Here is an 85,893-nt window from a genome sequence, read left to right on the forward strand (position 1 = left end):
TAGGCGTCCATGCCGGACACCGTGGCGCCAGCCACCGTTTGTTCTGAAGGCGCAAAGACCCGGCGTTCCTGAAGAACCGATTCAATCGCAGACATGTTGATTCCGTTTTGTATATCGAGCGCGCGCAATGACGCCTGCCTGGGGCTCGCGCCGCCGGCAGGCGTCACGCCATTCGCTCAGAAGAAGCCGAGCGCCTCGGGCTGATAGCTCACGAGCAGGCACTTGGTCTGCTGATAGTTCGACAGCGCCATCTTGTGCGTCTCGCGCCCGATGCCCGACTGCTTGTAGCCGCCGAACGCCGCATGCGCGGGGTACAGGTGGTAGCAATTGGTCCACACGCGTCCCGCCTCGATCTCGCGGCCCATGCGGTATGCGCGCGTGCCGTCGCGCGTCCAGACGCCCGCGCCCAGGCCGAAGTACGTGTCGTTGGCGATCTCGATGGCTTCCTGTTCGTCCTTGAACGTCATCACCGAGGCAACCGGCCCGAAGATCTCCTCCTGGAACACCCGCATCTTGTTGTGACCGAACAGCATGGTCGGCTTCACGTAGTAGCCGCTGCCGAGTCCTTCGCCGGGCGCCGCACGCTCGCCGCCGGTCAGGCAGCGTGCGCCTTCCTCGCGGCCGATGTCGATATACGACATGATCTTGTCGAGCTGCTGCTGCGACGCCTGCGCGCCGATCATCGTATCGAGGTCGAGCGGATGCCCGATCTTGATGCGCTCGACGCGCGCAATGGCCTTCTCGATGAAACGCTCGTAAATCGACTCCTGAACCAGCACGCGCGACGGGCACGTGCAGACCTCACCCTGGTTCAGCGCGAACATGGCGAGGCCTTCGAGCGCCTTGTCGAGGAACACGTCATCTTGATCGAGCACGTCGGCGAAGAAGATGTTCGGGCTCTTGCCGCCCAGTTCGACCGTCGAGGGAATCAGGTTCTCAGCCGCGGCGTGCAGAATGCGCTTGCCAACCGGCGTCGAGCCCGTGAACGCGATCTTCGCAATGCGCGTGCTGGTCGCAAGCGCTTCACCCGCTTCCCGGCCGAAACCGTTGACGATGTTGATCACCCCGGCCGGGAACAGGTCGCCGATCAGTTCGATCAGCACGAGCACCGACGCGGGCGTCTGCTCAGCGGGCTTCATCACGACGCAGCAGCCCGCGGCGAGTGCGGGTGCAAGCTTCCACGCCGCCATCAGCAGCGGAAAATTCCACGGAATGATCTGGCCGACCACGCCCAGCGGCTCGTGGAAATGATAGGCGACCGTGTTGTCGTCGATCTCGGAGATGCCGCCTTCCTGCGCACGGATGCAGCCCGCGAAATAGCGGAAATGATCGATGGCGAGCGGCAGGTCCGCGACCATCGTTTCGCGCAGCGGCTTGCCGTTGTCGATCGTCTCGGCCACGGCGAGCACCCGGAGATTCTTTTCCATGCGGTCGGCGGCCGCGAGCAACAGGTTCGCGCGCTCGGTCACCGACGTCTTGGCCCATTTGCGGCGCACCGCATGGGCGGCGTCGATGGCGAGGTCGATATCGGCCGCGCGCGAGCGGGGAATGCTGCAAAACGGCTTGCCGTTGATCGGCGAGACGTTTTCGAAATAGTCGCCGTCGATCGGCGGCACCCACTTGCCGCCGATATAGTTTTCGTACTGCTTACGATACGGATACTCGATATCGAGGCCCAGCTGCTTCATGTCAAACGGGTTCATCTTGCGTCTCCTGCTCATTGTACGGGGTTGGAATCGTGCTAACGGCACGGCACCTATCTGCAAATAGTGTGCCTGCGGGCGGAAACCGCCCGGGCGCGGCCTTACCTGCATGCCGCCCTCGGTTGCGCGCGCATAGGTGTTCCAATACGGATCACCGGATGTGACAGGCCGCGCGTCTGTTGCAGTTCGGCACATGCCGGCCAGCCGGGTGCGGGTAGCGGTTTCATCGTGAACCGGCGCACTTGCGCCCGGGCTTCGGGCACAAGTGCGGCTGCATCGATCAGAAGTGGTGCGAGATGCCGACGTTGACCAGCACGGTCTTTTCGCCCGGCGCGGTGCCGCCGTTGACGATCGAGGTCTTGAGGCTTTCGAGCGGATCGGCCGTGCCGACATAGCCGGCGTCGACGTAGGCGAGCTGCGCATACAGGACCGTGCGCTTGGAGACCGCGTAGTCGTTGCTCAGCACGAGCGAGCGCGTCGTGCTGTTGTGGCTGCCGCGATACCGGTTGTAGTAGCCGGCAAGCCCCGTCGTATTCGCGGCGTTCCACTGGTAGCTCACGCCGGGGCTGATCGACGTCACGTGCGAGACGTCCCCACCGTCGAGCGCGCGGTCGATCACGTCGAAGTAGTTGAGCTTGCCGGTCACCGGGCCAAACGATTTGGCGAGGCCCACGCTCCACAGGCGGCTCACGTTCTCGCCGGTCACGGAATCCGCCACCTGCTGGAAAGCGGCGGACGCCGTGACGGGGCCGGTATAGGTCGCGCCCAGCGAAATCTCGCTGCCCTTGTGCAAGCTGCCCGCCACGCCGCCGAACGACCAGGCCGCGCCCAGCCAGACGGGACCGAGCGTGTTCGAATACTGCACCGCGTTGCCGATGAACACGCCAACGTCGTTGCCGGGGTTGGTGCCCGCACCCAGCGCATTGCCGGGCGCGGACAACTGGTTATAGGCCCATGTGTACAGGTTCGACAGATTCTCCGCGAAGGCGCGCGGCTCGGTCGTGATGGCGGCCAGCAGCGAGGGGCTGTACATGCGGCCCAACGTGAGCGAGCCGTATGGCGTGGTCACGCCGACGTTGGCCTGACGCCGGAAGATCTGCGACTCGTAGCCGGGGCCCATGATCAGGGCGCCGCTGTTGCTCGCGAAGTGAGATTCCAGGTTGAAGGTGGCCGCGTATCCGCCGCCCAGATCCTCGTTGCCCTTCAAGCCCCAGACGCTCGGATTCGTGCCGCCGGTCGCGAGCTGGACCTGCGAGCCCTGGCCGTTGGCCGCATGATTCTGGTAGAGCACGCCGGCATCGATGATGCCGTAGAGCGTGACCGAGGATTGCGCCGCCGCCGTGCCTGCGAGCGTTGCCAGTGCCACGGCCAGCGTGATCTGCCGATACTGTCGAGTGTGCATCGTGTCTCCTTGATTTTCTGATTGGGTCAAACGTGAACGTCTTCTTTTCTTTGCAACCGCGAACCGCCGGAATGGGGTTGGTTGGAAGCTGGTTTTCATGAACCACTTCAATTTCTACGTTTTCATATGGCATCCTTATAATTTGTTTACCTAATTAATGACAGCGCACGTTGCCCGTTTGAGCATCTCTACGTCAAAAATCTCAGCGAATACGGCGTCTGCCGCCCTGTCCTGACCAACGCGACAGCGCCAGCGCGACGCCCAGCCACGCCACGCCCGCCCATCGGATGCAATCGATCCCGACAAACGCGCCCGCAAGCGTCAACAACCAGCCCGGCAGGCTCGCGCACGCAGCGGCGAAGCGGCGCGTGCGCCTCGCCTCGCGCCACGACAAGAACGCCGCAACAGACATGAGGCTCAGGGCTGCGCCGAACCAGAGCCCGTTGTCGCGCGTCGCCGCGAACCAGCTTGCGCCGAATAGCCCCGCGTAGGTGGTCCAGCAAATCGCGCACTTCGGCGCCGCGATCTGTAGCGCGAAGAGCGCCAGCCGCGATGCGCGCGACACAACGCGAGACGCGGCGAGCCGTTCGCGTCTCGCCCCGCACCGGCAGGCGCATCCGGCGTCATGCGCAGACATGGGATAACCCGTCGGCCTTGGGCGCCGCCACGTCGCGTGAATTGCCCGCCCACAGCAGGCGTGCGGAGTTGAACGTGACGGAGAGCGAGCTTGCAACCATCAGCGCGGCGGCCATGGCCGGCGAGACATGGCCCGTCAACGCTAGCGGAATCGCCATCAGGTTGTAGACCGCCGCCGCCGCCAGGTTCTGCTTCATGGTTCGCGCGGTCAGCCTGGCGCTCGCCAGGGCATGGTCGAGCCGCGCAATGTCGCCGCCCATCAGCACGATCGCGGCCGACGCCACCGACGACGCCGTGGCGCCCTCCACCGCCACGCCGAGATCGGCCGCGGCCAGCGCCGGGGCGTCGTTGAGCCCGTCGCCGACGAACATCACGCATGCGAGCGAAGCTTGCGCGGCCTGCACGCGGCGCGCCTTGTCCTCGGGCGACTGCCCGCTGAAGACCTCGGTTTGCGCGATCCCCACCTGGTGTGCGATGTCCCGCGCCACGGGGTCGGCGTCGCCGCTCAGGATCGCGACGGCCAGCCCCGACGCGCGCAGACGCCTCACGGCCTCACGCGCTCCCGGCCGCGGCGCATCGGCGAAGGCCAGCGCACCTAGCCAGCGATCTGCGCGCGCCACGTGCGCCAGCGTGTGCTGCGCGGGCCCGGACGGCACCGCGACGCCGTTGCCGGCCAGCCAGGCGGCCTGCCCCACGCGCAGGCAAACGCCGTCCTCGCCCCGCCATTCGACGCCGGCGCCAGGCACTGCCCGGCACACGCCAGTGGCGCGATCGAGCGCGTCGAGGCGCGCCGCCGGCACCAGCGAGCGAATCGACTTCGCGAGCGCATGCTCGCTGCCGCGTTCGGCCAGCGCCGCCGTCTCGATCAGATCATCGCGCGCGACGCCGGGCGCAAGGCGCAGGTCCACTAGCGTGGGCCGCCCCTCGGTCAGCGTTCCCGTCTTGTCCAGATAGACCTGCGAGATGCGCCCCGCCTTTTCCAGCGCTTCGACGTCCCGGAACAGAATGCCTTCGCGAGCCGCCCGGCCCACTCCCGCAGACAGCGCCAGCGGCACCGCCATGCCGAGCGCGCACGGGCACGTGATCACCAGCACCGCCACCGCATGCTCCAGCGCCACCGGCCACGTCATGCCGCGATAGCGGCCCACCGCGCAGGCCACCAACGCGAGCACGCAGACCACAGTCGCCAGATGGCGCGTGAAGCGCTCGGCGAGCGTTTGCGATGCGGTCTTGCGCGCGAGCATGCGGCGCACCTCGCGTGCGATCCGGTCGACCCGGCGCGCGCCCCATGCGGCTTGCACCCGCACGATCAGTTCGCCGTCGCCGTTGAGCGTGCCCGCTTCCACCGCGTCGCCGCAGCGAACGCTTGCGGGTTGCGTCTCGCCGGTCAGCAGCGAGCGATCGATTCGCGACGTGCCGTGCGTGACGATGCCGTCCAGTGCGATGCGCTCGCCCGGCCGGATGCGCACGGCACTGCCTGGCGCAACCCGTTTGACGAGCGTGGCCACCTCCGATCCGTCGGCGTTGACGACACCGACCTGCTCGGGCGGCAGATCGAGCAGCGTGCGTACGGCGTCCGCCGAACGCGCGCGAACGGACATTTCGATCAGGCGTCCCGCGAGCAGGAAGGTCACGATGGTCGCCGCGGAATCGAAGTAGACCGCCGGGTCGCCCTGCGTGAGACGCCACACCGACAAGGCGAACGCGCCCAGCGCGCCAAGCGACACCAGCACGTCCATGCCCGGCGCGCCGGCGCGCAAGGTGCGCCAGCCCGCGCGAAGGAAGGGCAACGCGCACCAGGCTACGACGGGCAGGCACATCGACCCGGCAAACAACGAAAGCGCGTATTGGGCGGGCCGCGACAACGCGCTGTCGGCAAACAGATAGAGCGGCCATTGCGCGGCCATCACCCACATGTCGAAGAACACCGCTACAACGAGACGCAAGCCCAGATCCCGCTTGATCCTCGCGAAGTGCGCGCGGCGATCGTGGCCGTCGCCCTCGGCCACACAGGGGTAGCCGATCTTTTCCACGGCCGCGACGATCTGCGCCAGCGTGGCCGCTTGCGTGTCCCACTGAAGCTGCGCCGACTCCGCGGCAAAGCTGACCGTGGCGTCGAGCACCCCCGGCTGCCGCTTCAGCACGCGCTCCACGGCGTTGGCGCAACTCGTGCACCACATGCCGCGCACGTCGAGCGTGATGCTGTCGAGGGTCGCTGAGGTCGTCATGGGCGCCTGATTATTTCGCCGCGTTGAGTTCGGCTTCGCCCTTCCACGGCGTCGAGCGATTGCCGAGTCGATCGCGTTCGGCCTTGACGAGCGAGGCGTCGAGCGCGGCCGCATGATTGCCGAAACTCGCGCGCACATAGCTGCCGACCGCGGCGATTTCCGCATCCGACAACATCGCGCCGAACGTCGGCATGGTGCCGTTGAAGGCCTCGCCCTTGACCGACAGCGCGCCCTCCACGCCGAGCAGCAGGATATCGGCGAGCTTGTGCGCGTCGCCGCTCACCCACTCCGATCCCGCGAGCGGCGGGAACATGCCGGGCAAGCCGCCGCCCGTCGCCTGGTGACACGCGGCGCAGCGGCTCGCGAAAATCTGCGCGCCGTCCGGCCCCGGCGCGGCCTTCGCACCCGCCTGGGCGGTCGCGACGGCCGGCGCGCCCTGCTCGCCGGAATAGATTTCCAGCCAGAAATAGCAGGCGCCCCACACCGTGAGCGAAAGCACGGTGATCCACAGCAGCCAGGGGACGGGATTCGTGCGCTCCTCAGGCTCGGTGTGCTCGCGCAGATCAATCAAGAGGTCGTGTTCGGTACGGCGGTTCATTGCATGGCTCCGGCTTCGGAAGCGGGAATGGGATAGGTGTGATTCAGCGAAATCAGGTAGGCCGCCAGATCGAGCGCGTCCTGCGTGGCGACGATCTGGCCGTGCGCGGGCGCGTACTGCGGCGGCAGGCTCACCACCGCTTCGCCGGGCGCGGCGCGCTCGACATGCCGGAACAGAAACGGATACGACGGCATCACGCTGCCCGGCGACACCGCTCGCGGCTGGTACAGGTGCGCCAGTTGCCAGTCGCGGCTCGGCTGGCGCGCGCCGATATTGAACAGGTCGGGCCCGGTGCGCGCCACGCCGAGCAGATGCGGATCGTCGTAGGCATAGTCGGCCGGCACCGAGGGACGACCCCAGCCGCGCAACGCATCGGGGCCGAAGCTCGCGGCGCGCGGCTGCTGCGTATGGCAATAGACGCAGCCCATGGAGACATAGGTGGCGCGGCCGCGCAACTGGGCGACGGTGTATGGGGCAAGCGCTTCCGGCGCCTGCACGGCGCGCAGTTCGCGGTACGGCAAGGCCACCAGCATCAACGTGGCGAGCGCGAGCATGATCAGCGCGCCGATAAAAATGGTCAGCAGCCGGTTCATGCCTGCACCCCGGCAACGTTGACCTCGCGAATTGCCGCGTGAGAGGCGACTCGCGCCCGGCGGCCGGTTGCCATCGCAACGAAATGAACGGCGAAAATCACGTGACCGAGCGTCATCAATGCGCCGCCAATCGTTCGCGCGAGCAGATACGGCTCCAGCAGCGTTACCGACTCGATGAACGGACGGCTCGCGTCGAGCAGAGCGATGCCTTGCAGGACGCCGCCTATCGTCAGCATGACGAAGTAGATGGCAAAGCCGACGCAGACCAGCCAGAAGTGCGCCCCGATGAGGCGCGGATACGGCCACGGGCGTTCGACCACGCGCGGCATGATGAAATAGATCGAGCCGAACATGATCATGGAAAAGAAGCCGTAGACGCCGAGGTGCGCGTGCGCCACCTTGTACTGCGTGAAATGGACCAGCCGGTTGAAGAACGGCACGGCCTCCAGTGCGCCTTGCAGGGAAACCAGCGTGTAGAGCATCGCGCCGGGCACGATGAAGCGCAGCGTAGGCGAATGGCGCAGGGCGGCGAAGCGCCCCACCACCGTCATATGCTGGTTCACGCCGACCGCCAGCACCGGCACGATCATCATCACGCTTTGCACCACCGACACGCTGACCAGCCAGCCCGGCACCGGCCCGCCGATCAGATGGTGGATACCGGCCTGGCTGTAGAACATGGCGAGCGCCCAGAAGCCGACCAGTGAAAGGCTGTACGAATAGATAGGACGCCCGAGCACCTTGGCGATGAAGTAGTACGCCGAGGCGAGGCCGATCGGCGTGAGCCAGAGGCCCAGCACGTTATGCGCGTACCACCAGTTGACGATGGCTTGCTCGACGCCCGCGTGCACGTGCGGAACCTTGGCGACCACGTAGAGAATGGGGAACCACAGCAGCGCCGCGCTCGCATACCAGACCGACACGTACAGGTGATCGACCGTGCGACGGCGCAACGTGCACAACAGCGGCACCGCGCAGAGCGCGCCGCCCACGGCAAAGAGAATGCCGATCTGCCAGGGGATCTCCAGCCACTGCTGGCCATCGGTCCAGCCGCACAGGATCGCCGCGACGCCACCCGCCACCGCGCCGTTCCAGAACAGCGCCCCAAGCGTCGCGAAGCGCGCGCCGGCCAGTTCCGTACCGAGCAGACGCGGCAGCATCCACAGCACGACGCCGAGACCCGCCATCGAAGCCCAGCCGTAGGCGACCATGTTCAGATGCGCCGTACGGATCCGCCCGAACGTGAGCCAGGCGCTTTGCGTGAGGAAGTCGGGCGAGGTGAGCTTCTGCGAGGCGATCAGCCCGGCGAGCGACCCCAGCACGAGCCAGACGATCGACGATGCGAGGAACGCGAAAGCCGGACGGCGGCTCGAACGATCCTGGTTCAGGCGCTGCCCGGCCACGTCGTGCGCGAGCGTCCGGTGCGCCGCGCCGCCGTGGGTCGCACCCTGTGCCGCGCGCTCGACATCTTGCAGTTCCGCGAGTTGTTGCGCGGGTGCGGCCGGGTCCTCGACGAGACCGACTTCGTGCGGCGCGAAGATCACCTCGGCCGCTGCCGGGCCTGCGCGCATGAGCCCTTTTGTCTGGGCCCAGATGAACAGGAACAGGCCGAGCACGGAAATCAGGAAGGAAAGCGCCAGAAGTGCGCCAACAGTCAATGTCATGCTGGAAACGCCACGGTTAGGAATAGATTGAATTCGTGGGGCGCAGCGCACCGGCCCACTGCCGGGAGCCGGCAATGAGCGGGGGCGCTGCTTTCAGGTGGAGCGTGTCGGCGTCGTGGCCGCTGGCGAAGGCCCGGAACGAAGACGACAGTCGAGTCATTGCGCGACTCTGCGAGACGTTCGGGCCGAAGCGAATTCGCCGCGCCCTGTTGGCGACAGGGCGCGGCGCAGGACACAATCAGTCCTGGCCCAACGCGAACACGTAGAGCGTGCCGCCGCGCGGCACGTCCTTCGCCACGTCGGCCATCGGGCCGCCCCAGATCGGGTTGGCGCCGCCGTAGCCTGCCAGCACCGCTACGTACTCCTTGCCATCCACCTCGAACACCGAAGGCTGCGCAATCACGCCGCTCGCCAGTTGCGGGCTGGTCCAGAGAATCTTGCCGGTTGCGGTATCGAACGCATACAGATGGCCGTCGAGCGAGCCGCTGAACGCAAGGCCACTGGACGTGGTGGCCACGCCGCCGTTCCACGGCATCTTCGTCCAGTGACTCCAGAGTTTCTTGCCCGTGTTCACGTCGATGCCCTGGAGTTCGCCATAGCCCTCGCTGCCCGGTTCCGGCTTGATCTCGAAACCTTCGCCGAGATACGGCAGGCCTTCCATGTAGCTCACCGCCTTGCCCGAGAGGCTCATACACGCGTGCAGGGTGGGCACCACGGCGATATGGCGGGCCGGGTCATACGACACCGACCACCAGTTCTTGCCGCCCAGGAAGCTCGGGCAGGTTTCGATCGTCGTTCCGGCCTTGGGGAACTTGCTCGGGTCGGCGATCGGCTGGCCGTCTTTCGTGTAGCCCGTCACGGAATCGGCCTTGACGAACGGCTTGGCATAGATCAGCTTGCCGGTCTCGCGATCGATCGCGTGGAAAAAGCCGTTGCGGTCCGCATGGACGATCGCATCGTAGTCTTTGCCGTGGTACTTGATCTTCGCGAGGATCGGCGTGTTGACGCCGTCATAGTCCCATGTGTCGCCGCGCGTGTACTGGTAGTGCCACTTGAGCGAACCGTTCTTCGGGTCGAGCGCGAGCAGCGAGTCAGAGTACAGGTTGTCGCCGGGGCGCAGCGCGGCCAGCCACGGACCAGGGTTGCCCACGCCCCAGTAGAGCGTGTTCGAGCCGACGTCGTAGGTGCCGGTCAGCCATGCCGCGCCGCCGCCGTGGTCCTGCATGCCGTCGGGCCAGGTCTCGCTGCCCTTCTCGCCCTTGCCCGGAATCGTGTAGCGCTTCCACTGGATCGAGCCATCCTCGGGGCTCAGCGCCGCGATATAGCCGCGAATGCCATATTCGCCGCCCGACGTGCCGACCACGATCGACCCGTTCAGCGCGAGCGGCGCGAGCGAAAACGCATACCCCTGGCCCGGATCGAACATCTGCTTTTGCCACACGAGGCTGCCCGTTTGCGCGTCGAGCGCGGCCACTTCGCCGCTGAGCATCGCGACGTAGACGTTCTTGCCGTACAGCGCGACACCACGGTTCACCACGTCACAGCAGGCCGTCTTGAACGACTCCGGCCCGAGCTTCGGCTCGAACTTCCAGAGCTGCTCGCCGGTCTTCGCATTGAAGGCGTAGACGTTGTCCTTGGGTGTGGTCACGAACAGATAGTCGCCGTTGACGATCGGCGTGGCCTCGAAGCCCTGCTTCAGTTCGTCCGGGAACTTGTACGCCCAGGCCTGTTTCAGGTTCGCGACGTTCGCCTGGTTGATCTGCTTGAGCGGCGAATGCGACTGGCCGTCATAGGTGCGATAGTAGGTCAGCCAGCCCGTATCGCTCTGCGCCTTGGTCAGCCGGTCGAAAGTAACGGCCGGATAATCGGCGGCCGCGTAAGCCATGCCGCCGCTCATCAGGGCGGCCGTGGCAAGCCCGATTCCCCATGACGTCTTGCGGAATGCCGAAACTACACGTTCGTTCATTGTTGTCTCCATGTGTATTTGTGAGAGCGGTCGAAAACTGGCAAGTACGCCGGGCGCCCGGACGGGCCTTGGCCTGCCAGGCCACGCTTGATTGCAAACCTTGTGCCAGCACCGCACAAATCGTTGCTGCACAAGGGTTTGCGCGGCTTTTTCAGTGCTTTGGGGCCGCCGCGAAGATGCAACACGAATCAGGACAGGTGTTGCATTTCGTTGCAGCCGGGCAATCTTGATGTCATCAAACAGGACAGCTAACAATTCTCTTTCGATCACGACGAGCGTCGCTCGCAGCGCTGCGCGTTTTCAGTCGAGCCAGCCGCGCAGCCGCGCGTGATCGAGAAAACGGTAGATGTCCGGCGCGAGTTCGGTCGAACTGAAAAGGCGCTCCACCTCGCCAATGATCTGGTCGAGTTCGTGCACGCCGTCGCAACGCGCGAGTATCTCGGCCGCGCCCGCATTGAGCTTCACCCGCCCTTCCGGATAGAGCAGCACATACACGCCCTGATCCGCTTCCCACTGCAAGCGGTACATGACGCGCAAACACGGGCGCAACGGCACGCCACTGACGGCATCGGGCAGCATCGGATTCATAGGAGCCATGCTTTTTTTCACCGCATCGGGGAGCGACCGGACATGATCGAAGGCAATGTCGCGAATCTGATTCCTTCGGATTCCCATGTATCTCGTGCACGCGCACCTGCGCGCGTTCGACGGAATGCGGGACAAGAATCGCATTCGTATTGTTTCGTGTTCTTGACAGGCGTAAGCAGCCTGCGCGTGCCGCTCGGCAACGTGTCGAGCCGGTCGATCATGCGACGCCTTCGATTGGAAGCGCCACGTCCGGCGGTGCGTCGACCCGTATCCTGATCTTCATGATCGTTCTCGTGACGCGCCGCCCGCCTCGCCTTGATGGCCATGCGGGCGACGCGCTGACGCGCGCTCAGCGGTTGGCGATATACATCGTGATTTCAAAGCCGAAACGCAGGTCGGTGTACGAGGGGGGGGTCCACTGCATGACATGTCTCCTTGTTTGAGATTGGGTCGAAGTACCGCATCGAAGTTGCGGCCGGGTTCTTCAAAGCAAGGGTCATGCCGACCTGCGAGGACGCCGGCCCGGCACGGCAAACGCGCCCGCGCGACGACGTGAAGCCACACGCCGCCGGCGAAGCACTGTCACATTCGCCAACATCTGTTGTTTTCGCCTGTACCCGGCCTGTACCCGGATGCAACACATCGGCCTCGCCGGTGCACCTTGGCGGCGGCCGGACAATTCGCCCGTCGCGCCCGCATCGCCCGGCGCGCAACGCTTCGCGGCAAATGGCACACGACTTGCAATAACGGTTGCACACCCGGACCGGAGCGCTTGCCGGCCGTGCACCCATCAATACCCAGGAGACGAAGATGAAGAGACGCTCGGCGGCGGCAAGCCGGCTCACGACCTGCACAATGGTCGTCGACACGGCGACGACCCTGAACGCCGGTCCGGTGGATGCCGCCTCGGACTATCCGCCCGTGACCTGCGACCGCCTGACCCGCGCCCCAAGCGATCCGGGCTGGCTCACCGACTCCCGCAGCTACAACGGCCAGTCGCATTCGCCGCTCAAGCAGAGCGACGCTTCCAACGTGGGCCAGTTGAAACAGGCATGGCGCTACCCATTTCCCGCCAAACTGAGCCAGAGCTTCGAGGCGACGCCGATCGTCAACGGCAACTATCTCTTTGTCAGTACGCCGAAAGACAACGTCTACGTATTCGGACTCGTCCGGGGCTGAGCACGCCTCCTGTTATCCGCCGCGCACGCCGGGCTTGCGGGCGCGGCGTCCCCTGCTTTTACTGGAACGTATGACCATGAATATCCGACTCACCCATATCGCCCTCACCATCGCGCTTGCGGCAAGCGCCGCGCACGTACCCGTGCATGCCGCGACGACAGGCGGCAGCGCGCCCGCATTCGACCACGATCAGGTCGTTCACGGCGAGCATCTTTATGCGGACTCCTGTGCAAAATGCCACGGCGAGAAGCTCGAAGGCATCACCGCGCCCGCGCTGAGCGGACCGGCGTTCGCACCGGCGGCGAATTCGCATCTGACGATAGGCGGCATCTACCAGTACATGTCGACCAACATGCCGGCCGACCGACCCGGCAAGATGACCGATCAGGAATACGCGGACCTGATGGCGTTCCTGCTCTATACGAATGGCTATGACGCAGGCAACGCCAAGCTGAGCGCCGACACCGCGCAGTCATCAACCACGCCGCTCAACGCCGGGCCTCGCCATTAAGCGTTGAAGAAAACCTGGCAGCACGAAACATCAGCATTCTCACCCTGGAAACCCGCATGAACACCCGCAATCGCAGAACCTTCATCCTCCATGCCGCCGGTCTGTGCGCCGCGCTCGCCACGGGCGGACGCGCATTCGCCGCGCCCGCCCTCGTCGACGAAAGCGACACCACGGCGAAGTCGCTCGGTTATCGCGCCAACGCCGGCAGCGTGGACGCCGCCAAATTTCCGAAGTACGCCAAAGGCCAGCGTTGCGCGAATTGCCGCTTCTACACGGGCGCGGCCGGCGAGGCGGCGGGCCCGTGCCCGATGTTCCCCGGCAAGGCCGTTGCGGCAGACGGCTGGTGCAACGTCTACGCGCAGCGCGCGTGAACCCGCGCTAAATCACCTGCCAAACAAAAAAGCGCCGGTTCCCCGGCGCTTCGTGTCAAGCGTAGTCGTATACGCCCCGTCCCGTCTTCCTGCCCAGACGTCCCGCGGCCACCAGTTCGCGCAGCAGCGGGCAAGCCCGGTACTTTGGATCGCCGAAGTCCTTGAGAAAGACGTCCATGACCGAAAGACACACGTCGAGCCCGACGAGGTCGGCAAGCGCGAGCGGCCCGATCGGGTGATTCGCGCCCAGCCGCATGCCCGTATCGATATCCTCGGCCGGGGCCACGCCCTCGGCGAGCAGGAAAAACGCCTCGTTGATCATCGGCACGAGAATACGGTTGACCACGAAGCCCGGCGCATTGCGCACGCTGATCGGCGATTTGCCGAGGCGCTCGGTCAGTTCGCGAACCGCCTGCACGGCTTCGCTGCCGGTTGCGAGACCGGCGATGATCTCGACGAGCGGCATCAACGGCACCGGATTGAAGAAGTGCATCCCGACGAACCGCGACGGATCGGCCAGCGCCGCGCCCAGCGTGGTGATGGAGATCGACGACGTATTGGAGGCGATGATGGCCTCGGGCCGTGCGACCGCTTCGATCTGCTTCAGGATCCGCAGTTTCAGATCGAGGTTTTCCGTCGCCGCCTCGATGATCAAACCGGCAGCACCCAGGCGCTGATAGTCCGTGGTGGTTTCGATGCGCGCGAGCGCGGCGTCGCGCGCCGCCGCATCCAGCTTCTCTTTCGCCATGAGGCGCTCAAGGCTGCCCTTCAGCGCCTTGATGCCTTTGTCGAGCGCCGCCTCGGTCACGTCCACCATGATCACGTGCAGGCCGGCGAGGGCCGCGACCTGCGCGATGCCGGCACCCATGGTCCCGGCGCCGACGACTCCCAATGTTTCGATTTGCATCGATATTGTCTCCGCGCGATGGAACGCGCGCCAAAGTAAGTGGAACTACTGGACGTTTTCGAAAATGGCGGCGATCCCCTGGCCGCCGCCGATGCACATCGTGACGAGCGCGTAGCGGCCGCCAATGCGCTTGAGTTCGTGCAGTGCCTTCACGGTAATGAGCGTGCCCGTCGCGCCAATCGGATGGCCGAGCGAAATCCCCGATCCATTGGGGTTCACCTTCTCCGGGTCGAGCCCCAGCTCCTGCGTCACGGCACAGGCCTGGGCCGCGAAGGCCTCGTTCGACTCGATCACGTCGAGGTCCGCAACGGACAGCCCCGCGCGTTGCAGCGCGAGCCGCGTGGCGGGCACGGGACCGATGCCCATGTAGAGCGGGTCCACGCCCGCGTGCGCGTAAGAGACGAGCCGCGCCATCGGCGCGAGGCCGCGCGCCTGGGCCGCTTCCCGCGACATCAGCAGGACGGCCGCCGCCGCGTCGTTGATGCCTGAGGCGTTGCCCGCCGTCACCGTGCCGTTCTCTTTGGCGAACACCGGCTTGAGCTTCGCGAAGTCGTCGATGGTGGCGTCGTGGCGCAAATGCTCGTCGGTGTCGAACACCGTTTCGCGCCCTTTCACCGTGCGTGTGACCGGCACGATCTGGCTTGCGAAACGGCCCTCGGCGATAGCGCGCGCCGCGCGGCGATGCGACTCCAGCGCGAGGTTGTCCTGGCGCTCGCGCGTAATGCCGTAACGGCCCGCCACGTTTTCGGCGGTCACGCCCATCGGCACGGTATGGAACGGGTCGTTGAGCGCGCCCAGCATCATGTCGACGAGGCGCGCGTCGCCCATGCGGGCGCCGAAGCGCGCATCGGTCGTGATGTACGGCGCGCGGCTCATGTTCTCGGCGCCCGCGCCGATCGCCACGTCGGCGTCGCCGAGCAGAATGGTTTGCGCGGCGGAGACGATCGCCTGCAAGCCCGAACCGCACAGACGGTTCACGTTGAAAGCGGGCGTCTCGGCCGGAATGCCCGCGTTGACGGCCGCAACGCGCGAGAGGTAGAAGTCGCGCGGCTCCGTGGCAATCACGTTGCCGAACACCACATGGCCCACGTCCTTCGCTTCCACCTTGCTGCGCGCGAGCAATTCGCGCACGACGAGCGCGCCGAGTTCGGTCGGCGCCACGTCTTTGAGGCTGCCGCCAAATTTGCCGATGGCGGTACGCACACCGCCCACGACCACGACTTCCTTGTTCATTTGGAGTCCTTGATGATTTGCCTTGCGCGGCGCGCCGGGGAGCGCGTCGGCCGCTGAAAAGGGTTCCGGCCCATGCCGGTGATGCGTCCAGGCCACGTGGTGGCGATCCTAGCGCGAACGGCACACGGGCGGACTGGTCAAACCGGCCGATTTGCTGACAAAACCGGCCACGACATGCGCCAGAGGCCGCCTGGCGCGCTCAAACGCCGTGAAAGAGAGGCAGCACCTCGGAGGCCAGTTCGTCGAGCACGTCCCGCGCCGGGCGTTGCGTGGCGAGGTTGAACGTCACGTGATGCGTGCCCGCCTCGCGCATGGCTTGCAGCAGGTCCACGAGCGCGAGGCGTCCTGTGCGATAGCCGAGCGCAACGGGTGTTGCGGGCTCGTTCGCCTGCTCGCTCAACTCGAGGCGCATGGCCGCGCCGAACGCACGGAACGCACTCGCTGCGGAACGCTCCACCGCCGCACGCCACATGGCGTAGCGCGCGCGCTGCACGTCGGGCTCGCGGTGGTAGGTCATCCAGCCGATGGCATGGCGAGCGATCCAGTCGACACTTTGACCGCCCGAGCCCACGGCGAGCATCGGCACCCGAGCGGCGGGACGCGGCAACAGGAAGAACTCAGGAGCGCCGGGCGGCGCGAGATCGGGAATCACGCGCGCAACAGGGGCGAGCGCGGCGGCCACGGTGCCCCAGTGTTCGCGATACAGATCGCGCCTTTGCTCGGCGTCCTGCCCGAACGCGGCGTACTCGGACGGCCGGTCGCCCGAGCCGAGCCCCAATATGAAGCGCCCGCCGGACAGATGGCTCACGGAAACCGCGCCCTTGGCAATATGCAACGGGTGCCGCAGCGTCAGCACGATGGCGCCGCTAATCAGCGCGGCCTGCTTCGTGTGGGCCGCAAGCGCGCCGAGCAGGACCCACGGGTCCAGATGCCCGACCGGATCGGGATAGTCCGCGCTGTTGAGCGGCACGTCGCGCACCCATAGCGCGCGAAACCCGGCGGCATCGGCATGGCGCGCAATCTCGATCTGCTCGCGGAAGTCCGCGATGTCCGACTGCGGGCGCAGCACGGGCAAGGACAGACCGATCGACAACCTCGAGGGCGAGAACACGCGGCTCGCGATATCGTCTTCAACGGATGCCATGGAGTTTCGTGGTGAGATGTTGTTGAGGGAAAGGCGTGCTGCACCGAGATCCAGTTTGCGCCGACATTCTCAAAATGAGATAATTGTGGCGCTTTCCTCTCCTGCGATCCCGTTCCGCAGACAGGCCTCGGATGGACCTATTAGACCTCGAAATTTTCAGCACCGTTGCGAAAGAGAACAGCGTCACGCGTGCCGCTCACCTCCTGAACCGCGTTCAGTCGAATGTCACGACGCGCGTGAAGCAACTGGAAGATGAGCTCAAGGTTCAGCTTTTTTCCCGTGACGGCAAGCGCATGACCCTGACTGCCGAGGGCCAGCGGTTTCTGGGCTACGCCCAACGCATGCTCACGCTCGCGGAGGAAGCGCGTCAGTCCATGCAGTCCCACACGCCGGTGGGACGCCTGCGAGTCGGCTCGATGGAAAGCACGGCGGCAGCGCGTCTGCCGGCGATCCTCGGCGCCTATCAGAGCCTGTGGCCCGACGTGACCCTCGAAGTCCTCACGGGAACGACTCGCGTGCTCCTCGACTACGTGCGCGCGAGCCGGCTGGATTGCGCGTTTGTGGCGGAAACCGCGGAGCGCGCCGACGCCGAATTCGCTTCAGGCGATACGGGCCTGGCGGCCGTGCGGGCGTTCCGGGAAACACTGCTGCTCGTCGCGCCCGGCCGGCTCGACCTGGCGCAGTTCGCGCAATCCTCGGACCGCTATCCGCTCGCGGCTTTCGCGGCGGGCTGCACGTATCGGCGCATTGCCGAACAATGGCTGGAAACGCAGGCCGATTCGGAAGGCTTCCGTCCGCGAATCATCGAGTACGCGTCTTACCACGCGATTTACGCGGCCGTTGCGGCCGGCACCGCGGTTGCCGTCTTGCCGAAGTCCGTGCTTTCCACGGTCCCCGCTTCCGCCACGATCCAGAGCCGCCCGATCTGCGATATCGACACCTACCTCGTTTCGCGAGCGTCGTACCAGAGCGCGGCGTTCGATGAACTCGTGCGTCTGTTACCGAGCCAGTAACAGAGGTAAGGGGCGCGTGCGGCGGGGTTCATCTCACGCCGCTCGCGCCATGCAGGAAGCCGCTACGATATCCGCGCCATTCACACAAGCAACCGTGAAGCCTTAATTCAAGCGCTGGAGTTCGGCTATCGCGGCATGCATCTCGGCCACGAGCGTTTCGACCAGTTCGGCCGCCGGCAGCGCGCGCGCCAAAGGCGCCGCCTGTCCCGCCCATTGAGCGCCGTAGTCGTATACCCCCTTGGCTTTCGCCGCCGCGTTCAGCGCCTTGCCCGCATCGTAGGCGATGGGATAGGCCGGCAACGCCTGCGGATACCCGTCTTCATGTTCAAGCTCGGTAAACGCATTGACGATCGAGCGCGCCGGGCGACCCGAAATCGCCCGCGTGAACACGGTATGCGAGGCAGCTTCACCAAGCAGCGCGCGCCGATAACCTTCGTCGATCGCGGTTTCGGCGCACGCCACGAAGGCCGTGCCGAGTTGCGCGGCGCTCGCGCCCAGCGCCAGCGCGGCAACCACGCCCGCGCCGTCCATGATGCCGCCCGCGGCGATAACCGGCAGGCCGCACTGCGTCGCGATCAGGCGCGTGAGGGCGAACGTGCCCAGCAGTTCGTCGCGCCCGGTCGAATCGAAAACGCCGCGATGACCACCGGCCTCGATGCCTTGCGCAACGATCGCATCCACGCCCGCCGCTTCGATCTGCCGTGCTTCGTCAAGGCTCGTGGCGCTTGCCAGCACAACGATGCCCGCTTCCTTGAACGCCTTGATCACCGACGCGTCGGGCAGCCCGAAGTGGAAGCTCACGACCGCCGGGCGTTCTTCGAGAAGCACGCGCTGCATATCGGGATCGACAATGAAGCTCGTGTAGATCTCCTTGAGCTGCGCAGGCGGTGTCGCGTCGAAGCGCGAGAAGTGGCGCTCCAACCACTTCAGCCACGCCGCCTCCGTTTGCGGGTTGGCAGCCGCCGGGCTGTGGCAGAAGACGTTCACGTTGAACGGCTTGCCGGTCAGCGCACGCGTCGCTGCGATGGCCTTGCGCGCGTCCGCGGCATTCATCGCCCCCAGACCGATCGAACCCAGCGCGCCCGCGTTAGACACCGCCGCGGCGAGCGCGGGCGTCGTCACACCGGCCATTGGCGCCTGAATGATGGGCTTTTCGACACCAAGCGCTTTCAAGAAATGCTGCACGTGCTGTGCGTTCATAAGTCCTCGCTGCGTTTGCCTGCACGATCATGATTGATGCGACCGGTGCGTCCGCTGAGTTCGAATCGAATCGTTTCGATTCAAATGGTCCCGAGCCGACGGCCCTCGCCCTTGCCGGGCCGTAAGCCCACCCGACAGGATCATATATCTCAAAAAGGAAATATACAACAGTCATCAATCTCGTTTTGGGATTGATGACTCGGAGCTTATATGCCCGCAGCAGCCTCCGCACAGTGACCATGGGAGACTTGACGCATCACTGCGCGTGAGGCGTGGCATACGCCGCGAGAAAGACCTCCACCGCGCGGGTGACGACCGGCAGCAGTTTCGCGCGCGTGGCTTTCACCTCATAACCCAGCGTCGCGATCTCGACCAGTTCGGCCTCCAGCAGCGCCAACAGATGGCGCGCCGCGACTTCCGGGTCGCAACGGCGAACGGTGCGCGCCTCGATCGCACCGGCCAGGAAGTCGCGAACGTGCATCAAGCCACGGCGCGGCCCCGCTTCGTATAAGGTCCGGCCTACGTTCGAGCGGTCGACTTCCTGAAAGCAAAGGCGGCGCGTCGCGAGAAACGAGGGTTGCAGCACGGCCGCCAGGTAGTGCTGCCCGAACGACACCAGCGCGTCGCGTAGCGGAACGTCGAGCGTCAGTTGATCGAATGCGTCCCGTATCTCCGTTCCGGCACGGCTCGTCATTGTTTCAGCAAATAACACGTCTTTCGACTCGAAATAGCTGTAGAGCGTCGCTTTCGACGCGCCGGAGCGTGCGGCGATTTCCGCCATCGAGGCCTGCTCGAAGCCGACCTCCCGGAACACCTCCAGGGCAGCGTCAATAATGGATTGGCGCTTTTCTTCCGTTTTCTTTCTCATACAGTCTCCAGTCCCGACCCGCCATGACGCGCCTCGATGCAACGCTTGTGCGTGCGCGTCGTGCATCCATGCAAGCCGCCGCGCCGGTCATGCTTTGAAACATTCATGCGGCCGCGAAGGCGGGTCATTCGATTGACAGCGATCCATCGTTCCATTATAAACCATACCGTACAGTTTAGTTATAGAGGCGGGAGCATGGAATCGAAGCTCGAACCGTGATGCGTACCTCGCAAGTCGGGGCCTGAGCAAGACGCGGCATTCACCGCCATCGACGCTGCGCCCCGGCGCCTCCTCCAATATCGGCGTGCCAGGGTTCACCGGATTACACGCGACCTATCGATTAGTAGTCCGAGTGAACAGGCCGGACCTGCTTCGCCGGCCTCACCCTGGCTTTCGTGCGTTTCTCCGTTGCGAATCCTTCACGACGCCGCTCGCTACCGCATCGCGCCTGCCCGCATGCCGGCCAGGCGCTTCAACGTCCACCATTTGATGGAATCTATGCCGCAACTCAATCATTCAAGCATTGGGTGGGAGAGGAAAAAGCGCCGGCTTGCCGCCGCACTCGTCTGCTCATCCGCCATCCTGATCGCCGGTTGCCAACGTCACGGCGCCGAGATGCCCGTGGCGCAAAGCGTCGACGTCGGCGTCAAAACGCTCGCACCGCAACGCATCGTGATGACGGCCGAACTGTCCGGCCGGCTTTCGTCGCTCAAGGTCTCCGACGTGCGTCCACAGATCGGCGGCATCGTGCAAAAGCGGCTGTTCGTCGAAGGCTCCGACGTGAAGGCAGGCCAGGTGCTCTACCAGATCGATCCGGCCACCTACCAGGCGACCTACGACCAGGCGCGCGGCACGCTCGCGAAAGCGCAGGCAACGCTCGCCTCCGCGAAAACGAAGGCTGATCGCTACGCGCAGCTCGTGAAGATCAACGCCGTCAGCGCACAGGACAACGACGACGCCATCGCGGCCGTGCGTGAAGACGAAGCCGACGTGCTCGCGGATCGCGCCTCGCTCGAATCGGCGCGCATCAACCTCGGCTACACGCGCATCACGGCGCCAATCTCGGGGCGCATCGGCGCTTCGTCGGTGACCGAAGGCGCGCTCGTGACCGCGGACCAGACCACGGCGCTCGCGACCATTCACGCGTACGACGAGATGTACCTCGACGTCACGCGTTCGAGCGCCGACTGGCTGCGGCTGCGCCAGGCCTTCGCCTCGGGCCGCCTCAAGCGCGCGGGCAGCGGCGCGGCCGTGCAGCTCGTGATGGAGGACGGCACGCCGTACGCCCACTCGGGCGTGCTCCAGTTTTCCGGCATCACCGTCGACGCGACGACCGGCTCGGTCACGCTGCGCATGATCTTCCCGAACCCCGAAGGCGAACTGCTGCCCGGCATGTTCGTGCGCGCGCAACTGGACGAGGGCGAAAGCGCCAGCGCGCTGCTCGTGCCGCAGCTCGCGGTCACGCGCGCCTCGGACGGCGGCGCGAGCGTCTGGGTAGTCGACGCAAGCGGGCACGCGAAGCAGGTCGCGGTGCGCGCCGACAGCGCCTATGGCGACCAGTGGATCGTCACGAGCGGGCTGAAAGCGGGCGACCGCGTGATCGTCAGCGGGCTCCAGAAGGTCCAGGCGGGCGTGGCGGTCCACGTGGCCGCGTCGTAAGGAGGACGCATGGCAGGTTTCTTCATCCAGCGCCCCATTCTCGCGTGGGTCATCGCCATCGTGATCATGCTGATCGGCGGCGCCGCAACCACGACGTTGCCAATCGAGCAATACCCGACCATCGCGCCGCCTTCGGTGCAGGTCACCGCGACCTATCCGGGCGCGTCCGCCGACACGGTCGCCAAGACCGTCACCCAGGTGATCGAGCAGAAGCTGTCCGGCATCGACAATCTGCTCTACATGTCGTCGACGAGCAGCGGCGCGGGCCAGGCGACCATCAACCTGACCTTCAAGCCCGGCACCAATCCGGACATCGCCCAGGTGCAGGTGCAGAACAAGGTGACCCAGGCGAGCGCGTCCCTGCCCGAGACCGTGCAGGAACAAGGCGTGCAGGTCGCGAAGGCGTCGAGCGACTTCCTCATGACCGTCGCGCTGTCGTCGCCGGGCGGCTCGCTCAACTCCATCGATCTCGGCAACGTCATCGCCACGCAGCTCGAAGACCCGCTCACGCAGATCAACGGCGTGGGCGACGTCACGCTGTTCGGGGCACAGCACGCCATGCGGATCTGGCTCGATCCGGTGAAGCTGCGCAGTGTCGGCCTCACCGCGTCCGACGTGACGACGGCCGTGACCAACCAGAACGTGCAGCTCTCGGTGGGCGAACTGGGCGGCGCACCCGCTACGGACTCCCAGGCAATCAACGCCACGATCTCGTCTTCCAGCCTGCTGACCACGCCCCAGGAGTTCGGCGACATCCTGCTGCGCGTGAACACCGACGGCTCCAAGGTCCGGCTGCGCGACGTCGCACGCGTGGAGGTGGGCGGCGATTCATACGATACGTCGTCGCGCCTCGACGGCAAGCCGGCCGCCGCGCTGGCCGTGAAGCTCTCGACCGGTGCGAACGCCATGGCGGTTGCGAAGGCCGTGCGCGCGAAGCTCGTCGAACTCCAGCCGCAACTGCCCAAGGACGTGGCGATAGCGTACCCGTACGATTCCACGCCGTTCGTGAAGATCTCGATCGAGGAGGTCATGAAGACGCTCTTCGAAGCGGTGATCCTCGTGTTCCTCGTGATGTACCTGTTCCTGCAAAACCTGCGCGCGACGCTGATTCCCACGATCGTCGTGCCGGTCGCGCTGCTCGGCACGCTGGGCGTGATGTCGGTGATCGGCTTCTCGATCAACGTGCTGTCGATGTTCGCGATGGTGCTCGCGATCGGCCTGCTCGTGGACGACGCGATCGTCGTCGTCGAGAACGTCGAGCGCATCATGGCCGAGGAACGACTCGACGCGAAGGCGGCGACGAAAAAGGCCATGAGCCAGATCACCGGCGCGCTCGTGGGCGTGACGACGGTGCTCACCGCCGTGTTCATTCCGATGGCCTTCTTTTCCGGCTCGACCGGCGCGATCTACCGGCAGTTTTCGGTCACGATCGTTTCCGCCATGGTGCTCTCGGTGTTCCTCGCCATGACGCTCACCCCCGCGCTGTGCGCAAGCCTGCTGAGCCCGGCCGCCGTGGCGCACCAGGAAAAGCGCGGCCTGCTCGGCGCGTTCAACCGGCTCTATTCGCGGAGCAACGCGCGCTACAGCGCCTCGCTCGCGGGCGTGGTCGCGAAGCCCGTGCGCTGGATGCTGGGCTATGCGCTCATCGCGGGCGTGGTCGGCATTCTGTACGTGACGCTGCCTTCGTCGTATCTGCCCGAGGAAGATCAGGGGTCAATCATGGTGTCGATCTCGGCGCCGGTCGGCACGCCGTCTTCGAAAACGCTCAAGACCGTGGCCGCTGTCGAGCAGTACTTCCTGAAGCAACCGGCGGTCTCGCACATGATGGCCGTGAACGGCTTCAGCTTCAACGGGCAGGGGCAGAACAACGCGCTCGCTTTCGTGCAGTTGAAGGACTGGAGCCAGCGCGGTTCGAACGACAGCGCCCAGGCCGTGATCGGCCGCGCGAACGCCGCCTTCGCGGGCAACCGCGACGCGCAGATCTTCGTGATGAACGAACCGGCGATTCACGGCCTCGGCACGCAAAGCGGCCTCGACTTCGAGATCGAGGACCGCGCGGGCCAGGGGCATGACAAGCTGCTGAAGGCGCGCAATCAGTTCGTCGCGCTGGCCGCGAAAGATCCGTTGCTGGCGATGACGCGTCCCGCCGGTCTCGAAGACACGCCGCAGCTCTATGTCGATATCGACCGCGAGAAGGCCAGCGCGCTCGGGCTGTCGATCGCCGACGTCGATTCCACGCTCTCCACCGCGTTCGGCTCGTCGTACGTGAACAACTATATCGACACGGGGCGCATCCAGAAGGTCTACGTGCAGGCCGACGCACCGTACCGCATGATGCCAGGCGACATCGGGCAGTGGTACGTGCGGGCGGATTCGTCGTCGTCGAGTTCCTCATCCAGTTCTTCATCAAGTTCGTCATCCTCAACATCGACAACGGACTACGACGGGCAGATGGTGCCGTTCTCCGCATTCGCGAAAACGCGCTGGACGTTCGGGCCGCCGCAGATCGAACGCTACAACCGCGAACTCGCGATGGAAATGAGCGCGCAGCCCGCACCCGGCGTGAGCACGGGCCAGGCGATGAGCGCCGTCGAGAACCTCGCGAAGCAGTTGCCCGCCGGGTTCGGCATCGAGTGGACGGGGCAGTCGTATCAGGAAGTGCTCGCGGGCTCGCAGGCGACGTATCTGTACGCCATCTCGCTGATCGTGGTGTTCCTGTGTCTTGCCGGGCTGTACGAAAGCTGGTCGGTGCCGATCGCGGTCATTCTCGTGGTGCCGATCGGCGTGCTCGGCGCTTTGCTGGGTGCGCATATGCGCGGGCTCTCGAACGACGTCTACTTCAAGGTCGGCTTGCTGACGACCATTGGTCTCGCGACGAAGAACGCGATCCTGATCGTGGAATTCGCCAAGGATCTCCAGGCACAGGGCCGCGGCCTCGTGGAAGCCACGCTCGAAGCCGCGCACCAGCGCTTGCGGCCCATCCTCATGACGTCGCTCGCCTTCGTGTTCGGCGTGTTTCCGCTCGTGATCAGCACCGGCGCGGGCTCGGCCGCGCGCCATGCGATCGGCACCGGCGTGGCGGGCGGCATGATCGCGGCAACCGCGCTCGCCGTCTTCTTCGTGCCCGTGTTCTTCATCGTCGTGCGCAGGCTGTTCAACGAGCATGGCGGCACAGCACAGCCCGCAAAGGATCCGGAATGAAAGTGAAGCTTCTGTGCGCGCTCTGTGCAATAGCGCTGAGCGCCTGTTCCCTCGACCCCGTTTATCAACGGCCGGCCTCGCCCGTCGCCACCGCATGGCCCACGGGCGAGGCGTATGCGACGAGCGCATCGGCAACACCGGCAACCCCGGCCGACGCTTCATCGTTCGCGCCCGATGTCGGCTGGCAGGACTTCTTCAAGGACGCGCGCCTGCAAAAGCTGATCGCGCTCGCGCTCGACCACAATCGCGATCTGCGGGTCGCGGCGTTGCAGGTGGCCGAATACGAGGCGCAGTACCGCATCACGCGCGCGGCGCTCGCGCCCGCGATCGACGCAGGCGGTTCGCTCACGAACACGCGCAGCGACGGCGCGGTGAGCCATTCGAATACCGTCTCGGTCGGCACGACGTCGTGGGAGATCGACTTCTTCGGGCGGCTGCGCAGCCTGAAGCGTCAGGCGCTGGAAAACTATCTCTCGACCCAGGCGTCGCGCACCAGCACGCAGCTATCGCTCGTGGCGGACGTGGCGACCGACTATCTGCAACTGCTGTCCGACGAGGCCTTGCTGAAGGTCGCGACCGACACCGCCACGGCCAACCAGAGCACCTATGACCTGACCGTCAGCATGATGAAGATCGGCAGCGCGTCGTTGCAGGACGTGCGCGAGGCGCAGACTTCGCTTGCCAGCGCGCGTGCGAGCGTGGCCTCGTACACGCGCGCCGTGGCGCAGGACCGCAACAATCTGGTCGCCGAGATCGGCTGCCCGCTGCCCGACGACTTCGGCGGCGGCGGCCCCACGCTGCTGGAGAGCGACGCCATGTTCGCCGACATCGGCGCGGGCATGCCGTCCGATCTGCTCGCGCGGCGGCCCGATATCATCGAGGCCGAGCACACGCTGAAGGCGGCCAACGCGAACATCGGCGCCGCGCGCGCGGCGTTCTTTCCCAAGATCGAGTTGACCGCCACGGCGGGGACCGCCAGCACGAGCCTGTCGCAACTCTTCAAGGCGAGCACGGGCGCGTGGACGTTCGCGCCGACGATCACGATGCCGATCCTCGACTACGGCAGCAACAAGGCTTCGCTCGACGTCGCGAAGATCGAAAAGGACATCGACGTGGCCGACTACGAAAAGACGATCCAGACGGCGTTCAAGGAAGTGTCGAATGCGCTGGCGGGCCGTGCGACCTATGACGATCAGGTCGCGGCGGACCGCGACTACGTGAAATCCGCTCAGGACTACTACGATCTTGCGCAGGCGCGTTTCAGGACCGGCACCGACAGCTTCCTCACGGTGCTGAGCGCGCAGCGCACGCTCTATACCGCGCAGGAGCAACTGGTCACCGACCAGTTGGCGAAGCTGTCGAACCAGGTCACGCTGTACAAGGTGCTGGGCGGCGGCTGGTCGCAAACGTCGCAAACTGCGCGTACTGCTCAAACGTCCCAGGCCGCGCTCTGAGTGCCACAAGCCGCAAACCGGTCACGCGGGTTGGCCGAACCACCGCTCGGCCGCTGCGGCCAGGGCCTCCAGCCTCGGCGCATCGTCGGCGGCCCAGGCAACGATGCCATCAGGGCGCACGAGCAGCGCATTCAGACCGAGGCGCTCCTTGACGCCGCCCGCCGCATACGCGATGCGGCCGCGCCAGCGGCTTGCAAGCGCCTCGAGCGACGGACGCGAATCAAAGTCCAGCAGCAGGCCCGAGCCCGTTCTGAGCCGCTCGCCCACGGTCGTCCCGTCCGCCAACGCAAAGTCGGGAACGCTGCGGCCGACAAGCGGATGGTCGCCCCCCAGGTCGTAGCGCAGGGACACCGCCCACACGCGCTCGGCGAAATACGTCGCGCCGTCGCGCGTGCCGACGAGATCGCGCATGATCGCTTCGAGCGCGCGCGTGCTGGGCGTCGGGCGCATCAGGGCGACCTGGGCGCGCGACCAGTCCAGCACCTGCGCACCGACGGGATGCCGCTCCCGCTCATAGCTGTCGAGCAGGGCCGCCGGTGCGTCGCCGCGTAGCGTCGCGGCCAGTTTCCAGCCCAGGTTCATCGCGTCGCCCAGGCCCAGATTGAGCCCCTGGCCGCCCAGCGGGGAATGGATGTGCGCGGCGTCGCCCGCCAGCAATACGCGACCCGCGCGGCCCGCGCGGTAAGCCGTCGCCTGCCGTGCGCGATCCGTCCAGGTCGCGGCGAGGTGCAAGGCGGTCAAGGTGACGTCGATGCCGGAGATCCGCCGCAGGACGGCCTGCACATGGTCGAGCGTAATCGAACGGGTACGGTGGAACGCGCCGCCGTCGAAATCGACCATCGCGATCGTTCCGGGACGCGCAAACGTGTACATGCCCGTCGGCGTGTAATGGCGGCCGGGTTCGAGCAGGTCCGGCTGAGCCAGTTCGACTTCGACGCAATAGCCGGTGAACTCGGCATCGGTGCCCGCGAACGCGAAGCCGCCCGCTTTGCGGACCGTGCTGCGCCCGCCGTCGCATCCCACCAGCCAGCGCGCGTGGAACGTCTCGCCACCGGCGTGCACGCTCACGCCGTCTCCCGACTGATCGAAGCCCTCTACTGCGAGGCCGCGCCGGATCTCCACGCCCAGCGCGTGCGCACGCGCCGCGAGCGCCGTTTCCAGCGACTCCATATCAACCGCCATGCTGGTACCGGCCGGACCCGGCAACCGGTACGGCCACTGCGAGGTGTCGATGGCCTCGTGAAAGAAGGGGATACCGGCGAAGTGGCCTGCGGGGCGGCGCGCCTGCTGCATCCAGTGCGCGCCGGGTGGCGCACCGCCTGTGTCGTGCTTCGCGCGTTGCGACCTCGTGATGTCGTCCAGCAAGCCGCGACGGTGGAACGCTTCGAGCGTGGGCGCCGAGAGGCCACGCATGCCGAACGGCAGACGCTTCAACGCGGCGCGCGGGTCTTCGGCCTGCTCCAGCACCCGCACCGTGACGCCCGCCAGGCGAAGCTCGCAAGCGAGAAAGAGGCCGACCGGGCCGCCACCTGCAATGACGACGTCATGGCTCACGCGGACGGCTCCCGAAGCGCTGCCTGCTGTGTTCCCGCCACGCCGCTCAGGAAGTCGACAAGGCTCAACGGCGCGCGCTCGTCGAGGCACAGTTCAAGCGTCGCGCAGGAATCCGCGGCGGCGGCCGCGCTGCGCGCGAACATCGTGGCTTCGTACGCGGCGAGCGCGGTCTCGACATCGCCGGGATGCGCCGCAATCGCCGCCCCAAGCTCCGCGCCGTCGAGCATGGCGAGGTTCGCGCCCTCGCCCGCCGGAGGCGCGAGGTGCGCGGCGTCGCCCAGCAGCGTCACCCCGCGCACGCGACTCCATCGATGGCCAACCGGCAGCATATGGAGCGGCCGCAGGACCGGCGCGGCCTCGCCCTCGGTGATGAGCGCCCTGAGCGCGGGCGACCAGCCGTCGAACTCGGCCGCGACTTTCGCCGTCACGCTCGCGGCATCGGCGAAGTCGAGCGCGTCGAACCATGCCAGCGGGCGCTTCAGCGCGATATACGCGTGCAGCACCGCGCCGGGCTCCCGGTGCGCGAAGATCCCCTTGCCCGGCGCGAGCGCGAACAGCGCCCCGCCGCCTACGGCCGCCGCCGCCGGAGCGTGCCGCGCATCGGCGTCGTGCAGGCAGGTTTCGATGAACGACGTGCCGACATACTCGGGCTGCGCCCCGGAGAGCAGCGGCCTGACCTTCGACCACGCGCCATCGGCGCCGACGAGCAGGCGGCTGACCTCGCTCGATCCGTCGGCAAAGCTCAGCCGATGCTCGCCCTGGCCGAGCGGCGTGATGTTGCTGAGCTTCTTCCCCCACCGGATCGTCTGCGGCGGCAGCGACTCGACGAGAATGCGCCGCAGTTCGCCGCGCGGCGCCTCCGGCCGCCCGCCCGTGCCATCGTCTGATTCCTCGAACAGCATCCGGCCCTGCGAGTCCAGCACGCGCGTGGCCTCGCCGCCTGCGTGAACGATCGCGCGGAATGCTTCGGTGAGCCCGGCCGCCGCGAGCGCGACCTGCCCGTCATGCTCGTGGATGTCGAGCAAACCGCCTTGCGTGCGCGCTTGCGCCGACGGCTCCGCCTCGTAGACGATCGCCGGAATGCCGTGCAGGTGCAGCACCCGCGCGAGCACGAGGCCGCCGAGTCCCGCGCCGACAATCGTGACGGGGCTGGTTGGGGGCGTAAAGGTCACTGGGGTCGCCATCAAAGCCTTCTTCCATTGGGTATGGAACGTTGTTCCATGGAAAAAATAGTTTGGAACAATGTTCCATGCATGTCAAGCTACGCCCATGACTACGGAAATTCGGACCAGACGGCGCGCCGACGCGCTCACCAAGGAGCGGATCGTCGAGGCGGCGATCGCGATCCTCGACCAGGACGGCGAGGACGCCCTGACTTTCCGCGCCCTGGCGGCGCGCCTCGCGACCGGCAGCGGCGCGCTCTACTGGCACGTTGCCGACAAGCAAGAACTGCTCGCGGCGGCCACGGACCAGATCATCGCCGCCGTGCTGACCGAGGCGGTGAGCCGGCCCAGGCCGCAGGACGCGATCCGCGCGCTTGCCCTCGGCGTGTTTGACGCCATCGACGCGCACCCCTGGGTGGGCGGGCAGCTATCGCGCGATCCGTGGCAGTACGCGGTCCTGCGCATCCTGGAAGGCATAGGCGGGCAGATCCAGGCGCTGGGTGTGCCCGAGCACGCGCAGTTCAACGCGGCCACGGCCCTCATGAGCTTCATTCTCGGTCTTGCGGGCCAGTACGCTTCGCGGCCCCGCGCCTGCGAGGACGGCATGGACCGGGTGGCGATTCTCGAAAGCGTCGCGGCGAAATGGGCGCAACTCGACCCGGTGGAGCACCCGTTCGTGCGCCAAGTGGCGACGATGCTGGCCGGGCACGACGACCGCGAGCAATTCCTGGCGGGCATCGACCTCATTCTGGCCGGCATCGAGACCGGCATTGCCCGCAGCGGCGATGCGAACGCGTAGCGCGCCGACACGCCGCGCACAATATTAATCAGCAGTCCGACATTGATTGTCACCGTTTGCGTTCATCTGCCGATTCGTGTGCCGCACGCACGAATTGACAGCGCGCAGCGGCGCGTCGACACTGAACGCCTCTTCCCTCCTGCGTGGCCAATGGCATGAACTTCGAGATTTCGGACTTGCGCGCCTTTGTCGCGACAGCGGACCTGGGCAGCTTTCGCGCCGCGGCCGACACGCTGCATCTGTCGCCATCGGCGTTGTCGCGTCGCATCGAGAAGCTGGAGGAGGCGCTGGGCGTGAGGCTTTTCGAGCGCACCACGCGCAAGATGGACCTGACCATCGTCGGTCGGGGTTTTCTGGAGCGCGCGCACCGGATCCTCAACGAGGTCGACAACTCGATGCTGGAGTTCGACGATCTCGCGCGCAAGATGACGGGCGAACTCACGATCGCGTGCGTGCCCTCGGCGGTGCGCTATTTCCTGCCGGAAGCCATTGCGGTCTATCACCAGCGTTACCCCGGCATTCGCCTGCGCCTGATCGACGAGCCTTCGTCGATGGTGTTTCTCGCTGTCGCGCGCGGCGAAGCCGATTTCGGCCTCACCTACGTCGGCACCCAGGAGCCGGACATCGAATTCACGCCGCTGCTGGACGACCCGTTCGTGCTCGCCTGCCCGCGCGGCCACCCGCTCGCGAAACGCAAATCCGTGGCGTGGGCGGAACTCGTCAACCTCGACTATCTGGCGATCGCGCAGGGCAGCGGCAATCGCGCGGTCATCGACGAAGCGCTGGCCGGTGTCGCCGGCCGCCCGAAATGGTTTTGCGAGGTGCGCCATGTGCCCGCGCTGGTGAGCCTGATCGAAGCGGGACTGGGCGTGGGCGTCGTGCCACGGCTCGCCATGCCGCGCGGTCCGCACAAGGCGCTCACGAGCGTCGCGCTGGTCGATCCGCCGATCCGGCGCACGCTGGGTGTCCTCCAGCGGCGCGGGCGCGGCTTGTCTTCCGCCGCGCGCTTCTTCCTTCAGTTGTTGACGGAAATGCGCGCGCCCGACGCGCTTCCCGCCAGCGCGCCCGCGTAAGCGACCCTCCCTTGATGTCGTGCGCTCAGTGCGATTCGTGCGTCCAGCGCACCAATCGCACGAAAATATGCGTTTGTTCCGGGCACCGCTTCTATCCGATCATCTGCGAAACGCAAGCGCTGTGACGCAGCAGCCGCTTGACCCACGGTTTTCAGATCGAAGGAGACGACCCGTTCCATGACCCCGCCCACCTCCACCCCGCAAGGCATCGTCAGCCAGGCTCAACTGACCGAGCTGACCATCGAAGCGCTGTGCACACTCGGCCTGAATCGCGCCGACGCCACCGACACCGCCACCGTTCTCGTGCTCGCCGACCTGTTCGGTTTGCGCACGCACGGCACGAGCCGGATCGAATCGTACGGCGCCCGCCTGCGCATCGGCGGCATCAATCCCACGCCGTCGATCACCGCCGAGCAGGTCGGCCCGGCGCTTCACCGCCTCGACGGCGACAACGGCGTCGGCCCGCTCGTGGGCTATCGCGCGCTCGATCTGGCGATGACGGCCGCGCGCGAAAACGGCATCGCATGCGTGTTCGTGCGCGGCAGCAATCACTTCGGCCCGGTGTCGCCGTACTCGTACCTGGCCGCCAAGCAAGGCTTCGCCAGCATCATCGGCAGCAACGCAACAACGACCATCGCGCCGTGGGGCGGCACCGACGCGCGCCTGGGCAACAGCCCGGTCGGCTTCGGCGTGCCGAACCCGCAAGGGCACCCGTTCCTCCTCGACATGGCGATCAGCGTCGCGGCGCGGGCCAAGATCCGCAACGCGCTCAAGCGCGGCGAAGCGATTCCCGGCGACTGGGCGACCGACGCGCAAGGCAAGCCGACCACCGACCCGAAAGCGGCGCTAGACGGCTTCCTGCTGCCGATTGGCGGCCACAAGGGCTACGGGCTCGCGCTGGTCGTCGACCTGCTCGCGGGGCTGCTTTCCGGCGCGGCCTACCTGACGCACGTAAAGTCGTGGGAAGACGACCCGGAACAGCCGCAGAACCTCGGCCATTTCTTTATCCTGATCGATACGAACAGGCTCGGCAGCACCGCGTGGCTCGCCGCGCGCATGGCCGACTATGCGGCGATCCTGCACGGCTGCGCACCCGCCAATCCCGATGCGCCCGTGATCGTGCCAGGCGAGATCGAACTGGGCCGCCTGGAGCGCCAGATGGCCGAAGGCATCGACATCGGCGCGGCGCAGCTCGCAATGCTGGAAGCGACCGCGCGGCCGCAACGCTGAAGGCGGCAAAGACAGGCAAACACAGGCGGCCGACCGTGCGGCGCATCCGGGCACACGGTCCGTCAAGCCCATAACAAGCTCCAGGGAGCGACAGGTGACAAACATTCGATGGCGCATCGTCCTGCTGCTGTTCATCGCAGGCTTCATCAATTATCTCGACCGCTCGGCGCTTTCCGTCGCCGCGCCCGCCGTGGCGCAGGAACTGCGCATTTCCCCGGCGAGTCTGGGCCTCGTATTCTCGACCTTCTTCATCGGCTACGCGGCGTTCAATTTCATCGGCGGCTGGGCGGCCGACCGCTGGGGCGGCAAGCGCGTGTTCTCCGGCGCGATCCTCGCGTGGTCGCTGCTGTGCGGCGCCACCGGACTCGCCACCGGCTTCGGCTCGCTGCTGGCGGTCCGCACCTTCTTCGGCATGGCCGAGGGACCGCTCGCCACGACGATCAACAAGATCGTGAACAACTGGTTCCCTCACAAGGAATCGGCCACCGCGTTCGGCTTCGCCAATTGCGGCCTGCCGCTGGGCGGCGCGGTGGCGGGCCCGGTGGTCGGGCTGCTGACGGCCGCGTACGGCTGGCGCGTCGCATTCGCGGGCGTCGCGTGTTTCGGGCTGCTCTGGCTGATCTTCTGGCACTTCATGGCCACCGACAAACCGCATCAGCATCCGCGCGTCTCGGCCGACGAGCGCCGCCTGATCGAATCCGACCGCAGCGTGTCCGACGATCCCGCCGACGTGAAGCCCCTCGGCTTCTACCTCAAGCAGCCTGCCATTCTCGCGGCGATGATCTCGTACTTCGGCTATAGCTACATCCTGTTCTTCTTCCTCACGTGGTTCCCGAGCTTCCTGACGATGGACCGCCATCTGAGCCTGAAAAGCATGAGCCTCGCGACGGTGCTGCCATGGCTGCTGGGCTTTATCGGCTACGGCCTGAGCGGCGTGCTCTCCGACCTGATCTTCCGCCGCACGGGCAACGCGCTGCGCGCGCGCAAGTGGGTGTTGATCGTATGCCTGGGCGCCGCGGGCGTTTGCGTGACGCTCGCGGGCGCCGTGACGACCACGGCCGGCGCGCTGCTGCTGATGGCCGTTGCCGTGTTCGCGCTGTACTTGAGCGGCAGCACGTACTGGGCGCTGATTCAGGACACGATTCCCGGCCCGAAGCTCGGCAGCGTCGGCGGCTGCGTGCATGCGATCGCGAACTGCGCGGGTATCGTCGGCCCGGCGGTCACGGGCTTTCTCGTCCAGCAAAGCCACACGTTCTTCAGCGCGTTCGTGCTGGCGGGCGGCATCGCGCTCGCCAGCGTGCTGGCCGTGGCGATCCTGCTGCGACCGCGAGCAAGCGCGCGGCGCGAGTCGGGCGAAGCGCGCATCTGCGGCTGAACGCATCCCTAACCTCAATTCCATTCCACCCACATGAAACCCGATCCGTCCATCATTCGCGCCTTCACGCCCACGGGCAAGCTGCGGGCATCGATCAATCTGGGCAACCCCATTCTCGCGGGCACGGACGCAAGCGGCGCGCCGGCCGGCGTGTCGGTCGATCTCGCGCGCGCCTTTGCCGCCACGGTGGGCGTGGCGCTGGAACTCGTGGTGTTCGATGCGGCCGGCAAGTCCGTGCAGGCGGTGAGCGAGGAGCGCGCGGACTTCGGCTTCTTCGCCGTGGACCCGCTGCGCGGCGAAACCATCGCGTTTACCGCGCCATACGTGCTGATCGAAGGCTACTACCTCGTGCGAGACGCCTCGCCGATTCGCCGCAACGAGGAGGTCGACCAGCCGCAACACCGCGTGACCGTGGGCAAAGGCAGCGCCTACGATCTGTTCCTCACGCGCGAATTGAAGCACGCGCAGATCGTGCGCGCGCCGACCTCGCCGAGCGTCGTCCAGACCTTCCTCGACCAAAACCTGGAAGTCGCGGCAGGCGTAAAGCAGCAACTCGAAGCCGATGCGCGCGAGGCCCACGGCCTGCGCCTGCTCGACGAGCGTTTCATGGTGATCCGCCAGGCGATGGGCGTGCCGAAAAGCCGTGGCGCAGCGGCGGCGCAGGCACTGCATGCGTTCGTCGAAGAGGCCAAGGCATCCGGCTTCGTCGCCGAGGCGCTCGCGCGGCATGGGATCGTGGGCGCGTCGGTCGCGCCAGCCGCGTAAGGGCGAGCGTGAGGCGGGACGTGCCCGGCTTCACGGCAGCCAATACCGGCGCAGCCAGGTCCTGCGCCGGTATTGGCGGCGCGGACCATGACGCCAGCGTGCGGCGGCGGGGATCGATCGATGGCGAGTCAGCACGATGGTGAATAACGCACGGCCACCACACGAAAAAACGCCGCACCGGGCTTGCCCCGGTGCGGCCAACAAGCTGACGGGCGGGACTCTCGCTCCTGATACCCATCAACTGGGAGAGCTTCGAGGCTAACATGCGGCGCGGCGCGGTCCAGCCTTCTGCCGGAATGTGAACGGCTTTGTCCGATCGGAACTAGGGCCTAAAGATCGAGCGCTTGCTTGAAGCGCTCGTTCAACGCCGCGAGTTCCGCGATGTTGCGCGCGTGCATCTGCATTTCCTGCTCCGCCATCAGGCGGTGGCGCGGGTTCGTCTCGGTTGCGAGCAGTGTCTCCAGCGCGGCCATGCGCGCGCGCCGCTGCTGAATCTCGGCCTCGGCGTTCGCATTGACGTCGAGCACGCGCGAGATTTCCTCTTCGAAAGGCGCGGGCTCGCCGTTCTGCCATTCGGTCCACTGTTCGACCTTCTCTTCCCAGGAGCGCCGCCAAAGCCCCTGCTGCGGATCTTTGGGGTCGAGCGCATCGATCTGCCGCCGGGCATGATCGATTGCATTGCGCAGATGCGCGTTCTTCACGATGCCGTGGTCGTCCATAGTGCTTTCCTCTGCCGGGGCGTCCGTCGAATTTGCGCAGCCGAAAAAAAGGCGCCGCACCGTCGCCAACGGCGGTGCGGCGAGGGGACTGACGGGCGGCAACCGGTAGCCGAAGCCCGTCAGCGAGAGAGCCTTCAAACTACCACGCCAACCCGCGCTATCCGGTCTTCCATGCGCAAGGAGACCGTAATTGTCCGATCGGAACTAGCGGTCATGGGCCGGCGACACTCGCACGGCCACCCGGTTACATGCCGCGTTACAGATGTAATGCGCGCGGCGCGCCTCGAAATGCGGGCGCAATCGCGCGCTTGCACACTCTCGATCACGCCTGCGCCGGGCCGCGCCGCCCGCATGCGCAGGCTTTGTTCGAGGAGCCGATGCAATGAAAGTCGCGCTGTTTATTCCGTGTTTCATCGACGCCTTCTTCCCCGAAGTGGGCGTCGCCACCTTGCAACTGCTGGAGCGTCTGGGCTGCACGGTGGACTATCCGTTGGATCAGACCTGCTGCGGCCAGCCGATGGGCAACAGCGGCTGCGAAAAAGAGGCCGCCGCCACGGAGAATCTCTTCGTGCGCAATTTCACGGGCTACGATTACATCGTTTCGCCTAGCGGCAGTTGCGTGCATCACGTGCGCGACCACTTGACCGCGGCCGACCAGTCGCGCGACACCCTCGCGGTGCGCCGCCGTACGTTCGAGCTGGTGGAATTCATCCACGACGTGCTCAACGTGCGCGCATTCCCGTGGGCGTCGTTTCCGCACAAGGTCGGGCTGCACAACAGTTGCGGCACGCTGCGCGGTCTTCACACCGCCAGCACGTCGGAAATCGACGAGCCGTTCTTTTCCAAGCCGCTTGCGCTGCTGCAAAACGTCAAGGGCATCGAATTCATTCACCCCGATCGCCCCGACGAATGCTGCGGCTTCGGCGGCACGTTCTGCGTGTCGGAGGAACCCGTTTCCGCGCGCATGGGCGGCGACAAGGTGCGCGACCACAAGCGCAACGGCGCCGAATACATCGTCTCGGCGGATTCGTCGTGCCTGATGCATCAGAAAGGCTGCTCGGAGCGCCTGGGCCTCGGTCTGAAGTTCATCCACATCGCACAGATTCTCAACGGAGCAACGGCATGAAGCGCGTCGATCATGCGGGGTATTCGAAGCAGTTCATCGCCGACGAAAAGCACATTGCGTTTCACGACAAGCGCCTGTGGGATTTGCGCTCCGCGCGCGACGTCGAGGTGCACGGCATTGCCGAATGGGAGGAACTGCGCTCGCTCGCGTCCGCGATCAAGGAGCACACGCTGACCCATTTGCCCGACTATCTGGAGGAATTCGAGCGCAACGCCACGGCCAACGGCGTCGTCGTGCACTGGGCGAAGGACGCGGAGGAACACAACCGCATCGTCCACGAAATACTCAGCGCGCGCGGCGCGCGGCTGCTCGTGAAAAGCAAGTCGATGCTCACTGAGGAATGCGAAATGCGCCCGTATCTGGAGGCGCGCGGCATTGCCGTGGTGGAGACCGATCTCGGCGAGCAGATCCAGCAGCTCGACGACCAGATGCCCTCGCACATCGTCGTGCCCGCCGTGCACAAGCTCGCGACCGACGTGGCGAAAACCTTCGCGCAGAACTACGGCACCGACCCGAACGAAAGCGACATTCCGAAGCTGGCCGAAGCGCAGCGCCAGGCCACGCGCCCGCGCATCCTGCGCGCCGACGCGGGCATGACGGGCTGCAATTTCGCGGTCGCGGAAACGGGCGGCATCACCGTCTGCACCAACGAAGGCAATGCGGACCTGAGCGCCAACGTGCCGCCGCTGCATATCGCCTCGATCGGCATCGAGAAGCTCATTCCCAAGCTCGAACATCTCGGCGTATTTATCCGCATGCTCTCGCGCAATGCGCTCGGCTCGCCCATCACGCAATACACCTCGCATTTTCGCGGTCCGCGCGACGGCGGCGAGATGCACTTCGTGCTGGTCGACAACGGCCGCTCGGCACGCCTCGCGATGGACGACTTCTGGTACTCGCTCAAATGCATTCGCTGCGGCGCCTGCATGAACACCTGCCCGGTGTACCGGCGCAGCAGCGGCCTGAGCTATGGCGGCGTGTATTCCGGGCCGATCGGCGCGATCATCAATCCCACCTTCGACCTGAAGAAGTACAGCTCGCTGCCGTTCGCCTCGACGCTCAACGGCAGTTGCACCAATGTCTGCCCCGTGAAGATCAATATTCACGAACAGATCTACAAATGGCGGCAGATCATCGCCGAACAGCACGAACTGCCCTTCGTCAAGCGCGAAGCCATGAAGGTCGCGGGCAAAGTGCTCGCGCATCCGAAGCTGTATCGCGCGGCGATCAAGGGCGCGGGCAAAGCGGTGGCGACGTTGCCGCGCGCGGTGCTCTACAATCCGCTCAACGCATGGGGCAAGCAGCGCGAGCTACCCGAGGCGCCGAAGGAAACCTTCCGCGACTGGTATCTGAAGCACAACAAGAGGAACAAGCCATGAGTAGCCGCGAAGCCATTCTTTCCCGTTTGCGCGAGGTGGAGCGCGCCGCGCGGCCGCTGCCCACGGTCCCTCTGTACGACATACCGCCCGAGGCCGTGCTCGACACCTTCAAGACCTCGCTCGCGCGACTGGGCGGCGTATGGTGCGAGCCGCCCGCCGACGGCGATCTCGACGCCTTCATTCGCACGCGCTTTGCGTCCGCGCGCGTGATCTGCTCGGCCACGCCCGAAGTGCGCGGCACGCGCGACCTGGCAACGATCGCCCGCCCGCACGATCTCGAAGACGTGGACGTGGGCGTGGTGCGGCCCGCATTCGCGGTCGCGGAAACCGGCTCGATCTGGCTGAGCGAGCACGAGTATCGCGTGAATGCGCTCGGCTATCTCCCGCAGCACCTGGTCGCGCTGCTCGATCCCGATCAGATCGTGAGCAATCTGCATCACGCCTACCGGCGGCGCGAGTTCTTCGAGTCCCGCTATGCGGTGCTCATGAGCGGGCCGTCGGCCACCGCCGATATCGAAGGCGTGCTGATTCGCGGCGCACAGGGCATCCGCTCGCTGACCATCGTGCCCGTGCGCCAGCCGCGCGCGGCAAGCTAGTCTCACGAGGCCGCGCATGATCTTCTCGATGGACGCCCGCGCCGCCCTCCTGCGCTCCATTTCGCACGGCCGTCACCGGCTGCCGTTCGCCGAATCGGTACGCGGCGGGTTGATCTGCGCCGCGCCCGCCGTGCTCGCGGCGGCCTGGCACGAGCCGCTGCTCTGCTGGTCGGCGATCGCCGCATTCTGGACCTGCCTGTGCGACGACTCGGGCACGCGGCCGCGCCAGCGTATGACGCAGGGGCTCGTGTTCGCGGTGCTCGGCGCGCTCGCCGCGGGCTGCGCGATCGCGGCGGGCGCGGTGCCCGGCTTAGCCATTGCGCTCGCGGGCGTGAGCGCGTGGCTCGGCGCGCTGGTGCGCTGCCGGGGCGCGCTGCCGGGGCTGCGCGGCTTGCTCGCCGCGACCGCCTTCGCGGTGTGCGCGGCGTTCCCGGTGCATGGCGCCCAAGCCGCGCTCGACTATGCCGTTTTCTTTCTTGGCGGCGGGCTCTGGGCCATCGCCTGCAATCTCGCGCTCTGGCAATACAGCGCCGATACGCGTGTACGCGCCGCGACATTTGCCTGGCTCTACGCGTTGGGCTCCTATGTGAGCAAGCTCGCGCAGACGCCCGATCTTCGCCACGGCGCGGCGGCGAGCCGTGCGGAACTGCGCACCGCGCTCGACGCCATGAGCGCCGCGATCACGGCCGCGCCCGGCGAAGTCGCGCCTGGCTGCCGCCGCTGGCTGGCCGACGCCGAACAGGCCATGGCGTTGCTCGCCGGGATCGAAAGTCTGTTGCACAGCAGGCGGCGCGCGCCGCAACCGGCCGTGGAGCGCGCCACGCTCGACCTGATCGCCGCCACGCTCAAGCGGCTGGCGGACGGCATCGACGCCTGCGCGCTGGACGTGCGCCGCGCCACGCCGCCCGACCCCGCCACGACCGCCGCGCGCCTGCGTCCTTTCGCCGACTATGCCGCCCACGTTGAACATGCCGGACATGCCGAACTCGCGCGCCCGCCGGTCGAGGCCGAAGCCCTGGCAGCCGACGCGCCGCGCGCCGCGCGCGCGTGGCGCGACGCGTTCATGACGTTGAGCGCGCGCCTCGCCACCCTGGTCGCCGAAGCGGACAGCGAGACGCGCGGCGCGACGCACCGCGCCCCGGCGAGCGCCACGCGCACGAGCCGGCCGTGGCGCGACGCCTTCGCGGCCGTCACCGCGCAAGTGCGCACGCAAGGCGTGTTCGCGCGCTACGCCGCGCGCCTCGCGCTCGCGGCCATGGTGGCCGTGACGCTCGCGCGCTGGCGCAGCGCGGAGCAAGGTTACTGGCTCGCGCTCACGACCATGTTCATCGTGCAGCCGACCTTCTCGCAAACGGTCAGGGTGTCGAGCCTGCGCATCGGCGGCACGATGCTCGGCGCGGTGCTCGCCTCGGCGCTCGCGCTCCTGATCCACAGCCCGATCCTGCTCGCGCTCGCGATCCTGCCGCTCGCCACCGGCACGCTCGCCGCGCGCGCGGTGAGCTATGTCTCGTACATCCTCTTTCTCACCTCGCACTTCGTGCTGGTCGCGCACCTGGGCACGCCGGTTGGCGAGCCGTGGGATCTCGCGGTCTCGCGCGTGCTCAACAGCCTCGCGGGCGTGGCGGTAGGCGTGGCGGCGAGCTTTCTCGCCTGGCCCGAGTGGGAGCAGCACAAGCTCGCGCCCGCCGCATCACGCGCCCTTGCGTGCGTGAGCGACTATGTGCAGGCGGTGCTGCGCGGGTACGCGCCGGACCACGAGGCGCGAGCGCCGGAAGCCATCGAAAAAGCGGAAAAGGCCGAAGCCACCGACTGCGACACGCGCGCGATCGCCGCGCTGCGCAGGCAGGCCTGCCTCGCGGTGGATGCGCTCGAAGCCGTGATCGCCGCCACGCGGCTCGAATCGCTGAGTTCGAATCACCGCGCGGCGCACGCGAGCGTGCTGATGCTGCGTCTGCGCAAACTCGTGGGCGTGGTGTCGCCGCTGGAAGGCGCCGATGCCGCGCTCGACGCCGCCGACCGCGCGCGTCTCGCCGCGCTCGCGCAATCGGTGAGCGCGCTGCTGCGCGCGACGCGCGAGGAACGCGCCAGCCTGCGCGCGCATCTGCAAGCCGAGGCCGAAGCCGAGCCCGCCGGCAGCGCCCGCTCGTTCTTCGCGCGTCATATCGAACATGAGGTGATCGAGGGCGCGCTGGCCGTGTCGATGGTGTTGCCCGACGTGCTCGACTGAGCCCGCCCTGGCCCGCGCGCGGCCTTAGCGCACACCGCTCCAGCCCGCGGCGTTGCTGAGCTTTTCCACGGGCGCCGCGAACACATAGCCGGCGCCGCGCGCCGTCTTGATGAACTCGGGCCGCGCGGGCACCGCCTCGATCTTGCGGCGCAGCCGCAGGATCTGCACGTCGATCGAGCGGTCGTACACGTCGTCGTACATGCGGCTCGCCTCCAGCAACTGCTCGCGCGCGAGCACGCAGCCCGGCGCGGCAAGAAACGCATTGAGCAGGCTGAATTCGCCGTTGGTGAGCGGCACGACTTCACCGCGAGGCGAGGTGAGCTTGCGCGTGCCGATATTCAGTTCCCAACCGGCGAAGCGGTACGCGCGCGCATCGATCTGCCGCCCCGTGGCGGGGGCCGAGCCGGCCGCCGTGACGCTCGCGCGGCGCAGCAGCGCCCGCACGCGCGCGAGCAATTCGCGCGAGCTGAAGGGCTTGGTGAGATAGTCGTCGGCGCCCAGTTCGAGCGCCATCACGCGATCGGCCTCCTCGCGCAAACCGGACACCACGATGATCGGCAACGCCGACTGCACGCGGATGCGCCGGGCGATCTCGATGCCGTCCTCGCCCGGCATGCGCAGATCGAGTATCACCAGGTCGATCGCCTCCTCGGCCAGCGCGACGGACATCGCCTTGCCGCTGGCCGCCGCGCTCACGCGCATGCCGTTCTCGACGAGATAGGCGGCGATGAGTTCGCGAATGGCCCGGTCGTCGTCGACCACGAGAATATGGGGCGGGTTGGGCTCGTTCATGACAGCACGGGTTTCGGCTTGATTTTTTGCGTAGGGTCGCGCAATGACGACTGAAAATTATAGCGGCAGCGCCGCGCGGATCGCGCGCCCGAGCGCCTCGCGATTCACGGGCTTTTTCAGCACCGCGTGCACGCCCGCCGCGCGCGCCGCCTCGTCGAGCAGCGCCGTGCCATAACCGCTCACGAGCAACGCGGGCAGCTCGGGGCGCAGCGCGTGCAGCCGCTCGATCAGTTCGATGCCGCTCATCTCCGGCATGGTCTGGTCGGTGAGCACGAGGTCGAAGCGCTGCGGCTCGCTGAGAAAGGCGTCGAGCGCCGCCTGCGGCGAAGCGAAGCCCACCGGCTCGTAGCCGAGTTCCGCCAGCCATTCCTCGCCGAGTTCGACGAGCGTGTGCTCGTCGTCCACCAGCAGGATCGTTTCGCCGTTGCCTTGCGGCGCACGCGCGGCCGCCTCACGCTCGTCGCCTGCGGCGGCGCGCGCGTCGCGGGTGAACGCCTGCGCGATCGGCAGATAGATGAAAAAGCACGCGCCCTCGCCGGGCGCGCTCTGCACGTCGATCACCCCGCCATACTCCTTCACGATGCCGTCGACGAGCGAGAGCCCGAGTCCGGTGCCCGCGCCGCGCCGGCGCGTCGTGAAGAACGGATCGAAGATCCGCTCGCGCACCTCGGGTGCGATGCCCGCGCCGGTATCGGCCACGCCGATGCGCACGTAACGCGACGCTGGCGGCGCGGCAACGGCGCCGCTCACATCGCTCATGTCGCTCTCATCGACCGAAACCGTGATCGCGCCTGGCCCCTCCAGCGCGTGCAGCGCGTTGCTGCACAAATTCATGACGACCTGATGCAGATGCGTGGGATCGCCCTGCACGACGGCGTCGGGCGCGTCGATGCGCAATGCGATGCGCACGCCGCGCGGCACCTGCGCCTTGAACAGATCGACGGTTTCCTCCACCACCGAGGCGACATGGACCGGCAGCCGCGCCGCCATGCCGCTGCGGCTGAACGCAAGAATGCGCTCGACCAGCTGGCTCGCGCGCGTGCCCGCGTTGAGCACCTGCTGCGCGTCGCGGCGCGCGGGCGAATCGGCGGGCAGCGCGGCGAAAACGCGTTCGCCATAGCCAAGAATCGCGCTGAGAATATTGTTGAAGTCGTGCGCGATGCCGCCCGCGAACGTCCCGAGCGCTTCGAGCTTCTGCGCCTGGCGCAGTTGCGCTTCGAGACGCAGCCGCTCGGCTTCGGCGGCGCGGCGCGCGCTCACGTCGTCGATGACGGCCACCAGCATGCCGTCGAGTTCGCCCGAAGCGGACAGCCGCGAAATGCTCATTTCCGTCCAGATCACCGTGCCGTCGCGGTGCACGTAGCGCTTGCCGAACGTCACGTGCGAGCGCGCGCCGCGCTCCAGTTCCGCCACCTTGGCGCGCGTGAGCGCGACGTCGTCGGGGTGCGTGATGTCGTCGGGCGCGAGCCCGTGCAGCGCCTCCAGCGTATAGCCGACCATGCGGCAGAAAGCCGGATTCGCGACCATGTACGGCTGATTGGGCAAGAGCATGACGATGCCGACCGGCGCGTTGTCGAACACGGCGCGCCACCGCTGCTCGCCCGCGCGCAAACCGGCATGCGCGCGGTCCTGGCGGCGCACCTGGCGCATCAGCAGATAGAGCAGCACGAGCACGAACGCCGAGATCGCGAACGTGCGCGCGAGCGTGGCGCGCGTGGTGCTGCGCCAGCCGCCTAGCACCTGCGCGCGCGAACGGCCGACTTCGACGACGAGCGGATGGCCCGGCACGGCCGCGCGCGCGGTCAACGGGGCGGCAGCGGCCTGCGTTGCGCGTTCGGTGGCGCGTTCGGTGGCGCTTTCGGTGGCGCTTTCGGTGGCAATTTCACAGGCGAACGCGCGAGCCTCGCCGATGCCCTCGATCGCAAGCGACAGTTGTTCGTCGCGCGCAACCTGTGCGAGCCCGGCGAGCAGCGCTGCGCACTCGCCGCGCGCGTAGACGGGGGGCGTGCCCGGCATCCGGTCGAGTGTCTGCCCGACCTGCCCGGCCCACACCTGCGCGACGAGCTGCAACGCGCGCTGCCCTTCGGCGAGCGTAGCGCCGCGGCTTTGCCAGACGTTCACGAAGGCCGCCGCGCACAGCACGAGCACGACCAGCAGGCCGCCCGCGAGCGTCGTGCGATGGCTCGCGGGGCGCGCGTTTTCATCGGCGTCGTGCGGGCGGGCGAACCAGGCGGGCCGCTTCATGATGCAAGCGACGTCATCAATTGCCGGACGTTGGCGAGCAGCGCGGCGCAATCGAGCGGCTTGGCGATCACGCGGTCCGCGCCCAGTTGGCGCGCCACGGAAGCGGCCGTCCCCACGTTGAAGCGGAAGCGGCCCGAGATCGCGACGATGCGCGCGTGCGGATATCGCTCGCGCAGGCGGCGCAATTGCGCGGCGCCATCGCATTTCGGCTCGCCCAGCGCAACCACGATCACGCCGACGCTTTGGGCGCGCGCGTCGGGCACATCAGGCACATCGGGCAGGCGTTCGAGCGTGTCGGCGTGGGCGTGGGCGACGAAGCTCGCTTCGCGCAGCGTCGCCACGATCAGCTCGCGGGTGCCGGCATCGTCTTCCAGCACAAGAATCGAATGGGACATGGCCGCGCCTGCTCCCGGCCACGGACCCGGCCGCTGGGCGCCGGCCCGGAAAACGAGCCAGCGCCGTTAGTTTACGGGAGCACGGTTGCCTGTGGATGCCAGGCGGGCAACCGCAAGGTTACAGATGAAACATGGCCGTAGCGGCTCGCGCAGGCGCGTCAAGCAAGATATGGCGATTTCCATTTCGCAAATCGATCGATACCCCTCGCAGCGCCCGCCCTCGCCTGTCACCGGCTTCGTTGAGCGATCTGGAACACTCTCTTGCGTTCGCCGCGATTTTTCCGCCGCCGCTCCCCATCGACCATACCGACGCGCAAACCGCACGAACAACGTATAGCAGCGCAAAACGTTTCGATAAATTCATAAGCATTACTTAAAATAAGGGGAAAGCCAATGCAGGTCCGGAAAATCAAACTCGACATGGGTCTCGCGAGCGTCGCGATCGCCTTCGCGAGTTCCGCGAGCCATGCCCAGTCCGTCCGCCTGTCCGGCTCCGTCGACGCCGGTATCGCGTACGTGAGCGACGCGGGCAACACGAACGGCCATCAAAGCGCCTGGCAGGCGAAAAACGGCGACATCAACATCAGCCGCTGGGCCTTGACCGGCAACGAGCCGCTCAGCAGCGATCTCAGCGCGATCTTCACGCTCACCAACGGCTTTTCCGTGATGAACGGCAACGCGGCGCAACAAGGGCGCCTGTTCGGCTTCCAGGCGTGGATGGGGCTATCGTCGCAGCGCGCGGGCACGCTCACGATGGGACGCCAGTTCGACGAAGTCGTGCAGTTCGTCGAACCGTTCTCGCTCGGCGGAACCTCGTATGGCGGCGCGGGCTTCGCGCACGTCTACGACAACGACAATCTCGACAACTACACCCGCATCAACAATTCGGTCAAATACGTCACGCCGGTGCTGGGCAACCTGAAACTCGGCGCGCTGTACGGGTTCTCAAACGCAGCGGGCGGCTTCGCGAACAACCGCGCGTACAGCTTCGGCTTCTCGTATCAGTACGGCAATCTCGACACCGGCGCGGGCTACTTCCAGCTGGACCGCGCCTCGAACCTCGCAACGGCCAACACCGATGGCGCCGTGCCCGCCGGCGCGCCCTTCAATGCCGAGCGGCAGCGCACGTGGGCCGCAGGCGGCCTTTATCATTTCGGTTCCGGCGCGGCAGGCCTCATCTTCAGCGAAACGCGGCTGGACAACGCCACCTCGATCAACAACGTGGCCGACACCGCCATCAGCCTGCCGGGCGACGACGTGCGCTTCGACAACGTCGAAGTCAATATCCGCTATTACGTGACGCCGAACTGGAACCTCTCCGCGGGCTACACCTTCACGCTAGGCCGCTTCGCCACGCCAAGCGGCGTGCGCTATCCGAAATGGCACCAGGCGGGCATCGTGTCCACCTATTTCCTCTCGCCGCGCACCGACGTCTATGTCGAGACGATCTATCAACGCGCGAACCAGCTGGAAGGCACCGGCATTCAAGGCGCGCAGATCTCGAACTTCTCGCGTGCGTCAGGCGCGAACCAGCTCGTCGCGGCCGTGGGCCTGCGGCATCGTTTCTAGCGGCACGGCGGCTGCGTGGGAAAAATTCACGACACGTCCGCCGACGCTTCATGCGCCTCGATCACGGGCGTATGCGCGAGTGGCTCGCGCGTCAGTTTTTCCAGCAGCGCCATGTCGCGAGCGATCACCTCGGGCAGATGGGCGCGCAGGAACTCCACCCAGGTCTTCGTCTTCGCATCGACGAACTTGCGCGACGGATACAGCGCATACACGTTGACCTTCTGGAGAATGTGCTGCGGCAGCACGCGCACGAGCGTGCCGTTGCGCAGCCCGTCGATGGCCGCATAAACGGGCAGCATGCCGATGCCCATGCCCTCGCGAATCGCCACCGCGAGCGATTCCGCGATATTCACCTGCACCGGCCCGTCCACGTGCATGGCCACGCTGCCCTCCGGGCCTTCGAGCGTCCATTCGTGCACGGGCGAGGTCGGCGTCTTGAGGATCAGGCAATCGTGATGCGCGAGATCGGCGGGCGTGTGCGGCGCGCCGTGGGTACGCACATAGCCCGGCGACGCGCACAGGACGCTGCACGACGACCCCAGTTGATGCGATACGAGATCGGAGTTCGGCAGCGAAGTGGCCGTCACCACCGACACATCGCTGCTGCCCTCGAACAAATCGGCCATGCGCTGCGAGAGCGTGAGCTCGATCGTCACCTCGGGATGCAACGCGCGGTACTTCGAGATCGCGGGCAGCACGTACTGTTGCCCGATGCTCGCGAAGCTGTGCAAACGCAACGCGCCCGCCGGACGTTCATGCGCGCCGCTGGCTTCCTCCTCGGCGCTGCCGAGATCCGCGAGAATCTGCTTGCAGCGCTTCAGATAAAGCTCGCCGGCGGGCGTGAGCGCGAGGCGCCGCGTGGAGCGGTTGAGCAGGCGCGTGCGCAGATGCGCCTCCAGTTCGGAGAGCGCGCGCGACATGGCGCCCGTGGTCGAATCGAGCGAGTGGGCCGCGGCGGTGAAGCTGCCGGCCTCGACGATGCGGACGAACACCCGCATGTTTTGTAACGTATCCATCGTGCAAGATCAGGCAAAGTCAGGCAGGCTCGGTAAGCGCTTGCGAAGGCGCGCGCACGGTCTGATCGGCGCGCATGCTGCCGCGCTCGCGATAGCGCGCGTGCCACGCGAGCGCTTCCTCGATCAGATGAGGCGTGTGGCCGCCGCGCGCGGCCGCCTTCGTCACGTAGTCACGCAGCACGTCACGGTACGACGGGTCCGCGCAATGCGCGATGATCTGCTGCGCGCGCTCGCGCGGCGCGAGGCCGCGCAGGTCCGCCAGCCCGTGCTCGGTGACGATGACGTCCACATCCTGGCCGATATGATCGACGTGCGACACCATCGGGACGATGCTCGAAATGTCGCCGTCCTTCGCCAGCGACTTCGTCACGAACACGGACAGATACGCATTGCGCGCGAAATCGCCCGAGCCGCCGATGCCGTTCATCATGTGCGTGCCGCCCACGTGCGTCGAGTTCACGTTGCCGTAAATGTCGCATTCGAGCGCGGTGTTCACCGCAATGACGCCCAGCCGCCGAATGACCTCGGGATGGTTGCTGACCTCTTGCGGCCGCAGCAGGACGCGCGAGCGGTAGCGCTCCAGGCCCTCGAAAAAGCGCTTCTGATATTCACTCGACAGCATGATCGCGGAGGCGCAGGCGAAATCGACACAGCCCGTGTCGATGAGTTCGATGGCGCCGTCCTGAAGCACCTCCGAATACATGCGCAAACCGCGAAAGCCCGAATCGACGAGCCCGTGCAGCACCGCGTTGGCGATGGAGCCCACGCCCGCCTGAAGCGGCCGCAACGAGGGGCCGAGCCTTCCCGCGCGCACTTCGTTGGCGAGAAAGCCGCTCAGGTGCCCGGCGATCAGCGTGGTGTCCGAATCCGGCGGCAGCACCTTGTTAGGGCTGTCGCCCTTGCGCGTGACGACGATCGCCGCAATCTTTTGCGGGTCCAGCGGAATAAAGGGAAGACCGATGCGCTGCGCCGCGCTGGTCAGCGCAAGCGGCTCGCGATCGGGACGCGCGCGCGGCACATAAACGTCGTGCAGCCCTTCGAGCCCGAGCGGCATCTCCAGGTTGATCTCGACGATCACCTGCTTCGCGAGCGCCGCGAACACGGCCGAATTGCCGACCGACATCGTCGGCACGATACCGGCTTCGCCCACCGCCACCGCTTCGATCACGGCCACGTCGACCGGGCCGAGGTGGCCGTCGCGCAACTGCTCAGCCATTTCGGAAAGATGGAGGTCGATGAACATCGCCTCGCCCGCGTTGATCTGCTTGCGCAGGGTGCGGTCCGACTGAAACGGCATGCGCCGCTCGATGGCGCCCGCTTCGGCGAGCACGCCGTCCACTTCGTGGCCCACCGACGCGCCCGTCATCAGCGTAATCCGTAAGGAGTGCTTGCGGGCGCGCTCGGCCAGCGCCAGCGGAACCACCTTGCAGTCACCGGCGGCGCCAAAGCCGCTCATGCCGACGGTCATGCCGTCATGAATCAGCGACGCGGCCTCGTCCGCCGTCACGATCCTGTCGCGCAACGGCGCCAGGCGAATCCGCTCCTCAAGCACTTCTGTCTCCTTTGGTATGCCACTGTCCGCCGGTTTGCCGCCCATCTGTACGATGAATGACGCCTATCCGACTCCAGATGTCATCAAGTTTAATGAAGATTCTTCGATGCATAACGTGATTTAATGTCATCAAATCCAGTCGTTTTTTTCATGCCTTCCGCCGTCTCTTTCTCCTTACGACGATGCCCATCGATGTCCGCGCGCTGCGCTACTTTGTCGAAACCGTTCAACTGGGCAGCTTCACCCAGGCCGCGGCCGCCGTGTTTGTCACCCAGTCGACAATCAGCAAGATGGTGCGGCAGCTCGAAGACGAAGTCGGGCAACCGCTGCTGATCCGCGACGGCCGCCAGGTGCAGCTCACCGACGTCGGGCGCGTGGTCTATGAGCGCGGCTTGCAGGCGCTTTCGGTGATCCGCGAACTGCAAACGGAAGTCGCCGACGTCGCGCAGCTCGGCCGGGGCCAGCTCACGGTGGGCATGCCGCCAATGGGCAACCTGTTCTTCCCGGCCGCCGTTCGCGCCTTTCAGCAGCGTTACCCGAAGCTCGAACTGCGGCTCGCCGAACATGGCGGGCAATTGCTCGAACAGAAAGTCATCGACGGCGAACTGGAAGTCGGCGCCACCGTGCTGTTGCCGGGCGCGAGCCAGGAGAAGCTCGCGACCCGCGTGATCGCGCGCTACACGATCTGGGCCGTGGGGCCGCGCGAGGCGCCGTGGGCGGGACGGCGCACCGTGAAGCTCGCCGCGCTCAAGGATCAGCCGCTGATCCTGCTGGACGACGCCTTTGCCCTGACCCGCCGCCTGCGTGCGGCATTTCAGGACGCCGGGATCGAGCCGCACGTCGTGGCCAGAAGCGGGCACTGGGACTTTCTTGCGGCGATGGCGGCGGCGGGGCTCGGCACCACGTTCCTGCCCGAACCGTTTCTCGCGCACCTCGATGTCAGCAATCTCGCGCTGGCGCGCGTGACGGAGCCCGCGCTCGACTGGACGCTCACGCACATCTGGTCGCCGGATCGTTACATGTCGCACGCCGCGCGCGCCTGGCTCGCCTTGTGCGGCGAGGTGCTGGGCAAGCAGGCGCGGGTTGGCGTGCTCTAGGGCATGCGCCGCGCCGGTCCATGCGAAAATCAGCGACTCAACGTCGCCGGGAGCGAGCGCACATGAGGTCGGGAATCGCGTGAAAAGGAGCTTCATTCCAACGGCGGAGCAAGCGGCCGTGATCGAGGCGGCGCGTGGCGCGGGCGACCTCAAGATCAAGGCGTTCGCGGGCGCGGGCAAAACCTCCACGCTCCAGCTCGTGGCAGAGCAATTCGGCGAGCGGCGCGGCATGTACCTCGCGTTCAACCGCGAAATCGCGGCCAGCGCGGCGCGGCGTTTTCCCGCTCACGTCGATTCACGCACGATGCATTCGCTGGCATGGGCCGGCGTCGATGCCTCGCTCAGAAACCGCATGAGCCTCCAGGGCGAGCCGCCGCACGAACTCGCCGCGCGCTACGGCCTGGGCGCGCTGGAAGTGCGCACGGTGACGGGCAAGGCCGTCGAGATCGCGCCGTTCGAGATCGGGCGCATGATTGCCGAGGCGCGCGACAGGTTCTGCCGCTCCGCCGATCTGCGGCCCGCGTTGCCGCATATCGTCGTCGACGACAAGATCGACGAGGCGGTGGCCGCGCAACTGCGCGCGTGGCTGCTGCCCTATGTCGGGCGCATGTGGGAAGAAGGCGCGGCTACCCGCACGAGTAGCGCGAGCGGCGCCATCTCGCCGGACGTGCTGCTGAAGCGCTGGGCGCTCTCGGAGCCGCGCGTCGAGGCGGATTTCATCCTGTTCGACGAAGCCCAGGACAGCGACGGCGTGATGCTCTCGGTCCTCGGCCGCCAGCGCCACGCGCAGATCATTTACGTGGGCGACCCTTACCAGCAAATTTACGAGTGGCGGGGCGCGGTCAACGCGATGGAGCAGATCCACGCGCCCGAGCGCGCGCTCACGGAGTCGTTCCGCTTTGGCGCGACCTTCGCGGCGCTCGCGAGCCGCCTGCTCGCGCTGCTGGGGGAGCGCACGCCCATACGGGGACAGGATGCGATCGGCTCGATCATGGTGGAAGATCCCGCGCTCGCGCCCCCGGTGGACGCGATCCTGTGCCGCAAGAACGTCACGGCGATCTGGCAGTTCGCGGCGGGACTGGAGGCGGGAGAGCGGCCCGCGATCCGCATGAGCCCTGCCGAGATCCTGGCCTACGCCGAAGGCGCGGAACGCCTGCTGGCCGGCCAGCGCGCCTTCCGCCCGGCCGCGTTTTCGCTGTTCGAAACGTGGAGCGACGCCCAGGCGTTCGCGCGCAGCGCGTTTGGCCAGGACCTTCTGCCGCTCGTGCGCATCGTCGACGAACTGGGCACCGGCTATCTGCGTGCGCTCGCGCAGCGCTCGGCGCAAGCGGACGCCGCCGATTACGTGATCTCGACCGTCCACCGCGCCAAGGGCCTCGAATGGAAGCGCGTCAAGGTCGCCGACGATTTCCGGCTGCGCGGCCCCGACGGCAACCCCATGCCCGAAGACGACGAACTGCGCCTGCTCTACGTCGCGCTCACGCGTGCGCAGCACGTCCTCGATATCTCCGGCCTGCGCGACGAGTTGCTGCGGCTTTTCAGCCTCCGGCGCCAGTAGCGAATCGATTACGCAGGCTGCGCTCGCGCGAGAGGATCGTCCTATTCGCGCGGCTGCGATCCTGTCAAAGTGGGCATCCAAACCCGATCAAGGAGCCCGCCGTGTCCGGTCAGCCCGCGTCCCCGAGTCTTGTCTGCGAGACCTTTTCCGAATCCGACGTTGAGGGCGCGCACGCGCTTTCGCTGCAATTCGGCTGGCCGCATACCCGCGAGGATTGGCGCTTCGCCGCCGCAACGGGGCGCGGCTTCGTGGTTCGCGAAAGCGGCACGGTCATCGGCACGGCGCTGTGCTGGCCCTGGGGCGAGCGCGGCGCGACGCTCGGGCTCGTCGTCGTCGCGGCGAATCAGCAGGGGCGCGGCATCGGCCGCATGCTCATGGAGCGCCTGCTCGACGCGCTCGGCCCGCGCATGACTGTGCTGCACGCCACGCAGGCCGGCCAGCCGCTCTATGAAAAGCTCGGCTTCCGCAAGGTCGGCCTGCTGCACCAGTACCAAGGCACCGGCTTTGCCGCGCCGTTCGTCGAGCCGCCGCCAGGCGAGCGCCTGCGTCCGCTCGAAGCGGGCGACACGCCGCGCCTGATCGAACTCGCGACACGCGCAAGCGGGCTCGATCGCAGCGCGTTGCTGCCGCCGCTGCTCGATATGTCGCAAGGCGTGGCGCTGGTCAAAGGCGATACCGTGGTCGGCTTTGCGCTCCTGCGCCCGTTCGGCCGGGGTCATGCGATCGGCCCGGTGCCCGTGGTCGCCGACGACGGCCTGGACAGGCAGCGCGCGCAGGCGCTGATCGCCAACCGCCTCGCCGCCAACGCGGGCGCTTTCACGCGCCTCGACACGCCCGACGAGCAGGGCCTCGGCCCCTGGCTCGAATCGGTCGGACTCGCGCGCGTCGACACGGTCGTGAAGATGGCGCGCAACGGCGAGCCCGCGCGCGACCCCGCCACGCTGCAATACGCCATCGTCACGCAGGCGCTCGGCTAAGCCGCCGGGCTCCTCCGCCTCGCCAATCAAAGGCACGCCATCATGACGCTCCTCTACAAGGCCGACCCCGAGCGCGGCAAGCAATGGGCGCAGCTCTTCGCGCACAAAGCCCCCGAGATCGACTTTCGCCTCTGGCCCGATACCGGCGACCTCGCGGCCGTGCGCTACCTCGCGGCCTGGCAGCCCCCCGAGGACCCCGCGCGCACGCTGCCCAATCTCGAAGTGATCTTCTCGGTGGGCGCGGGCATCGATCAGTTCGATCTTTCCGGCGTGCCGGAGCACGTGGCGGTCGTGCGCATGATCGAGCCGGGCATTGTCGAAGGCATGGTCGAGTATGTGACCCAGGCGGTCCTGACCATTCACCGCGATCTGTTCGAATATGCCGGGCAGCAGCGGCAGCGCGTGTGGCGCGCGCTGCCCGTGCGCGCCGCCGCGTCGCGCCGCGTTGGTGTGCTCGGCCTCGGCATGCTGGGCGGCGCGGTGCTCGAACGCTTGCACCTTTTCGGCTTTGCCTGCGCGGGCTGGAGCCGCTCGCCACGCACCTTGCCGGGTGTGGAGTGCTACGCGGGCGCGCAAGCGCTGGACGCCTTCCTCGCGCGCACCGATATCCTCATCTGCCTGCTGCCGCTCACCGAAGCAACGCGCGGCCTGCTCGACGCCGCGCTGTTCGCGAAGCTGCCGCCGGGCGCGTCGTTCATCAACGTCGGGCGCGGGCCGCAACTGGACCAGCAGGCGCTCATCGACGCGCTCGACAGCGGCCACTTGCGCCATGCGATTCTCGACGTCGCGGACCCCGAGCCGCTGCCGCCCGAACACGCGTTCTGGACCCATCCGTGCGTGCGCTTGACGCCGCATATCGCCAGCGCCACGCGGCCCGAAACCGCCGTCGACGTCGTGCTCGACAACATTCGCCGCCACCGCGCGGGCATGCCGATGCTCGGCCTCATCGACCGCACGCGCGGTTATTGAGCGTGACCGGGGCGCAGCAGAATATGCTGCGCGCGCCGATCAAAACGCCACAAACACGCTATTTCGCGAATTATTTGGCGAAGCGTCCACCGGCGGCGGCCCGGTAGCATGGAACGGTGAATCAACGGCGTAACGACGAACAAGCGACGGACAAGCAACCGCCAGCCAACCGCCAAGCGCCGCACTCCTCTGACTTTTCAGCCGGGAACCGAACCATGCCGAACCGCCATCTCATCGAAGCCGACCGCAAGCATCTGATCCACCCCGTCGTGAACTACCGCGCGCACGAGAAGCGCGGCGTGACCGTGCTCGAATCCGCCCAGGGCGTGTTCCTGCGCGACGCCGATGGCCGCGAACTGCTCGACGCATTTTCGGGCCTGTGGTGCGTGAACACGGGCTACGGCCATCAAAGCATCGTCGAAGCCGCCACGCGCCAGATGTCGCGCCTGCCCTACGCAACGGGCTATTTCCACTTCGGCTCGGAGCCTGCCATCGAACTGGCCGCGCAACTCGTGGAACGCGCGCCCGCTTCGCTGCAACACGTGTACTTCACGCTGGGCGGTTCCGACGCCGTGGATTCGGCGCTGCGCCTCATTACGCACTACTACAACGCAACGGGCCGCCCCGCGAAGAAGCATGTGATCGCGCAGGAGCGCGGCTATCACGGCTCGTCGGCGGTCGGTGCGGGCCTCACGGCCTTGCCCGCGTTTCATCGACACTTCGACTTGCCGCTCGCCACGCAGCATCACATTCCCTCGCCTTACGCGTATCGCAGCGAGCATGCGGACGATGCCGCGCTCATCGCCGCCTCGGTCGCCGCGCTCAAAGCGAAGGTCGCCGCACTGGGCGCCGATCATGTCGCCGCGTTTTTCTGCGAGCCGATCCAGGGTTCGGGCGGCGTGATCGTGCCGCCCGTCGGTTGGCTGAAAGCCATGCGCGAAGCGTGCCGCAAGCTCGACATCCTGTTCGTCGCCGACGAAGTCATCACGGGCTTCGGCCGCACGGGACCGCTGTTCGCATGCCAGGCGGAAGACGTCGAGCCGGATCTGATGACCGTCGCCAAGGGCCTCACGGCGGGCTACGCGCCGATGGGCGCCGTGCTGATGTCGGACGTCGTCTATCAAGGCATTGCCGATGGCGACGCCGCCGCCGTGGTCGGCCACGGTCATACGTATTCGGCGCATCCGGTGAGCGCGGCCATCGGCCTCGAAGTCATGCGCCTCTATCACGAAGGCGGCCTGCTCGCGAACGGCGTGGCGCGCGCGCCGCGCTTCGCGCAGGGGCTCGACGCACTGCTCGAACACCCGCTCGTGGGCGATTCGCGTCATCGCGGCCTGCTCGGCGCGCTCGAACTCGTCGCCGACAAGGACAGCAAGCAGCGCTTCGACGCCTCGCTCGGCCTGCCCGATCGCATCGCGGCCGCCGCATACGGCAACGGCCTTGTTTTCCGCGCGTTCGGCGACAACATTCTCGGCTTCGCGCCCGCGCTCTCGTTCACCGAAAGCGAGTTCGACCTGCTGTTCGAGCGCCTCGAAAAAACGCTCGACGACGTGCTCGCGCAGCCCGAGGTCCGCGCGGCATTAAAGGCCGGCAATGGGGTCAGCGCCCGTGTCGCCGCGTGATAACATCACTCGAACCTTCGACATGCAGGGCCGCCCCCATCACGATGAGCAACGACTGCAAGCTGGACCGAATCGACCTGCGCATCCTCTCGCAACTCCAGAAGCGGGGGCGCATCACGAATGTCGAACTGGCCGACGCAGTCGGGCTGTCGCCCAGCCCCTGCCTGATCCGCGTGAAACGTCTGGAGAAGGCGGGGTTCATCGTCGGCTACGGCGCGCAGATTCAGCTCGAAAAGCTGGGCGACGTGCAGATGGTGTTCACCGAGGTCACGCTCGCCGACCATCGCCGCGAGGACTTCATCAAGTTCGAGAAAGCGATACGCGAGGTGGACGAGGTGGTCGAGTGCCATCTCGCGAGCGGCGGCTACGACTATCTGCTGAAGTTCGTCGCGCGCAGCGTGAGCCACTATCAGAGCATCGTGGAAGGGTTGCTGGAGCGCGACATCGGCATCGAGAAGTACTTCAGCTACGTCATCATCAAGACAGCGTTCGTCAAGACGCACTATCCGCTCGAAACGCTGTTCTCGCAGAACCTGCATTCCTGAGCATGGGCGACGGACGTGAGGCACGCGCCTCGCGCGCCTGCGTCCCGCCTCCATTTTCTCGCACACGCTTCGCGCTGAAACCTCCTTCCGGTTTCGGCGCAGTCGTCGTGCGCGCTCACTTCCTCGCATCGATCCAACGTCTTCCGCACGGGCGGAAAGGAATCGGCATATGACTACGCGTTATCCCTTGAGCGCATTGATGCGCAGCGACAATTTCATCGACGGGCAATGGATGAGCGCCGCCTCGGGCGCGCGCTTCGCCGTGACCGATCCCGCCACCGGCAACACGATTGCCGAAGTCGCCGACAGCGACGCAAACGACGCACGCGCCGCCACCAACGCGGCCGCCCGCGCGTTTCCCGCGTGGCGCGACACGCTCCCCGCCGAACGCGCGGCGGTGCTGCGCCGCTGGCACGCGCTGATCGTCGCGAACGCCGACGAACTCGGTCAACTGATCTCGCTCGAACAAGGTAAACCCCTGCACGAAGGGCGCGGCGAAGCGATGTATGGCGCGTCGTACGTCGCCTGGTTCGCCGATGAAGCCACGCGCATCTACGGCGACCTCATCCCGCAGCAGCAGCGCGGCAAGCGCATGAGCGCGGTGAAGGAGCCCGTTGGCGTGGTCGCGGCGATCACGCCCTGGAACTTCCCGCTCGCGATGATCGCGCGCAAGATCGCACCGGCGCTGGCCGCCGGTTGCACCGTGGTCGGCAAGCCCGCCGAGGACACGCCGCTCACGGCGCTTGCGCTCGTCATGCTCGCGCACGAAGCGGGCGTGCCGCCCGGCGTGCTGAACCTCATCTGCGCGTCGCGCGAGCACGGCGTGAGCGCCGTCGCCGACTGGCTCGCCGACTGCCGCGTGCGCAAGATCACGTTCACCGGCTCGACGCCGGTGGGCAAGCATCTCGCGAGAGAATCGGCGGGCACGTTGAAGAAGCTCTCGCTCGAACTGGGCGGCAACGCACCGTTCATCGTGTTCGACGACGCCGATCTCGACGCCGCCGTGGAAGGCCTCATGGCCGCGAAGTTCCGCAACGGCGGGCAGACCTGCGTGTGCCCGAATCGCGTGTACGTGCAGTCGGGCGTATTCGAGCGCTTCGCCGACAAGCTCGCCACGCGCGTGGCGGCGCTGAAAGTCGCACCCGCGACCGACCCCGCCGCGCAGATCGGCCCGATGATCAACGCGCGAGCGGTGGAAAAAATCGCGCGCCACGTGGACGACGCCGTGACCCGTGGCGCGCGCGTGCTCACGGGCGGCAAGCGCCTCGCCGAACTCGGCCCGAACTGGTACGCGCCCACCGTGCTCGCGGGCGCGACTGCCGACATGCAGCTAAGCTGCGAAGAGACCTTCGGCCCCGTGGTGCCGCTGTTCCGCTTCGACAACGAAGCCGAGGCGATTCACGCCTCCAACGACACGCCCTACGGCCTCGCCTCGTACTTCTACAGCCAGGACGTGCGCCGCATCGACCGCGTGGCGCGGCAGCTAGAAGCGGGCATCGTCGGCATCAACGAAGGCGCGCTCGCCAGCGAGGCGGCGCCCTTCGGCGGCGTGAAGGAATCGGGCTATGGCCGCGAAGGCTCGAAGTATGGGCTTGACGACTACCTCTCCATCAAATACCTCTGCCAGGGAGGGCTCGCATGAGCACCTATCCGATCGAAGTCGCGTTTCCCGACATCGCCGCGCACGAGCGCAGCGAAACGGGCATCCCCTATGTTCATACGTTCGATTCGGGCGTAGCGGGCCCGCATGTGATGATCAACGCGCTCACGCACGGCAACGAGGTGTGCGGCGCGATCGTCGTGGATGCGCTGTTGCGCGCGCGGCTGCGGCCACGGCGCGGCAAGCTCACGCTCGCGTTCGCCAACGTCGAGGCGTATCGCCGCTTCGACCCGCAGCACCCCGACGCCGCGCGTTTCGTCGATCAGGACTTCAACCGCGTATGGACGGCGCAGGCGCTCGACGACCTCGCACGCGATTCGAGCGAGTTGCGCCGCGCCCGCGCGATGCGGCCCGTGATCGACGACGTCGATCTGCTGCTCGACCTGCATTCGATGCATGAGAAGTGCATGCCGCTCATCGTCGCGGGACCGCTTGCCAAGGGCGTCGAACTCTCCGCGCGGCTCGGCGCGCCCGCCACCGTGATCTGCGACGAAGGCCATCCCGAAGGACGGCGCATGCGCGATTACGAAGGCTTCGGCGACGCGGCGAGCGCGAAGAACGCCTTGTTGATCGAGTGCGGACAGCACTGGGAAGCGAGCGCCGTGACCGTGGCGCGCGATGTGAGCGCGCGATTTTTGCGGCTCTCGGGCGTGGTGGACGAAGCGGATCTGCCTGCGGACTGGCTGCAACCGCTGCCGGCTGAAATGCGCGTGGTGCGCGTCACGGAGCCCGTCGTGGCGAAGAGCATGGACTTCCGCTTCGCGGGCGACTACACGGGACTCGAAGTGTTCCCCAAAGCGGGCGCGGTGATCGGCTGGTCCGACGGCGAGCCGGTTCTCACGCCCTACGACGACTGCATTCTCGTGATGCCTTCGCTGCGTCAGTTGCGTCCCGGCGTGACCGTGGTCCGTCTCGGCAAGATCGAGCAGCGCATTGTGCAACCGGGCTGAGCCCCCTCCCTTTTTAATCAGGTTAGCTAACGAACAATGAAAGTTCAGCAGATCGCGCAAAGCGCCAACGTGCAGGCACTGGAAGACTGGGGCACGGCGGGCACACCCGGCGCGCAGACGATACGCGTTTTCGGTGTGCAAAAGGTGATTCCGGGCACGGAGTCCGTCGATACCGGCCTCTTCGAATGCACCAGCGGCACCTATCGCCGTTCGGTGAAGGAAGCGGAAGTCATGCACATCCTGAGCGGCAGCGGCCGCTTCACGCCCGACGGCGAGGCAACCGTGCATTTTCGCGGCGGCGACACGCTCTTTTTCGCGGCGAACACGGAAGGCACGTGGGAAGTCGACGAAACCATGCGCAAGGTCTACGTCATTCTGTAACGCAAGACGCAAGCGGGGCGCTCAAGCGGCTTCGAGCGCCCTCGCCTGCTGGAGAAAGGCGCTCGGCGTCACGCCGCAAAAGCGCTTGAAATGACGCGCCAGATGGCTCTGATCGAAAAAGCCCACCTGGGTTGCGACGACGGCGCCCGGCACGCCCGCCAGCAGCAAGAGTTGCGCGCGGCGCACGCGCACTTCGCACAGGTACTTGTACGGCGAGAGGCCCACCTGCTGACGAAACACGGTGGCGAACCGCGAGACGCTGAGCGCCGACACCTCGGCGAGTTCGGCGAGGCTCACGGACTTGTCGAAGTTCTCTTCGATATAGGCCAGCGCGTCGCGTAGCGGTGTGACCGGGGCGTTGAAGGTCTGCATCGTCAAGCCTCGCTGGCGGTCGATACGCTTGCGCAAACCTCGGAACCGGCGCGCGCCGCGTGGGCGAAGCGCGCGATCGAAAACGGGTCGAGCGGCATGTCGGTGGCGCCCGAGTCGAGCAGTTCCGCGAGCGTCTCGCCCACGCCCGGCCCGATCTGGAAGCCCGAGCCGCTGAAGCCGAACGCGTAGAAGAGGCCGTCCGTCGTCGAACTGGGACCGATCACCGGCTCCGAGTCCGGCAAGTAGCTCTCCACGCCGCTCCATACGCGGATCACATGCAACGGCGCGAGCGCGGGGACGAGGCGGCGGAACTGCGCGATCTGCTGCACGGTGTTGCCGGGCAGCACGCCGGCGCGGCGCGTTTGCGCATCGGCGGGGCCCGCGGGGCCGCCGCCCAGCACGAGGTTGCCGCGCGGAATCTGCCGGAAGTACACGCTCTCTTCCTTCACCGACGTATAGACGCCCATGGAATGCATGAAGCGGTAAGGCACGGGCTCGGTCACGGCCATTTGCGGCCCGCGCGCGACGAGCGGCACCGGCTCGCCGAATTGCCCGGAAAGCGCACCCGCCCAGGCGCCCGCGCAGATGAGCAGTTGCTCCGCGCGCCACACCTCACCTGTGGCGCTCTCCACGCGAAAACCACCCGCTTCCTTTTCCACGCGCACGATCTCGGTGTTCTCCACGAGATGCGCGCCGAGCCGCGCGGCCGCGCGCCCGAAAGCCGGTGCCGCGAGACGCGGATTGGCGTGCCCGTCGCGCGGCGAGATCGAGGCGGCCAGCACATCGCGGCCAAGGAACGGAAAGCGCTTGAACATCGCCGCGCCTTCGAGCACTTCGAGATCGAGCCCGTGCTCGCGCGCCTGCCCGGCGTAGCGATGAAAGTATTCGGCGTCGTGCGCGTGGTAGCACACGCGCGTATGGCCCGAAGGCAGGAACTCCACGTCCTCGCCCAGCAGCGACTGCGCGCGATACCAGATATCGAGCGCGCGATTGGACATGGCAAGCTGCGAAAGCGCGCGGCCCTGGCGGCGCACGCCGCCGAAGTTCACGCCGCTCGCCTGCTGGCCCGTGAGCCCGCGTTCGATCAGGATGACTGAGCGCTGGCGGCGGCGCAGGAAGAACGCCGTCGACGTTCCGATGATGCCGCCTCCAATCACGATCACATCGGCGCGATCCGTCATTCGCTGAACTCCTTGGCGCAGCACGCGCCGTGCTGCATTGGCGCGGCGAGGGCCGCATGCGCTTCGTCGATCCCGTTCGCGGCGGCGCTCAAGGTCATCGTGAGCGGCTTCACCGGCGCTTGCCCGCGCAGGCGGCCTACCGCTTCGAGCGGCACGCGCGCCTCGGCGGCGATCACTTCGGCGCCCGCATGCGCGCAGAAGCGGCCCTGGCAGCGCCCCATGCCCACGCGTGAAAATGCCTTCGCGCGGTTCGCTTCGGTTGCGCCCGTTTCGCGCACCACGCGGCGCAATTCGCCCGCCGTGATGGACTCGCAGCGGCACACCACGGTGTCGTCGGGCAGCGCCGCCGCGAAATGCGCAGGCCACGGAAACGCCTTGCGCAAGCCTTGGGCGAAGCGCGTGTAGCGCGCGAGTTCGACGCGCAGTCTCGCCGCTTCGGCGAGCGTCGCCGATGACAAAGGCACGCCCGAGTCCTGCAACGCGGCCAGCGCGGCGAGACGCCCCGCGCGCTCGGCGGCGTCGGCGCCGCGCACGCGCACGCCGTCGCCGGCCAGATACACGCCCGCCACGCCGCTGCGGCCGTCGTGATCGACGTCGGGCAGCCATTGCCGCGCGGCGGCGTCGAAGCGGAACGCACAGCCCGCGAGATCGGCGATTTGCGTTTCGGAGCGCAGGTGGTAGCCCAGTGCGACCGCGTCGCACGCCACGCGCTGCTCGCGGCCGTCGGCGAGCGTCACCCGCACCGCGTCCACGCCGTGCTCCGGCGTGCCTTCGATGGCGAGCGGCGTGACGCCGCGATGCACCGGCACGCCCGCGCGGCGCAGCGTGCGCAAAAGCGCCATGCCCTTGCGCAACGCGGCGGGCACTTGCAGCAGATCGGGCAGCGCGCGCACGCGCTGGCCGAACGTGGAGGTGTCGAGCACCGCGCTCACCGTCGCGCCCGCTTTCACGTATTGCGCGGCGACGAGGTACAGCAGCGGGCCCGTGCCCATCATGACGGTGCGCGCGCCAATGGCGCAGCCCTGCGACTTCAGCGCGACCTGCGCGCCGCCCAGGCTATACGCGCCCGCCAGCTGCCAGCCGGGCACGGGCATGAGCCGGTCGGTCGCGCCGCTACAAACGATCAGCGCGTCGAAGGCCACTTCCTCGTAATGCGCGCCGCGCGCCAGATGCACGGACTGCGCCCCGACGTTCCAGACCAGTGTGTCGGGCCGGTAGTCGATCTGCGGGCGCAGCGCGTCGAAGTCGCGGTGCAGGGCCGCCGCACGCGCGGCCTCGGTGCCGTAGAGCGTTTCGTAGGCGCGCTTGAACCCTTCGGGCTGGCGGCGGTAGATCTGCCCGCCGTCGCGCCGGCCTTCGTCGACGACGACCGGGCGCAGCCCGGCGCTCACCAGCGCCTGCGCCGCGCGCACGCCCGCAGGCCCCGCGCCGATCACGACCACCTTCAGTTGCGCGCGCGCGGCCATACGCCCTCCCCGGCAAGCGCGTTGCGCGTGACGATCGACATGCCGGGCGCGGCGGGCGTCGTGCAGGCGCGCAGCCGCTCGCCCTGCGCGGTCCACACCCAGCAGTCCTGGCAAGCGCCCATCAGGCAGAAACCGGCGCGCCGCCCTTCGTCGAACTCGCAGTCGCGCAGCGCGTCCTGGGTGGCGAGCAGCGCGACCATCAGCGTGTCGCCTTCGGCGGCCTGGGCCACGCGGCCGTCGATCTCGATGTCGAAGGTCGGGCGGCCCGCTTCCGCGACTCTCACGAAGCGCGCGTTCATGCGGCGGCCCTCTTCGTCGATTGAGTGGATTGAGTGGATTGAGTCGATTGCGTGGCTTGCGCGACCTGAGCGGCCTGTGCGGTCTGCAAGCGCTCCAGTTCCGCCGTCGTGTGATGGCAAAGAATCTGCGCACCGCCCGGCAGCCGCTTCATCGCGGGCGCGCTCACGTTGCACGCGCCATCGATACGCACGGGGCAACGCGCGCGAAACGCGCACAGCTCGCGCACCTCGGCCGACGCCCCGAGCGGCGGCAGCGCCGCGCCCGCCACGGCGCGCCGCGCGTCGAGCCAGCCCGGCTGCAACGCCGGAACCGAATCGACCAGCAGGCCCGTGTAGGGGTGATAAGGCGGCGCCTCCAGCACGTCGCGCTGGCCCGCCTCGACGCACTGGCCGCCGTACAGCACGACGACGTCGTCGCAAATCGCGCGCACCGTGGAAATATCGTGGCTGATGAACATGTACGAGACGCCCAGCTCGCGGCGCAATTCGCCGAGCAGATCGAGAATCGCCGCGCCGACGACGGTGTCGAGCGCGGACGTCACCTCGTCGCACAGAATCAACGCCGGTTCCGCCGCGAGCGCGCGGGCCAGGTTCACGCGCTGCTTCTGGCCGCCCGAGAGACCGCCCGGCTGACGCTTCGCAATCGAGGCAGGCAGCTTCACGAGGTCGAGCAGTTCGAGCATGCGTTTTTTCGCCGCCGCGCCGCGCAGGCCGTGATAGAAGCACATGGGCCGCGCGAGGATGTCGGCGATCGTGCGGCTCGGGTTGAGCGCCGTGTCGGCGTTCTGGAACACGATCTGGATGCGGCGGTACTGGTCGGGCGTGCGCGCCGAAAGCGTGGCGGGCAGCGGCACGCCGTCGAGCAGCACTTCGCCGCGCGCGCGTTCCACGAGCCCCGCCACCACGCGCGCGAGCGTCGTCTTGCCCGAACCCGATTCGCCGATCACGCCCAGCGCGCTGCCGCGCGCAATGCGCAGGCTCACGTCCTCCAGCACGCGCGCGGCGGGCACGCCGTTCGCATCCACGCGACCGTAGCCCGCGATCAGGTTGCGCACTTCGAGCAGCGGCACTTCGGCGGCCGGGGGCGCGGCGGGCGGACCGGGGTCGGGGTGGCGGCGCGCCGCCAGCAGCGCGCGCGTGTAGTCGTCCTCAGGCGCGTCGAGCACCTGGAGCGTCGTGCCATTCTCGCGCACCGCGCCATTGTTCAGGACGACGATACGATCAGCCATCTGCGCGACCACCGCGAGATCGTGCGACACGTACACGGCTGTCGTGCCCAGTTCGCGCACGACCTTGCGAAAGGCCGCCAGCACTTCGATCTGCGTGGTCACGTCGAGCGCCGTGGTGGGCTCGTCGAACACGACCACGGCGGGGTCGGTGATGAGCGCCATCGCGGCCATGAGGCGCTGCAACTGGCCGCCCGACACCTGGTGCGGATAGCGCGCGCCGATCGTCTCCGGCGCGGGCAGCGCGAGCGCGCGGAACAGGCTCACCGCCTTCTCGCGCGCCGCTGCGGGCGACATGAGCTTGTGCAGCAGCGCGGGCTCGGTCACCTGGTCCATGATCGTGCGCGCCGGGTTGAAGCCCGCCGAGGCGCTCTGCGCGACATAGGCCACGGTGCGCGCGCGCAACGCGCGGCGGCCGCGTTCGTCGAGCGCGAGCACGTCGGTGCCGCCGATCTTCACGCTGCCGCCCGCAATGGCGCAACCGTCGCGCGCATGGCCGAGCAGCGAGAGCGCGATGGTGGTCTTGCCCGAGCCCGATTCGCCGATCAGCGCGAGCACTTCGCCCTTCTTCACGGTGAAGTCGACGCCCTTGACGATCTCGACGACCGGATCGGGCGCCGCGCCCGCGACCACGCGCAGGTCCGTCACTTCGATCATGTTCATTTTCCGCCTCCATGCGCGCGGCCGCCGTGGCGACGCAGGCTGTCGATGAGCAGGTTTACGCCGACCGTGAGCGTCGCGATGGCCACGGCCGGCATCAGCACGGCGGGCGCGCCTTCCGCGAGGCCGCCGATGTTCTCGCGCACGAGCGAGCCCCAGTCCGCATCCGGCGGCTGGACGCCGAGCCCCAGGAACGACAGGCCGCTCAGCAGCAGCACGATGAACACGAAACGCAGGCCGAAGTCGGCAAGCATGGGGTGGATCATGTTCGGCAGCACTTCCACGCGGGCAATGTAGAACAGCCCTTCGCCGCGGGCTCTGGCGACCTGCACGTATTCGAGCGTCATCAGATTCACGGCGAGCGAGCGCGAAATGCGGAACGCGCCCGGAATATAGGCGAGCGCCGCCACCGTGATCAGCATCGGCACCGAGGAGCCGAACGCCGCGATCACCACGAGCGCGAGCACCTTGCTCGGAATGGAGATCAGCGCGTCGAAAATGCGGCTCAACACCTCGTCGATCCAGCGCGGCGCGACAGCGGCAAGCAGTCCGAAGAATATGCCGATGCCGCTTGCGAGCAGCGTGGCGGCGAGCGCGAGGCCCACGGTGTACTGCGTGCCGTAGAGCACGCGGCTCAGCATGTCGCGGCCGAGGAAATCGGTGCCGAGCAGATGCGCCGCGCTGTACGAGCCGAAGATTTCCGTGGAGGTGATCGCGCCGCCCTTGTAGGGCGCGACGAGCGGCCCGATGAAGGCCACGCCGAGCCAGAACACGACAATCGCAAGACCGATCAGGCCGAGCACAGAAAGGCGGCCGGCGAGACGGCGCAGCGGCGAGCGCGGCGGCGTGGGAATGTCGTTCGGCGCTTCCTTCGCGGCTTCGGCGGCGGGCCGTTCCTCGCTCTCGCTGGTTGCGTAGAGCACGGTCGTGGCGTGAGATGTGGCGGGTCGGTTCATCGTTGACGCAGCCTCGGGTTGGATACGATTTGACACAGGTCCGCGATCAGCACGAGCACCAGATACGCGGCGCAGAACACCATCACGCAGCCCTGCACGAGCGGCAGGTCGCGGTTCGTCACGGCGTCGACCATGAGGCTCGCGAGGCCCGGATAGTTGAAGATCGACTCCACGATCACCACGCCGCCAAAGAGGTAAGAGAGGCTCAGCGCGACGGCGTTGGCGATCGGGCCGATCGTGTTGGGCAGCACATGGCGCAGCACGATGCGGGCGGGCGACGCGCCCTTCAGGCGCGCCATTTCCACATACGGCGCACCGAGCTGGTCGAGCACGGCCGCGCGCGTCATGCGCGCCATCTGCGCGACGATCACGCAGCACAGCGTCATGACCGGCATGGCGTAGATGCGCAGCAGCGTGCCGAACGAATCCACCTCCGAGAGGTACGAGAGCGCGGGCAGCCAGCGCAGCTTCACCGCGAAGATCAGCACAGCGATGGTGGCGACGAGGAACTCGGGCACGGCCACGGCGGAAAGCGTGAGCACGTTGAGCGCGCGATCGAGCAGCGAACCGCGGAACACGGCGGAAAAGATGCCGATGGCGAGCGCGAGCGGCACCGAAACGAGCGTGGTGAGCCCCGCCAGCACGAGCGAGTTGGGCAGGCGCGTGGCGATCAATTCGCTCACCGGCTGGTTATTCGACACCGACGTGCCGAAGTTGCCCGTCGCGGCATGCAGGAGCCAGTGCAGGTAGCGCGTGAGCGCGGGCTGGTCGAGGCCGAACTGGTGACGCAGCGCGGCCACCTGCTCGGGCGTGGCCGCCTGGCCCAGCGCCTGCTGCGCGGCGTCGCCGGGCAAGAGGCCCGTGAGGCCGAACACGATTGCCGAGACGATCAGCAACGTGAGCAGCGCGAGACCGAGACGCGCGGCAATGAGTCGTTGCGCGTGGGCTTTCATCGGGTGTCGCCTCCTCATCCTGGTGAAGCGGGAAATCGGTGGCCGAACTTGCCAACTCAGGCGCGCCCGGCCGCAATCATCAAGCATCCATCACGCTTCAATCACGCTTCGAGCCAGACGTTCTCGGCGAACTTGAAGCCCATGAGGCCCGCAATCGGAATCGAGCCGAGGCCCTTGAGCTTCGTGGTGTGCGCGTCGAGCGAGCTCAGGAACAGCGGAATGCCGATGCCGCCGTCGCTGTGCACGAGCACCTGCATGTCGCCATAGATCTTCTTGCGCTTGGCGTCGTCGGGTTCGCCGCGCGCGGCCAGCAGCATCTGGTCGAACTTCGGGTCCTTCCAGTTCGCCTCGTTCCACGGTGCGTCCGACTTGAAGAACTGCGTGAAGATCACGTCGGCGCTCGGGCGCGCGTTGATGTTGCCAAAGGTCAGCGGGTGCTTCATCCAGTGGTTCGACCAGTAGCCGTCGCCCGGCGTGCGCACCACCTGGAGGTTCAGGCCCGCCTGCGGCGCGACCTGCTGGAGCAGCATCGCCATTTCGACCGAGCCGTCCGCCGCCGGCGACGCGTAGATCTGTAGCGGCGTGCTGCCGAGTTTCGCCTTCTGGAAGTAGAACTTCGCCTTCTGCGGATCGTAGGTGCGCTCGGGCAGCCCTGCGAAATAGTATTTATTGGTCGGGTCGATCGGCTGGTCGTTGCCGATCGCGCCGTAGCCGAGGAACACGGCGTTGCGGATCTGCTCGCGGTCGAACAGGTGCATCATGCCGCGGCGGAAATCGGCGTTGCCCGTGATGCCGCCTTCGTCGCGCATGATGAGGTCGGTGTACTGGCCCGTCTTCGTTTCCTTCACGGCGAAGCCCGGCGTGCCCTTGATGCGCGAGGTCGAGCGCGGACTCACCTGGTTGATGAGCTGCACGTCGCCCGAGAGCAGCGCGTTCACGCGCGCCGATTCGTCGCCGATGCCGACCAGTTCGATCTCGTCCAGATGCGGCAGGCCCGGCTTCCAGTAGCGCTCGTTGCGCACGACCACCGTGCGCACGCCCGGCGAGAAGTCCTTGAGCTTGAACGGGCCAGTGCCCACGGCCGTCTTGAAGTCGGTCGTGCCGTCCTTGATGATCATGAAGTGCGAGTCGGCGAGGATCACGGGCAGGTCGGCGTTCGCCCCCGTGAGCGTGATCGTCACTTCGTTCGGACCGGTGCCCTTCACGTCCTGGAACTGGTCGGCGAGCGTCTTGACCTTCGAGGCCACCGCGGGGTCCTTGTGGCGCATGAGCGAGTAGACCACGTCGGCGGGCGCGAGCGTCTTGCCGTCGTGGAACTGCACGCCGCTGCGCAGCTTCACGACCCACACCGTCGCGTCCTTCGTTTCGAGCGACTGCGCGAGCGCCATCTGCGCGCCGAGATGCGCGTCGTACTCGGTCAGGCCGTTGTACACCATGTAGGCGCGCACATAGTCGGTGGACACCGACTCCTTCGCGGGATCGAGCGTGTCGGAGGCCGACGAGGACTGCGTCGCCACGCGGATCTTGCCGCCCTGCTTCGGCTTTTCCTGCGCGAAGGCGGCGCCGCTCGCGGTGAGGAGGCCCGCGCCCGTCATCGACATCATGCCCCCCGCGACCATCGCGCGAAGGAGGTCGCGGCGCGAGGCGCCGCGCTTCGTCAATTCCTCGAGCCGCACGCCCGCGTGGGCAATGTCTTCAGGCGATTTGTCGATGCTCATGAAACTTCTCCGCGTCTGATGTGGGGGGCCGCAGCCCGACGTATCGAGGCTGTGTATTGTCGAAAAGCAGGGTCAGTAAAAAGCGTCTTTGATCTGGTAGTACGCGCCGACGAGCGGCAAAAACCACGGTTTGCCCGTGTGGCCGGGAATGGCGGGCCACGTGAAATCGCGCCACGGGTTCGCCGCAGCGTTGCCGCTCATCACCTCGGCCATCACCTGGCCCATGTGCGTGGACATCTGCGTGCCGTGGCCGCTGTAGCCCATGGAGAACCACACGCCTTCGTGCTGGCCCGCGCGCGGCAGGCGGTCCGCCGTGATGTCGACGAGCCCGCCCCAGCAGTAATCGATGCGCACGTTCGCGAGCGCCGGAAAGAGCTGCCCGAGATTGCGCTGAAGAATGCGGCCGCTCTTTGCATCGGACGGCTGCTCGGAGGCGGTGAAGCGTGCGCGGCCGCCGAACAGCAGGCGCGAATCCGGCGTCACGCGGAAATAGTTGTGCATGAGGCGGCTCGTCGTGTACGAGCGGCGGTTGGGCAAAAGCCGCGTGAGCTGCGCGGGCGGCAGCGGCTCGGTCACGACGATGAACGAGCCGACCGGCGCGAGACGCCGCCGGTACCACGCGAACGGGCCGTGCCGCGAAGGCCCCGTCGCGATCAGAACCTGTTGCGCGCGCAACGTTCCGCACGACGATTCCACGCGGTAGCCGCCGCCTTCCTTCGCGATGGACGTCACGGCCGCATGCTCGTAGAGCCGCGCGCCGCGCCGCACGGCGGCGTTTGCGAGCCCCACCGCGAAGCGGCCCATGTGCATCTGGCCGCCGTGCTTCTGGAGCAGGCCGCCGTAGAAGCTGTCCGAATCCACTTCGCTGCGAATCTGCTCGCGGCCCAGGACCTCGATGTCGGGATCGACCTCGCGGCGAATCAGTTCGGCCGTGCGTTCGATGTGCGCCAGGTGATGCGGCTTCGCAGCGAGCTTGAGCTTGCCCGAGGCGAGGTAGTCGCAGTCGATGCCCTCTTCGCGTATCAACCGCTCGACGGTCTCGACCGCCGCCGCATACGCGCGGTAGCAGCCTTGCGCGCGCTCCACGCCCAGTTGCGCGCGCAGCGCCGCATAGTCCTGCGCCACGCCCGTGTTGCACTGGCCGCCGTTGCGCCCCGAAGCGCCGCCGGCCATGCGGCCCGCGTCGAGCACCGCGACACTCGCGCCGCGGCGGCCGAAGGCGAGCGCCGCGGAAAGCCCCGTGAAACCGCCGCCGACCACGGCGACGTCCACGCGGCCCTCCACCGGCCCCTCGCTTGCGAGCAGGCCGCCGGGGGCGGTATCGAGCCAGTAGGAATCGAGCTTCATCGGGCGGCCTTGGCGTGATCGGTTATCAGAGACCCAGTTGCGTGGCGAGGTCGCCGATCGTGTCGACTTCGTAGTACTCGTAGTACGGCGTGCCCGGCTCGTGGCCGCGCTTGACGAACGCCTTGTGCTTGATGCCCAGGTCGTGCGCCGTCATGAGGTCGTAGCGCAGGCTCGACGAGACGTGCAGCACGTCGCCGGGGTTGCAGTTGAGCTGGTCGAACATGTACTCGAAGCCCTGCATGCGCGGCTTGTACGACTGCGCCTGCTGCGCCGTGAACACGCGGTGGAACGGCGCGCCGAGTTTGTCCACGTTGCTCTGGATCTGGTCGTCCGACGCGTTCGAGAGAATCACGAGCTTGTACTTCTTCGCGAGACGCGAGAGGCCTTCGGGCACGTCCGGGTGCGGGCCCCAGGTCGGCACGGCGGTGTAGAACTTTTCGGCTTCCGACTCGATGAACTCGACGTTCATGCGCTTGCAGGTGCGGCGCACCGCATTGACGACCACGTCGCGGTACGGCTTCCATGCGCCGAGCACTTCGTCGCGGCGATAACCCGCGAAGAACGCAACGAACTTCTCGAGTTCCGCGCCCTTGAGGCGCTCGCCGTACATCTCGCGCGCCATGTCGGCCATGCGGAACTTCGTCAGCGTGCCGTAGCAGTCGAACGTGATGTACTTCGGCTCGAAATCGATCATGATGGCAATCCTTTCGTGTGATGAACCCGCTGCGGGCTCAGTGGCGAAAACAGGAGGAGGTGCGTCCCTGTGGAAAATTTAAACAGCACAAAATTGGGGGTTGGCGTCGAATCGTGGGGCCTGCGCGGTATAAATCACGCGTTTGGAGGGCTCGCCGCAGCAGATTCTGCGGCGGCGCCATCGAGCGCGCGATAACGGCATGGCCGTGCGTTTTCCCATGCGATTTGTCAGCATTGCAGTCGGCATGTCGTCAGGTCCGCGTATCGATCAGCACGCTCTTGAAACGCAGGTGCGCTTCATAGCCCTGGCGGCCGAGATCCTTGCCCATGCCCGAGCGCTTGTAGCCGCCCGTGGGGATCATGAAGTCGTTGCTGCGCCCGTAGCGGTTCACCCACACGGTGCCCGCCTCCAGCGCGCGCACGAGGCGCAGCGCGCGGCCGATGTCCGCCGTATGCACGCCCGCCGCGAGGCCGTATTCGGGATGCGAGGCGAGCGCGAGCGCTTCTTCCTCCGTCTCGAAGGTTTGCACCGTGAGCACGGGGCCGAACACCTCGGCGCGCACGGCCTCGGTGTGCGGCGTGACGCCCGTGAGGATGGTGGGCAGATAGAACGCGCCGGGCACGGGCGCGTCCGCGCGGCGGCCGCCGCACGATAGCGTGGCGCCTTCGGCCACGCTGCGCTCGACAATGGCTTCGATGCGTGCCGCCTGCGCCTGCGAAATGATGGGCGGCAGCGTCGTGCCCGAAGCCCATGTCGCCCCGGCGCGCAGGGTCGCGAACGCCTGCTCGATGCGCGACACCAGTTGGTCCGCGACGCCGCGCTCGACCAGCAGCCGCGAGCCGGCCACGCACACCTGCCCCGCGTTACCGGCAATCGCACCGGCGATGCGGCGCGCGACTTCATCGAGCTTCGGCGCGTCGGCGAACACGAGTTGCGGGCTCTTGCCGCCCAGCTCCAGCGTGAGCGGCTTCGTGCCGCTTTGCGCGCAGGCCGCCATGATCGCGGCGCCCGCGCGCGTCGAGCCCGTGAACGTGACCTTCGCGACATCCGGATGGCGCACGAGCGCATCGCCCGTCGTCACGCCGTCGCCTTGCACGACGTTGAAGATGCCAGGCGGAATGCCCGCCTCGATCGCGAGTTCGGCCAGGCGCAGCACGGAGAACGGCGTCATTTCAGAAGGCTTGAGCACCACGGCATTGCCCGCCGCGAGCGCCGGGCCGATCTTCCACGAGGCCATCACAAGCGGGAAATTCCACGGCGCGATCGCACCGACCACGCCATAAGGCTCGGCGATCGTCATGCCCAGGTGATCGTGGTCGGTGGCCACGACCTCGCCGCCGACCTTGTCGGCGAACTCGGCATAGAAGCGGATGCCTTCCGCCGTGAACGGCACGTCCCACGCGCACACGTCGCGCACGGGACGCGTCGAGCCGAGCGCTTCTAGCGGCGCGAGCGTGGCTGTGTCGGCGGCGATCAGGTCCGCGAAGCGGCGCAGGATGCGGGCGCGCTCGCGCGGCGCCATGCGCGCCCAGCCGCTCTCGCGAAACGCGCGCCTTGCGTTCTCGACGGCGCGCGCCACCAGTTGCGCATCGCCGAGCGGCACCGAGGCATAGACCACGCCGTCCGACGGCCGCGCGACCTCGATGCGCGCCGCGCCCCCGGCAACATATTCGCCGCCAATGAAATGGCCGCTTCTTTCAGCGATGCTGGCAGCGGCTGCGGCGGGATCGAACTGGTCCATGACTGGCTTCCCTCGACTTGGTCTCGATGGGAAATATCGTAGGTCCACTGCCACCGCATTTTTCGCCGACAAAAAGGCGCAATCAGCAGAATCGACGCGTTATTGTCGGTCCAACCCCGCGTTTTGCATTGCATCACGGGCCCGGCCCGCTCGCGTGCACAAACAGGAAGATCGTCCTAGTCAGCCACAGCGGGCGATGCGATAGTCACGGTACGCGTATACAGAATCTGGAGGCCGGCGTGTCCGACCCAAACCTGAACAGCGTCATTACCTATCGCGCTTTTACCGCTGATGACCTGCCCGCCGCCCACGCATTGTCGATGGCGGTGCGCTGGCGGCACCGCGCCGAAGACTGGCGCTTCGCCGCCCGCATCGGCGAGGGCATCGTGGCCGTGGATGAAAGCGGCTCGCTCGTCGGCACGGCCTTTTCCTGGCTGTTCGGCCCCAACGCGGCGACGCTCGGCATGCTGATCGTCAGGCCCAGTCATCAACGCCGCGGCATTGGCCGCGCCATGATCGAGCACTGGATGGAAGCGCTCGCCTCGCGCACGCTGCTGCTGCATGCGAGCGACACGGGCTGGCCGCTCGTCGAGCGGCTCGGCTTCACGCGCATCGGGCGCATCCAGCAACACCAGGGCGCGGCGTTCCAGCCGCCGCTCGTCTCGCTGCCCGCGGGCGAGCGGCTGCGCCCGATCGGCGCGAGCGACCGGCCGCGCCTGATCGAACTGGCCACGCGCGCAAGCGGCCTCGACCGCTCGGAGATGCTGCCGAAACTGCTCGATCAGGCAAGCGGCATCGCGCTCGACCGCGACGGCGAACTGATCGGCTTCGCGCTCTTTCGCCGCTTTGGCGACGGGCATGTGATCGGCCCCGTGATCGCCCCCGATTCGCCCGACGCGTGCCGCGCCAAGGCGCTGATCAGCCATTGGCTCGCCTCCAACGCGGGCATGTTCGTGCGCATCGATACGCCTGACGATCTGGGTCTTTCCGACTGGCTCGAAGGCGTGGGCCTGCCGATCGTCGATCACATCGAGAAGACGGAGCGCGGCGAGCCCCTGCGTGTGGATTCGGCATTCAAGCAGTTCGCGATCACGAGCCAGGCGGTGTGGTGAGCGCGTGGGCGCTCACCGCGCCTCACGACATCGTCGAGCGCGGCGGCGTGCCGTCGAACGCGTCCTGCAACAGCGCGCGCAATGCGCCGCGCTCCACCGGCCGGGGGTTCCAGTAGGGATTCTCGACGGCGATATCGGCCGCGCGGTCGAGATCCGCGTGTTGCATCCCGAGTGCCTTGAGCGAAGTGAGCGCGCCGTTATCGCGCGCGAGCGCATGGATACCGCTTGCGGCGTCGCTCGCGCCGAGCGCGCGCGCCATGCGCCGCATCGCCTCCGGCGCATGCGCCGCGTTGTAGGCCAGCACGTGAGGCAACACGGCCGTATGCGTTGGCGCGTGCGGCAGATTGAAACTGCCGCCCAGCGTGTGGCAGAGCTTGTGATGCAGCGCCATGCCCACGCTGCCCAGCACGAAGCCGCATAGCCACGCGCCGTAAAGCGCGTCGCCGCGAGCCGCCACGTCGGCCGCGTTCGCCCGCACGCGCGGCAACGCCTGCGCGAGCGCGCGTATGCCCTCCTCGGCCATCAGGCTCATCACCGGGTTCGCGTTGTGCGCGTAGAGCCCCTCCGCCGCATGCGCGATCGCGTTGATGCCGCTCGTGACCGAAAGATCGACCGGCAAGGACACCGTGAGTTCGGGATCGTAGATCACCGTCTTCGGCAGAACGCGCGCATCCGTGCCGGTGCGCTTGTAGCCTCGCTCCGTCAACCCGTAGATGGGCGTCATCTCGCTGCCCGCGTAGGTCGTGGGAATGGCTAGGATCGGCAGGCCGCTGTCGAGCGCGATCGCCTTGCCGAGTCCGATCACCGAGCCGCCGCCCATGGCGACGGCGCAATCGGCGTGGCGGGCGCGCGCGAATTCGCGGGCGTCGCGCGCGACTTCCAGCGGCACGTGCATGGTGGCGCGGTCATACAGTCCCGCCGCGCGCGAGCCCAGCCGCTCCAGCGCCGACTGCGCGAGCGCGTGCTGCCCCGGCGTGCAGAGCACGATCGCGCGGCGCGCGCCCAGCGCGAGCACCTCGCGCTCCAGATGACACAGGCTGCCCGCGCCGAAGATCACGCGTGACGGCCGCGCCTCGTAAATGAACGCGTTCATGCCGGTACCGCCGCTGCCGCCCGATTGAGGACGAAGTCGTAGTCGAGCGTGTAGAACGGCACATCGACAGGCGAGCCGTCGGGCGCGGTGCCCGGCTCGTGGCGAACCCACTGCGCAACCAGCGTCGAGCGCACGCCGAACACCACGTCGGAGTCGAGATAGCGGTCGCCGTCGCGGAACACATGCGTGATGAGCGTTTCGAAACCCGGCGCCTCAATCATGAAATGCAGATGCGCGGGCCGCCACGGGTGACGTCCAAGCGCTTCGAGCAGCTTGCCCACCGGACCGTCGTGCGGAATGGGATACGGCTCGGCGAGGATCGAGCGGAACGCGAAACGGCCATCGGCGTCGGTGTGCAGCCGGCCGCGCGCGCGATGCGTCACCGTGCCGTCCGCCTCGGGCACCTGCACGTCGTAATGCCCTTCCTCGTCGGCCTGCCAGACCTCGATCGATGCGTGCGCAACGGGTTCGCCGTCCAGCGAGCGCACCTGCCCACCGACAAAGCACGGTTCGCCGCGCGCGCCATTGGCGATATCGTCGAACTGCGCGTATTGCGGGCTGTCCGCCACGTAGAACGGCCCGAACACGGTGGCTTCCGTGCATCCCTCGGGCTTCGCGTGGCTTTGCGCGACCACGAGCGTCGACAAGCCCAGCACGTCGGAAAGGAGAATGAACTCCTGGCGCTTGTCGTCGGTGATATGGCCGACGGCGGTGAGGAAGGCGATTGCCTTCGCCCATTCCGCCTCGGTCAGCTTCGTTTCGCGAGCGAATGCGTGCAAATGCTCGACGAGCTTCATGACGACGCCGCGTAGCCGCGCATCCTCGCAGCCCGCGAGCGATGCGGTCACCGCCTGCGTTATCGTCACTTCGTTCAGGTTACGCATGTCCCCTCCATCGGGTTGTCATTGGATTGCGTCAATCGCCCGCGCGTCAGAACTTCTTGCGCAAGCCCACCCGCAGCGCCACCTGGTCAGAACCGCTCGACGCCGCGAGCACCGGCGCGAGGTCGGCAACCGCGCCGCCGCTCGCATGCATCCACGTCGCGCTCGCATAAAGGTCCGTGCTCTTCGACAGGTAGTAATCGACGCTGGCGTCCGTTTCCTGATAGCGCGGCGTCTGACCGGTTTCCGACACGCTGCCCGCCGTGTAGCTGAAGGCCACCCCTAACTGAAGCGTGGGCCTGACCATATAGCTGGCGACGACTTCGCCGATGTTGAACGTGACATGGCCGCCGATCTTCGCGCCGAGGGTCGGGTCCAGATCGCCGAACTGCGTATGCGTCCAGTCCGCGCTGATGCGCGCCGCGCCAAACGTGTAGCCCGCGCCGAAGCCCAGCACCTTGTAGCTGCCGGCCGCGAGCCCGTAATTGCCGTCCACCGTGTTCGACGCCGTCCATACGCCTTCGGGAACCGCTTCGGCGGGGTGATCGATCTGGGTGTAGGCGCCCACCACCTGGAGGCCGCCAGACACATACTGCAAGGCGAACGATTTCGCGCTCTGGCGGGCGAAGTCTCCCGCCACGCCGCCAAAGCTGTAGATCGCCACGCCCGTGAGGCCGCCATACGTGGGCGAGACGTATTTCACAGCGTTGTTGAGGTGGAAGTCGACGCCGTTGTTGTCGAGGTCGCCGGGGTGCGGAAACAGAATGCCGCCGGGCAACTGGCCGTTTGCCGAGAGCAAGCCGATATAGTCGCCGATCGCTTCGCCCTGGCGCCCGAGCGTCAAGGTGCCGTAACGCGTGCTGGACAGACCGACGAAGGCCAGCCGCCCGAACAGACGCCCGCCCTGGCTCAGCGCGCCCGTATTGCCGTTGAAGCCGCCCTCCAGCCTGAACAGCGCCGCCCAGTCGCCGCCCAGGTCTTCCTGGCCGCGCACGCCCCAGCGGTTTCCTTGGGAGATACTGCCTTGCATTTGCCACGCGGAATGACCGCCCTGATTGCTCGACCACGTCACGCCATTGTCGAGTATGCCGTACAGCGCGACGCTGCTTTGCGCGCGTGCACCAACGGGTAAAATCAGGCATCCTAATAGAATTGCACAGTACGGCTTCACGAGATCTCCTTGCGTTGGGAAAAGGCAGGTCTCGCCGAAACAGCGCCGCCCCGGTCGCGGGGCGCGGCGCAGCGTGATCGACGGACGAATGATGCCCGTCGGCATGACGGGCGATGGCGGTCCGCGAGCGAAGTCATGAACGGGCGCGTGCGCCCGAGCCCGTGGGCTCCCGCCGCCGCGCGGCGCTGCGCGAGGGAGGCGGCGCGGCAGGCTTGCGGTACGCTTCAGGCTCGGGCGGCGACCTTCAGGCCGGGGGTCATGAGCACCGAACGGTCGGGCACGTTGGTGGCCCAGCCATTGGGCAAAGGCGCGATGAATACGTTCTCGGTGCGATAGCGCGACATCTTCCATACGCCATCCACACAACGAAACGCGTTGTTGAGGCGGCTGGAGCGCAGCACCGACGAGCCGTCGTCGAAAATCCACGGCTGGAAGTGGACCCACTGGCCCTCGGCCTCCTCGCCGCGCACGTGAATCTGCTCGCAGGTGAGGTAGTGGCAGTTCAGGATCATCTGCGGCGAGCCCGGCTTGAAAAAGCGCTCGAAATGCTCGTACAACTGCTCATGGCCGACGCTTGCGCCGAACTGGTTGTCGTAATAGGACCCCACGCCTTCCCAACGCGCGTCGGCGGAAAACAGGTTGACGATTTCGCGCAGGCGGCCCTGGCCGTCGAGACCGTGCTCGGGCAAGGGCACGTCGCAAAGCAGCATATAGCGCGCCATGATGCGGCGAATGTCCGACTCCGCGCGCAGCACGCGCAGTTCTGCCTTGATCGAGGCAAACTCCTTGTTCAACAATTCGAGATCCATCCGGAATGCTCCTGTACGGGTTAAACGAAATCCGAGGCCACGACGATGTCCACGTCTTGCGTGAGGTACTGCATGCGTGCGTTCCAGAACGCCTGGAAGGCCTCGGTGTGAAAATGCGCATCCAGGGCTTCGCGCGTGGCCCAGCGCTCGACGAAGACGAACGTGTCCTCGCTGTCCTGCGCAACGGCCACCCGGTATTCGAGGCAACCCGCTTCGGCCCGCGCGGCGGCGGCGAGCAGGCGGATCTGCGCCTGAAGGTCGTCGCGCCGCTCCGGCTTCGCGCACTGGGTCGCAATGATCGTGATGGGTTCAGCCAAGGCAATGTCTCCTGAATCGAATTGGGATCATGCAAAGGCGATGAAGCTCTGCATGGGGTAGTGAGGCGACGCCCCGCGAAACGGCGGAAACGCTTCGAAGTCCGCGCGCAATTCCTGCCGGACCGGCGAGTTCAGCGAGCGCGCCAGAGCGGCCGCGTTGTCGAACACCACCTTGTTGCGTTGCATGGCGTTGGAACGCTGCGCACGCAGGTCGCTGCAATAGTCGATGCGCGTGTAGATTTCGACTTCGCGCACATCGGGCAAACGCGCCATGATCGGCGGATGGTGGCGCAGGTAATGCGCGAGCCACGCGTGAAGATCGTCCGCCGGTCCCTCGTAGGCCACCAGGTAGGTGCAGAACGCGTCTTGCGCGCCCTCTGCTTGCGGCGGTTGCGCGACGGCATACGGACGAGCCAGCATGGCCTGCTGCGTCCAGTCGCAACCGGCGAGCAGGGGGAATGCCTCGGCATCGAGCAGGCGCGCCAGCGGGCCGCCTTCCCCGGCTGCCGCTTCCAGATGGCCGATGTCGTCGAAGTAGAACTGCATGACGCACACGGGCGGGCTTTCCGGCTCCAGAAAGGGATCGCGACCGCCAGGCGCGGCGGGCACGTGCGCGACGAGCTTGCGCAACGGTGCGACGCCTCGCGCCAACTGCTGCACGCACGCCAGCAGATCCGCCGCTTCGGCCGCGCTCAAGCCCCGGTCCCGGCTTGCGCTCAGAAAAAGGCACACACTCATCGAGAAGTCTCTCCAGACGGAAAATGGCTCAAATCAAAGGGGGAATCGATATGCCACGTCGCAGCAGCAGTCGAGCCGGCAAGCACTAGACGTGCTTCGCGGCTTCGCCGTTGGCGCGGCCAAGGCGGTGAAACGTCCGGCCAAACCATGCCAGGCCGTCACCATGCTCGCTCAACTGGATCGATTGCACTTCAATAAACAATACGGAGTGCGATCCAACCGTTTGCAGATCGGCGATACGTCCCTCAAGGCTGGCGAGCGCGGCCGTGAGGCGCGGCAGACCCTGCTCGCCCTGCTCCCATTCGCCGCTCTGGAATCGATCGTCGTGCGAGAGCGCGGTCATGCCCGCAAAGTCGCGCGCCAGCGCTTCGTGATCGCTGCGCAGGATATTCACGCAGACCATGCCGTTGCGCACGAGCGCTTCGTGCGCTCCGCTTTTCTGGTTGACGCACGCGAGAACCGTGGGCGGCGTATCGGTCACGGAACAAATGGCGCTGGCGGTCATGCCGAATCGCCCGGCGGGTCCATCGGTCGTGATGACATTGACCGCGGCGAGCAAGCGTGACATGGCCTCGCGAAAATCGGCCTGAGTGCATGCCTGAATCATGTTGCGAGCCTCCAAGGCAAATCATGGGTTCGACGGATCATAGTCAGGCGAAATGGCCATAGCCAATTCGGATCAATAATCCCGCGCATTCGTCACGAGAATCGGCGCGATCGTCTTTCCTCGCCGCGCAGGGGCGGCGCATTCCGATTCGCACGGCCGATGAGCGACATTAGAAATGCGAATTTGACGGCGCTCGCGCCGCTCTCTCATCCTTGTCTCCTGTCTGCGGAGCTTGCTGGCTCCGCGTCCGCCAACATGGAGATCGTCTTGTGAAACTCGAAAGCACTGCCACCCTTCAACCGCCCCCCGATGCCGCCGCGCCGCACGAGCGCCTGAGCGTCGATGCGCTCGTGGCGGAAATCGCCGCGCGCCGCGAAGAGTTCAATCGTCTGTCGCACGTCCCGCGCGACGTGGTGGAGAAGATGAAGCAGGTAGGCATCTTCCGCTCCAGCACGCCGAAACGGTTTGGCGGCGAGCCCATGGCGCCCGCCGACTTTCTGCGTATCGTGGAGCGCATTTCGACGGCCGATGGCTCGGCCGGCTGGGTCGCCGCATTCGGTTCCGCCAACACGTATCTCGCGGCGCTGCCGCCCGATACGCAGGCATTGATCTACGCGAACGGCCCCGATCAGGTTTCGGGCGGCGGACTGTATCCGTTGCAGCCCGCGAAGGCGGTGGACGGCGGCTGGGAAGTCAACGGCCAGTGGCGTTTCGCGAGCGGCTGCAAGGCGGCCGACTGGCTGAGCGTCGGCATCGGCGGCACGCCTGCGAGCGGCGGCGGCGCCGCGGGCAAGCCCTTGAGCGCCGTGTTCCCCGCCGCGCAGATCGAGATCATCGACAACTGGAACGTGGTCGGCATGCAGGGCACCGGCAGCCACGATCTGCGCGTGCACAACAAGTTCATCGCGCACGAATGGACCTTCGTGCGCGGGGCATCGGCCACGATCGACGAGCCGCTGTACCGCTACCCCACCGTCGCCTACCAGGCCGAAGTCCATGCGGCCGTGAACCTTGGGCTCGCGCGCGCCGCGCTCGATATCGTCACGGAGATGGCGGGCGGCACCAAGACGTTGATGGGTGCGCCGAGGCTGGGCGACCGCGCCTACTACCGCATCGACATCGCCAAGGCCGAAGCCGCGTATCGCAGCGCACGCGCGTTCTACTACGAAGCCGCCGAAGCCGCGTGGGAAACGATCCTCGCGGGCGACCCGGTGCCCGCCGCGCAAACCAACCTGCTGCGCCTGAGCGCGACGCATGCCGCGCACGTCGGACTCGAAGTCGTCATCGACGCGTACAAGCTGGGCGGCACCACGGCGATCTTCAAGGAAAACCGTCTGCAATGGCTGGTGCGCGACGCGATGGTGGTCACGCAGCACGCCGCGCTCAACGAAGCGACTTACGACGGCGCGGGCGCGCTCTTTGCGGGCATCGAACCGGGCATGCCGTACCCTTGATCGATGCTTAGGCTAACTGAGGACCATTCATGCCCAATATTCAGGTCACTGTTTGCGAAGGCTTCGACGACGCGTGTAAAGCGCGTTTGATCGCCGACGCAACCGGGGCGACGGTCGCCGCGCTCGACGCCCCTCGCGAATCCGTTCGCGTCTGGCTGTGTGAGATCGCCGCGCGGGACTTCGCGGTTGGCGGGATGGCGTGCGCGGGCGGCGCGCGTCCCCAGGCGGCGGCCGGTGCGATTTTCCAGGCGGTTCTGATCGCGGGCCGCAGCGACGCTCAAAAGGCGCGGCTCATCGAGGGGCTCACCGCGTCGGCGGCCGGCGCCCTTGCGATTGCGCGCGAGCACGTGCGCGTCATGATCCTGGACATTCCCAACACCGACTTCGGCGTTGGCGGCGACACCGCCGCTTCGCTGGGGCGCGGTATTGGGCGTGCCCGGCAAACCTCCGGTTCGCAAGCCGCGTAACCCCCAACACCCCTCAACATCCCACAAGGCCGACTGCCGCGCTACGCGGCGTCGGCCGTTTTCGCTTTCCTCTGCGATTTTCCCCTTATCGCTGCACGCAAAAAATCGCAAGCCGGTTGCTTGACCGGCTTGCGAGGGCGACAGGGTTCGGATGACGATGCACGCCCGCAACGGGCGTGCGATGGGCTAGAGGTCCAGCAACAACCTTTCCGATCTCGCACGAGACACGCAGGCGCAGATCTGGTCGTTGGCGGCTTTTTCCTTCTTCGAAAGGCAATGATCGCGATGATCCGGCTCGCCGTCCAGCACCGGGACGACACAGGTGCCGCAAATGCCTTCCCTGCACGACGTATCGACGGCTATGCCCGCACGCAGCAGAACATCGACCAGTCGCTCGTTCGCGGGCACGCAAAGCACGTCACCCGAACTCGCGATCTCGACCGTGAAGGGTCGATCGTCGCCATCCTGCGCGGCGGCTTGCGTCGCGCCGAAATGCTCCAGATGCACGGCGCAGTCGGCCCGCGTAGCCTCCACCTGATCCACCACGGCCTGCATGAACGGGGCGGGGCCGCAGGTGTAGACCTGCGCCGCCTGCCTTGCGGGCGCGATGCATCCAGACAAGGCGTCCGCCATGCGATCCGGCGCCACGCCGTAGTGAAAGCGCACGTTGGCGGCGAAGTCGCCGGACTCCAGCAGCGGCACGAAGGCGGCTGCCTCGCGCGAGCGCGCGAAGTAATGCAGCGTGAACGGCGCACGCTGCGCGCACAGACGATAAGCGAAGCTCATCAACGGCGTAATGCCAATGCCCGCGCCCACGAGTATGTGTTCGCTCGCGGCTTCCACGAGCCGGAACAGGTTGCGCGGCGCGCCGACTTCAAGCTCGGCGCCCGGCGCCACGCGCTCGTGCAGCGCGGCCGATCCTCCACGCGAGGCGCTCTCGCGCTTGACTGCGATGGTATAGCCCGACGCGTCGTCGGGCGCGCCGCACAGGGAATATTGCCGCGTGACGCCGGTGGGACCGGTCACGTCGACATGGGCGCCGGGTTCGTACGGCGGCAGCGGCGCGCCGTCGGCGCGCACGAGCCGGAACACGCGGATCTCGGGCGTTGCGTTGTCCACCCGCTCGACGATCAGTTTCATCGTCACCTCCGCATCAAAGCAGGAAACCCAGCGCGTCGAGGCTGTCGGCGGCGTTGATCAGGCGAACGATCTTGCGTTCGAGCTTCAGCGCGCCATCGCGGCGACACAGCCGATAGGTCACGTTGGCGATGAACGTCGTGTACGACTCGCGCTTGTAGGCCGTGACGATCTGCGCGGCATCGACCTCGAAGCTGTCTTCCTGCACGGCGCCCAACGTGAAGCGCGAGACCGTTCGCACGGTCGCCGCCGCGCTGTCCGCCGAAATCGCGGCGCCCGACGTCATGCGCGCGAGGCGCATCTTGCGCATGCGCGCGTCGTCGAAGGCGTAGTTCAGCGTGCGGGTGAAGTCGGTCGCTTCAGCGTCGGTCGGCACCACGTAAATGCCTTCCTCGGTCCACAGCGCCGCCCATGCTTCGTAGCGCTTGCGGTCGAGCAGTTCCGCCTCTTTCCAGATGAATACGATTGCCTCGCCCAGGTCGCCGCCGAGATGATCCGTCACGTTCATTGTTGCTCCATCATTCGTTTCCACATGTCATACGCTTCGCGCATGCCGGTTTCGTCGGTCGAGTGCGAGATCCGCACGCCGTCGGCGCCCACCTTTTCACGGTTGAGGCCGCGATTAACCAGCAGCGGCGCATCGACACCCGTATACGCGCCCGCCTGCACCCGCTCCCACGCCTCCGCATCGTCAGGACTGCCAAATCCGAACGGGCCTTGAAAGTGCTCGTGAATACGCAGGCGTTCCAGGTTGGCGATCTCGGGGCCGCCGTCCATGCCGAGCGCGACGTGGCGAATCTGCGTCTCGCTCACCGACACCGGGTGCAGCACCCGGAAGAACGACATCGACATCGAAACGTTGGGAAAGAGGTTGAGGTTGAAGCCCGCGCCGTGCAGCGAGCGCACGATGCGGCGCACCTTCTGCATCGGCATTTCGGCGGAGAGTGCCTCGATCACGTGATTGAAACGCGCTTGCAGGACCTCGGTGCCGTCGTCCGCTTCGAGATCGACGTGCTCCGGAACCATCACCATGACACTATGCCCGTTGCCGAGCGCGCGCGTGACGGAGGCTTCGTCGGTCATGAACGAAAGCATCTCCGACGTTTCATTGTCCACCGACTCCAGGAAGCTCTTGTGGACCACCGGAAAGTGATAGCCGTCCGTGGTGTTTTCCAGTTGAATCTTCCAGTTCCCTTTGAAGCGGAATTTGTGCTCGCCCTGCGTCTTGATCGGATAGCCCGCGCCCTGCTTCATGAACAGGTCGATCCACGACCGTGCGTTGCCGAGGAAATCGTCGAGCGAACCGATGTCCTGGTTGAAGCTCGCGAAGATCATCCCCGCATACACGCCGACACGCAGCGAGCGCAGCGGCAGATCGCCCTTTTCCAGCACGTCCTCATAACCGTCGGAGTAAGGCAGTCCGCGCAGTTTGCCGTCCAGGCCGTACGACCAGCTATGGTACGGGCAGGTGAAACCGTTGGCGTTGCCCTGGCGCTTGTCGCACACCGTCGCGCCGCGATGGCGGCAACGGTTTTCGAGCACGCGTATCGTGCCCGTGCGATCGCGCACGACGATGACGGGCTGCCGTCCGATCATCGCGGTCTTGAAGTCGCCCGGCTCGCGCACCTCGCTTTCATGCGCGACCCAGATCCATGTCTTGTAGAAAATCTTTTCGAGCTCGGCTTCGAAGATCGCCGGATCCGTATAGAGCGACGGATCGAGCATGGCGTTGCGATAGAGATCGGCATACGCCGTCTCCGCCGTTCGAGCTTGAAAATGCAAGGGTTGACTCATTGAACGCTCCCTGTCGTGTTCAATTGCTTCGAAAATCGGTACGCCGGCTGTCGAGCGCGCGTTGCAGGTGCAGGGCGAGCGCGCAGACGCGTTCGTCGTCGCCCTTGCGGCCGACCAGTTGAATGCTGGCAGCGGGCCGCCCCGGCTCGGCCGGCAGCGGAAGACTGAGCGCCGGATGGCCGCTCAGATTGAAGGGCCGCACGAACGTGCTCATGCCCACCACGGAAAAACCTTCGCGCACGGCCTGGAGTGTTGGCGGCAGGTGCGGCAGCGTCGGCAGCACCAGCGCATCGACGTCTTCGAGTTGACGGTCCACTTCCGCCGTGAGCGCGATGCGCACACGCTCCGCTTCCTCGCGCGCCGCCGCCGTCGTCGTGCTCGCCAGCGCGAGGCGCTGCGCCACGTCCGCGCCTAGTCGGTCGTCCCCGGCCAGATGCGCGAACGCCGTATAAGTCTCCGCATTGATCAGCGTGAGGCCCGCGTCGAACCCCGCCTGCATGAGCGGCAAGGTGCCCTCGATCGTGCGCCAGCCGCTGGTGTCCAGGGCGGAGCGCATGGCCATTTGCACCACGGGTTCCGCCTCGACGTCCAGCACGCGCACGCGGGCGGCGTCTTGCGGACGGCTCGCACGCGCCAGGTCGAAGTCCGCCGCGATCACGCTCATGGCGGCATTCAGCAAGGCCATGTCTCGCGCGAACGGGCCGATGCAGTCGAGCGTGCTGGCGCGCGGCCAGGCGCCCTTGCGGCTCACGCGGCCGAAGGTCGGCTTCATGCCGATCACGCCGCAGCACGCCGCGGGCACGCGGATCGATCCGCCCGTGTCGCTGCCGATGGCGACATCGACAAGCCCCGCGCCCACCGCGACGGCCGAACCGCTCGACGAGCCGCCGGGAATGCACAGCGGGTCGCGCGGGTTGACCGGCGTGCCCGCCCAGTCGTTGATGCCTGTCATGCCGTAGGCCAGCTCGTGCATGTTCGCCTTCGCAACGACCCGCCACCCTGCGGCGAGGAGTTGCCGGACCACGTCAGCGTGCTCGCTTGCGGGTTCGGCTTCGGCAAGCGCCGCGCTGCCCGCGCGGGTGGGAAACCCGGCAATATCGATGCAGTCCTTGATGGCAACCGAGGGGCCTTGCCCGCCGAGCCCTACCTCCATCGCCAAGGCGCGATAGCGATCGGCTTCACCTGTGTGCGGCAGTTTCATTCTCGATCTCCGCGCTTCGCGCGAGCGATCTCGATCCTCTGTTTTTTCATAGGTAGTACGTATCAATATGGGGAGATGGGGTCACGCCATCCACAAAGCGATTCTAGACAGGGCCGCGAGGCCCATCCAATTCGTTGTTGCGATGTGGTGTATTCACTGCGTAAATCCACGCAGCGCGAGACTGCTTACGCAAGACCCCTGTCACGCGCACGTGCGTGCGCGGGATACGTTTCCGGCGTCAGCAGCGTCGTGATCACCGTGACCATGCCGAGACAGCCGAGGTAGATCGCAATGGGCACCGCGCTGCGGTAATGCGCCAGCAGCGCCGTGGCGATGACCGGCGCGAGACCGCCGCCCAGCACCGAGGCGACTTCGCGGCCAATCCCAAGGCCCGAATAGCGCAGCCGCGCGGGCAGCAACTCGCTGATGAACGCAGGCTGCGCGCCTTCGAGCATGCCGAGCACGACGCCGTTGGCAATCGAGAGCGAGAGGACCACGAGCACGGGATCCCGCGTATCGAGCAGCGCAAAGAACGGCCACGCAAAGATCACAATGCCCAATGCACCGGCGAGATAGACCGGTTTGCGGCCTATCCGGTCGCACACGTAGCCCGAGAGCAGCGACACCGGAATCATCAGGATCATGGAGAAAGTCAGGGAGCCAAGGACGAACGCATTCGAAAGGCCGAGGAATTTTCCATAAGCAATCGAAAAGGCGAAAAAGATCCACGACGCGCCGCCTTCGCCCAATCGCAGTCCGAACACCATGAGGACCTGCCGCGAACACGTGCGCAGCACTTCCACGAGCGGCCGGTGCGAGACTTCATGGGCCGTGCTCGCTTCGGTGAACTCGCGGCTCTCGGCCATATGCGTGCGCAGCCAGAGGCCGAGCCCGATCAGCACCGCGCTGAAGAGGAAAGGCACGCGCCAGCCCCAGTTCGCGAAGGCGTCGCCCGAGATCTGTTGCATCAGCATGAATGCGCCGCTCGACAAGACGAAGCCGATCGTGGCGCCGCACGGGCTCCACGCGGAAAGCCGCCCGCGCTTGTGCTGCGGCGCGTTCTCGCTGATGAACAGAATGCTGCCGCTCCACTCCCCACCGGCCGCGAGCCCCTGGACCACGCGCAGCAGCACGAGCATCACGGGCGCCGCAATGCCGATCTCCGCATAGCCCGGCAGCAGCCCCATGGCGAAGGTGGCGAAGCCCATCGCGCCGAGCGTGAGCGTCATCACGAACTTGCGGCCGTATCGATCGCCTAGGTGGCCGCACAGCACGCCGCCGATCGGACGCGCGACGAAGCCCACCGCGAAGCCGCCGAATGCCGCGATCGTGCCCGTGAGCGGGTCCTTGCCAACCGGAAAGAACACGGTGCCGAAGACGAGCGCCGCCGCCGTACCGTAGAGAAAAAAGTCGTACCACTCGAGAATCTGACCGATGAGCGATGTCATGACGGCCCTTCGCACGCCATGTTTGGCGTCGGTCCGTTCGATGGCCATCGGCATAGCCGTGTCGGTGTTCGCGTCCATTGAGGAAACCATTCGTGAAGTGAGTTGAAAGCGTGAGGCCCGGCCGGACGCCCCGCACGGAAAGTCGTCTGAAACTGCGGATGACGATAGGTGCCCAAAACTGACGGGTCAAATTCGTATCGTTGATGCGCTCCATCCGTAATTCGAATGCCGGTGGACAACGGCGCATGGCGCGCGCTGCTCATCGCTTTCAGGGGCGCGAAGAAGAAGGAATGAGAAACGGAATCAGGACTCACGCGAATAGCGCACGCGCGCGAGGCTTTCTAGAATGGAGCGGACTGGCTCGGGCAGCACTGGCTCACTTGGTCAGGCACGGTCGTTGCTTCACGCCAAAAGCGCTGAATGTTTTGCCGCCGGCCGGTTCTTCAACGTTGCCGCGGCCCGCGCACCGCCATCCCCTACTCTACGAAGCATGAAGCACGTCAATCTCGCCACTGTCGATCTGAATCTCTTGAAGACTTTTGTGGCGATCTGGGAGCATCGCAGCCTCACCGTGGCGGGCGACAGGCTGCATCTGAGCCAGCCCGCGGTCAGCCACGCGCTCAGGCGTTTGCGCGAAATATTCGACGACCCGCTGTTCGTGCGCAACGCGGGCGTGATGGTGCCGACGGATGCGGCCTCGCGCCTGCATGCACCAATAGACGACGCGCTGGCGATCATTTATGGTGCGCTGCAACGGCATTCGCGCTTCGATCCGGCCGAAGCCTCGCGCACGTTTCGCCTCGCGATGTCGGACATCGCTGAGCAGCACGTGCTGCCGATCCTGATGGGCGCGCTGACCACGCGTGCGCCCCATATCAATCTGGATGTGCGCCAGTTGTCGATCGACGAACTGAACTCGGCCATGCGCAGCGGCGAGATCGATTTCGCGCTCGGTTATTTGCCGGGCCTGAGCGACGAATGCGAAAACATGCCTTTTCTGTCCGATGAATTCGTTTGCATGGTGCGCGCCGCGCATCCGTTCGACACGGACGCCATGACGACCGACGATCTTCAGACGCTGCGCTACGTCTACGTGCAGACGAATTCCACCGGGCACGGGCTGGTGGACAGCGCGTTTCGCAAAGCCGGAATCGCGTGGGATATCGCGCTTCGATTGCCGCATTTCACCGTGGCGGTGGATATCATCGCCACCAGCGATCTTGCGCTGATCGTTCCGCGCAGCATTGCCGAGCGCCATGCTCGCGGTGGCAAGTACCGGCTATACAGCCTGCCGATCGAAATGCCGAAGATATCGGTGAAGATTTACTGGCATAGCCGCTTTTCGTCGGACACGGGATCGGCATGGCTGCGCACGATCCTCCTCACGCTCTTTTCCGATGCGCCGGTCGAAGGCGAGCCGCAGGGGATCGAAGCACAAGGCGTCGATGCTTTGTCTGTGGCTGGCAGACGTATTAGATAATCTGCGGAAACAGCGCCACTGCCGCCTTCACCGCGCGCTTGCGACGGCGGCGCAATGTGAGCGGCGCACGCGGAATATCAAGCCACGTGCGCGCCGCAAGCCGCACCGCGCGATCGAACG

The 85,893-nt window shown here is 66.7% G+C and carries 74 protein-coding genes and 2 pseudogenes; 30 read left to right on the top strand and 46 right to left on the bottom strand.

The genetic code is table 11. The features are described from left to right. Nucleotides 1-176: 176 nt before the first annotated feature. The 10 genes from C7402_RS41270 to pqqA form a co-directional block, all read right to left on the bottom strand. Nucleotides 177-1,703, bottom strand: a complete 1,527-nt coding sequence (locus C7402_RS41270; RefSeq protein ID WP_112177471.1) for an aldehyde dehydrogenase family protein — start codon at nt 1,701-1,703, stop codon at nt 177-179. Nucleotides 1,704-1,983: 280 nt separating this feature from the next. Continuing rightward, nucleotides 1,984-3,105, bottom strand: coding sequence for a porin (locus C7402_RS41275; protein WP_116614662.1), 1,122 nt, complete (start codon nt 3,103-3,105; stop codon nt 1,984-1,986). A 202-nt stretch (nt 3,106-3,307) separates the two neighbouring features. Further along, nucleotides 3,308-3,670 carry a hypothetical protein gene (locus C7402_RS41280; RefSeq protein ID WP_116614663.1) on the bottom strand — a complete coding sequence of 121 codons (363 nt, stop codon included), beginning with the start codon at nt 3,668-3,670 and terminating at the stop codon, nt 3,308-3,310. Nucleotides 3,671-3,728: 58 nt separating this feature from the next. Next, nucleotides 3,729-5,969 carry a heavy metal translocating P-type ATPase gene (locus C7402_RS41285; protein WP_116614664.1) on the bottom strand — a complete coding sequence of 747 codons (2,241 nt, stop codon included), beginning with the start codon at nt 5,967-5,969 and terminating at the stop codon, nt 3,729-3,731. A 10-nt stretch (nt 5,970-5,979) separates the two neighbouring features. Further along, the gene (locus C7402_RS41290; RefSeq protein WP_116614665.1) at nt 5,980-6,567 is read right to left on the bottom strand and encodes a c-type cytochrome; all 588 of its coding nucleotides are present in this window, start codon (nt 6,565-6,567) and stop codon (nt 5,980-5,982) included. Further along, nucleotides 6,564-7,160 carry a cbb3-type cytochrome c oxidase subunit II gene (locus tag C7402_RS41295; RefSeq protein WP_116614666.1) on the bottom strand — a complete coding sequence of 199 codons (597 nt, stop codon included), beginning with the start codon at nt 7,158-7,160 and terminating at the stop codon, nt 6,564-6,566. Before C7402_RS41295 ends, C7402_RS41290 begins: the two co-directional genes overlap by 4 nt. Continuing rightward, nucleotides 7,157-8,824, bottom strand: coding sequence for a cbb3-type cytochrome c oxidase subunit I (locus C7402_RS41300; protein ID WP_116614667.1), 1,668 nt, complete (start codon nt 8,822-8,824; stop codon nt 7,157-7,159). The genes C7402_RS41295 and C7402_RS41300 overlap by 4 nt, the downstream gene beginning before the upstream one ends. Nucleotides 8,825-9,062: 238 nt before the next feature. Further along, complete coding sequence (locus tag C7402_RS41305) at nt 9,063-10,790, bottom strand: methanol/ethanol family PQQ-dependent dehydrogenase (protein WP_112177464.1); 1,728 nt, start codon at nt 10,788-10,790, stop codon at nt 9,063-9,065. A 300-nt stretch (nt 10,791-11,090) separates the two neighbouring features. After that, the gene (gene pqqD / locus C7402_RS41310; RefSeq protein ID WP_112177463.1) at nt 11,091-11,378 is read right to left on the bottom strand and encodes a pyrroloquinoline quinone biosynthesis peptide chaperone PqqD; all 288 of its coding nucleotides are present in this window, start codon (nt 11,376-11,378) and stop codon (nt 11,091-11,093) included. A 349-nt stretch (nt 11,379-11,727) separates the two neighbouring features. Then, nucleotides 11,728-11,802 (bottom strand): pyrroloquinoline quinone precursor peptide PqqA, encoded by a 75-nt coding sequence (pqqA, locus tag C7402_RS41315; RefSeq protein WP_111939409.1) that lies wholly within the window; start codon nt 11,800-11,802, stop codon nt 11,728-11,730. Nucleotides 11,803-12,188: 386 nt separating this feature from the next. Here pqqA and C7402_RS41320 point away from each other — a divergent pair. The 3 genes and pseudogenes from C7402_RS41320 to C7402_RS41330 all read left to right on the top strand — a co-directional run. Beyond that, a pseudogene (locus C7402_RS41320) lies at nt 12,189-12,554 on the top strand (PQQ-dependent dehydrogenase, methanol/ethanol family); the annotation flags it as partial. 151 nt (nt 12,555-12,705) lie between these two features. Further along, nucleotides 12,706-13,068 (top strand): annotated as a pseudogene (locus C7402_RS41325) (c-type cytochrome); the annotation flags it as partial. 56 nt (nt 13,069-13,124) lie between these two features. Continuing rightward, the gene (locus C7402_RS41330; RefSeq protein ID WP_112177462.1) at nt 13,125-13,439 is read left to right on the top strand and encodes a high-potential iron-sulfur protein; all 315 of its coding nucleotides are present in this window, start codon (nt 13,125-13,127) and stop codon (nt 13,437-13,439) included. A gap of 55 nt (nt 13,440-13,494) precedes the next feature. Here the strand turns inward: C7402_RS41330 and C7402_RS41335 are convergent, their stop codons facing one another. The 3 genes from C7402_RS41335 to C7402_RS41345 form a co-directional block, all read right to left on the bottom strand. Beyond that, nucleotides 13,495-14,346, bottom strand: a complete 852-nt coding sequence (locus C7402_RS41335; protein ID WP_112177461.1) for a 3-hydroxybutyryl-CoA dehydrogenase — start codon at nt 14,344-14,346, stop codon at nt 13,495-13,497. 45 nt (nt 14,347-14,391) lie between these two features. Then, the gene (bktB, locus tag C7402_RS41340) at nt 14,392-15,579 is read right to left on the bottom strand and encodes a beta-ketothiolase BktB (RefSeq protein WP_112177460.1); all 1,188 of its coding nucleotides are present in this window, start codon (nt 15,577-15,579) and stop codon (nt 14,392-14,394) included. Between the two features lie 199 nt (nt 15,580-15,778). Next, nucleotides 15,779-16,723: an LLM class oxidoreductase gene (locus C7402_RS41345; protein ID WP_116614669.1), complete on the bottom strand. Its 945-nt coding sequence runs from the start codon at nt 16,721-16,723 to the stop codon at nt 15,779-15,781. A 131-nt stretch (nt 16,724-16,854) separates the two neighbouring features. On the opposite strand from C7402_RS41345, the gene C7402_RS41350 reads away from it, so the two are divergent. After that, a complete protein-coding gene (locus tag C7402_RS41350; RefSeq protein WP_116614670.1) occupies nt 16,855-17,736 on the top strand; it encodes a LysR substrate-binding domain-containing protein in 882 nt (293 codons plus the stop codon). Nucleotides 17,737-17,838: 102 nt separating this feature from the next. Here C7402_RS41350 and C7402_RS41355 read toward each other — a convergent pair whose 3' ends face one another. Both C7402_RS41355 and C7402_RS41360 read right to left on the bottom strand, forming a co-directional pair. Then, on the bottom strand, nt 17,839-18,936 hold the full coding sequence (locus C7402_RS41355) for an NAD(P)H-dependent flavin oxidoreductase (protein ID WP_116614671.1): 1,098 nt from the start codon (nt 18,934-18,936) through the stop codon (nt 17,839-17,841). 256 nt (nt 18,937-19,192) lie between these two features. Beyond that, nucleotides 19,193-19,804, bottom strand: coding sequence for a TetR/AcrR family transcriptional regulator (locus C7402_RS41360; RefSeq protein WP_116614672.1), 612 nt, complete (start codon nt 19,802-19,804; stop codon nt 19,193-19,195). Nucleotides 19,805-20,302: 498 nt separating this feature from the next. On the opposite strand from C7402_RS41360, the gene C7402_RS41365 reads away from it, so the two are divergent. From C7402_RS41365 to C7402_RS41375, 3 genes are read left to right on the top strand one after another with little or no spacing between them, the layout of a single operon-like run. Then, nucleotides 20,303-21,463 carry an efflux RND transporter periplasmic adaptor subunit gene (locus C7402_RS41365; RefSeq protein ID WP_116614673.1) on the top strand — a complete coding sequence of 387 codons (1,161 nt, stop codon included), beginning with the start codon at nt 20,303-20,305 and terminating at the stop codon, nt 21,461-21,463. Nucleotides 21,464-21,472: 9 nt separating this feature from the next. Next, on the top strand, nt 21,473-24,664 hold the full coding sequence (locus tag C7402_RS41370; protein ID WP_116614674.1) for an efflux RND transporter permease subunit: 3,192 nt from the start codon (nt 21,473-21,475) through the stop codon (nt 24,662-24,664). Continuing rightward, complete coding sequence (locus tag C7402_RS41375) at nt 24,661-26,118, top strand: efflux transporter outer membrane subunit (protein ID WP_116614675.1); 1,458 nt, start codon at nt 24,661-24,663, stop codon at nt 26,116-26,118. The genes C7402_RS41370 and C7402_RS41375 overlap by 4 nt, the downstream gene beginning before the upstream one ends. 21 nt (nt 26,119-26,139) lie before the next feature. Here C7402_RS41375 and C7402_RS41380 read toward each other — a convergent pair whose 3' ends face one another. Beyond that, nucleotides 26,140-27,672, bottom strand: coding sequence for an FAD-dependent oxidoreductase (locus C7402_RS41380; protein WP_116614676.1), 1,533 nt, complete (start codon nt 27,670-27,672; stop codon nt 26,140-26,142). Next, on the bottom strand, nt 27,669-28,856 hold the full coding sequence (locus tag C7402_RS41385; RefSeq protein ID WP_116614677.1) for an FAD-dependent oxidoreductase: 1,188 nt from the start codon (nt 28,854-28,856) through the stop codon (nt 27,669-27,671). The genes C7402_RS41380 and C7402_RS41385 overlap by 4 nt, the downstream gene beginning before the upstream one ends. Nucleotides 28,857-28,941: 85 nt before the next feature. Between C7402_RS41385 and C7402_RS41390 the strand changes: the two genes are divergently transcribed. The 5 genes from C7402_RS41390 to C7402_RS41410 all read left to right on the top strand — a co-directional run bounded on the left by C7402_RS41390 (nt 28,942) and on the right by C7402_RS41410 (nt 34,077). Then, nucleotides 28,942-29,634 carry a TetR/AcrR family transcriptional regulator gene (locus tag C7402_RS41390; RefSeq protein ID WP_116614678.1) on the top strand — a complete coding sequence of 231 codons (693 nt, stop codon included), beginning with the start codon at nt 28,942-28,944 and terminating at the stop codon, nt 29,632-29,634. 155 nt (nt 29,635-29,789) lie between these two features. Next, nucleotides 29,790-30,707: a LysR family transcriptional regulator gene (locus tag C7402_RS41395; RefSeq protein ID WP_116614679.1), complete on the top strand. Its 918-nt coding sequence runs from the start codon at nt 29,790-29,792 to the stop codon at nt 30,705-30,707. 177 nt (nt 30,708-30,884) lie between these two features. Further along, nucleotides 30,885-31,937 carry an Ldh family oxidoreductase gene (locus tag C7402_RS41400; protein ID WP_116614680.1) on the top strand — a complete coding sequence of 351 codons (1,053 nt, stop codon included), beginning with the start codon at nt 30,885-30,887 and terminating at the stop codon, nt 31,935-31,937. Nucleotides 31,938-32,031: 94 nt separating this feature from the next. Then, nucleotides 32,032-33,312, top strand: a complete 1,281-nt coding sequence (locus C7402_RS41405; protein WP_116614681.1) for an MFS transporter — start codon at nt 32,032-32,034, stop codon at nt 33,310-33,312. Nucleotides 33,313-33,345: 33 nt separating this feature from the next. Beyond that, complete coding sequence (locus C7402_RS41410) at nt 33,346-34,077, top strand: ABC transporter substrate-binding protein (protein ID WP_116614682.1); 732 nt, start codon at nt 33,346-33,348, stop codon at nt 34,075-34,077. A 329-nt stretch (nt 34,078-34,406) separates the two neighbouring features. Here the strand turns inward: C7402_RS41410 and C7402_RS41415 are convergent, their stop codons facing one another. Further along, nucleotides 34,407-34,796, bottom strand: a complete 390-nt coding sequence (locus C7402_RS41415; protein WP_112177447.1) for a hypothetical protein — start codon at nt 34,794-34,796, stop codon at nt 34,407-34,409. A 382-nt stretch (nt 34,797-35,178) separates the two neighbouring features. On the opposite strand from C7402_RS41415, the gene C7402_RS41420 reads away from it, so the two are divergent. The 4 genes from C7402_RS41420 to C7402_RS41435 are packed head-to-tail and all read left to right on the top strand — an operon-like array spanning nt 35,179 to nt 40,124. Then, on the top strand, nt 35,179-35,922 hold the full coding sequence (locus C7402_RS41420) for a (Fe-S)-binding protein (protein WP_112177446.1): 744 nt from the start codon (nt 35,179-35,181) through the stop codon (nt 35,920-35,922). Continuing rightward, nucleotides 35,919-37,301, top strand: a complete 1,383-nt coding sequence (locus C7402_RS41425; protein WP_112177445.1) for a lactate utilization protein B — start codon at nt 35,919-35,921, stop codon at nt 37,299-37,301. Before C7402_RS41420 ends, C7402_RS41425 begins: the two co-directional genes overlap by 4 nt. Further along, complete coding sequence (locus C7402_RS41430) at nt 37,298-37,897, top strand: LutC/YkgG family protein (RefSeq protein ID WP_116614684.1); 600 nt, start codon at nt 37,298-37,300, stop codon at nt 37,895-37,897. The genes C7402_RS41425 and C7402_RS41430 overlap by 4 nt, the downstream gene beginning before the upstream one ends. Nucleotides 37,898-37,913: 16 nt before the next feature. Further along, nucleotides 37,914-40,124: an FUSC family protein gene (locus C7402_RS41435; protein WP_116614685.1), complete on the top strand. Its 2,211-nt coding sequence runs from the start codon at nt 37,914-37,916 to the stop codon at nt 40,122-40,124. Nucleotides 40,125-40,148: 24 nt separating this feature from the next. Here C7402_RS41435 and C7402_RS41440 read toward each other — a convergent pair whose 3' ends face one another. Genes C7402_RS41440 through C7402_RS41450 form a run of 3 tightly spaced genes read right to left on the bottom strand, consistent with a single transcriptional unit; the run spans nt 40,149 to nt 43,555 of the window. Further along, nucleotides 40,149-40,916 (bottom strand): response regulator, encoded by a 768-nt coding sequence (locus C7402_RS41440; protein WP_116614686.1) that lies wholly within the window; start codon nt 40,914-40,916, stop codon nt 40,149-40,151. Between the two features lie 57 nt (nt 40,917-40,973). Then, nucleotides 40,974-43,160: an ATP-binding protein gene (locus C7402_RS41445; protein WP_116614687.1), complete on the bottom strand. Its 2,187-nt coding sequence runs from the start codon at nt 43,158-43,160 to the stop codon at nt 40,974-40,976. Continuing rightward, nucleotides 43,157-43,555, bottom strand: coding sequence for a response regulator (locus tag C7402_RS41450; protein WP_116614688.1), 399 nt, complete (start codon nt 43,553-43,555; stop codon nt 43,157-43,159). The genes C7402_RS41445 and C7402_RS41450 overlap by 4 nt, the downstream gene beginning before the upstream one ends. Nucleotides 43,556-43,975: 420 nt before the next feature. Between C7402_RS41450 and C7402_RS41455 the strand changes: the two genes are divergently transcribed. After that, nucleotides 43,976-45,124, top strand: a complete 1,149-nt coding sequence (locus C7402_RS41455; RefSeq protein WP_372460358.1) for a porin — start codon at nt 43,976-43,978, stop codon at nt 45,122-45,124. A 26-nt stretch (nt 45,125-45,150) separates the two neighbouring features. On the opposite strand, the gene C7402_RS41460 is transcribed toward C7402_RS41455, so the two are convergent. Both C7402_RS41460 and C7402_RS41465 read right to left on the bottom strand, forming a co-directional pair. Then, entirely contained in the window at nt 45,151-46,140 is a 990-nt protein-coding gene (locus C7402_RS41460) for a LysR family transcriptional regulator (protein WP_116614690.1), read from the bottom strand. A gap of 19 nt (nt 46,141-46,159) precedes the next feature. Then, the gene (locus C7402_RS41465) at nt 46,160-47,692 is read right to left on the bottom strand and encodes a succinate CoA transferase (RefSeq protein WP_116614691.1); all 1,533 of its coding nucleotides are present in this window, start codon (nt 47,690-47,692) and stop codon (nt 46,160-46,162) included. 182 nt (nt 47,693-47,874) lie between these two features. Between C7402_RS41465 and C7402_RS41470 the strand changes: the two genes are divergently transcribed. The 9 genes from C7402_RS41470 (at nt 47,875) to C7402_RS41510 (ending at nt 57,451) form a co-directional block, all read left to right on the top strand. Next, on the top strand, nt 47,875-48,789 hold the full coding sequence (locus tag C7402_RS41470; protein ID WP_112177476.1) for a LysR family transcriptional regulator: 915 nt from the start codon (nt 47,875-47,877) through the stop codon (nt 48,787-48,789). A 79-nt stretch (nt 48,790-48,868) separates the two neighbouring features. After that, nucleotides 48,869-50,347 (top strand): UvrD-helicase domain-containing protein, encoded by a 1,479-nt coding sequence (locus C7402_RS41475; protein ID WP_116614692.1) that lies wholly within the window; start codon nt 48,869-48,871, stop codon nt 50,345-50,347. 101 nt (nt 50,348-50,448) lie between these two features. Continuing rightward, nucleotides 50,449-51,324, top strand: coding sequence for a GNAT family N-acetyltransferase (locus C7402_RS41480; RefSeq protein ID WP_208949085.1), 876 nt, complete (start codon nt 50,449-50,451; stop codon nt 51,322-51,324). 42 nt (nt 51,325-51,366) lie between these two features. Beyond that, nucleotides 51,367-52,293 carry a 2-hydroxyacid dehydrogenase gene (locus C7402_RS41485; RefSeq protein ID WP_116614693.1) on the top strand — a complete coding sequence of 309 codons (927 nt, stop codon included), beginning with the start codon at nt 51,367-51,369 and terminating at the stop codon, nt 52,291-52,293. Between the two features lie 215 nt (nt 52,294-52,508). Further along, nucleotides 52,509-53,915, top strand: a complete 1,407-nt coding sequence (locus C7402_RS41490; RefSeq protein WP_116614694.1) for an aspartate aminotransferase family protein — start codon at nt 52,509-52,511, stop codon at nt 53,913-53,915. A gap of 44 nt (nt 53,916-53,959) precedes the next feature. Then, entirely contained in the window at nt 53,960-54,460 is a 501-nt protein-coding gene (locus C7402_RS41495; RefSeq protein ID WP_042269347.1) for an Lrp/AsnC family transcriptional regulator, read from the top strand. Between the two features lie 169 nt (nt 54,461-54,629). After that, nucleotides 54,630-56,102, top strand: coding sequence for an NAD-dependent succinate-semialdehyde dehydrogenase (locus C7402_RS41500; RefSeq protein WP_116614695.1), 1,473 nt, complete (start codon nt 54,630-54,632; stop codon nt 56,100-56,102). Further along, complete coding sequence (locus tag C7402_RS41505) at nt 56,099-57,070, top strand: M14 family metallopeptidase (protein ID WP_116614696.1); 972 nt, start codon at nt 56,099-56,101, stop codon at nt 57,068-57,070. Before C7402_RS41500 ends, C7402_RS41505 begins: the two co-directional genes overlap by 4 nt. 36 nt (nt 57,071-57,106) lie before the next feature. Continuing rightward, nucleotides 57,107-57,451, top strand: coding sequence for a cupin domain-containing protein (locus C7402_RS41510; RefSeq protein ID WP_116614697.1), 345 nt, complete (start codon nt 57,107-57,109; stop codon nt 57,449-57,451). 21 nt (nt 57,452-57,472) lie between these two features. Here the strand turns inward: C7402_RS41510 and C7402_RS41515 are convergent, their stop codons facing one another. The 11 genes from C7402_RS41515 to C7402_RS41565 form a co-directional block, all read right to left on the bottom strand. Next, complete coding sequence (locus C7402_RS41515) at nt 57,473-57,823, bottom strand: helix-turn-helix domain-containing protein (protein ID WP_112177430.1); 351 nt, start codon at nt 57,821-57,823, stop codon at nt 57,473-57,475. 2 nt (nt 57,824-57,825) lie between these two features. Then, the gene (locus C7402_RS41520; protein WP_116614698.1) at nt 57,826-59,004 is read right to left on the bottom strand and encodes an NAD(P)/FAD-dependent oxidoreductase; all 1,179 of its coding nucleotides are present in this window, start codon (nt 59,002-59,004) and stop codon (nt 57,826-57,828) included. Next, the gene (locus tag C7402_RS41525) at nt 59,001-60,470 is read right to left on the bottom strand and encodes an FAD/NAD(P)-dependent oxidoreductase (protein WP_116614699.1); all 1,470 of its coding nucleotides are present in this window, start codon (nt 60,468-60,470) and stop codon (nt 59,001-59,003) included. The genes C7402_RS41520 and C7402_RS41525 overlap by 4 nt, the downstream gene beginning before the upstream one ends. Further along, on the bottom strand, nt 60,449-60,769 hold the full coding sequence (locus tag C7402_RS41530) for a (2Fe-2S)-binding protein (protein ID WP_112177427.1): 321 nt from the start codon (nt 60,767-60,769) through the stop codon (nt 60,449-60,451). The genes C7402_RS41525 and C7402_RS41530 overlap by 22 nt, the downstream gene beginning before the upstream one ends. Next, nucleotides 60,766-62,658 (bottom strand): ABC transporter ATP-binding protein, encoded by a 1,893-nt coding sequence (locus C7402_RS41535; RefSeq protein ID WP_116614700.1) that lies wholly within the window; start codon nt 62,656-62,658, stop codon nt 60,766-60,768. The genes C7402_RS41530 and C7402_RS41535 overlap by 4 nt, the downstream gene beginning before the upstream one ends. Continuing rightward, nucleotides 62,655-63,611, bottom strand: a complete 957-nt coding sequence (locus tag C7402_RS41540; protein WP_112177425.1) for an ABC transporter permease — start codon at nt 63,609-63,611, stop codon at nt 62,655-62,657. Before C7402_RS41540 ends, C7402_RS41535 begins: the two co-directional genes overlap by 4 nt. Continuing rightward, complete coding sequence (locus C7402_RS41545) at nt 63,608-64,564, bottom strand: ABC transporter permease (protein ID WP_112177424.1); 957 nt, start codon at nt 64,562-64,564, stop codon at nt 63,608-63,610. The genes C7402_RS41540 and C7402_RS41545 overlap by 4 nt, the downstream gene beginning before the upstream one ends. A gap of 101 nt (nt 64,565-64,665) precedes the next feature. After that, nucleotides 64,666-66,282 (bottom strand): ABC transporter substrate-binding protein, encoded by a 1,617-nt coding sequence (locus C7402_RS41550; RefSeq protein ID WP_116614701.1) that lies wholly within the window; start codon nt 66,280-66,282, stop codon nt 64,666-64,668. 72 nt (nt 66,283-66,354) lie between these two features. Then, complete coding sequence (locus tag C7402_RS41555) at nt 66,355-67,629, bottom strand: NAD(P)/FAD-dependent oxidoreductase (protein ID WP_116614702.1); 1,275 nt, start codon at nt 67,627-67,629, stop codon at nt 66,355-66,357. A gap of 25 nt (nt 67,630-67,654) precedes the next feature. Further along, nucleotides 67,655-68,323: a haloacid dehalogenase type II gene (locus C7402_RS41560; protein WP_112177421.1), complete on the bottom strand. Its 669-nt coding sequence runs from the start codon at nt 68,321-68,323 to the stop codon at nt 67,655-67,657. Between the two features lie 250 nt (nt 68,324-68,573). Then, nucleotides 68,574-70,064 carry an aldehyde dehydrogenase family protein gene (locus C7402_RS41565; protein ID WP_116614703.1) on the bottom strand — a complete coding sequence of 497 codons (1,491 nt, stop codon included), beginning with the start codon at nt 70,062-70,064 and terminating at the stop codon, nt 68,574-68,576. Between the two features lie 239 nt (nt 70,065-70,303). Between C7402_RS41565 and C7402_RS41570 the strand changes: the two genes are divergently transcribed. Further along, nucleotides 70,304-71,176, top strand: a complete 873-nt coding sequence (locus C7402_RS41570) for a GNAT family N-acetyltransferase (protein WP_244315060.1) — start codon at nt 70,304-70,306, stop codon at nt 71,174-71,176. A gap of 22 nt (nt 71,177-71,198) precedes the next feature. On the opposite strand, the gene C7402_RS41575 is transcribed toward C7402_RS41570, so the two are convergent. The 7 genes from C7402_RS41575 to C7402_RS41605 form a co-directional block, all read right to left on the bottom strand. Next, nucleotides 71,199-72,269, bottom strand: coding sequence for a maleylacetate reductase (locus tag C7402_RS41575; RefSeq protein WP_112177419.1), 1,071 nt, complete (start codon nt 72,267-72,269; stop codon nt 71,199-71,201). Further along, a complete protein-coding gene (locus C7402_RS41580; protein ID WP_116614704.1) occupies nt 72,266-73,153 on the bottom strand; it encodes an intradiol ring-cleavage dioxygenase in 888 nt (295 codons plus the stop codon). The genes C7402_RS41575 and C7402_RS41580 overlap by 4 nt, the downstream gene beginning before the upstream one ends. A gap of 46 nt (nt 73,154-73,199) precedes the next feature. After that, nucleotides 73,200-74,321 (bottom strand): porin, encoded by a 1,122-nt coding sequence (locus C7402_RS41585; RefSeq protein ID WP_224039570.1) that lies wholly within the window; start codon nt 74,319-74,321, stop codon nt 73,200-73,202. 224 nt (nt 74,322-74,545) lie between these two features. Beyond that, nucleotides 74,546-75,130, bottom strand: coding sequence for a nuclear transport factor 2 family protein (locus tag C7402_RS41590; protein ID WP_116614706.1), 585 nt, complete (start codon nt 75,128-75,130; stop codon nt 74,546-74,548). Nucleotides 75,131-75,150: 20 nt separating this feature from the next. Further along, nucleotides 75,151-75,447, bottom strand: a complete 297-nt coding sequence (locus C7402_RS41595) for a putative quinol monooxygenase (protein ID WP_165842114.1) — start codon at nt 75,445-75,447, stop codon at nt 75,151-75,153. Nucleotides 75,448-75,474: 27 nt separating this feature from the next. Next, nucleotides 75,475-76,185 (bottom strand): ethyl tert-butyl ether degradation protein EthD, encoded by a 711-nt coding sequence (locus tag C7402_RS41600; RefSeq protein WP_116614708.1) that lies wholly within the window; start codon nt 76,183-76,185, stop codon nt 75,475-75,477. An 85-nt stretch (nt 76,186-76,270) separates the two neighbouring features. Next, nucleotides 76,271-76,792 (bottom strand): flavin reductase, encoded by a 522-nt coding sequence (locus C7402_RS41605; protein ID WP_112177414.1) that lies wholly within the window; start codon nt 76,790-76,792, stop codon nt 76,271-76,273. A gap of 269 nt (nt 76,793-77,061) precedes the next feature. On the opposite strand from C7402_RS41605, the gene C7402_RS41610 reads away from it, so the two are divergent. Together C7402_RS41610 and C7402_RS41615 are read left to right on the top strand one after the other, a co-directional pair. Beyond that, nucleotides 77,062-78,246, top strand: a complete 1,185-nt coding sequence (locus tag C7402_RS41610; protein WP_116614709.1) for an acyl-CoA dehydrogenase family protein — start codon at nt 77,062-77,064, stop codon at nt 78,244-78,246. 29 nt (nt 78,247-78,275) lie between these two features. Beyond that, complete coding sequence (locus C7402_RS41615; protein WP_116614710.1) at nt 78,276-78,713, top strand: tautomerase family protein; 438 nt, start codon at nt 78,276-78,278, stop codon at nt 78,711-78,713. 186 nt (nt 78,714-78,899) lie between these two features. Here C7402_RS41615 and C7402_RS41620 read toward each other — a convergent pair whose 3' ends face one another. The 5 genes from C7402_RS41620 to C7402_RS41640 form a co-directional block, all read right to left on the bottom strand. Next, nucleotides 78,900-79,853 (bottom strand): PDR/VanB family oxidoreductase, encoded by a 954-nt coding sequence (locus tag C7402_RS41620; RefSeq protein WP_116614711.1) that lies wholly within the window; start codon nt 79,851-79,853, stop codon nt 78,900-78,902. Nucleotides 79,854-79,866: 13 nt separating this feature from the next. Further along, nucleotides 79,867-80,358, bottom strand: a complete 492-nt coding sequence (locus C7402_RS41625) for an aromatic-ring-hydroxylating dioxygenase subunit beta (protein ID WP_116614712.1) — start codon at nt 80,356-80,358, stop codon at nt 79,867-79,869. After that, nucleotides 80,355-81,644, bottom strand: a complete 1,290-nt coding sequence (locus C7402_RS41630; protein WP_116614713.1) for an aromatic ring-hydroxylating oxygenase subunit alpha — start codon at nt 81,642-81,644, stop codon at nt 80,355-80,357. Before C7402_RS41630 ends, C7402_RS41625 begins: the two co-directional genes overlap by 4 nt. A gap of 19 nt (nt 81,645-81,663) precedes the next feature. Further along, a complete protein-coding gene (locus C7402_RS41635) occupies nt 81,664-82,845 on the bottom strand; it encodes an amidase (protein ID WP_244315061.1) in 1,182 nt (393 codons plus the stop codon). Nucleotides 82,846-83,030: 185 nt separating this feature from the next. Then, on the bottom strand, nt 83,031-84,371 hold the full coding sequence (locus C7402_RS41640; RefSeq protein ID WP_112177407.1) for an MFS transporter: 1,341 nt from the start codon (nt 84,369-84,371) through the stop codon (nt 83,031-83,033). Nucleotides 84,372-84,783: 412 nt separating this feature from the next. On the opposite strand from C7402_RS41640, the gene C7402_RS41645 reads away from it, so the two are divergent. Then, nucleotides 84,784-85,773 carry a LysR family transcriptional regulator gene (locus C7402_RS41645; RefSeq protein ID WP_116614714.1) on the top strand — a complete coding sequence of 330 codons (990 nt, stop codon included), beginning with the start codon at nt 84,784-84,786 and terminating at the stop codon, nt 85,771-85,773. The last annotated feature ends 120 nt before the right edge of the window (nt 85,774-85,893 follow it).

The organism is Paraburkholderia unamae, from assembly GCF_003096875.1.
Taxonomy (GTDB): Bacteria; Pseudomonadota; Gammaproteobacteria; order Burkholderiales; family Burkholderiaceae; genus Paraburkholderia; species Paraburkholderia unamae.

Excerpts from the sequence above, each read along its gene's own strand:
- C7402_RS41520 (WP_116614698.1), bottom strand. The coding sequence starts at position 59,004 with ATGACGGATCGCGCCGATGTGATCGTGATTGGAGGCGGCATCATCGGA.
- C7402_RS41490 (WP_116614694.1), top strand. The coding sequence starts at position 52,509 with ATGCCGAACCGCCATCTCATCGAAGCCGACCGCAAGCATCTGATCCAC.
- C7402_RS41505 (WP_116614696.1), top strand. The coding sequence starts at position 56,099 with ATGAGCACCTATCCGATCGAAGTCGCGTTTCCCGACATCGCCGCGCAC.
- C7402_RS41410 (WP_116614682.1), top strand. The coding sequence starts at position 33,346 with ATGAAACCCGATCCGTCCATCATTCGCGCCTTCACGCCCACGGGCAAG.
- C7402_RS41360 (WP_116614672.1), bottom strand. The coding sequence starts at position 19,804 with ATGAGAAAGAAAACGGAAGAAAAGCGCCAATCCATTATTGACGCTGCC.
- C7402_RS41625 (WP_116614712.1), bottom strand. The coding sequence starts at position 80,358 with ATGAACGTGACGGATCATCTCGGCGGCGACCTGGGCGAGGCAATCGTA.
- C7402_RS41375 (WP_116614675.1), top strand. The coding sequence starts at position 24,661 with ATGAAAGTGAAGCTTCTGTGCGCGCTCTGTGCAATAGCGCTGAGCGCC.
- bktB (WP_112177460.1), bottom strand. The coding sequence starts at position 15,579 with ATGAACAAGGAAGTCGTGGTCGTGGGCGGTGTGCGTACCGCCATCGGC.
- C7402_RS41615 (WP_116614710.1), top strand. The coding sequence starts at position 78,276 with ATGCCCAATATTCAGGTCACTGTTTGCGAAGGCTTCGACGACGCGTGT.
- C7402_RS41545 (WP_112177424.1), bottom strand. The coding sequence starts at position 64,564 with ATGAAAGCCCACGCGCAACGACTCATTGCCGCGCGTCTCGGTCTCGCG.
- C7402_RS41600 (WP_116614708.1), bottom strand. The coding sequence starts at position 76,185 with ATGAGTGTGTGCCTTTTTCTGAGCGCAAGCCGGGACCGGGGCTTGAGC.
- C7402_RS41415 (WP_112177447.1), bottom strand. The coding sequence starts at position 34,796 with ATGGACGACCACGGCATCGTGAAGAACGCGCATCTGCGCAATGCAATC.
- C7402_RS41605 (WP_112177414.1), bottom strand. The coding sequence starts at position 76,792 with ATGATTCAGGCATGCACTCAGGCCGATTTTCGCGAGGCCATGTCACGC.
- C7402_RS41645 (WP_116614714.1), top strand. The coding sequence starts at position 84,784 with ATGAAGCACGTCAATCTCGCCACTGTCGATCTGAATCTCTTGAAGACT.
- C7402_RS41635 (WP_244315061.1), bottom strand. The coding sequence starts at position 82,845 with ATGAAACTGCCGCACACAGGTGAAGCCGATCGCTATCGCGCCTTGGCG.
- C7402_RS41535 (WP_116614700.1), bottom strand. The coding sequence starts at position 62,658 with ATGAACATGATCGAAGTGACGGACCTGCGCGTGGTCGCGGGCGCGGCG.
- C7402_RS41560 (WP_112177421.1), bottom strand. The coding sequence starts at position 68,323 with ATGATCGATTTCGAGCCGAAGTACATCACGTTCGACTGCTACGGCACG.
- C7402_RS41295 (WP_116614666.1), bottom strand. The coding sequence starts at position 7,160 with ATGAACCGGCTGCTGACCATTTTTATCGGCGCGCTGATCATGCTCGCG.
- C7402_RS41515 (WP_112177430.1), bottom strand. The coding sequence starts at position 57,823 with ATGCAGACCTTCAACGCCCCGGTCACACCGCTACGCGACGCGCTGGCC.
- C7402_RS41270 (WP_112177471.1), bottom strand. The coding sequence starts at position 1,703 with ATGAACCCGTTTGACATGAAGCAGCTGGGCCTCGATATCGAGTATCCG.
- C7402_RS41620 (WP_116614711.1), bottom strand. The coding sequence starts at position 79,853 with ATGAAACTGATCGTCGAGCGGGTGGACAACGCAACGCCCGAGATCCGC.
- C7402_RS41565 (WP_116614703.1), bottom strand. The coding sequence starts at position 70,064 with ATGGACCAGTTCGATCCCGCCGCAGCCGCTGCCAGCATCGCTGAAAGA.
- C7402_RS41640 (WP_112177407.1), bottom strand. The coding sequence starts at position 84,371 with ATGGACGCGAACACCGACACGGCTATGCCGATGGCCATCGAACGGACC.
- C7402_RS41420 (WP_112177446.1), top strand. The coding sequence starts at position 35,179 with ATGAAAGTCGCGCTGTTTATTCCGTGTTTCATCGACGCCTTCTTCCCC.
- C7402_RS41630 (WP_116614713.1), bottom strand. The coding sequence starts at position 81,644 with ATGAGTCAACCCTTGCATTTTCAAGCTCGAACGGCGGAGACGGCGTAT.
- C7402_RS41430 (WP_116614684.1), top strand. The coding sequence starts at position 37,298 with ATGAGTAGCCGCGAAGCCATTCTTTCCCGTTTGCGCGAGGTGGAGCGC.
- C7402_RS41495 (WP_042269347.1), top strand. The coding sequence starts at position 53,960 with ATGAGCAACGACTGCAAGCTGGACCGAATCGACCTGCGCATCCTCTCG.
- C7402_RS41550 (WP_116614701.1), bottom strand. The coding sequence starts at position 66,282 with ATGAGCATCGACAAATCGCCTGAAGACATTGCCCACGCGGGCGTGCGG.
- C7402_RS41555 (WP_116614702.1), bottom strand. The coding sequence starts at position 67,629 with ATGAAGCTCGATTCCTACTGGCTCGATACCGCCCCCGGCGGCCTGCTC.
- C7402_RS41390 (WP_116614678.1), top strand. The coding sequence starts at position 28,942 with ATGACTACGGAAATTCGGACCAGACGGCGCGCCGACGCGCTCACCAAG.
- C7402_RS41445 (WP_116614687.1), bottom strand. The coding sequence starts at position 43,160 with ATGAAGCGGCCCGCCTGGTTCGCCCGCCCGCACGACGCCGATGAAAAC.
- C7402_RS41450 (WP_116614688.1), bottom strand. The coding sequence starts at position 43,555 with ATGTCCCATTCGATTCTTGTGCTGGAAGACGATGCCGGCACCCGCGAG.
- pqqD (WP_112177463.1), bottom strand. The coding sequence starts at position 11,378 with ATGAATCCGATGCTGCCCGATGCCGTCAGTGGCGTGCCGTTGCGCCCG.
- C7402_RS41330 (WP_112177462.1), top strand. The coding sequence starts at position 13,125 with ATGAACACCCGCAATCGCAGAACCTTCATCCTCCATGCCGCCGGTCTG.
- C7402_RS41400 (WP_116614680.1), top strand. The coding sequence starts at position 30,885 with ATGACCCCGCCCACCTCCACCCCGCAAGGCATCGTCAGCCAGGCTCAA.
- C7402_RS41525 (WP_116614699.1), bottom strand. The coding sequence starts at position 60,470 with ATGGCCGCGCGCGCGCAACTGAAGGTGGTCGTGATCGGCGCGGGGCCT.
- C7402_RS41335 (WP_112177461.1), bottom strand. The coding sequence starts at position 14,346 with ATGCAAATCGAAACATTGGGAGTCGTCGGCGCCGGGACCATGGGTGCC.
- C7402_RS41350 (WP_116614670.1), top strand. The coding sequence starts at position 16,855 with ATGGACCTATTAGACCTCGAAATTTTCAGCACCGTTGCGAAAGAGAAC.
- C7402_RS41285 (WP_116614664.1), bottom strand. The coding sequence starts at position 5,969 with ATGACGACCTCAGCGACCCTCGACAGCATCACGCTCGACGTGCGCGGC.
- C7402_RS41370 (WP_116614674.1), top strand. The coding sequence starts at position 21,473 with ATGGCAGGTTTCTTCATCCAGCGCCCCATTCTCGCGTGGGTCATCGCC.
- C7402_RS41275 (WP_116614662.1), bottom strand. The coding sequence starts at position 3,105 with ATGCACACTCGACAGTATCGGCAGATCACGCTGGCCGTGGCACTGGCA.
- C7402_RS41305 (WP_112177464.1), bottom strand. The coding sequence starts at position 10,790 with ATGAACGAACGTGTAGTTTCGGCATTCCGCAAGACGTCATGGGGAATC.
- C7402_RS41300 (WP_116614667.1), bottom strand. The coding sequence starts at position 8,824 with ATGACATTGACTGTTGGCGCACTTCTGGCGCTTTCCTTCCTGATTTCC.
- C7402_RS41345 (WP_116614669.1), bottom strand. The coding sequence starts at position 16,723 with ATGGCATCCGTTGAAGACGATATCGCGAGCCGCGTGTTCTCGCCCTCG.
- C7402_RS41460 (WP_116614690.1), bottom strand. The coding sequence starts at position 46,140 with ATGGATACGTTACAAAACATGCGGGTGTTCGTCCGCATCGTCGAGGCC.
- C7402_RS41500 (WP_116614695.1), top strand. The coding sequence starts at position 54,630 with ATGACTACGCGTTATCCCTTGAGCGCATTGATGCGCAGCGACAATTTC.
- C7402_RS41470 (WP_112177476.1), top strand. The coding sequence starts at position 47,875 with ATGCCCATCGATGTCCGCGCGCTGCGCTACTTTGTCGAAACCGTTCAA.
- C7402_RS41510 (WP_116614697.1), top strand. The coding sequence starts at position 57,107 with ATGAAAGTTCAGCAGATCGCGCAAAGCGCCAACGTGCAGGCACTGGAA.
- C7402_RS41540 (WP_112177425.1), bottom strand. The coding sequence starts at position 63,611 with ATGAACCGACCCGCCACATCTCACGCCACGACCGTGCTCTACGCAACC.
- C7402_RS41355 (WP_116614671.1), bottom strand. The coding sequence starts at position 18,936 with ATGAACGCACAGCACGTGCAGCATTTCTTGAAAGCGCTTGGTGTCGAA.
- C7402_RS41385 (WP_116614677.1), bottom strand. The coding sequence starts at position 28,856 with ATGGCGACCCCAGTGACCTTTACGCCCCCAACCAGCCCCGTCACGATT.
- C7402_RS41440 (WP_116614686.1), bottom strand. The coding sequence starts at position 40,916 with ATGAACGAGCCCAACCCGCCCCATATTCTCGTGGTCGACGACGACCGG.
- C7402_RS41575 (WP_112177419.1), bottom strand. The coding sequence starts at position 72,269 with ATGAACGCGTTCATTTACGAGGCGCGGCCGTCACGCGTGATCTTCGGC.
- C7402_RS41590 (WP_116614706.1), bottom strand. The coding sequence starts at position 75,130 with ATGGATCTCGAATTGTTGAACAAGGAGTTTGCCTCGATCAAGGCAGAA.
- C7402_RS41435 (WP_116614685.1), top strand. The coding sequence starts at position 37,914 with ATGATCTTCTCGATGGACGCCCGCGCCGCCCTCCTGCGCTCCATTTCG.
- C7402_RS41530 (WP_112177427.1), bottom strand. The coding sequence starts at position 60,769 with ATGAACGCGCGCTTCGTGAGAGTCGCGGAAGCGGGCCGCCCGACCTTC.
- C7402_RS41290 (WP_116614665.1), bottom strand. The coding sequence starts at position 6,567 with ATGAACCGCCGTACCGAACACGACCTCTTGATTGATCTGCGCGAGCAC.
- C7402_RS41580 (WP_116614704.1), bottom strand. The coding sequence starts at position 73,153 with ATGCGTAACCTGAACGAAGTGACGATAACGCAGGCGGTGACCGCATCG.
- C7402_RS41455 (WP_372460358.1), top strand. The coding sequence starts at position 43,976 with ATGGGTCTCGCGAGCGTCGCGATCGCCTTCGCGAGTTCCGCGAGCCAT.
- C7402_RS41485 (WP_116614693.1), top strand. The coding sequence starts at position 51,367 with ATGACGCTCCTCTACAAGGCCGACCCCGAGCGCGGCAAGCAATGGGCG.
- C7402_RS41395 (WP_116614679.1), top strand. The coding sequence starts at position 29,790 with ATGAACTTCGAGATTTCGGACTTGCGCGCCTTTGTCGCGACAGCGGAC.
- C7402_RS41425 (WP_112177445.1), top strand. The coding sequence starts at position 35,919 with ATGAAGCGCGTCGATCATGCGGGGTATTCGAAGCAGTTCATCGCCGAC.
- C7402_RS41365 (WP_116614673.1), top strand. The coding sequence starts at position 20,303 with ATGCCGCAACTCAATCATTCAAGCATTGGGTGGGAGAGGAAAAAGCGC.